Here is a 115,343-nt window from a genome sequence, read left to right as displayed (position 1 = left end):
GGAGCGTCTGCCCCAGTTGCACGGCCGACACGGGTCCGTCGCTGGTGCGGGTGCCCGACCCCAGCAATATCGCCAGAATCTCGGCATCCGAGAGCCCAGACGGTCCGCCCTGAATCAGCTTTTCGCGGGGGCGGTCAGAAGGGTCCCATTTGTGAATGGGCGTCTGGTAGGCAAGGATGGGCTCACCGGGCTGGTTGTTGCGCGATGTAGCGGGGGATGCCGAAGCTGCCTGACGAGACCTCGAAGGGTCGCGATTGGACGCAGAATGGGGGGAATCGGCCATAGCGAGTAGCACAGAATGTGGAACGCAAACAGGACGTTTCGATGACACGCGGGATGCGTGCACCGCAACGTCCTGTGCGAAGGGAGACGGAGGCTCTCGGGAGCTACAGCCAGGGGGTACAGCGATTGTGGCGCGGAGCTACTCGGGCACCAGTTCGGTGAGCAGGTGAGCGTTGCTCGGGCTGTTGCGCACGTGCCGCAGCAGTGCTTGCATGGCTTCGACCGGATGGCGCGAGTTGAGGGCGCGGAAAAGCTGGTTGTGCTTGCGGAGGCGCACATCGCCCAGAAGACGCTCCTCGTTGCGTGTGCCGCTCTCGCGTACGTTGATTGCCGGATAGATCCGCTTCTCTGCCAGACGGCGGTCGAGCACGATTTCTGCGTTACCGGTGCCTTTGAACTCTTCAAAGATCACGTCATCCATGCGGCTGCCGGTTTCGACAAGCGCAGTCGCGATGATCGTAAGCGAGCCGCCGCCTTCAATGTTGCGTGCGGCCCCAAAGATCTGACGCGGCACCTTGAGCGCCTCAGCATCAAGTCCGCCGCTCAAGGTGCGCCCGCTGCCGTCGACAAAGAGGTTAAAGGTACGCCCAAGACGTGTAAGCGAGTCAAGGAGCATGACGACATCCTTGCCCTTCTCAACGAGCCGCTTCGAGTACTCCATCGCCAGCGTTGACACGCGCACGTGGTTGTCTTCGCCGCGGTCGTTCGAGGAGGCAAACACTTCCGCCTGTGTAGAGCGGCGGAAGTCGGTAACCTCTTCGGGGCGCTCATCAATGAGCAGCGCGATCAGGTCCACCTCCTTGTGGTTCTTCGTGATGCCATCCGCGATCTGCTTCAGCAGCACCGTCTTTCCGGCACGTGGCGGCGCCACAATGAGCGCCCGTTGCCCTTTGCCAAGCGGGGCAACCAGGTCCATGATACGCATCGACGCATCCTCCGGACCTGTTACCAGGTTAAGCTTCTCTTCGGGGTAGATGATAGCGCCCTTGTCGAAGCTGTCTTTCTGGGCCCATTCTTTCGGAGGCAAGCCCATGACGGTATCGATCCAGCCCACCTGCATGCCGCCCTTGCGACCAGGCTTGAGCGACCCTTCAACCACAACGCCATCGCGAAGGTTAAATTTGCGGATGAGTGGCGGGGGCATAAACGGGTCGTCGTCATCTTTGGGAAGCGACGGGTGTATCTCGCGCATAAACCCGTATTTTTTCTTACCGATGAGTTCAAGGATGCGCTTAAACTTTTTATCGGACATAAGTTAGGGGTTGTGAAGTTCGGTGAAGACTGCAGCCCGTTCATGCAAGCTGCGTGGAGATAAAGGAATGACGGTGCAGGATGCGCGCAGCGTCAAAAAAACATAAGATAAACAGATAGATACGGCGCGCAGCAAGCAAGAGAGTGCTTGCATCAGGTCGTAGACGTTGTGCCGTGCTTGTGCTGTGCCGGATAAGGCCGGCTTACGTCGCCGTTTACAAGCGTCTGGAGACGCTGCTCGCAAAGCCGCTCATTGTTGCACCGTACACATGGCATGGCGCATTTCGTACGGTTCGTACATGGTTCGTACAATGCGTGGGACACAGTGCCCGTGCGTGCCATACATACCATACGGTACGTTAAGGAAAGCGTGTAAAAGGAGGAGGGCCTCAAGGGGGGTTCGGGCTTGACGGGTCTGCATGCGAAGCAAACCGCCCGAAACGACCGACAGATCTTCATTCCGCGACGAGTGTAGAGACGACCGCCGCAGCAAGTGTAACTCCTTGCAAGAAGACAAGCAACAATACATAACCCGAAACGCAGCCCCCCGAAAAGGGTTTCCCGACACGCATCCCACAGAAAAACTCCACCGTTTCTTGCTGTGACGGGTCCGGATGCAATACCCCGTCAGAATCCAATGCGGTCAGAGGGTACCGCATGTTGTCGTCGAGGCAGTAGTAAGACTGCATAAGAAAGACTGCATAAGACTGCATAAGACGGCCGCGGTCAACCGTTGTGGTCACCCCCCGGCTAACTGCTGCCGTCAAACAACGACCGCCCACAGGCATTTGAGCAGCACAATGTTTCTGGCGCCCCCACTCGTATCTCCCACCAACCGCTCGTACCGTTGACCCCTACCGACCTGCACCGCTCCGTGACCGGCCCAGCTGACGCCCCTGCTGTGCTGCTTCTGCACGGCTGGGGCAGCTCCACCACCCACATGCAGCCGCTGGCCGACCGCCTGTCTGCTCGCTACCGCACCCACTGCATCGACCTGCCTGGCCATGGCCATTCGCCGCCGCCGCCCGAACCTTGGGGCGTACCCGAGCACGCGGCACTCGTGGCTGCATACATCGACGACGAAATAGATGACGAAACCGACGCCTCGCTACCGGTAATCGGACACTCGAACGGCGGACGCATCGCGCTCTACATGGCCAGCCACGCGCCTTACACCGAGTACATCCGGCAGCTCGTACTGCTTGCGCCCTCGGGCATCAAGCCCCACCGGGCGCTGTCTACGCGGATAAAGAGCACGGTCGCCCGTACGGTCAAAACGCCGTTCACGTGGCTGCCCGAGCCGCTGCAAGCGCCCGCCCTCGACTGGCTGCATCACTCGCTGCTCTGGCAGGCGCTGGGCTCGTCCGACTACAACGCCCTCTCAGGCGTGATGCGGGATACCTTCGTTCGTACTGTAACCCATCATCTCGATGACGATGTGCACCGCATCAACGTGCCCACCCTCGTCTTTCGGGGGGAAGACGATACGGCGATCTCTGACCGGCAGGTGCAGTACCTGATCGATCACATCCCGGATGCCGGACGCGTGGACTTGCCGGGCGGACACTATGCGCATCTGCAGGCGCTGGATACCGTGGCTGCGGCTGTGCAGCACCTCCTTGCGCATCCCCACCCTGCCTCTTCGTAACCCGCGCACCTCGTAACCCACCCTCCTGGTCGTGTCTACCTTTTTCATCGGTCTCGGTATCCTGCTCACACTCGCCTTTGGCGGATGGCGCGCCTGGCGGCGGCTCCGCTTCTTCCTGCATATCTTTCAGCTGGAGACATATAAAATCGACCGCTACGTTAGCTGGTGTCAGAGCCCGGGCATGCGCTCGGTGTCGTACGGGTGGTCGCATCTGGCCGGGGCCCTCGCGCTTGGTGGTGCCGGCGCGGCCTATGCAGCGGGCTTCCCGTGGGGGGCTGCCGGGGGACTTCTCGCATGCTGGCCGCTCCTTTTTATCTCCTCACGCCGCTACCGCCGCAATGCCGAGAAGAAGCCGCTCGCTTTCACCGATCGCATGAGGCGCCTGTCCACCACGGCAGGCATGCTCATGACGCTGCTCGTGGGCGCGGGGGTGGGACTGGGGTACGCCTGGGACCCCCCCGGTGCTATCATAGGAGGGATTGCGGGGCTCTTCCTGGCCGATCTGGGCGGACCGCTCTGGGTGGCGCTTGCGGCGCTGATCATGACGCCCGTCGAAAACGCGATTCAGGAGGGATACAAACGCCAGGCGCGCACACGGCTCGACGCGCTCGACCACTTGCATGTCATTGGCATCACCGGGTCGTACGGCAAGACCAGCACCAAGCACATCGTGGCCGAACTGCTCGGGCAGTCCTACAACGTGCTGGCTACGCCCGGCTCCTACAACACGCCCATGGGCATCTGTATCGTCGTTAACAACAAGCTGCGCCCCGAGCATCAGGTACTGGTGCTGGAGATGGGGGTGCGCTACCCCGGCGATATCAAGGAGCTGTGCGACATCGCTACGCCCGACGCCAGCGTGGTGACCTCCGTCGGCATCGCACACCTCGAAACGATGGGATCGGTGGAGGCCATCGCCGAGGAGAAAGCCTCGATCATCGACCATACCGCCCGCGGCGGCCCCGTTGTGCTGAATGCCGATAACGCCCATGTCGATGCGATGGCCGATCGGGCCGATGGACCTGTGTGGCGGGTCTCTGCTGAGGGCAATCCAGAGGCCGACATCGTGGCTACGGATGTCCGCTACAGCACGAACGGGCTCGCCTGCATGGTTCGCGATGAGGAGGGGCGTACCGCCGCTTTCGACACGCGCCTGCTGGGCAAGCACAACGTCACAAATCTGCTGCTGGCCGTGGCGCTCGGGCGCTCCATGGGCATGCGCTTGCGGCAGATGGCCCACGCCGCGCGCCGCCTGGAGCCGGTGGAGCACCGCCTGAAGCTGCGCACCGAGAACGGCATCACCATCATCGACGACGCCTTTAACAGCAACCCGGTAGGAGCGCGCAATGCAGTTGACCTGCTCGATGAGATCGAAGGCGGGCAGCGCTACATCGTTACGCCAGGGATGGTCGAGATGGGCGCGCAGGAAGATGAGGCCAACTACGCCCTCGGACAGCACATCGCCACGCGCAACGTCGACGGGGTCTACCTGGTCGGCGCTGCCCAGACCGAGGCGCTCCGGCAGGGACTTCAAGATGGAGGCTTTCCCGATGACCGCATCCACACGCACGACACGCTCTTCGGCGCGCAGGACGCGCTCACCACGCGCCTGCAGTCGGGCGACATCGTGCTCTACGAAAACGACCTGCCCGATCAGTACGAGCCGGTCGGGGCGTAGGTGCAGGAAGCAGTGGTCGAAGGCGGGTGCACCCTGTAGAGCGGCGCAGCACTGCTACAGCACACGCATGTCCCTTCGCTCCGCGAACTTTTGCGAAAACGAGGGCGAAGCGTTCGCCTCTGCCCAGATCGCTTTGTAGCGTATGCATCCCCGCGGTGCTGCTCCCCCGCCTTCTGATTGCTTCTACCACGCTACGCATCCCCCTGGATATGCCTGATATAGCTGATATGCTCGACAAAGAACGCGCGCTCTGGTCCTCTGGATACGAGGCCATTGCCGGACTCGACGAGGCCGGGCGCGGTTGCCTCGCGGGGCCGGTTGTGGCGGCGGCGGTCATTCTGCCGAAGGATGTCGACCTGCCGATGGTGGCCGACAGCAAGACGCTCTCGGCGAAGAAGCGCGTCGCAGCACGCGAGGCGATCGAAGCCCAGGCGCAGAGCGTTGCCATTGGCATCTGCTCGCCGCAAGAGATCGACCGCCTGAATATCCTGCAGGCGGCGCTGCACGCCATGCGCCGGGCTACCGACGACTGCGTGCCCCGCCCCGACTACCTGCTCATCGACGGCAACAAAGCCTTCCCCGATGCGCCGTGTCCGCACGAGACCGTCGTCAAAGGCGATGCCAGCAGCCTCTCGATTGCAGCCGCCTCGATCATTGCCAAGACCGAGCGCGATGCCATGATGCACGCGCTGCACGAAGAGCACCCCGAGTACGGGTGGGATACCAACGTCGGCTACCCCACCAAAGCCCACTACGCCGCGCTCGACGCCCACGGCATCACGTCGTACCACCGCCAGTCGTTCAAGCTCTCGCGCACCGGGTAGCCCCTCCCGCCTGGTAGACCCTCCCACTAAATAGGTCGCCGAAAATACATTTAGAATCTGTTTTGATATGCCGTTAGAGGCGGCTGAGGGCCAATCGTAGCGACGCGAGCCGGACCATGGCGGCACTCGTCTCGGCCAGGCGCTCGTACTCCTTCGCAAGTCGCCGCCAGCCCCCCAACCAGCCGAGTGTTCGTTCGACAATCCAGCGCTTCGGCTCGACGGAGAAGCCCGGCTCTTCGGAGTCGGATTCGGTGATCTCAAGCCGAAGCCCAAGCGCTTCCTCAAGGTCGTCTTCGAGATCGCCGCGGTAGGCCTTGTCAGCGAAGACCGCTTCAAGACGTTCGCTTCGCTGTTCAGCCCGTTCAATGAGCTTGAAGGCGTGCTGGCTTTCGTGCTCATTGGCGGCGTGAATGCCGACGGCCCACGTCCAGCCCTGCGTGTCCGTGAGTATGTGCCGTTTGCGCCCTTTGACTTTTTTATTGCCGTCAAAGCCGCACAGACCGCCTGAGCGGGTGATCGAAACCGATTGGCAGTCAATAATTACCACGCTGGGCTCGGGTTCGCGCCCGGCTTCTCGCCGTGCGCCTCGCCGGGCTATGCTGAGCAGACGTGCGATTACGCCGCGCTGTTTCCACGTTCGGAAGTAGTAGTACACCGTCTGCCACGGCGCAAATCCACCAGGCAACATTCGCCACTGACATCCCGTTTTGACCACGTAGAAAATCGCATCCAGAATGTCGCGGCGCAGGTCATGTTGGCGGTGGCGCGAGGTATTGAGAACCGCTTTAATGTTGTGCCATTGGGAGTCCGTCAAATCGGAGCTATAGTCTTTGCGCATAGCTTCGGTGTCGCTTTCGGTGAAACGTCTGTTCACCACCGAAAACGAGGCGGACTCCCGTTCGTTTTCACTCGCGACGTGTGAAATCAAAACAGGTTCTTACACTTTGTCATCGCGAGGAGGGAGCTTACGACCGACGCGGCGATCTCATGCGTTCCTTGCAAAGGGTTTACCCTGCTTATAAAGCACAAGATTGCACTCCAAGAGCACTTCCTCGCTGCGCTCACAGCGCCGCGTCGCTAACGCTCCTCGCAATGACATACTCGAAAGGTTCTTTCTTGAGTCTACTTAGGCAGGGCCTCATCCGGGCAGAGCCCCCTGCTGGGGTAGCATCAGAGGGATGCGGAGCGATGCCGCTTCGTGTGTCGCTGCCTCAGCCCCATCACCCACCTGCGTCGTGCCTGCAGATGCGGCCCGTGCGAGAGCTCTATTGTCAACGCACCCCCATCACGCGCAGGGGATGCCCGCTGCTTCGGTTAGCGGGTGCCTGGCAGGTGGAGGCTGTGCCAGAGGTGAGGGCCGTCCAGGCCCGAAGTGCGCCGAACCATCCCCGGCTTCGAGGGCAGAAGCGCTGCGGGATGATCTGCGTGCTCCACCACGCGCAGGACGACACGCAGGTGTGCTACTCCGCAGGCCCCTCTACCACCTCAATCTCAATATCGACCACGCCCGCGTCGATCATGTTCAGGGCCTCGGCGGCGCGGCGCGAGAGATCCAGGATGCGCTCCTGCTTCTGCGGACCGCGGTCGTTGATCATGACGGTAACGGTATCTCCGGTAAAGCGCCGCGTTACCTTCACGTACGTACCAAACGGCAGCGTGCGGTGCGAAGCCGTGAGCCGCTCGGGGTCGTACGGCTGTCCGCTGGCGGTGGGGCGTCCTTCCAGGTGGGGTGCGTAGTAGCTGGCTTTGCCACTGGTGCGAAGCGTGTCGGACGATGACAGGTCAGGCGGCGCTTGTGCAAGCGCCGGGCCCGACGTCATGAACAGGCCGAGCATCATCAGCAGTACGGTAACAAAGGCGGGGCGGATCATAGAAGGCAAACAGGTTCGGTTCAGGAGAAGGCAAAAGCGGTGCGTTTAGCAGGTGCGCTTAGCAAGACCGCCTCACCACGAGGTGGCGTTGCTGTCGGAGTCAGGGTCGGGTGCGCGTTCGGATGACGACCCGTTGAGCACCTCGATCTCCACCTCAGCGAGCCCGTCGCGTACCATGTTAATCTCGCGTGCAGCGCGCTGCGACAGGTCGATGATGCGTCCGCGCACAAAGGGGCCCCGGTCGTTGATGCGTACGGTGACCTGCTCGCCGGTGTCGAGCCGCGTAACACGAACCATGGTGTCGAAGGGTAGCGTGCGGTGGGCGGCCGTCAGCTCGCTGTTGCGAAAGGTTTCGCCGTTGGCGGTGGTGCGGCCGTCGAACTTATCGGCGTAGTAGCTGGCCATGCCGGTGTCGGTGGCGCCTGTACCGGTTCCCATAGGCGCAGCACCGGCGCACCCGGTCAGGGCAAGCAGGAAGACCGCAAGCAGGCTGAGGCGAAAGGGGGTGTGCGGCATGAGACACATGAGGCAGAACAGACAGCAGAAAATAGGGGGGGCGAGCACTACACCGTAGGTTGTTAACGTTACGTCAACATATGGCTTTGACACGCGCTCAGTCGAGCACCTCCAGGCGTACGTCAACTATGCCAGCATGGATCATGTTCAGCGCTTCGGCGGCGCGGCGCGACAGGTCCACGACGCGTTCTTGCTGCTGTGGGCCGCGGTCGTTGATGCGCACGGTGACCTGGTCGCCCGTATCTACGCGGGTAACGCGCACCATGGTGCCAAAGGGCAGCGTGCGATGCGCGGCCGTGAGCTTGCTGCCATCGTAGATCTCGCCACTGGCGGTAGGGTTGCCCTCCAGGCGGTCAGCGTAGTAGCTGGCCTTGCCGTCGGCCTGCGGGTGCAGGTCCGACCCCGGCTGGGCGTTCATGCATCCGGCCAGGCTGAGCGCGGTGAGGCCAAGGACAAGCATTGCAACTGCATAGCGGGCCGACGCACGCGCGGCGAAGGCTCGTGCGTCGGGCGCGAAAGCGCGGATCGTGACAAAGCACATAGAAGAACAGATATTGGATCGTGACCAGGTACGCGAGCGGTGCACAGACGGTGCGCCTACAGAATATAACAGCCGTAATCACAACGTGCCACCGGAGTTCGAGACGATCTGTTGAACGACCGATGCGCCCCGAATCCGCAAACACCCACCCCCCATTTGCGTACATGACGCACATAGCTTCTGATAATGAGCGCGGGTCGATATGGAGCGTCGTGAGCTTGCCGTGGAAGGCATGGACTGCGCTGGGTGTGCACGTAGCGTAGCGGGGGCGATTGAGCAGATTAAGGGCGTGCGGGATGCAGACGTGCGCCTCATGGCCGGAACGGTGGTCGTGGAGGCCGAGCCAGATTCCGCACCATGGGATGCCGTTGCCGATGCGATTACGCGGGCGGGCTATACCGTAGTCGACGCTGACCCCAGGGCCTCGCGCCTGTCGACGGAGTCGCACACGCGCCGCTCGATGGGACTGCTTGCGGGGGTTGCAGCGGCGGTGCTGGCGATGGCGGTGCTGGGCCACGGCCACGGCATCTTCCACTGGATTGAGCAGGCGGTGCCCTGGCCGCTGGGCGTGGCGGTGACGCTCGGACTGGGATATCCGGTCTTTAAGAAGGTGGCGGTAGCGGCGTGGGGCAAGCGCGTTATTGCGCACACGCTCATGGCTGTGGGCGTGGCCGCGGCACTCGCGACGGGCGAGTGGGTCACGGCGCTGATCATCGTGATCTTTATGCGGTTGGGCGACCACGTAGAATTGTTCACGACAAGCCGGGCGCGCGATGCGCTGCGCACGCTGGTGCACCAGGCGCCTCAGGAGGCGCGTGTAGAGCGAGGCGACACCACCGAGCAGGTTATGATCGGCCACGTGCGCCCCGGCGATGTCGTGCAGGTGCGGCCGGGTGAGAAGATTCCGGTCGACGGCACGGTACTCGACGGGCATGCGACGATCAACCAGGCCGCGATCACCGGCGAGAGCATGCCGGTTGAGGCGCAGCCGGGCGATGCGGTGTTTGCCGCGACGGTAGCGCAGGGCGGGCGCCTGCGCATCCGCGCCGAGGAGATCGGCGAAGATACGACGTTCGGGCGCGTGGTGCAGATGGTCGAGCAGGCCGAGGCGCATCGCGGACGCCTACAGCAGTGGGCGGATCGGTTTTCGGGCTACTACCTGCCGTTTGTGGCGCTGGTAGCGGCCGCCACATATCTGATTGGCGGCAGCATTATGGCGACGGTGGCGGTGCTCGTGGTGGCCTGCTCGTGCGCATTCGCGCTGGCTACGCCCGTGGCCATGCTGGCCGCAATCGGCACGTCGGCCCGGCAGGGGGTGCTTATTAAGGGCGGCCGGTACATTGAGGCGCTGGCCCAGGCGGATACGCTGCTGATCGACAAGACCGGCACGCTCACGCTGGGCGAGCCGCGCATCACCGAGGTGATGTGCATGAACGGCCGCCCCGAAGATGACCTGCTGCGCCTGGCTGCGGCGGCAGAGCAGCACTCCGAGCATCCGCTGGCAACGGCGGTGCGGCGCGAGGCGGGGCATCGTCAGGTGGACGTGCCGTGGCCTGCAGACTTCGAGGCGGTGCCCGGACATGGCGTGCGTGCCCGCGTAGATGGACAGCGCGTGGTGGTAGGTAATCCCAAACTGGTAGCGGGCACTGAGGCCATCGGCACCCACCGGGCCGGACAGACGCCCCTCTATGTCGAGGTCGATGGCGAGCTGGCGGGGGTCTTGTGGGCAGCGGATGCGGAGCGGGCCGGCGTGCATGCTGCGCTGCAGACACTGCAGAACCGTTTCAAGCATGTAGAGATGCTGACAGGCGACAACGAAGCGACCGCCGCCGCGCTGGCGGAGCGCTTTGGCGTGTCGTACCAGGCAGGGCTGCTTCCCGATGACAAGATCGACGCCGTTCGGGCGCATCAGGAAGCCGGACGCACGGTGGTGATGATCGGCGACGGCGTAAACGATGCGCCTGCGCTCGCTCAGGCGGATGTGGGCATCGCGATGGGCACAGTTGGCACCGATGTGGCGATCGATGCCGCACATATCGTGCTGATGCGCGACGACTGGTCGCTCGTGCCTACGGTGATCGACATCGCCGACCGGGCGCTGGGCGTGGTAAAGAGCAATCTGATGTTGACGGCGGTCTACAACGTGCTGGCGCTCGGGGTGGCAGCCGTCGGTTACCTGCCGCCGGTGCTGGCCGCGGCGATGCACTCGATTCCCGACCTGGGGATCCTGGCGAACTCCTCGCGCCTGCTCCGCCGTGACGCAGCCCGTACTTCCGATGAAGCGGTGGAGTCCTCAGGGCATGAGCATGCAGAGCGCCATCCCGTGTCTCCCGTGGAGCATGACCGCGAGAGGCATGACCACGGGTAGGAAGGGCGTCTGTAGCAGATGGGCCCTACTACGCGTGGCATGGCGTTGCATCTGGCAGACGCCATCCAGCCGCGTAGCCGGTCTTTGTTCAGCATGACCGTCTGGGAGAGCCTTCATTCGTTTGCGCAGGGATGTCTCGAACATATCACTGCCTGCGCCGCAACAACTGCAACGGAACGTCGACAAAGCGGGTATCAATGGACCGGTTGTTCTGGCACGAGCGTTTGCACCCTATACTCTCTTTTATGATAGCGCCTTTTACTTATGTCCTGGATTCGCAGCACGCTTTCGCATCCGACTACACGCTGGGTTGCGGGGGGACTCCTCGCACTGGGCGGCTGGGCGTTCTACCAGAGCACCGAGGCACAGGCACAGCAGGGGCCATCGGTCCCAGACACCGCCTCTACTGCGCCGGCTGCTGATGCAGATGAGGGAGCGCCCTCTGAGTCAGCACAGATGGGGCCGGATGTTATGGAGTCGGTCTCGCACGATGGCGCGCCCTACCGGGAGTCCGGGCCGGTAGACCGCGCCTCGTCGGACCGTGTGGAGGCGCTGGTGCAGCGCCGCCTGCAGGCTGAGCGCAACCACCTCTGGCGCGTAGCCGCCTGGGGCGGGGCGAACGTAATCGGGGGGCTGGCCCTTGCAGCAACACACGACCGCACCGGTCAGGCCGATTGGTGGGGATTCGCCACGCAGTCGGCGGCCTGGGGCGCGGTGAACGTGGGCATTGCTACGGTTGGACTGCTGGGCTCGCGCAACGTGCCGAGCACCCGCCGCGCTGCGTTCGATGCTGAGCGCAGCTACCACGACATCCTGCTGGTGAACATGGGGCTGAATGTTGGCTACTCCGCCGTCGGTAGCGCAATGGTCATTGCCAGCTACAACGGAGTCGACAGCGCCTCGTCGTGGCGCGGGCATGGCACGGCGCTCATCCTGCAGGGGGCCGGACTCCTGCTGCTGGATACGATTGCCTGGGCGGGGGCGCGCACGCGGCTGACCGATCTGCTCGCCCTGCCGGGATCGCTATCTGCTCAGGTTGCTCCCACCGGTGCATCTGTGACGTGGCGCCTGTAATAAGGTATATCCTGTATAGTAACGCCTGCACAGCATAATGGCCGTGCCACGGCTGGGCGACGGCTTGCTGCGTTCGTAAAAAGTACGTGCCTCCACGTATCACTTCTTGTGGAGAGAGATAGACGCAGGCCCCTCTTACGTCTCTATGCGGAAAAAACGACCATGCAGACATAGGGAAAAGCACACAATGGTCTGTCACGTAGAGGCGTTCTTGGGAAGCGCTTCGAAGTCGTGATTATCGAAGTCGTGATTATCCATGCAAGCGTGCTGTTACGCTGCGCCAGCAAGCGGAGGCGTAGTATGGAGAAGAACTGTGGGATACGCGGTATGCTGATCGTAGAGAAAGAGAGCGTCCCGCATCCTCCCGAATCTCCATAAATCCGGTCTTTCGTTTAAGCAGTTAGAAAAGATCGAATTGCAAAGCTCGTCCGGCCTTTGTATACGTTTGTGTACGTAGTGTAAAGAACCATCGCATTTGTTTTACCAGACGCCAACGTGTGCTATGTACGATGCAATTTTGTACCCAACCGATGGAAGTGCAGGAGCAGAGGCCGTTCTGGCGCACTGTCGCACGCTGGCAGAGACGTACGGAGCTACCGTGCACGTGCTCTACGTTGCGGAGCGACAGCCGCACGGACTGGGCACCGACCCCGAGGTGAAGAGCCACGGCGGGATGGTCGGTGATCCGAAAGGCGGAGGCCCCGGTATGGTGGGGATCCGGAAGAAAAGCGAAGAGGTCCTCACGACCATTCAGGAGTACGGAAAGGAGCTTGTTAACTACGTTGCTGACCAGCTTGGCGATGTGCAGGTAGCGACAGAGGTCAGGCAGGGCAATCCGTACAAGGTCATCCTCGACTACGCAGAAAAACACGACATCGACCTGATCGTGATGGGCACCCACGGCCGAACCGGACTCGACCGGTACCTGATCGGGAGCGTAACCGAAAAGGTCGTTCGGATGTCTGACGTGCCTGTCCTGACGGTGCGCCGGAAGGATGAGTAGGGATAGTTAGAACAGGGAAGGTGCGTTGCGGAGTGCGTGGTGCTCTGGGTATGGTGCTTTCAGAGCAATTCGACGCCGGTGCCGATCTTCAGGACCTGCTCGCCGGTGGCTACCATGGGCAGGCGGCGCATGCGCCAGACGATGCCGCTCGTGGGGGCCTCGACGACCTCTTTCGTTGCGCCAAACACATCCGTGACGGAAAAGAGCCGGTCGCCGGGCTCTACACGATCGCCCAGGTCGACCGCGAGGTCAATCAGACCGCCCCGAGAGGTATACACGTTTGCGAATCCGGTAGCACGCACCTGCGCGTACGGAACCTTGGGCTGGCCGTCGATGAAGCCGTAGTGGGCAAGAACGTTGAGCACGCCTTGCACGCCCACGTCGATAGAGGGGGCGTCCCAGCCGACAGTACCGCCCAGCTCGGGATCGATTAGCGGGATGCCATCGTCGGGCGCGGCCCGTGCGAGCTGTCCGTTAGGCCCCTTTTCGTCGAGGATATGCTCCGTACCGAATACGCGGGCGAGCTCAAAGCACCTTGCGTGCAGGCGGTGGTTGGGGCCGCATCGCACACGCACCTCATTGATCATGCGCTTGGTGCCGCCCTGGTGCAGGTCGATGCCCAGATCGGCGCGCCGCACGCCGTGCTCGTAGACGAGATGCGCCAGCCGCTCGCTGCTGGAGCCGTCGGGGGCGCCCGGAAACGCGCGGTTGAGCTTGGTGTCGTCGAGCGGATTGCGATGCTGGGCACGCTGGAAGCCGTGGTAGTTGAGAATGCCTACAACGAGGATGTGTCCCGCCATTTCAGTGGGCGACAGCTGCTGCATCACCTCGCGGACGACCGCCAGCCCGTTCAGCTCATCGCCGTCGCTCCCCGCTTGAATGTACAGCGTGGGTCCGTCATCGACACCGTTCACGGCGGCGACCGGGAGGCCAAAGGGCGCACCGTCGCGCGTTTCGCCCGCGCGAAGGAAGCCGGTGTCCATCTCGCCGGGCGCTGCCTGTGCGGTTCCAAACTCAAGCATTATATTTCTCTGTGTTCATGCATAAAAAACAACACGATCTCAACAGAAGTCACCCAAAGCACGATTCCAGGAAAATGGGAAAAGCGGGTTGGCATTCTGCTGCGACGCAGCTTAGCGAAGCAGATTGGCGACGGATCCGGCCGGTTTGTTGGCTGGGGGGAAGGGATGCAGGCGTAGCTGTGTGCTACCAGAATCTCCCCATCATGCCCCCGGCTCCTTGCGGATCTCGTCGAAGGTCATCTCGATAATGCGCGGATCGATGCCGTTGTAGATAGCGCTCATGAACTGCATGGTGCGCTGGGCGGCCTCCTCGAAGACGAAGTGCGGTGAGGCAAACTCACAGCGCACAAAATTAGGCGCGATGCCGCCGCGATAGACAAACGTGCAGGTGTCGAACTCACAGTCTTCGAAATGCTTTCCGTCAACGATGATCTGCGTGCCGTGAAAGCGCTGGCCCTCCACGGGCTCGCGTTTGGAATCGGAATAACCGTTTTGTGTGCTCATGGTACGGTCTTGGAATAATTGAGGGATGCGTCCGAAGTCGGGCAGCGTCTGTTGCCTGCTATGTGCGGCCGCTGCGCAATTGGGTACGGAAACGGACCCTACGGGCGAACGTTGCGTGCGTCTGAAGGAAGAGGCCCATCAAGTGGGTCGAGCCCTCTCAGCCCCAATAGACCAGAGGCCTTGTGTCGTGCCTGAATCGCCCCGCAAGATCATTCACCTGGATATGGACGCGTTCTACGCGTCTATCGAGCAGCGCGATTACCCCAACCGGTACGCAGGCCAGCCGATTGCCGTGGGGGGACGTCCGCCCCGGGGCGTAGTGATGACCGCCAGCTACGAGGCGCGTCCGTACGGAATCCACTCGGCCCAGCCGTCTGTGGAGGCGGCCCGCCGGTGCCCCGACCTGATCTTTGTGCCGCCGCGCATGGACGTCTACAAAGACGAATCGCGTGCCATCCGTCAGATCCTTCAGCGTTACACCGATCTCATCGAGCCCGTCTCGCTTGATGAAGCATATCTCGACGTAACAACGCCTAAGCAGGGGCCACCCTCGGGTACCCTCATCGCGCAGGCGATCCGCAAGGCGCTGCGTACCGAGCGGGGCCTGACCGCCTCGGCAGGCGTGGCCCCCAACAAGTTCGTCGCCAAGGTGGCCTCTGATTGGGAGAAGCCCGATGGCTGCACGGTGGTGCGGCCAGGCGAGATGCAGTCGTTTATCGCGCAGCTCCCCATCGAGTCGTTTCGGGGGGTAGGTCCGGTAACGACGGAAGCCATGAAGACGATGGACATCCACACCGGGGCTGATCTGCAGCAGGTCGAAGAGCGGGAACTGGTACGGCGTTTCGGGAAGCGCGGACGGTGGTTTGCGGCGATGGCTCGTGGCGACGACACGCGGCCGGTGCGTCCGAACCGGGAGCGGAAGTCCGTTGGTGCCGAGCGGACGTTCTCCACCGACCTCGCCGACCCCGACGCGATGCTGCGCCGCCTGGAGCCGATCGCGGAGCGTGTGGCCCGTCGGCTTCGTCGCGCCGAGCGCCAGGGCCGCACGGTTACGCTGAAGATGAAGACCCACCGGCATGAGGTCCTGACGCGGCAGACCACGCTGCAGCGTCCGGTCGCCTCCGCCGAGGTGCTCATGCAGTGGGCCGAACGCCTTCTCCTGGAGCCCCAGCCCCCGGAAGCGCCGCTTCGGCTCCTGGGCCTGACCGTCTCATCGCTGCTGCCTGAGGACACGGCCGGCGTGCAGCTGGAATTGGCGTTCTCGTGAAAGGTGCAGGGGATTCTCGTGGAGCTACCCGCACGAACCGGCGCGCCAATCACGCGGTCTTTCACGAGCCGAAGACGCCCCGTTGTGTCAAATACGATCGATACCCGCAACGCGCCTTATCTTTTCAGGAGGGGGCAGGTGAATGCGATGCGTGTGCCGCTGTCACCGACACCTTTTCGCGTTTTCCTCAACAGTCGCCCGATGCCTGCAGGAGATCTGGGCCCGTACCAGTTGGCATCGATGCACTGTAGTCAATAAATCGCGTTACACGATAGATGTACGCAGTCGTCGCCAGCCCCTGTTCGGCGGCTGCATACATGCGAGGCCGCCCGTAACGGGCGATACACCCATTTCGGACTGGTGGCCACACGGGCATGGCAAATCTGCATGGGAAGCGAGACGGCTTGTTTGGATACGTCTTTCCAGACGGCGGGGCAGGAACGGTGATCTAAGAGCCTGTTTTGATTTTTTTAATTTGGGCTACGAGCGGCTCCGCCGGGCTGGGGCCGAAGGTCATGCCCCAGGTGCAAATTGTCCTCAATCTTGGCCCGTAGCCTCGCTACAAACCGCGATCGGAGTCCAATTTTCGCCTCAGCGGCGCTCACTCTCGCCAGCAAACCAAAACCCAAACAGGCTCTGATTCAGTGCTCTCCGACTCCGAGGTCTATCTCCGCGTGGGCGAAGGCATCATGCTCACCTCGGCCTCAAGCCCCGCGATGATGGGTCTATCTCCGCGTGTGCGGAGGCATCCGTAAGGCAATGCCATCATCGGCACGCCCTGCGGGTCTATCTCCGCGTGTGCGGAGGCATCTGCAGTGGGCTTAAGTTTGGCGCGTGCGTCCTGGGTCTATCTCCGCGTGTGCGGAGGCATCGGGGCTTTATTGTTGGAGGTGTAGGCAGGCGAAGGTCTATCTCCGCGTGTGCGGAGGCATCGTCCTAAACCCTGATAAATGGTATTATCGGGAAGGTCTATCTCCGCGTGTGCGGAGGCATCCGTGTGCTGGGTCGTCTTCTAAAAGATCGCCCGGGTCTATCTCCGCGTGTGCGGAGGCATCCCTCCGTCCGCGCCCTGAAAACGGTCTGGCAACGGTCTATCTCCGCGTGTGCGGAGGCATCGGACACCTGGTGCGCTGCCGGGAACTCTGCTGCGGTCTATCTCCGCGTGTGCGGAGGCATCCTTCTGGCCAATCCAGCACGCCACGCCACCACGGGTCTATCTCCGCGTGTGCGGAGGCATCAGGTGCTCGAAGCCGACGAACTGGAGGAGCGCAGGTCTATCTCCGCGTGTGCGGAGGCATCGTTTCCCGGGGTGTTTCCCGGCGTTTCCGCCTGGGTCTATCTCCGCGTGTGCGGAGGCATCAGCGGCCCGGCGCGTGGCATCGGCTTCGTGGGCGGTCTATCTCCGCGTGTGCGGAGGCATCGTACACGGACGCGCTGGACTTGCTTTCCAGTGAGGTCTATCTCCGCGTGTGCGGAGGCATCGGTTGCTGCTCGTGTTGGAATCGTACGCAAAGAGGTCTATCTCCGCGTGTGCGGAGGCATCCAAATCGTTTTATCTTGCTGTACAACGGACACGGGTCTATCTCCGCGTGTGCGGAGGCATCTAGGTCTGATCTCTACCGCGCCGGGGTGTCGACGGTCTATCTCCGCGTGTGCGGAGGCATCAGTGACTCGCGCTTCGTGCCGGGGCGATCGGCAGGTCTATCTCCGCGTGTGCGGAGGCATCACGGGTGGGGCGTGTACGAGAAAGTCAATATAGGGTCTATCTCCGCGTGTGCGGAGGCATCAAGGCAACTTACTAAGCTATGCGAGGCCTATGAGGTCTATCTCCGCGTGTGCGGAGGCATCGGCGGTGAACCGACAGGACAGAGCATGGTCGAGGGTCTATCTCCGCGTGTGCGGAGGCATCCACCTCAATCCGCGGCTATCCCAAGGCAAGCGCGGTCTATCTCCGCGTGTGCGGAGGCATCCGTTTGCTGTGCAGGTTGAGCCCGTCGAACCGGGGTCTATCTCCGCGTGTGCGGAGGCATCCTGCACTGCGCTACGGGCTTCCGACAGAGCCAGGGTCTATCTCCGCGTGTGCGGAGGCATCGCAGCGCAGGCACGCCAAACACGCGGCGGTACGGGTCTATCTCCGCGTGTGCGGAGGCATCACCGGAAAGTAGGTCGTGTGGGAACCGTGTCCGGGTCTATCTCCGCGTGTGCGGAGGCATCGGGTGCCTATGGCTGAAGTGGTGCGCCGTGCGAGGTCTATCTCCGCGTGTGCGGAGGCATCCAACCGCAAACCCGTTCGCGCCAACGGTTTCACGGTCTATCTCCGCGTGTGCGGAGGCATCGTGGTCGCCGAGTGACCTCGAAAAGTGGTGGGAGGTCTATCTCCGCGTGTGCGGAGGCATCCGTGGCGGCCTCATCGAGGCGTATGTAGTCCGGGGTCTATCTCCGCGTGTGCGGAGGCATCTCAACCTTACGCCGAACTAATGCAGAAAGCATAGGTCTATCTCCGCGTGTGCGGAGGCATCACTCAACAAAGTGCCCGGCGGTTACGCTGTAGGGGTCTATCTCCGCGTGTGCGGAGGCATCCTATAGCCGTAGAGTCTTGGGCCGGACGTGTCGGGTCTATCTCCGCGTGTGCGGAGGCATCGTAAGGCGTGGCTTTCTACGCGGGACGGAGATGGGTCTATCTCCGCGTGTGCGGAGGCATCCGTGTGCTGGGTCGTCTTCTAAAAGATCGCCCGGGTCTATCTCCGCGTGTGCGGAGGCATCAACGCCTGCAGCTACAACCCACGGCTACAAGCGGGTCTATCTCCGCGTGTGCGGAGGCATCATCATTTTAGGGGCAGGCCCGGCGGCGGTGACAGGTCTATCTCCGCGTGTGCGGAGGCATCAATATTTTACTCATGGGTTGAATGTTGAGATATGGTCTATCTCCGCGTGTGCGGAGGCATCTTATAATATACGTCGAGATCCGTCGCGCTGATGGGTCTATCTCCGCGTGTGCGGAGGCATCGTTTCCCGGCGCTGTTCAGGTACAAACAATCGCGGTCTATCTCCGCGTGTGCGGAGGCATCCGCCTCAACAAGCCTGCAGACAAAAAAATAAGGGGTCTATCTCCGCGTGTGCGGAGGCATCGCCGCGCATACTCATCAAATCCGCGCACCCCCGGGTCTATCTCCGCGTGTGCGGAGGCATCCCTACCTATGGGTAGCAGCATCACGCTACACACGGTCTATCTCCGCGTGTGCGGAGGCATCGCAACGCTATACTCACCCGGATCAAGATCCAAAGGTCTATCTCCGCGTGTGCGGAGGCATCTTTGCCCGGTCGGCTGTTAAAGCAGAAAACAGAGGTCTATCTCCGCGTGTGCGGAGGCATCTGCGCATAACGAACCGTCATACTGAACAATCAGGGTCTATCTCCGCGTGTGCGGAGGCATCATCGCCCCGGGCACACGTAGCGAACCCGGGGTAGGTCTATCTCCGCGTGTGCGGAGGCATCAACAACTTACAAAGCGTATACCGACTAAACATAGGTCTATCTCCGCGTGTGCGGAGGCATCGGGAAAGGCGTTTCCTGCACATAGATCCCCGCGGGTCTATCTCCGCGTGTGCGGAGGCATCGTTTGCGATGAGTTAAGCCGCTTCCGAGACGGGGGTCTATCTCCGCGTGTGCGGAGGCATCTCGCTTCCAATGCGCTCCAACGCCACAAGTGCAGGTCTATCTCCGCGTGTGCGGAGGCATCTTCGGTATCGCCTTCGCAACAATGGCAATACAGGGTCTATCTCCGCGTGTGCGGAGGCATCTTGCGATCCGTATACCGCACCTAATTTCTGCACGGTCTATCTCCGCGTGTGCGGAGGCATCGATGACCTGATCCGGCTCGTCAACTACAACAAGGGTCTATCTCCGCGTGTGCGGAGGCATCGATATGCGCGTACTGTGGCAAGCGCCGGGCCGCGGTCTATCTCCGCGTGTGCGGAGGCATCAGCTAACCGTCACGTGACGTCAATTTAAGGTGGGGTCTATCTCCGCGTGTGCGGAGGCATCGACGCCGCGAAGGGATTCGACTTCGAGCGCCTGGGTCTATCTCCGCGTGTGCGGAGGCATCAAAAAAGCCCCGGCGCGAACCGGGGCATTAAACGGTCTATCTCCGCGTGTGCGGAGGCATCCTTACGTAGGGCTTTCATATCAGCAGCGGTGACGGTCTATCTCCGCGTGTGCGGAGGCATCGGGAGGCTCATGAGCGCGCAATATCACGTCCGGGGTCTATCTCCGCGTGTGCGGAGGCATCGTAAATATCGATGTCCCTGTTGGCGAGTACAGCGGGTCTATCTCCGCGTGTGCGGAGGCATCGTAACGCCGTAGGGTAGACACCCCAATGCCCAGGGTCTATCTCCGCGTGTGCGGAGGCATCCCTCGCTGGAAAGCATTGTGACAGGAGCATCGGGGTCTATCTCCGCGTGTGCGGAGGCATCCCGACCTTACACTGGACTTCCGCGATCCGAGGGGGTCTATCTCCGCGTGTGCGGAGGCATCAACAAAGCAATCAAAATCGGCCACCGGCAGACAGGTCTATCTCCGCGTGTGCGGAGGCATCCCTGGGTCGGCCACTATGCGTGGGGTGCGCCCGGGTCTATCTCCGCGTGTGCGGAGGCATCGCAAGATACTTTGTGCGGAGATCTTCATACCGGGGTCTATCTCCGCGTGTGCGGAGGCATCTAAGCGCTCCTCTATTGCGCCCCGGATAGCAGGGGTCTATCTCCGCGTGTGCGGAGGCATCCGTGGGGCTTTTGGCGTTTGGGGGTGCGTCATGTGGTCTATCTCCGCGTGTGCGGAGGCATCCCTTGCTTCTTTTGGATCGGATAGGTTTCTATTTGGTCTATCTCCGCGTGTGCGGAGGCATCCCACATCTTGTCGGGGCCAACGGTGAAGCACAGAGGTCTATCTCCGCGTGTGCGGAGGCATCCGCCAACCACCCGCATCGACGCCCGCAATTTCAGGGTCTATCTCCGCGTGTGCGGAGGCATCCCGTCACGGGCCATTTCGTCGGCAATTATAGTGGGGTCTATCTCCGCGTGTGCGGAGGCATCCTGCGACAGGAAGCGGGCGATCTATGTAGCGTTGGGTCTATCTCCGCGTGTGCGGAGGCATCCGTAACGCCGTAGGGTAGACACCCCAATGCCCAGGGTCTATCTCCGCGTGTGCGGAGGCATCCCCTGCGTCATCCTGACGCAGGTTTGATATCGTTGATAGTATATGGGACAGCCAATCCGTTGTCAAGACCCCGCATTCTGCCAAATTGGCGCCTCTTTACTTTCCTCGCCCTTCTGCCTATCTTCGTATTCCAATCGTCGCCTCCATTCTTTTATCTTCCTGTCTATTGCATGCACGGACCGCCCTCTCCTTCTGATGTGTGGGCCAAACTCACCCACGAAAACAACGATCGCTCTGGCTCGGTCACCGCCTGGAATACGCTCTGGGCCCACTCGGCGGATGTCGCGGCGGTCACCGAGGCACTGCTCACGCGCACCCTGCTGGGCCCCCGCCTGGCCCGCCTGGCGGGGCGGGAGCAGCTTTCGCCGGTGCACATTGCCCGCCTCTCGGCCTTCGCCGCCCTCCACGATGCCGGTAAGGTGAACCACGGCTTCCAGAATCGCGCCTTCGGTCACACCCCCGAAGCCGATCACGTGACCCCGGTCCTCAACCTGTTGGAAACCGACGATGTGGCTTCATGGCTGGAGGCGATGGGCATCATGGAGATCGTGCATCAGGGGTGGATGGCTGACCTCGATGTCCTTGAAGAGATGCTCCTGGCCACCTGGGCGCATCACGGCACGCCGGTGCAGCCCGCCTCCCCCAACCTGCGACTCTGGAATCCGAACAATATCCGCGATCCGGCTGCCAACCTCAAGCAACTGGCCGAATACGTCCGCCAGTGGTTTCCGAAGGCGTTCGACGGCACCGCGCCTCCGTTTCCGGATGCGCCCCGCTTCCAACACGCGTACAACGGACTCCTCACCCTGGCCGACTGGATCGGCTCCGATAACGAGCGGTTCTTTCCGTTCGTCACCGACCGCTCCGATCCGATGCCCGATTCGCGCAAGCGAGCTGCTGCCGCCATCGAAACGCTCTTCCTGGAGGGCGAGGCCCTGCGCATCCAGCTGCCCGAATCGGTGGGATTCGATCGCATTCTCGAAGAGCCCACCTGGACGCCCCACCCGGTGCAGCAGGCGTGCTACGACCTGCCGATTCACGACAGCGGCAGCCTCACCATCCTCGAATCCGACACCGGCTCCGGCAAAACCGAAGCCGCCCTCGCGCGGTACGTCCGGCTCTTTCAGGCCGGGCAGGTGGATGCGATGTACTTTGCCGTGCCCACGCGCAGCGCCGCCACCCAGCTGCACGGACGCGTTGAGGCCACCATCAAACGCGTTTTTGGGGATTCGGAGCGGCGTCCCCCGGTCGTGCAGGCGGTGCCGGGCTACATCAAGGCCGACGATCGCGAGGCCATGCGGCTGCCGGGCTTCGCGGTGCGCTGGGACGACGAGGATGAGACGATGCAGTATCGCGGCTGGGCCGCCGAATCCCCCAAACGCTATCTGGCCGGTCCCATTGTGGTGGGCACCGTCGATCAGGTGCTGCTCTCTGCGCTGCAGGTGTCCCATGCGCACATGCGGAGCGCCGCGCTCCTCAGGCACTTTCTGGTCGTCGACGAGGTGCACGCCTCGGACGTGTACATGACGGCGCTCATGGATCGCGTGCTCGATCAGCACTTGTACGCAGGGGGCCATGCGCTTATGATGTCGGCCACGCTCGGCTCAGCAGCCCGTACGCATCTCACCACGGCGAATCGTACGGATCCCCCCGACCCCGAGACCGCCGAAACTGAAGACTACCCGCTGCTCACACACGTAGCCGCCGATCGGCGCGATCCTACGTCGGTGCATGCGGCCTCGGTGAGCAGCGCCAAAACGGTTCAGCCTACACTTCACCCCATTGCGAACGCCCCCGAAACGCTGGCCGAGCGTGCAGCGCAGTACGCCAACCAGGGTGCGCGCGTGCTCATCATTCGGAACCTGGTTGATGACTGCGTAGCCACGCAGCGGGCAGTGGAGGCGATGGCTCCCTCTCGGCATCTGTTTGGATGCGACGGCATTGCGGCACCCCACCACTCCCGATTCGCCCCCGACGACCGCGCCCGCCTCGATGCATCCATTCAGGCGACCTTCGGGAAAGACGCCGACCGTACCGGAGGATGCATCGCCGTGGCCACGCAAACGGTGGAGCAGAGCCTCGACATCGACGCCGATATTCTGCTTACCGATCTGTGCCCGATAGATGTGCTTTTGCAGCGCATCGGGCGGCTGCATCGGCACAGGCGGGCCCGTCCCGACGGATTCGAAACGGCCCGCTGCGAGGTGCTCGTGCCGCCGGAGCGCGATCTGGGCGCGGCCATCACCGGGGAGGGCAAAGGCATCCAGGGCGATCATGGGCTCGGGACCGTGTATCAGGATCTCCGCATGCTCGAAGCGACCTGGCAGGTGCTTGACGACGAGGCGCTACAGCGCTGGCGCATCCCCGATCACAACCGGCTGTTGGTGGAACGGGCCACGCACCCCGACCGGCTGCATCGCATCGTGGAGCAGGCTGAGGGCAATGCCTGGGCGCGCCACGAGCGCTGGGTGATGGGCGAGGAGATGGCGAATCAGCAGCATGCTACGTACAACACGATTGACTTTGCGACCCCATACTCCGAAAACGGCTTCCCGGATGACAGTGAGCGCATCATGACCCGCCTGGGCGAGCCGGACTACCGCATCCACCTGCCCGAGCCGCTTCGTGGTCCGTTCGGATCTGACATCAGCGAGGTAAGCCTGCCGCAGTGGCGTTTCGACGACCCGCCCGAGACCGACGAAGCTGAGTCGGCCCGTTCGTTCGAAGGCGGCTTCCGGTTTACCATTGCCGGACAGACATTTCGGTATGATCGGTTTGGGATTGCGGATGCGTGAGATGTTTGAGCACAATCACGATACCTTGAATCCCTGCTCAACTATCCAAGCTGATCGGTGGGAATGGCAGGACCCGTGTAGTCAACGGCACCGACAACAGCATCGAGCTGGGTTTCAGGAAACGGAGAGACTGGACGAATCATGAGTCCGTTAGCAGTTGTGACCAGTTCAAGCTGCTGGCCGGTAGACCAACCATAGCGGATGCACACATCGTCAGGGAGAACGATGGAGCCGTCGCTGGCAAGTGTGGTGTGTGCAGGCATGAGTATTCTTGTGCTTGGATAGGTAAGCTTAGGCACATTGTTGTTAAGACATCGCTCAAACCGGGTCCGTTCCTTTGCATGGGAGCGGCGCTGTTCACTCGCATGGATTGGCTGGACCTCGCTCACCAAATGTCATCTTGAGCGGAGCGGCTCCGTCTAAAAGACGTGGAGTCCTGACACGAGCGTAGCGACTGATGAGCGTAGCGAATAAAGATCTCCCTCGAAATGAGCAGGGCCGCTCGATCGATCAGAGCCTGCTGAACGTCGGGGAGATGGTTCGGCGTGCTCCGGGCTGGGCCCGTCGCGTGCTCACCATGACAGATTTCTTGGAGGTGGACAGACACAGAGTTTGGCACGGTCCAAACTTGTCATCGCGAGGAGGGAGCCCTGCGACTGCCGCGGCGCTGTGAGCGGTAGCGAACGAGTACTCTTGGGGTGCGATCTCATGCCGTTGATTGGGCGGCTACACCTGGCCTGATAGCATGAGATTGCGTCGCTGCGCTCGCAATGACATGGTTGTGGATTTTTCTCGGTACGTTAGGTAGCCATGCGTTACCCGAAGATTGACCTGTGACAGCGCAGTAGCCCAGGAATTACGACGAGACAGTACGCTCCCAAAATGTTCCCGACACAAAATGTCGCGTTGGAAGAGAGGTGTTTGTATGCTACGCTCACGTATCCAGCAGCATCACAAAACCATCGCTGTCCCCAGACCTGTTTCTGTTCACGAAAAACAAACGTCCATCAAGGTTATGTTTTCACGCTGATTAAGGTCATATAAACGTCCTTCCTGTCCGCCCATTGCGCACTACTCGTTTTCTAATCCGCTACATGTATGCCGTATTCCCTGCTTGACGAGCCACTTTTCCGCATCCGCCTACCTGACGGCACACACGCCGGGGCGACCCTACCGGAGGTGCTGGCCCATCTTGCTACCGATGACATTGCCTCGTTCGAGGCCCTGCAGCCCCATCAACAGCAGCCGTGGTACAGCCTGCTGGTGCAACTCGGCGCGCTGACGCTGGCCCGCACGGCCCACGAGAATCTGCCCGACACGCCACGCGAATGGCATACCGCTCTTCGAGCACTAGCTGACGGCGATGCCCAGGCGTGGCAGCTCGTGACCGACGACCCGGCGCAGCCCGCCTTCATGCAGCCACCAATTCCCGAGGGCAGCCTGGAAGATGCAAGCTACAAAGACGACCGGCCTACTCCAGATCAGTTAGATATGCTGATCACGTCCAAAAATCATGATCTGAAAGCATTTCGAATCAACAAGCCTAATCCCGAACATTGGGTTTATGCGCTTGTGACGCTTCAAACAATGGAAGGGTATCTTGGAGTCGGTAACTACGGCATTGTGCGTATGAACGGTGGCCTTGGCAATCGTCCACTTGTGGGGGTAGTGCCCGATCTGGCGTGGGGCCCGCGCTTCCGGCGCGATGTGCAGGTTCTGGAGGATGCGCGACGGGATCTGCTCGACCGCTACGATGCACACGGACCCATGCTGCTCTGGACCGAGCCGTGGGGCGGCGCGAAAGATGAAGCGATTCCCTTGTATGACTGCGATCCGTACTTCGTGGAGATCTGCCGCCGCATCCGCTTTACCACCAACGATGACGGATCGCTCCGCTGCTGGCGGGCCAATACAAAAGGACAGCGACTTGACGCGCCCGATAGCCTCAACGGCATGACCGGCGACCCGTGGACGCCTATCGACAAAGGCGAGGGAAAAGCGCTTACGCTGGGCGAAGCAGGATTTACCTATCAGAAGCTGCACGACATCCTGCTGGGCAAAAACTACGAGCGTCCGCCTGCGCTGCAGTTTCAGTCGGGCGAAACCGAGGCCATGTATCTGGTAGCTCGCACCCTGGTGCGCGGGCAGGGCAAGACCGATGGGCTGCATCACCGCATTGTGCCCGTGCCGTCGTCGGTAGCTACACGCCTGCATCAAAAGACTGAGCGCGACCAGCTCGCAAAGCGCGCTAAGATGCGCATCGAAAAAGCAGCGACGGTACGCAGCAAGGTGCTCTATCCGGTGCTAAGCGCGGTGCTAACCGGGCGGCCCGACGAGCGGCCCGACAGCGACCAGCTTGCGCCGTGGATGGATGCGTTCGACCGGGCCGTGGACGCCCGCTTCTTCGAGCGGCTCTGGGCCTCGGTCGAGATGGATCAGCAAGATGCACAGGCCGACTGGCAGCAGCTCTTGCGCGACGAGGCGCAGACGCAGTTCGACGATGCCAAAGACCACGCACCGCAGTCCGCCACCCGCTACTGGCGCGCCCACAGCAGCGCGGAATCCATCTTCCGGGGCGCGCTTTGGACCCACCTGCCCGAGACCTTTGCGGATCCCCACGCCGCTGCGCACACCGGGTAATCCCTGCATCTTCGATATCTCCTCGCCTCTTTCCCCAATGTTTTATGCCCGATACCTCGATCTCATCAACTGACACCCGTAACGCAGATGCATCTACTTCTGTGGAACGCCCCAATTTGGCATCCGCGGTAGGCCGCGCGGCGGGAATGCTTGATCCCGAAAACGGCAGTCTCTCCAACGGTGATCGTGCAGCGCTGCGTCGCATCAATACGGATGCGCCCGTAACACCGGCCCTGTGGAAAGTGCTGCATCACCTCGGCATTCCTGAGCCCGATCCGCAGTACGGGACCTCCGACGCCGCCGTTGCGCGCTATGAGCGCCGGTGGGGACTCTTGCTCATGGGCATGGCCCACTGTGCAGGCTTGCATGACTACGAGGTGCCGCTCGGCAAGGCGCTTGCCCTGGCGGGCTGGTCAGAGCTTCGCTTCACCCGTCTGATGGAGGCTGACGACGAGACGCTCCCGAAGCTTCTTCGCCGCATGGCCCAGTATCTGGCCAGCAAAGACCAGGCAGCCAATTGGGCTGATGTCGCCTTCCTGCTGTTCACGCGCGGCGATGGCGGGCACAAGGTGCGGCTTCGCATCGCCCGCGCCTACTACAGCACGCTCTACCAGCAAGAACAAGACGACTCCTGATACCCGGCGGCATGCTTCTGCCGCCTGAGAATCTCTTTTACGCGAACCGATACGCCTTCTATGTTTATTCAGCTTCACACCCTCACATCCTATCCTTCGGCACTGCTCAACCGCGACGACGCCGGGTTTGCTAAAACCCTTCCATTCGGTGGCACCACCCGCACCCGCGTCTCTTCGCAGTGCCTGAAATACCACTGGCGCAACTTCGACGGACCCGAGTCCATCCGCAACGCGGGCGAAGACATGTCCATCCGCTCGCGCGAGACCTTTCAGCGCCGCGTAGCGCAGCCGCTTATTGACGAGGGGCACCCGGCTCCGCTCGTGCGCGCTGTCACGTTTGCGCTAAAAGAACGGCTGCTGTCGGATAAGAAGGCCGGGAAGCGGGATACGAAGAACATCATCGACCCCGGCGAAGATGACAATCCGTGGGAGGCCATCCACACCAACCAGATCGTCGTGCTGGGCGCGCCAGAGGTGCGCTACCTGCGCGAGGTAGCTGCCGAGAAAATCAATGCCGCCCGCGAGGAGCTGTCGGTGTTTTGGGACGACGATCCCGACCTCGACAAGGATACCGTGAGCGATGCGGCCGACCTGATGCGCGACATCTCCAAGCGCGACCTCAAGAAAAACCTCAAAGGGCTGCACATGGCCTCGGGGCTCGACGCCTCGCTCTTTGGGCGCATGGCCACGAGCGACGTGCTGGCCCGCGGCGATGCGGCGATCCACGTAGCGCACGCCTTCACCACGCATCCCCAGGAAGCGGAGAGCGACTACTTCTCGGCCGTCGACGAACTGCGCCGCGACGAGCCCGAAGCCAGCGGCGAGCTCGGCGCCGGGCACATCAACACCAAAGAACTTACAAGCGGACTGTTTTACAGCTATGTCGTGGTTGACGTCCCGCTCCTTGTCTCAAACCTCGAAGGCATCGACCGAAGCGACTGGCAGGAGGCCGACCGCGAACTGGCGTCGGAGGTGATGCGCCGCTTTGTGCACCTGATGACCACCGTGTCGCCCGGAGCCATGCTCGGCTCCACCGCCCCGTACTCGCACGCGCAGTGCCTGCTCGCCGAATCGGGCACCGCCCAGCCGCGCACGCTGGCCAACGCCTTCCAGTCCGCCGTGCCCCGTAAGGATGTGCTGAAGCACAGCTACGATGCGCTGTCCGATTATCTGCAGGACATGGACGGCATGTACGGCCACGAAAACGCCCGGCGCCTTGCCGCTATGGGTCCGACCAACGGGCTGGTAGACGCTACGGGCGTCGACCACACCCATACGGTGCCCGAAGTTGCACAGTGGGCGGCCGGGCAGGTTGAAAACGCATAGCGCATTCGTATCCGCCGTTCTCTTTGCATCAACCTGCATTTATATGGATACGCTTATTCTTCGCTTCGATGCGCCGCTCATCAGCTTCGGTGCGCCGATTGTAGACAGCCACGGGGTGATCCAGCCGTACCCGGCGCTGTCGATGATGACGGGGCTTATTGGCAACGCGCTGGGCATCGACCACCGCGAGTCGGACCGGCTGCAGCGCCTGCAACAGCGTCTGCGCTACGCATCGCGCCGCGACCGCAAGGGGCGGCAGATTCAGGACTACCAGACGGTAAACCTGGGCGCGCCCTACATGGATGACAAGCGGGCCTGGACCACACGGGGCACGCTTGACACGCGCAAGGGCGGCTCCGCCAGCAGCGGCACACACATCCGCCAGCGCGACTACTGGGCCGACGCGGTGCATACCGTGGCCTGCACGCTCGACCCGGCGGATGAAGCCCCAACCCTTGACGAGGTCGAAGCCGCGCTGCATCACCCGGCGCGCCCGCTTTTCCTGGGACGCAAGCCGTGTCTCCCAGCGGGCGATCTCGTGGTTGAGCGGCGTGCGGCCTCCAGTCTGGTGGATGCGCTGCGCCACGCCCCCCTGCACGACCGGGCCGACCACCAGGGCGACCCCGACGCCACGTATCCCGCCTGGTGGCCCGCAGGTGTGCAATCCGACTCCGCCACGCCCAATGCCACCCGCCGTCCCGTCACCGACCAGCGCGACTGGACCAACCAGATCCATGTCGGCCAGCGCTGGATTGCGGCGGGGGATCTTTCTGTTGATGACGATGCTCTTTCCTCAAACGCTTCCTCTGCATGATTACGCATCCATGGGCAAAATTGAAGCGCGAAGACGACCGAGACAGAACGAGTCCAGTCGTGGACTGGCATCCGCTGGTGGCACACTCGGCTGAAGTGGCGGCCTGTCTCGAAATGCTGCTTCGCCATACCATGATTGGAACACGCATGGCGTATCTGATGGGGCAGGACGCTCTTACGGAGACGCAGATTCAGCGCTTCGGCGCACTTGCCGCTCTGCATGATGCGGGCAAGGTGAATCAAGGGTTTCAGAACCGCGCCTTTGGCGGCGAGCCAATCTGCGATCATGTGACGCCCATAGTGGGGATGCTTGATTCAGAAGAGCACTGGGAAACCATTGAGGATGCGCTTCAGCTTTCCGACATGCATCCCTGGTTTGGCGATATGTGGGACACGATGGACTGGCTTCATACGACGTGGAGTCATCACGGATCACTCGTGGAAGTAAAGCCTCCGAAGAAAGGGTTATGGCCTCCAAAAGCAGTGAACCGACTGTCAGACGTTGGGGAGTGGACGCGTGAATGGTACCCAAAAGCGTTTGGAGATGCGCCGCCGTTCACTCGCCCCGAAGTGCAGCATCTGTTCAACGGCGCGCTCACCTTGGCCGACTGGATCGGGTCTGACACAACCTTCTTCGGGTTTAATGCGACGCGTATCAACCCTGCTACGGCGATTGGCGATGCACGCGAGGATGCACGTGAGGCTTTTAGTGCACTCGGTCTGACACTGAACACCGATGTAGATGCCTCGCTGTCTACGATTTTGGGGGGATACGATCCGTACGAGGTGCAAACAGCGGTGCAAGAGCTTCCGACGAGCAAAGAGGGTACCCTGTCGATTCTGGAATCGGCTACCGGATCTGGAAAGACGGAAGCTGCACTCGGACGATACGCACGGCTGCTCAAGGAAGGCCTCGTCGACAGCATGTACTTTGCCGTTCCCACCCGTGCCGCAGCCAAACAGCTTCAGCACCGCGTCAAAGAGGCGCGCGACGCCATGTTTGGCACCGATCACCCCCCGGTGCACCTGGCCGTACCGGGCTATCTGAAGGTGGATGACGTGGAGGGGACGCGATTTGGCTGGCAGGTGCGCTGGGATGAAAACGTCGATAATCGGGGATGGGCCGCCGAATCCAGCAAGCGCTACATGGCATCGCCCATCGCCGTGGGTACCATCGACCAGGTGCTGCTCACTACGCTCCGTGTGCGGCATGCGCATCTTCGGCTTGCCGGCTTGGCACGTAGCTTTCTGGTAGTGGATGAGGTGCACGCATCCAGCACGTATATGAACGAATTGTTGCACAATGTGCTTACGTTGCATCAGCAGATGGGCGGACACGCGCTGCTGATGTCGGCCACCCTTGGGTCCAGCGCCCGAGCCACCTTCACCGGCGAAGATCCGCCTTCTTTCGAGGAAGCTCAAACGCAGCACTACCCGCTTGTAAGCCATGTCAATGGCGGGACTGTCACCGATCCAAAGGAGCCTCCACCTCCCACAGGTGATGAAAAACAAGTCGCGCTTGACCTTGCCCCGTTGATGCGTGCCCCCGAAGCAATTGCCCGTCGTGCTGAAGCCGCGGCTGCAGAAGGCGCTCATGTCCTTATCATTCGAAATACTGTGAACGAGTGCCAGCGCGTGTTCGACGAGATCGATTCGCAGTATGCGTTTACCATTCCCACGGAAAATGGCCTTATTTCTGCCCCGCATCACTCCCGCTACTGCGCGCACGATCGTGAGCAGTTAGACAAGCAGATCGAGCGCATCTACGGAAAGAACGAGGTGGACGGTCAGCCCTCGCGTTCCCATGACGGCGGCATCATAACCGTTGCCACGCAGACGGTCGAGCAGTCGCTCGATATTGACTCCGATCTGCTAATCACCGACCTCTGCCCAATGGATGTGCTATTGCAGCGTATTGGGCGTCTGCACCGGCACGACCGTACGGGGCAACGTCCCGCTGGATACGAAACGGCGCGGTGCGTGGTACTTACGCCTTCGCATCGAAGCATTGCACATACGATTAAGCCTGACACGGGGACAGGCCACCCAGGTCCCGGACTGGGATCGGTGTACGACGACCTGCGCATCATTGAGGCCACCTGGCAGGCATTAGAAGAACGCAATACCATCTCTATTCCGCGCGATAACCGCACGCTCGTCGAAGAGGCTACGCATCCCGACGTACTAACCCATATCGAGCAATCTGATTCACGCTGGGCGGCGCACGTCACCTACCTGCGCACGGGCCGACGTGAGGAAATTCTCGGCGCAAAGAACGCTAAACTGTCCTGGAAAAAGCCGTTTGTGGATGATGCAAATGGCTTTTCAGGTGAGCGATTTGCGACGCGCCTTGGAGAACAAGACATTGTTGTGGCGCTGCCAGAGCCTATGCAAACGCCCTTCGGGAAAACGGTGGAAGAGATGACTCTTTCGCCGTACCTGTTTGGACCAGGCCAGCGCCCGGAAAACGGAGTAGCAACGCATGTACACCCTGTGTCCGAAGGTTTCGGGTTTACATTTGCAGACACCTCGTTCACCTACACCAACTGTGGCATTCAAAAACGATCTTCGACATGAATCTACTCGACGACCCGGTATTTACTGTAGAAACCAGCACTGGCCACGAAATGTGCAGCCTGCCCCGCATCTATGTGCTGCTGTGCAATGATGCGGTGGAGTCGTTTGCCAAGCTGCAAGCACATCAGAAACAAGCCTGGCACTGCTTCCTGGCCCAGCTTGGCGCCATCGCCACGGAAAACCGCGATCTGCCTGAAACCGAAGCGGGCTGGCGCGAGGCACTGGCAGCCCTAACGGTACCCGAGGCCTGGAATCTGTACACCGAAGATCTAAGCAAGCCCGCATTCATGCAGCCACCGGTGCCCGAGGGGACGCTGGACGGGTGGAAGGAAATCCATCCGACCGAATACGATGTGCCGGTTCTCTCGAAAAGCCACGCACTCAAAATGCGCCGGTTGCATACACCCACAGATGAGCACTGGATTTACCTGTTAGTGAACGTGCAAACTACAGGGTTTTACTCACCGGGTGGACGCCGTACTGTACGTATGAATGGAAGCTACGGAAGTCGACCCTTCTTTGGACTGACCCCAAGCCTTCGGCTGGGGCCTTGGATTATGCACGAAATCAAGGTGCTCAATACACACGTGGATCGTATTGAAGAAAAGTACGGCTTCAAACGAGAGATATCCCCTTTACTTTGGACACAGTCATGGAGTGGAAACGGAAGCCTGGATCTTGCCCGACTTCATCCACTGTTTATTGACTGCCCACGTCGAATCCGAAAAGGGGAGGCATGGATGAAGAAAAGTACAGATGCCGAACGCGTTACGGGCGACGTCAAAGGGCAGACGGGTGATCCCTGGGCACCAGTCAACATTAGCGAAGATAAAGTGCTTAATCCGAGCCGTCGTGACTTTGAGTACCGTCGGCTCCGCGACATTATTTTTGGCGATACCTACGAGCGTCCCATCAGTTTTGCTGAGGCTACCAAGGGGTACATCGTTTGTCGCGCGGTAACAGGAGAGCAAGGAGGACGTGTAAACGACCTGCAGCGCATCATTCCCTTTTCCAACCGCCGCAGAGGCTGGGATAAGATTGAAAGAGAGTCAAAGCGTCGCGTCCAGAAAGCGGAAACCGCCGAGAGCATTTTCTCCCATGCGCTGGGTTGGATCTTCTGCGAGGATGCCGATGAAGGCACCAGCAGTGGTATCCCAGACGCAATGATGGCTGCTCGAAACCGCCAGATCAGTGCCCTCCACGCCCGCATCGACCAGCGTTTCTTTGATCGGCTCTTCGAAGCGCCTGACATGAAGGACGAGGAGCGCCAGACGTTCTGGGAAACCATTCTGGTTGAGGCTTTGCAAACAAAGTTCAGAGAGGCAAAAGAGCTTTCTCCGAACAAACACCGATGGAAGCGGCTGGCCAAGGCACAATCGGTCTTCGACAACCGAGCCCGAGCAGCATTCACGTATGCCAATCAATTCGACAACGAATCAGCCTATGTCTAAATCCGAGAACCAAACCGAGGCGCTCTATGATGTCTACACCAACATGAGGTCCGGTGAGCAGGCTGAACTGCGCCGGGGCACGCCGGGTGAGCCGTTCTGGCGTTTACTCTCATCGATCGGGAAGGCAGATGCGCATACCGATGATTTGCCGAAGTGGCAACTCATCATCCAGTGCATTGCCATCAGTGGATACAGCAGCACACGCTTCGGCAAAGCCCTGAAGCAGGCCGGGTACTCGCAGGCACGTCTGAAGCGGCTCCTCGAAGCCGACGACGACCTACTCCCCGGTATTCTGCGCCGCACGGCCAGGCAGCTTAAAAGCGCAAACCAGAAGGCGAACTGGAATGACATCCGCCGCCTCCTTTTTGACTACAAAGGCAAAGACGCTGAACGCATGCGCCTGCGTATTGCCCAGGACTATTACACCCACGACAATACATCAAACGATACAGCGCACGATACCGACGAGTAACCAGCCAACGTACATTCCTTTATCACCCATACACATACACGACCTATGAGTACGTCCAACACCCAATTTTTGCAGTTTCACTTGCTCACGTCCTACCCCGGTGTCTTGCTTAACCGTGACGATGCAGGTTTCGCAAAAAGCCTCCCGTTTGGCAATGCGACGCGTACCCGCGTTTCCTCTCAGTCGCTCAAGTACCACTGGCGCAAATACGACGGCAAGCATGCTCTCCGTAAGGCGGGTGATATGGCCATTCGGTCGCGGCGCACGTTCCGGCAGAAGATCGCGGAGCCGCTTATTCAAGAAGGATATGACACTACGCTCGCCGCCGCTGTAACTCATGCGATTTCCAAAGCCGTGCTGAGCGGAGAAACGACGAAGGGTAAGCTGAAAAGCAATGCTCGTACCGTGCTGGATTCGGACAAACCCCTGAAAGAGACCGAGCTTTCGCAGCTTGTTGTCCTTGGCAATCCCGAAGTGAAATATCTCCGCGAGGTAGCTGAAGAGTCGCTGATTCGACTGGCTGATGACGATAGTTATAGCGAGGACAGCGCCGCCCAAACAAGTAAAGCCATCGCAGATGCTATTGCGATTGATGACGTGAGTAGTAATTTAGCCGCCCTTGGCAACGCCATGGGCATCGACGCAGCCATGCACGGGCGCATGGTGACCAGCGATGTGATGGCCCAGGGCGATGCGGCGGTGCACGTAGCACACGCCATCACGACTCACGCTCAGCAGCGTGAGGATGACTACTTCACCGCCGTCGACGACCTCCAAGACGAAACAACCGGCGGCACCGAAGCCGGAAGCGCACATATCAACGTGAAGCAGCTTACCAGCGGGCTGTTCTACAGCTACGTCGTTGTCGATCTACCGCTTCTGGTGAGCAACCTGGAAGGGTGTGAGCGAGAGGAGTGGCGAGAGCAAGACTTCACGCTCACAAAAGATGTACTGCGCCGCTTTCTGTACACCATCACCACCGCCTCGCCGGGAGCCAAGCTCAGTTCAACGGCCCCCTACGCCAAAGCCGAGTTCGTAATGGTTGAGTCGGGTGACGAGCAGCCCCGCACGCTTGCCAATGCCTTCCGGCAGGCTGTCACGCCAAACGGAAAAGACCTGACGGACGCAAGTGTTGAGGCGCTTACCGATTACACCGAGCGCATGGATGACATGTATGGCGCAAAGGAAGACCGGATCTGCGCAACGACAGCAGAAGTCGATCAGCTTCCCGCATCCAAACACCCGCTTCCCGACGTAGCAGACTGGATCGAAGCGCAAATCGATGACACGCGCACAAATGGCCAAATCCAATGAAGATTGCACTCCTACGTTTTGACGCGCCCATGATGAGCTTTGGCGCGCCGATTGTCAGCGAAGAAGGACTCATCCAGCCGTTTCCGGCCCTGTCGATGATGACGGGGCTGCTGGCGAATGCGCTGGGCTACGACCGTCGCGAACCTGAAAAGCACGAGCGCCTACAGCGTGGTCTTTCCTATGCCGTGCGCGAAGACGTGCCCGGCGAAAAGATCGTGGACTACCAGACTGCATGGCTCGGCTCTAGCGAAGACCGCCCAGACCACGATGGTCATCTTCTTGCTAAAGGGAAAACAAACAATCATGCATGGACCACATGGGGGCACTTAGATCAGCGTGCCGGAAGTGATGCCTCTAAAGGCACGGTCCAACGCAACAGAGAATACTGGGCGGGCGCCGTGTACACCGTGGCCTTACATGTCAATCACCTTTCCACTGAACAAATTGCACATGCACTGCAAAAGCCGGAACGGCCGCTATTCATCGGGCGCCAGCCGTGCCTCCCAGGTGTGCGCATGTATCAGGGAATTGTTCACGCGGATTCGCCTGCTGCTGCGCTCCAGGATCCGGAGACCTTTGCCAAAGACGCAGATGGAAATGCCTTAACGCCAACTCGCATCTGGCATACATGTGAGGCCGATGCCTCCGGAAATGTTACGCCTGTTACGGATGCTCGCGACTGGGCCAATCAAATCCACGTAGGCGAACGGCATGTCCGCGAAGAATCTCTCGCTGATGACTGGTTTCAGGCCATTGACACCCTTCATTCCTCTTCCAACGAATCCTAAAATACAATGTCTACGACTACCGCCACCGCCTCCCTACACATGATCCAGTTCGAGCTGGATGCGAAAGGGCTGACCACGCTCGGACGCATGCTCGGCCTCCCTCTGCGGCAGACCGATACCAACTACCTGGTGCACTGCGCGCTGGGTGAGCTATTTCAGGACCAGGCGCCCAAACCCTATAGCGTCGAAAACGATGGCTCGCCCGGACGCCAGGTGCAGGTGCTGGGATATACCGATGTGGATGATGAAACTCTGCACTCCCTGGCGCAGGGCTTCGCCTCCCCCACGGTCTACCAGATCGGCCAATGGGAGCGCCTCGCCTCGAAGCCGATGCCCGAGACCTTTCCCGAAGGCATGCGTCTCGGATTCGAACTGCGCGCCTGTCCGGTGATCCGCAAATCCTCGGCGGGCAGCGGCACCAACAAAAAGGGCGACGAGCGCACCTGGAACGCCGGCCAAGAGCTCGACGCCTTTCTGGCACGGCAGTGGACCAGTGACGAATCGCTCGACCGCGAACCCGTCTATGTTGAGTGGCTACAGCGCCAGTTCAATGCGCGCGGAGGGGCCGAACTGCTCGACGCCGGGGTGGAGCGCTTCTCGATTGAACGAATGGTCCGCCGCACACAGACGAACTCGAACGGCGACCGCACCGCCCACACCGTGAAGCGCCCCGACGTGACGCTCAGTGGCACCCTTACCGTCACCGACAGCGACGCCTTTCAGGCGCTCCTTCGCTCCGGGATCGGACGCCACAAGAGCTTTGGCTTTGGGATGCTGAAGGTGCGGCGCGCGTGATGAATCAAGGTGGGGAAGGGCGAACGTGTGGATAAGAGTGCATGTGCAATCCCATTCTTCCACCCCTCCACTCCTCCATTCTTCCATCCCTCAACTCTTATGCCCCTCAAAGGACGCCTCGGACTCGAAACCGCTCGCATTCCTCATGCCGATCGGCACGGACTCATGTGGTTGGAGCGTGGACGGTTGGCTGTGGAGGCCGGGAATCTTGTGTTCACCACCGCCGGATTCTATGACATTGATGCGGGGGCCTACGACATTCCGTTTCAGCAGATCTCGAACCTGCTGCTCGGGCCGGGCACTGTTATCAGTCACGATGCCCTGCGCCTGCTGGCGCGTCAGCAAACCGGAGTGCTCGCGGTCGGATCGCGAGGCGTGCGGCTCTATGCGGCCAGCATGCCGTTCGGCCCCGATCGGGCCAAGCGCGCCCGCAAACATGCCGAACTGTGGGCCGATGAAGATACGCGCATCGACATCGCCCGGCACATGTACGCGATTCGGATGGGCGGGGAACTGCCCAAGTATCACCGCGACCTCGACAGCCTGCGCGGTATGGAGGGCAGCCGCATGAAGAAAGTCTACCGTAACCTCGCCAACCAGCACGGTATCAACTGGGACGGACGTCGATACGATCGCCACGATCCGGACTCCGACGACGCCATCAACAAAGCAATCAACCACGCCTCCACCGCCATGTACGCTGCTGCGCGCGTGGCCGTAGCGGTAACAGGAGCCGTGCCGCAGCTTGGGTTTATCCACGAATCATCGGGACACGCCTTCGCGCTTGATATTGCCGACATGATGCGCAGCACCGTCACGTTGCCCATTGCCTTTCGCGCCACAAAACGGCATAACCAGCGCGGACGTACCAACATCGAGGCAACGACCCGCAAGCTGGCCGGGCGCACGCTGCATAAAGACGATATTATTCCGACCATGATCGATCGTATCAAAGAGGTGCTCGATGTCGATGACCGTAGCCGTAACGCGTAACACCCCCGACCGCTTCGATGGCTTTCTGTGCTCGTGCATGCAAGCCGTAGCGCCCGGTGTGTACGTAGCGCCACGCATGAAAAAAGCCGTCCGCGAACGCGTGTGGCGCGTGATGCTCAATTGGAACGAGTTGCTGCCGGAGGATGCCGGGGTGGTCTTTTTCTGGAAGAGCCGCACGGCCCCCTCGGGCATGGCGATTCGGTTCTTGGGCTGGCCCAAGAAAGAGTTTGTGGAGGCGGAGGGCCTGTGGCTTACCGTACGCGACCTGACGGCAGCCCACCACGTCGATGAAATCATGGAGTTGGCTGATGTCGACGAACCCCCGATGGATGCCGACGACCCGCGCCTGTGGCACGCGTCCGACGCCTCCAACACCGAAAACGAAGCGTAAAATAGGCGGATGCGAAGGGGAGACGTCCCATGGGTGGTATGCGCCATCCTGGCAGCTTAGAGCATCTTGACAATGGGTTCGTTGATCTGTATACTCTACAGCAATGCTGCGCCCCGACATAGTGGCGCAGGGATGCCTCCGCCCACGCGGAGATAGACCCGCTGCAGCTATTGGCGCGAAAGGCTACAATGCGATGCCTCCGCCCACGCGGAGATAGACCCTGTGGCGAGTGCTCCCTACGGTCGCGCAGTAGGATGCCTCCGCCCACGCGGAGATAGACCCGCCGCCCGCGATCGCGCCCTTTGGCCCCCCTGGATGCCTCCGCCCACGCGGAGATAGACCTGGGCTACCTGCTGCATGGCTACAAAGACCCGGGATGCCTCCGCCCACGCGGAGATAGACCTGGCACACGATGTCACCACACGGGCGCGGGGCCGATGCCTCCGCCCACGCGGAGATAGACCCCGGCTTGTTATTTTGCCGTGGCGCATGCCCATGATGCCTCCGCCCACGCGGAGATAGACCTTTTCGAGAGGAGCGCGTTCAAGACATTATTGCGATGCCTCCGCCCACGCGGAGATAGACCGCGATGCGCAGTTTAAAGCGTTCGCTATTGCGTGATGCCTCCGCCCACGCGGAGATAGACCGATACAGCACTTACAAACACGCAAACAAGACACGATGCCTCCGCCCACGCGGAGATAGACCCCAGCTTCGACACAGCGTCTACGTCACTCATCGGATGCCTCCGCCCACGCGGAGATAGACCGTGGATAGGCGTGTAGCTGGCAGAGCACCACCTGATGCCTCCGCCCACGCGGAGATAGACCCAGATTTTGGGCCTGCTATGCGCAGCGTTACGCGATGCCTCCGCCCACGCGGAGATAGACCCGAGCGCTTGCAGAAGAAATACGATGCGCTTGAGATGCCTCCGCCCACGCGGAGATAGACCCATAAGCGCGGTAAGGCACTTGACATCGTGGTACGATGCCTCCGCCCACGCGGAGATAGACCCTCTACAAAGAAAAGAGTCCGACGTTATTTTTGGATGCCTCCGCCCACGCGGAGATAGACCCGCATCTTTTACTGTAGCCTATCAAGACAATGAGATGCCTCCGCCCACGCGGAGATAGACCCGTCATTTTTTCAGCGACCTCGGAGGATAAAGTGATGCCTCCGCCCACGCGGAGATAGACCCGGATTGTGCGCCGCGACAAGGTATAGAAATCTGATGCCTCCGCCCACGCGGAGATAGACCCGTCTGGTAGCCTGCAGGGGGGCTGATTCAGCGATGCCTCCGCCCACGCGGAGATAGACCGATACCTCAGATGAGAGCGGGCGGGTCACACCTGATGCCTCCGCCCACGCGGAGATAGACCCGAGACGGTGCGCGACCAGATGCGCTACCTGCGGATGCCTCCGCCCACGCGGAGATAGACCTACACTTTTTCGCACCCCCGCCACGTCGGCGACGATGCCTCCGCCCACGCGGAGATAGACCTGCCGGAGGCACCTGCCCCGACAAGCGGTTGCGGATGCCTCCGCCCACGCGGAGATAGACCTAGTATGGGGGCATAAAAAACCCCCCCACGGAGGATGCCTCCGCCCACGCGGAGATAGACCCCGGGTGCGGGGCCGTCACCCATGCCCCGTGTGGATGCCTCCGCCCACGCGGAGATAGACCCGAGCGCTTGCAGAAGAAATACGATGCGCTTGAGATGCCTCCGCCCACGCGGAGATAGACCCATAAGCGCGGTAAGGCACTTGACATCGTGGTACGATGCCTCCGCCCACGCGGAGATAGACCTAGTGTAGTGTCAGCCGTCAATGTGTGGGTAAAGTCGTCGTAGTTTGATGCGTGCATCTTCGGTCCGGAAGTGCCAGTTTGCCACCGTGCCGTTTTCGTTGCGTCGCTTTGACCAAGCCAATGCTTCTTCCTTCATGGCTTTCTTTTCCGGAATGCGGCGCGAGAGGCACTGTCGGGCCATTGCGCTGTTTTCGATCTCCGCCATGTTCAGCCAACTTCCGTGCTCCGGCGTGTAGTGAAGTTCGAGTTGCTGGGCTAACGAGCGAGCCTCTTCTGGAGGAAACGCCTCATAGAAGCTCGATAAGCCATGCGTGTTCAAATTGTCCATGACCAAGACAACTCGGTCGACATCGGGGTAGTGCTGTTCGAGGAGGCGTTTCATGCAGTGGGCCCAGTCTATTTTGGTCCGCCGTTCTCGAATCATCACCGTGCGCCACCCTGCCAGCGGTTCAAAGAACATAAACAGGTTCACCACTCCATTTCGCTCGTAGTGGTAGTCGTGGCGCTTCGGCTTGCCGGATTCCATCGGGAGCGGCTTCCGGACCTCTTTGATCAACTGGCGCGGCATCTCGTCCATGCAGACCACCGGCCTTTCCGGGTCGTAGGGGCGCTTGTAGACGGAAAGCACGTCTTCCATCTTCGCCACGAAGTTTGCGTTTTGCTCCGGTGGGATCACCCATTGCTGGTTCTGGTGAGGCTTGAGCTGGTTTTTTTTAGCGTTTGTCGGACCGTTTCGTGGGACAGGTCTTCCACGACGTTCAGTTCAACCATCCGGTCTGCCAGAAGGCGCAGGCTCCACTGGCTGCGGCCGTCGGGGGCTTCAGAACAGGCCAGACGGATCAGCTCTGCTTCCTGCTCCCCGTCGAGCTTGCGGTCGTATTCGCGGTCTGGGGACTTTCGCTCAACGCAGCCGGTAAGGCCGCGCTCGCTGAAGCGTTGCCGGATCCCCGCAACCGTGCTGGAGGCCACTTCCAGCGCTTCGGCCGTGCGATCGTCTGTCCAAGCCGGCCCGTCTGGACCTTCGTCCACCTTCAGTAAAACACGAACGCGCGCCTGCTCAGCTGCTGGACGCTCCCCGCGCCCGAGGCGTTCGAGGAGATGGGACCGCTGCTCTTCAGTGAGTTCGACTCGGTATTTCTTGGTGGGCATGGCATTGGGCGACAAGCGTTCAAAGAGCGACTCTCAACAATATACTAAACAGAGATCACAGATTCACGCCTGACAGTACACTAGCGCCCTATGCAGAAGATGGTGATGGTCTGTGATGCCTCCGCCCACGCGGAGATAGACCGATTATGGCGGCCCGACACAGCGCAGCATCCCGGATGCCTCCGCCCACGCGGAGATAGACCTTACCTTTGACGATAGCCTAACCTTTGACGATAGCCTAGACGGGCAGCTCGGATGCCTCCGCCCACGCGGAGATAGACCCGCAGGTTCGCAGGACGGGCAGGGCACCACAAAGATGCCTCCGCCCACGCGGAGATAGACCATGCTTTCATCGAAAGTCCGCGGGCAAGATGGTGATGACTCCGCCCACGCGGAGATAGACCCTGGGCGAAACCTGCGGCGAATACCTCTCGAAGGATGACTCCGCCCACGCGGAGATAGACCGCGCTGGCCAGGTCTAACAAGCCAAAGTCAGCGGATGACTCCGCCCACGCGGAGATAGACCCCGATCGGAGCTGCCTGTCGCGGAGTTTGATTCGATGACTCCGCCCACGCGGAGATAGACCCTGCAGTCACAGAAGAGTTTGAGACCGGGATTGGATGACTCCGCCCACGCGGAGATAGACCGAGAAAGGACCTACAGCATTACGAGCTACGCGAGATGACTCCGCCCACGCGGAGATAGACCGCGCGCATCAGATCCGGCACAAGCCAAGCCCACGATGACTCCGCCCACGCGGAGATAGACCTCTCAGCGTCTATTCACAGCGTGTAAAAACCGCGATGACTCCGCCCACGCGGAGATAGCCCTCGCACGTAAGGAGTTGCCTTCCTTACGCTTTGGATGCCTCCGCCCACGCGGAGATAGACCCAAGCCTCTCACAACCCCAGAACGCCCGTCACCGCTCTTCAAAGAGCGCGGTGAGCGTTTCGATGGTGAAGTCGGGCGTGCGGTCTGGGGCGAGGTCGGTGGGAACTGGCGGTTTGGTGACCAGGATGCTCGACAGCCCCGCCCGGCGCGCTCCTCGAATATCGGTGTCTGGGTTGTCGCCGATCATGACGATGCGGGCATCGGAGGCAAGTCCGGCACAGGCCATCTCGAAGATAAGCGGCTCGGGCTTGCCGGCGATCGTCGGGGCCACGCCCGTGGCTGCCTCAAGCGCCTGCAGCAGCGCACCCGCCCCCAGGTCTCGCCCCGATGGCGTCGGAAAGGAGGTGTCCGGGTTGGTCCCCACAAACCGGACCCCGTGTCGGATGTGATCCATCGCGCGCTGCAGGTCCAGGTAGGTCGTGGCGCGGTCGGCGCCCACAACGACGGCCTCGGGCGCGGTGCTCGTGATGGCAATGCCCGCGGACTGCAGCGCCTCGCGTGCCCCTTCGCTCCCCACCACATCGGCCCGGGCAACGCCGTCCTGCGCCAGAAAGCGCGCTGCGGCCGACCCAGACGTCACGATCGACGACAGGGATAGGGAGAGTCCAGCCTCTGCAAAGCGCTGCTTCAGCGCCGTGCGGGGCAGGCGCGGGTTGTTGGTCAGGATGCGAACGGTCTTGCCGCGTTCCATAAGCTGCGCCACCGCGTCAAGGGCTTCTGGAATCGGCTCCTCGCTGAGATAGAGCACTCCGTCCAGGTCAAGCAGAAATACGTCGAATTGATCGGCAATCATGGGCAGAACGTGGTTGGAAAGAAAAAAGGGGTGTGCGTACTCGGTGCCACTGGCCAGACGGATAGACCAGACAGATAGACCAGACGGGGAGGCCGGGCGCACGCCAGGAACGCTACAGGCAGGCGCCACGAGCAGACGATACAGGCAAACGATATCCGAACGGGCCCCTCTGCAGCGTCGTTTCCCGGATGCAGGCAAACAGATGTTGCGAAATGAATCTGCCCGGTAACAACTGCGAAGGCAAGGCAGAGGCTGAAGCGAACGGGCTGTGTCGCGGTGGGTTGGAAGAAACACATTTGGAAGAAACGCATGCCGCCCGCATCCCAACAAACCTACCGCGCTTTATGACCGACGCTGCCTCCGACGATCTCTCGGGTGACCTCCCTGAGGATCCCTCCGATGATTCCGCTGCTGCCACGCTCAAGGTGCTGCTGACAGATACGCTGCGCGCGTACAGCGAGGACCGGGCCGAGCGGCTGGGGGCGGCGGTGGCGTACTATGCGGTCTTCTCGCTCGCGCCGCTGCTGGTGTTGGCGCTCGCGATAGTTCGGCTGGCGTACGGGCGGCAGTCGATGCAGGCACAGGCTGCCATCCTCGACCAGGTCGAGGGCGTTGTGGGGCCGGCCGGACGCACACTTGTGGAAGGGATCCTGCAGGAGGCCGCGGTGTCGCCCGCGCAGGGCACCTGGGCGGTGCTCCTGGGTAGCGCGCTGCTGATTGTGGCCGCCACGGCGTTCTTCGCGCGCCTGCAAGACGCGATGAACACAATCTGGGACGCTACGCCCACGTATACCGGCGTGTGGGGACTGCTGCGGAGCCGGCTGCTCTCGCTGCTGCTGGTGCTGGCTGTGGGGGCCGGACTGCTCGCGAGTCTTGTGCTCAATGCTGTGCTCAGCGGAATGATCGCTACGCTGGGGGGCGCTACCGGACTCTACCTGCTGGAGCGGTTCGGTACGCTTGTGCTTCTGGCGGGGCTCTGTGCCCTGCTCTTCCGGCTGCTTCCCGATACCGATGTAGCATGGGCCGACGTGTGGGCAGGTGCAATAGGTACAGCCCTGCTCATTAGCCTGGGCACCAGCGGGATGGCCTGGTATCTGGGGCAGGCCACGGTAGCCTCGGCCTACGGCGCCGCCGGAGCACTCGCGGCGCTGCTGCTGTGGATCTACTACGTGGCGCAGATCTTCTTTCTGGGGGCCGAGTTCACGAGCGTCTACGCCGCCCATCGCCGATCAGAACGCAGTCAGATGGATGCGCCGGAGCTGGCTGCGCACGGCACGCCGGCTGCCAACCTCTCCGCATCCGCCCCCCCTGAGAGCGCACCCGCTTCAGGACGGGTATGGCCCGCGCGTCTGGGATGGGTCATACTCGGAGCCCTGATCGCCATCTTCTGGAAGCGATAGTCCTTCACGGAGCAGTTGGCGCTCCGCATCCTCCAAAACAGACCAAAACAACCACTCGAACGAAACCTACCGGACGCACACGATGCCGCACGATACCGACTGGCCCCTGCACGCAAGTGCACTCCGGTTCTTTGATCTCGAAACAACCGGGCTGCGTCCCGACCGGGGCGCGCGCATCACCGAGGCCGCGGTGCTCGACCATCAAACGACCTGCCTGTACTGGCAACGCACCGCCAACCGGCCCGTGGCCGCGCCGCTCGACCGGCTGCTGCGCTGTTTTGCGGATGCGGTCGTTGTCGGCCACAACCTCGCGTTTGATTTTCGCTTCCTGACGTATGAAGCCGAGCGGCAGCACCAGGCATCGTTTACCCTCCGCTACATCGACACCCTGTCGCTGGCCCGCGCCGCGCGCCTGGACGCCCAGTTGGGGCTGCCCGATCTGGCGCTTGAAACGCTGGCGCGGCGCCTCGTCGGCCGCGAGGAGGCCTCCGGGTGGACCTTCCACACGGCTCGGGGCGATGCTGTAGCTACGCGGGCCGTGCTCTGGGCGCTTGCTAACCGCCTGAACATAGAGACCCTCGCCGATGCCGGGTTGCAGCGCATGGCCTGGGCCCCTTGAACGCATCCCTTTCGAGCGCCCCCCTTTCGAGCGCACCCGTTTGGGCGCACCATCTGCCCCAACTCGCATTCGCGGGCGCTCTTTTGTAGCATACGTACTTGTAGCATACGTACATTCGCGCTGCCCATCGCTTCAACGACCCGCCGCCCATGCCCACGCCCCTGCAGAACCGCTTTCTCGATGCGCTCCACGCCGCCTCCTTTGGCGATGCGGAGGTCTACCTGTCGAACGAAGAGCGCGAGGAGCTGGAGCGCGGAGGCGCCTTTAAGGAGGTGGCCCGCGAAAAGCTGCCGCGCATCGAGCGGGCCCTCTGGTGGGCGCAGGCTACGTCGGTGGCCGCGCTCGTTCTGCTCGTGGCCAGCGCACTGCTCACCACGCTGGCCCACACCGGCACAGCACTCACCACAACGCCATTCGCCAACGCCTTCTCCATTGTACTGTGGCCGGTGCTGTTCAGCCTCGCAGCGGCATTTAACCTGTGGCGCGCCGTGCGCCTCACCCAGAAACGGCTACTCTGCGAGGTCATCCTCGAAACCGGAGGAGGCAGCCGGTAGAGCAGTCAGGGGGAAGCGAGGCGCAGGCCAGCAGGCAACGTATGGGCGAGTCGCGCATAGTATATATGTCTCATCAAAGAGATGTCTTTTCACTGCCACTGCTCACGTTTCCCCATTCGCATGCGCATTGCGTCGCTACTTCCCGCCGCCACCGAGTGGGTTGCCGTTATGGACGCGCTCGACCAGCTGGTGGGGCGCTCGCACGAATGCGACTTTCCGCCTTCGGTTACATCGCTCCCGGTGCTCACCGCGCCCACGTATCCCGAGGAGACGGGATCGCGGGCCATCCACGAGGCGGTGCAACGCCGGGTGCAAGAAGGACTGAGCCTCTACGACGTAAACCTGGACCGCCTGGCGAATCTGCAGCCCGACGTGGTGCTCACGCAAGCCCAGTGCGAGGTCTGCGCTGCGTCGCTATCCGACATCGAGGGCGACCTGCACCGCTACATGAACGACCGGGCAGAGGCGCCGCCCGAGCTCTTTTCGATGGAGCCAGACACGTTTAAGGCGGTGCTCGATACCGCCCTGCGCATGGGACGCCTGCTGGGCCGCACCGAATCCATCATGCGATGGATCGGCGCGCGCGAGAAAGAGCTGCGCGCCCTGCACGAAGCGATCGGCCTGGAGCGCCGTACCAACCCCGAGTCGCTGCCCACCGTTGCCTGCATCGAGTGGATGGATCCGCTCATGGCAGCCGGGCACTGGACGCCCGACGTGGTAGCGCAGGGTGGCGGACACGCGCTCCTGGCAGAGCCGGGCGATGCGTCGCGCACGATCACGTGGCAGGCCCTCGCCGATGCAGATCCGGATGTGCTCTTCGTGATGCCGTGTGGATTTGCCCTCAGCGAAACGGCCCGCGACTGGGACGCGCTCGCCGCGCATCCCGTATGGCCTACCCTGCGCGCCGTGCAGGCGGGCCGCGTTTTTGTGTTCGACGGCAACGCCTACTTCAATCGTCCGGGCCCGCGTCTCTACCGGGCCGTTGAGCTTGTGGCCGAGGCGCTGTATCCGGAAAACGACCGTGCCGGGGCTGTACCCGCCCGCCCCGACGAGATGCAGCGTGGACGGCCGTCTGCTGCTGAAACGCCTGCGTAACCGATTGGAGGCAACCCGGGCAATGCACCGATTCAGTGCACCGTTGCAATGCATATGCAATGCATAGATCCGGTGCATAAGCAAACATAAGCAAACAGTAAGCAAAGAAGCGTCTGGGCTCGTCTGCCTACGTTTTCCACGGTCGAATCGGGATCAATGCCAATTTAGAGCCTGTTTGGGTTTTGGTTTTCCAATCGCCCAAGAGGCGCCGCCCCCGTGCGGAGCTGTCCCAAGTGTACATCCTTTATCTTTTTAGTTAGCACCCTTGTCCATGAAACGATCGGAGTTTAGTTACGACTACCCTAAAGAACTCATTGCCGAGTACCCCGCGGAGCCCCGCGACTCCTGCCGCCTTATGGTGGTGAACCGCGAAGACAAAACCGTTGAGCATACTGTGTTCAACAAACTGCCCGATTACTTCAAGGAGGGCGACGTGATTGTCGTCAACAACACCAAGGTGTATCCGGCCCGGCTATTTGGTAAGAAAAAGAAGACCGGCGCAAGCATTGAGGTCTTTCTGCTGCGCGAGCTGAACCCGGAGAGCCGGCTGTGGGACGTGATGGTCGACCCGGCGCGGAAGATCCGGATTGGCAACAAGCTCTACTTCGACCGCGAGCTCTCGGCGGAGGTCATCGACAACACCACCTCGCGCGGACGCACCCTGCGCTTGCACTTCACGGGGACGAACGAGGAGCTGTATGCCAAAATTCGCGAGCTGGGCGAAACGCCTCTGCCGCCGTACATCAACCGCGAGGTGGAAGAAGAAGACCGCGATCGCTATCAGACCATCTTTGCCGAGCATCGCGGCGCAGTCGCAGCGCCTACGGCCGGGTTGCACTTTACACCTGAGCTCATTCAGCGCCTCAAAGACAAGGGCGTGCACGTGGCTGAGGTCACGCTGCATGTGGGACGCGGCACGTTCCGCCCCGTTGGAGTAGAAGACCTGACCAAGCACCGCATGGACTCGGAGCAGTACACGATTCCAGAAGAGACGGCTGAAGCGGTGAACCGCGCGCTGCGGAGCGAAGAGAACACGGTAACAGCCATTGGCACAACTGTGGTGCGGACCATAGAGTCGAGCCTGTCGGCAAACCAGGAACTGAAAGCCGACTCCAGTTGGACCGACCTGTTCATCTATCCTCCGTACGATTTCCAGATCACCGATCAGATGGTTACGAACTTCCACCGCCCGGAGAGCACCCTTATCATGATGGTTTCTGCCTTTGCCGGGTACGACTTCACGATGGAGTTTTACCAGGAAGCCTTCGACGAAGAGTATCAGCTGTTCTCATTTGGGGATGCTATGCTGATCCGCTAAGCAACCGCTACGATAAGAAGGAATGCTGTGCGTACGTGCAGCAAGTCCTTGTTGGCGCCACGGTCCGATCGCAAGCGCGGTGCTTCTGCTGCAGGATTTAGCTGCGGAGCACCGCGCTCCGCGTTTAACGACGAGCCTTCAGCCACACGGGCATGCAGCAGTGGTGCGTCTGCTGCAAACAGGTCGGTACGAACGCGCCCGTAGTTTACTTCTAACCGGTTAGACGTTCTGTGCATGCCCGAGTGGATTTTTGACCTTGACGTATGGGTTGATTGGATGCTGGCCCTTCCGCCATTCTGGGGGTACGTTATCGTGCTCACCATCGCTTACGGCGAAAACGTGATGCCGCCTATCCCCGGAGATATGATCGTTGTGCTTGGCGGCTACCTGGCCGGGCTCGGACATCTGAACTTCGAGACGGTCGTGCTGCTTTCCACGATCGGAGGAGCTGTCGGCTTTATGAACATGTATGTCATCGGGCGGGTGCTGGGCACACGCATCCTCGAGAACGAGCGCTACACGTGGGTGCCACGAGAAAGCATCGGACGCGTGCAGCGGTGGATACATCGGTACGGGTATGGCGTCGTGGCTGCAAACCGCTTTCTAAGTGGGGCCCGATCGGTCATATCAATCGCCGTTGGTATCTCTAAGATGTCGGCCTGGAAAACGCTCTTCTTTGCTACGTTGAGCGCGTTTGTGTGGACGCTCATCATTGCGTATGCCGGGTATACCGTCGGCGACAACTGGCCGGTAGTGGCAGAGTACCTTGAAGCCTATGGGCGCATAATTATTGGACTCCTGGGTCTTGCCGTTCTGGTGTGGGGGATACGCAAGTATATGCAGAAGCAGTGAGCGTGGCCCGGGCGGAGGAAGTAAATCTTTCACGCACAGCACATTGTTTGTGTGGAAACAGAAAGCGGGTTCTGCATATTGAAGCACCGCAAATAAGCTGACGTAGCTCAACTGGTAGAGCAGCTCACTTGTAATGAGCAGGTTGGGGGTTCAAGTCCCTTCGTCAGCTCTACTGTCAGTCTTCACGAGGAGCGCACGCAAGGAACCTTGCGAAGCTGTGCTGCTTTTCATAGTCTGGCATTCGCTGACTAGCAAGCGGTGCATGGCTTGCCAGTTTCCGAGATGTGCAGGTGAGTCTGCCACTGCAGATTTCACGCAGAGTACAGCAACACAGGCGCCGTACTCACTTATAATTGCCTCTGAAAACGAAGCAGTAAAATATAGCGCGATGTTCGCGAGCGGTACTCCCGAGGCCTGTTCGTGAGTGAGCGCAAACACGTATGGGCAGGTAGCGAAGCGGTCAAACGCAGCAGACTGTAAATCTGCCGGCTATGCCTTCGTAGGTTCGAATCCTACCCTGCCCACTATTTTTAAAGTTGACCAGCGGGAGTAGCTCAACTGGTAGAGCATCAGCCTTCCAAGCTGAGGGTCGCGGGTTCGAATCCCGTCTCCCGCTCAATACATAAGATGTCATAAAGTACCCCTGTCGCTTTCTTGAATGATGCGCGCTGCGCAGGCAGGGAAAGCGCTAGGCAGGGATCTGCACATCAGTCTGCCGCCTTAGCTCAGAGGTAGAGCACTTCCATGGTAAGGAAGGGGTCCCCGGTTCAAATCCGGGAGGCGGCTCACCATGCGTCGGCATCGACCGCGCGCTTGTTGTGCACGGCATTACGCACTGCGCTGCGTTTCGCACCGCATTTGCATTGATGCGTGCGCATGCCCTTTTTAGGCAGAGAACCCTATATCACCCTCAACTTCAGGAAAACATACGACGGTTATGGCGAAGGAGGTATTTGAGCGGAAGAAGCCGCACGTAAACATCGGAACGATTGGGCACGTGGACCACGGCAAGACGACGCTGACGGCAGCGATCACGAAGGTGCTCGCGGAGCAGGTTGGCGGCGCAGCCGAGCGGACGTTCGACTCGATCGACAACGCGCCGGAAGAGCGCGAGCGTGGCATTACGATTGCCACGAGCCACGTTGAGTACGAGACCGAAGATCGGCACTACGCCCACGTGGACTGCCCCGGCCACGCCGACTACGTCAAGAACATGGTGACGGGCGCGGCGCAGATGGACGGCGCGATTCTCGTGGTAGCGGCCACCGACGGCCCGATGCCGCAGACGCGTGAGCACATCCTCCTGGCGCGCCAGGTCGGCGTGCCGTACCTGGTGGTGTTCATGAACAAGGTTGACCTCGTCGACGACGAGGAGCTTCTGGAGCTGGTGGACATGGAGGTGCGCGACCTGCTCTCCAGCTACGAGTTTCCGGGCGACGAGATTCCGGTGATTCGCGGCTCGGCGCTGAAGGCGCTGGAAAGCGACGCCGACGCGGAGGCGAAGATCATGGAACTGATGGAAGCGGTCGATAGCTACATTCCGACGCCGGAGCGCGACGTTGACAAGCCGTTCTTGATGCCGGTAGAAGACATCTTCTCGATCACCGGGCGCGGCACGGTCGTGACCGGCCGGATTGAGCGCGGCCGCATCGAGACGGGCGACGACGTGGACATCGTGGGGATTGAAGAGGAGAAGCTGACCTCGACGATCACCGGGATTGAGATGTTCAACAAGACCTTGGACGAAGGCGAAGCCGGCGACAACGCGGGCTTGCTGCTGCGCGGCATCAAGAAAGAAGAGGTTTCGCGCGGGATGGTTGTTGCGGAGCCGGGTTCGGTGACGCCGCACAAGGAGTTTGAGTGTGAGGTATACGTGCTGTCGAAAGACGAGGGCGGGCGCCACACGCCGTTCTTCCCGGGGTATCGCCCACAGTTTTACTTCCGCACGACGGACGTGACGGGGGACATCAACCTGGAGGAAGGGGTTGAGATGGTGATGCCGGGCGACAACGCGACGTTCACGGTGAAGCTGATCCAGCCGGTGGCTCTGGAAGAGGGGCTGCGGTTTGCGATCCGCGAAGGCGGCCACACGGTCGGCGCCGGTGTCGTTACCGAAATCCTCGACTAAGAAAAAACATTGCATAATCTGGGAGTCTTGCCGCAGGCAAGGCTCCCGACACACGGGCGTAGCTCAATTGGCAGAGCAGCGGTCTCCAAAACCGCCGGTTGCGGGTTCAAGTCCTGCCGCCCGTGCAGCCGATACGGAGTATTTTCCTTTGAACCCGGGCTGTCATTCGAAAAGACAGTCTCGCAGACACCCCACACATTATGACGTGGATTCGTGAATACCTCCAGGAAGTCGTGTCTGAGATGCGCAAGGTGAGCTGGCCAAGCCGCGATGAGCTTGTCAGTAGCACCCTGATTACCCTCCTGGGTACGGTCATGATCTCTGGGTATATCTTCGTGGCTGACCAGATCATCAGTACCATTATGGATCTGATCTATTAAGCGAATACGGCATCTTTAGACGGTGCATACCACCCTTTAATCGTGTGCATCGCTACGGAATCCCCCGTTTCGCATCCCTCTCGTTTTTGCTCGTCACGAATACCCAGTCTCCATGCCAAGCGGAAACGCCCCAAAAAAATGGTTTGTGCTCCGTACATTTTCGGGTCACGAAAAGAAGGTGCGACGCTTCCTGGAGAGCGAGTTAGAGCGCTTGGATATAGAAGACCTCGTGGATGAGGTGCTCATTCCTACAGAAACGGTCTTCGAGATGCGGGGTGGCAAAAAGAAGACGAAGGAAAAGACCTTCTTTCCGGGCTACATCCTGCTTCATGCTGACCTGACTGACAAGCTTCAGCACACGGTAACGGGGCTTCCATCTGTAATCGGATTTTTGACCTCCGGCACGGGCGATGAACCAACGCCGCTGCGTCCCGACGAGGTGCAGCGCATCCTTGGGCGCATGGACCGCGCCGAAGAGATGGGCGAGCAGCCCGAAATACCATTCAAAGTTGGGGATCCTGTAAAGGTCGTAGATGGCCCGTTCGACAGCTTTAACGGGTTTGTCGAAGAAGTCTATCCTGAAAAAATGAAGGTTCGCGTTATGGTATCTATCTTCGGCCGTAAAACTCCAGTCGAGCTTGATTACCTGCAGGTAGAACACGAAGAGTAAAGCTGCCTGTGCGAGATGCGACGCATGCGTATCCGAAGCAACACACCTTCGGTCTCATGCGCAGCGCGACGAAAAACGTTTCGCCCGCGTTTACTGCGCGGGTGTTTTTGTGTGTACTCTTGTGCAAACCTACCCTCACAAACGAAGCTGCGGGAGTCAATCAGACGCCTGAACCGCACAGATTCTTATGGCAAAGCAAGTAAATACGCAGATTAAGCTGCAAATCAAGGCCGGACAGGCCAACCCTGCACCGCCCATTGGCCCTGCGCTCGGGCAGCACGGGGTGAACATCATGGAGTTCTGCAAGAAGTTTAATGCAGAAACGCAGGACCAGATGGGCCTGTTGCTCCCGGTTGTTATCACCGTGTACGCCGACCGGTCGTTCGACTTCATCGTTAAGAGTCCGCCTGCCTCCGTACTCCTGAAAGAGGTTGCCGGCATCGAAAGCGGCGCAGGCGACCCGCTTCGCCAGAAAGTGGCGACGGTCTCGTGGGATGACTGCCGCGCCATCGCCGAGCGCAAGATGGAAGATCTGAACGCGCACACCGTTGAGCAGGGGGCGCACATGATTGCAGGCACAGCTCGATCAATGGGAATCAAGGTGAGCGACAAGCCTGAAGAAGGGTAAGTCCCGATGGCGAACCCACCGCTGATCCGGTGATCGCTGCACGCACGCTAATTTAACCACGCGGGAGCCTGTTGATTGGACAGGCGCACGTACCGCACAACCTACGCTACTATGGCAAAAAAAGGAAAACGATACACCGACGCTGAAGCAGCGGTCGAAAAAGCCGCGGATAGCATATCCTCGCTTTCAGACGCTGCCGAGCTCGCGAAGAAAACGGCTACAGCCGGATTCGACGAATCTATTGACCTGGACGTACGCCTCGGCGTAGACCCCCGGCATGCTGATCAGATGGTGCGAGGCGCTGTTGTGCTTCCGCACGGAACAGGAAAAGAGACTACCGTGCTGGTGCTTGCCAACGAAAGCAAGCAGGCCGAAGCTGAAGAAGCAGGAGCCGACTACGTAGGGCTCGACGAGTACGTTGAACGGATCCAGAATGAGAACTGGCTCGACTTTGACGTTGTGATCGCAACGCCCGACGTTATGGCTCAGGTCGGGCGCCTCGGTCGGATCCTCGGCCCGCGCGGACTCATGCCGAACCCGAAAAGCGGTACGGTAACGATGAACGTTGCCGAAACGGTCGAAGAAGTGAAGTCAGGCAAGATAGAGTTTCGTGTTGACAAGCACGGCAACCTGCACGCATCGATCGGCAAAGCCTCGTTCGCCACAGAAGAGCTGGCTGAGAATGCGCGAGCCTTCTTGAAAGAAGTCGTGCGCCTGCGTCCGGTGTCGGCAAAAGGGCTCTACCTCCGCTCTATTACGCTTTCAGCCACGATGGGGCCACCTGTCCCGGTTGGGCGAAGCATGATCCTGACGGAAACGCGCTAATGTAGCGGCTGATGTGGCCGTTCTCCTCTTCGTGGTCCTTGTTACCTTTGCACCCCTTGTGATATGCCTTTAACGCGTGCCAAAAAAGCTGAGATTATCGACGGTCTTGGCGAGCAGTTCGAATCTGCTTCAATCATCTACCTGACCAACTTCGCCGGACTCACGGTTGCGGAAACGAACGAGCTTCGCGCTCGCTTTCGTGAAGCAGGTGTCGACTACACCGTGTGCAAGAATACGCTTGCACAGCTTGCTATTGACCGTGTCGACAACACCGACATTGAGGTGCTCAGCGAGCACTTTAGCGGGCCAACGGCCGTTGCTTTCAGTGACGACCCGGCCAAGCCTGCCCGTGTCATCAAAGACTTTCTCGAAGACAACGAGTCGGAGCGCCCCGAACTCAAGATTGCCTATATCGAAGGCGATCTGTACGAGGGCCCCGATGCGTTGGATGCCCTCTCCAAGCTGAAGTCACGCGAGGAGCTTGTGGCCGACATCGTGGGGCTGCTGATGGCGCCCGCACAGAACATCGCCGGTGCACTTACCGGACCAGGCAGCCAGCTGGCTGGTGCGATCAAGAGCATGGCCGAAGGCGACGACGCGTAACAGCGGCGTCTGCCTCATCAGCATACGGATTGCTAAGATCCAGAAAGCAGTATGTGGTCTTGCTTACGCGAGCCGAGTACTCCTTTCAGCATTCATATTCTCCCTTAATATGCAGCGCAGTGCCCTCCTTACCGGGTGCACAGACCGCTGCAGGAAACCGATACAGACTTACCTATGGCAGACATCAAAGAACTCGCAGAACAGCTTGTTGGCCTTACCATTCAGGAAGCCAGTGAGCTTGCTAACTATCTCGAAGAAGAGTACGACATCAAGCCCGCTTCGGCAGGCGTCGCTGTTGCTGCTCCAGGAGCCGCCGGAGGCGACGGAGAAGGTGGCGAAGAGAAAACAGAATTCGACGTCGTACTGACGGGCGTAAGCGGAAACAAGATTGCCGTGATTAAAGAAGTCCGTTCCATTACCGGACTTGGCCTCAAAGAAGCTAAAGCGGTGGTCGACGAAGCCCCCAGCCCGGTCAAAGAAGCCGTTTCGCGCGAAGAGGCCGACGAACTCAAAGCGCAGCTCGAAGAAGCTGGCGGCGAAGTTGAACTCAAGTAACGCAACGTCGATCTGTTTTCGAGTCGGCAACGACTTGCCCCTTGAGGTGCCCAAAAGGACAGATCCTACACGTTCCTTGCAGAGTACAGGAGCCGGTCCCAAGCGGGGTCGGCTCCTGTTGTATGTGCCTATTGATAAATGCCTTTAATGCAGCCATAGCGATGCAAACCAAACGACGCTGCGACGTGTTACACGACGACGCGCAGCCCGCGAAGAGTTTTCAGACGCCTGGCAGAGCCTCCACCAATGGAGCGAGTCAAAGAAAGGGCCCACCTGTGCTGGATAAACATTCAGACGCCGGGGCGTACGAACTTACCACCGGAATCCCAGCCTTCCTCGTGCGCTCTTGGATTTGCACCTCCAAGCCATAGCACATGAATTTTGTGTGCTCATAAAGTGAAGGTAGCGCGATATATTAATGTATTGAAGATTAAAAATAGAATCTGAAACAACTATAAGATCCGGCTGTATTCATCTTTGCTGTCATTCGCGAACCCTCGCGTGTGGTGCCGCAAGTGCTAATTCAGCGTCCTGTTTTGCTGTGCGGCTTATCTTCTGTAGACGAACGCCCCTTGGTGTTGAAGCATCTGTCGCCATTACCGTTCGGCTCGATCTACTTTCGGGTATCGTACCGATGGGTACATAGCCTTGCATTTCTCATCTGCCTTGAAGGCTCCGAAAAGGAGTCCCCAGGCTATGTTAGAACGGAACAGGCCATCAGCAACGCTTCATGCGCCATGCATCAATCCGCAACGCGATGACTGGCAACACGCCCGCGTGTATTCCCCAACTGTTTAAGGAGTTACTCCGCTTATGCCCACTCTGCTCAGCGGTGACATTGTCACCAACGGTCACCTGGAAGAACTTCCAGAACGTGAATCTTTTGCCCGCATCCCTACGGTGTGGGACTATCCGGACTTTCTGGACATCCAGCTGAAAAGCTTTCACGACTTTGTGCAAGACGACGTCCCGCCGGAAGACCGAGAAGACGACGAAGGGCTGCAGGCCGTCTTTAACGAGCATTTTCCTATCCAAGACAGTCGCAGCCGCTACACGCTCGAGTTCATAAACTATGGACTGGATGCTCCCAAGCACACCATTGAGGAGTGCATCGCGCAAGGCCTTACGTTTTCAGTGCCGTTAAAGGCAACGCTTCGCCTATCCAGCAAAGAGGAAGACGGCGACGACGAGGCTATCGAAGCCATCGAACAAGAGGTGTACCTCGGCACGCTCCCATTCATGACGGATCGGGGAACGTTCATTGTGAACGGTGCTGAGCGCGTCATTGTAGCGCAGCTTCACCGGAGTCCAGGGCTCTTCTTCGGTACCGACATTCACTCGAACGGTACGCAGCTGTTCTCCGCACGCGTGATTCCCTTCCGCGGGTCGTGGATGGAGTTTTCGACGGATATCCGAAACGTGCTCTGGGCGTACATCGATCGGAAGAAAAAGGTGCCGGTTACAACCCTGCTGCGCGCCCTCGGGATCTCGTCAGACGATGAGATTATTAATCTCTTTGACCTGGCCGACACAGCCGAGTTCAGTAGCGAAGAGGACTTCAACGAGTATGTAGACCGCGAGCTCGCTACCTCGGTTACGATCGAACGAAAGATCGAGATCGTCGATGAGGACACCGGCGAGGTCGTTGAGGAAGAAATTGAACGTGAGGTGGTGCTTCCTGCCGAGCATGTGCTCGAAGAGGAAGACTGGGAAACGCTGAGCGAGTACGACATCTCGCGCATGTACTTGGTGCGTGAGGAACGTGAAGAAGACGAGCTCGACATGAGTACGCTCGTCGAAACGCTCAAGAAAGACCCGTCGCACAATGAAGAGGAAGCGCTCCGCGAGATCTACCGCCAGCTGCGTGGATCCGAAGCCCCCGATCTCGACTCCGCCCGCAATGCGCTCGACCGCCTCTTCTTTTCAGATAAGCGGTATGATCTGGGTGATGTAGGACGCCATCGCATCAACAGTCGCCTGCAGATCGATGTCGATCCAGATACAACCGTCTTGACACTTGACGACGTCGTCGGGATTGTGCAGGAGCTCATCAAGCTCAAGAACGGACAGACAACGCCCGATGACATTGATCACCTGAGCAACCGCCGCGTCAAAACTGTGGGAGAGCAGCTTGGGTCGCAGTTCTCGCTCGGCCTGGCCCGCATGTCGCGGACCATTAAGGAGCGCATGAATCTGCGCGATGCCGACAAGTTTACGCCGCAAGATCTGGTAAACGCCCGCACTATTTCGAGCGTGATCAACACGTTCTTCGGGACGAACCAGTTGAGCCAGTTCATGGACCAGACCAATCCGCTGGCCGAGCTTACAAACAAGCGCCGCCTGTCGGCTCTTGGTCCGGGTGGACTGACGCGTGAACGTGCAGGGTTTGAGGTGCGCGATGTGCACTATACGCACTACGGACGCCTCTGCCCGATTGAAACGCCTGAGGGGCCCAACATTGGGCTAATATCCTCGCTTTGTGTTCATGGAGTGATCAACGAGTTTGGCTTCATTGAGACGCCATACCGCGTTGTGAAAGACGGCATTGTGACCGAAGAAGTTGAATACCTCGCGGCAGACCAAGAAGACCGTCATATCATTGCGCAGGCGAATGCGCCAATCGATAAGGACGGAAACTTCCAGACCGACCAGGTTACCTGCCGCTATCGCGGCGATTTCCCCATCGTACCGCCTGAAGAGGTGGAGTACATGGACGTTGCCCCGAACCAGATTGTGTCGCCCTCAGCCAGCCTCGTCCCGTTCCTCTCGCATGACGATGCCAACCGTGCGCTGATGGGATCGAACATGCAGCGTCAGGGCGTGCCCCTGCTGCGCAGCGATTCGCCCATCGTGGGTACCGGGCTCGAAGGGCGTGCCGCGAAAGATTCGCGAGCCGTTATCGTGGCTGAAGGAAAAGGCGAGGTCGAATATGTGGATGCGGAGCGCATCGTTGTTCGTTACGACGAAGACGCTGAAAAAGACGACCTGACGTTTGGCGAGCCGGTACGCGAGTACAAGCTCGTGAAGTTCCGTCGCACCAACCAAGACACGTGCATGAACCAGAAGCCGATCGTACAGGTCGGTGACAAGGTCGAAGAAGGCACGGTCATGACTGAAGGTTTTGCCACCGAGAAAGGGGAGCTTGCCCTTGGTAAGAACGTACTCTGTGCCTTCATGCCGTGGCACGGATACAACTTTGAGGATGCCATCGTAATCAGCGAGCGCCTCGTTGCCGACGACGTGTACACTTCCGTGCATATCGAAGAGTTTGAGCACGAAGTGCGCGACACCAAGCGTGGCGAGGAAGAGCTTACACGTGAGATCCCGAACGTTTCGGAAGAAGCAACCAAAGACCTCGACGAACGGGGTATTATCCGCGTTGGCGCCGAAGTGAACCCGGGCGACATTATCGTCGGAAAGATCACACCGAAAGGCGAAACCGATCCGACACCGGAAGAGAAGCTTCTGCGTGCGATCTTTGGCGACAAAGCAGGCGACGTGAAAGATGCTTCGTTGAAGGCCAAGCCCGGCATGGATGGCGTCGTGATCGACACGAAGCTCTTCAGTCGCCGTCAGCTCGACCCGGCGTCGAAGAAAATGGAAGAGAAGCGTCTCGAAGCGATCGAAGAGAAGCATACCCGTGCGGTGGCCGATCTTGACAAACGCTTCTGGGATAAATTCTTCAACCTTGTAGGTGGAGAGGCCAGCGGAGGTATCAAAGACCGCGATGGCAACGACGTGCTCACCAAAGGAGCGGAGCTTACGCGTTCTGCGCTCGACAGCGTAGAGCCACAAGACCTGAGCACAAAAGCGCAGTTCACCGACCACGACGATCTCAATGCGAAAGTTGCCGCGTTGCTGCGTAACTACAAAGTGCGCCGCCGAGAGATCGACGGTAAGCACAAGCGTGAGAAGCACCAGGTCGAGATGGGCGACGAGTTGCCCGCTGGCATCGTGCAGATGGCGAAGGTATACGTGGCGCGAAAGCGCAAAATATCAGTCGGTGATAAGATGGCCGGACGCCACGGTAACAAGGGGGTTATCGCTAAGGTCGTGCCAGTTGAAGATATGCCCCACCTTGACGATGGAACGCCCGTCGACATTGTTTTGAATCCGTTGGGTGTGCCCTCGCGCATGAACCTCGGCCAGATCTACGAAACGCTCTTGGGATGGGCGGGGGACAAGCTCGGCAAGAAGTTCGCCACACCGATCTTCGATGGGGCCACGATGGACGACATCGCGGACAAGCTGGAAGAGGCCGGGCTTCCACGCGACGGCAAAGCACAACTCATTGACGGACAGACGGGCGAGCCGTTTGATGAGAAAACAACGGTTGGGCAGATCTACATGATGAAGCTCAGCCACCTGATCGACGATAAGATGCACGCCCGCTCCATTGGCCCCTACAGCCTCATCACGCAGCAGCCGCTGGGCGGAAAAGCGCAGTTTGGCGGCCAGCGGCTTGGCGAAATGGAGGTCTGGGCGCTCTATGCGTACGGAGCTTCGCATACCCTGCAAGAAATGCTGACTTACAAGTCGGATGACGTGCAGGGCCGCTCGCGTGCCTACGAGTCGATCGTCAAAGGTAAGAACATGCCTTCCCCGAGCGTACCAGAAAGCTTCAACGTCCTGGTACGCGAGCTTCAGGGACTGGGCCTCGAAGTCGGACTCGAGTAGTCATTAATGCAGCATGGGGCATGCAGCGGTCTGCCCGATCCGACTGCATGCCCTCGCTGCGCATCTCCCAGCACGGGCCCATAGCTGCCACTTTCAAATAGCACACGCTACATGCCTTACGGAAACTCAAAGGACATCGAAAAGGACTTCAACAAGATCTCGATCAGCCTGGCGTCGCCAGAGGATATTCTGGAGCGCTCTTATGGCGAGGTGCTGAAGCCTGAAACCATCAACTACCGGTCGTTCAAGCCGGAAATGGGTGGCCTCTTCTGCGAGAAAATCTTTGGTCCGGTTAAAGACTACGAGTGCCACTGCGGCAAATACAAGCGCATTCGCTACAAAGGCATCATCTGCGACCGTTGTGGCGTGGAGGTGACACGCAAAGCGGTGCGCCGCGAGCGCATGGGCCACATCAAGCTCAGCGTGCCCGTAGTCCACATCTGGTACTTTAAGACGCTGCCTAACAAGATTGGCCACCTGCTCGGCCTCAAGTCGAAAGACCTGGAGAAGGTCACCTACTACGAGCAGTACATTGTCATCCAGCCCGGTACCGCGAAGCGCCTGGGTGTGGAGCAGAACCAGCTGCTTACCGAAGAGGAGTACTTCAACATCCTCTACCAGATTCGGGAAGACAACAACCGCTTGCCCGATGACGACCCCGAGAAGTTCATAGCCATGATCGGGGGCGAAGCTGTAGAAACTATGCTGAAGCGTCTTGACCTTCCGACGCTGGCGCAGGAACTGCGCTATCAGGTCAAAACCGAAACCAGTCAGCAGCGCAAGGCCAAAGCGCTGAAGCGCCTGAACGTGGTCCAGGGCTTTATCGATGCGAACAAGCGTACGGAAAACCGCCCAGAATGGATGGTGATGCGGGTGATTCCGGTCATCCCACCGGAGCTGCGCCCGCTGGTGCCACTCGATGGCGGACGATTTGCAACAAGCGATCTGAACGATCTGTACCGCCGCGTTATCATCCGCAATAACCGCCTGAAGCGCCTGATCGACATCAAGGCGCCCGAGGTGATCCTGCGGAACGAGAAGCGCATGCTGCAGGAAGCCGTCGACTCGCTCTTCGACAACAGCCGTAAGTCCAATTCGGTACGCGGCTCTTCAAACCGCCCGCTGAAGAGCCTCAGCGACATGCTGAAAGGCAAGCAGGGGCGCTTCCGTCAGAACCTGCTTGGGAAGCGCGTTGACTACTCCGGACGTTCGGTCATCGTGATCGGCCCCGACCTGGAGCTGCACCAGTGCGGCATCCCCAAAGAGATGGCCGTCGAGCTCTTCAAGCCGTTCATCATCCGCCGCCTCATCGAGCGCGGCATCGTGAAGACGGTCAAGAGTGCGAAGAAGTATGTCGAAAAACGAACGGCGGCAGTGTGGGATATCCTGGAGAAAGTTATCCAGGGGCGCCCTGTACTGCTCAACCGTGCGCCCACGCTTCACCGTCTCGGAATTCAGGCCTTCCAGCCGGTGCTGACCGAAGGCAAAGCGATTCAGCTGCATCCACTGGTCTGTACTGCGTACAACGCGGACTTCGACGGTGACCAGATGGCTGTGCACGTGCCGCTATCGCACGAAGCCTGCCTCGAAAGCATGATTCTCATGCTGTCGAGCCATAACATCTTGAGTCCGGCCAACGGTTCGCCGCTCACGGTGCCCACGCAGGACATGATTCTCGGCCTCTACTACATGACGAAGGCCAAGGATGGCGAAAAAGGGGAAGGGCGCCGCTTTTCCTCGGTGGATGAAATACGCCAGGCCTTCGACCAGGGGATTGTTGCTACGCACGCCAAGATCGAAATGCGTGATCCACAGAACCCTGGCGAGATCATCAATACGACGGTAGGACGCGCGCTCTTCAACGAGATCGTACCCGAGGGCGTCCCGTACGTCAACGAGGTGCTCACGAAGAAGCACATGCGTCCGATCATCTCGCGCATTCTGAAAACAGTAGGCTTTGAGAAGACAGCCAAGTTCCTGGATGCGATGAAGCGTCTTGGATACGGACGGTCTACCACCTCAGGTATCACGTTCTCGCTCTCCGATATCGTCGTCCCCGATAAGAAGGAGCAGTTGGTTGAAGATGCGAACAAGGAGGTCGACAAAGTCCAGTCGAACTACGAAATGGGCTTTACGACCGACAACGAGCGCTACAACCAGGTTATTGACATCTGGACGCAGACCAATAACCAGGTGTCTGAAGTGCTCTTTGAAACCCTGAAAGAACACCGCGACGGGTTCAACGCTATCTTTATGATGGCCGACTCCGGCGCGCGTGGCTCGAAAGAGCAGATTCGTCAGCTGGGCGGAATGCGTGGCCTCATGGCGAAGCCGCAGAAAAACGTTGGGGAAGGAGGCGGTGAGATCATTGAAAACCCCATCCTCTCTAACTTCAAGGAGGGCCTGTCGGTGCTTGAGTACTTCATCTCAACACACGGGGCGCGTAAGGGCCTGGCCGATACCGCGCTGAAAACGGCTGATGCCGGCTACCTGACGCGTCGTCTGGTCGATGTCTCACAAGATGTGACAATCAATGAGCACGACTGTGGAACGCTACGCGGCATCACAATCTCGGCGTTAACAGATAACGAAGAAGTCGTCGTTCCGCTGAGCAAGCGCATCCTCGGCCGCGTTACGGTACACGACGTGTACGATCCGCAGACCGACGAGCTTATTGTTGGTGCGAACGAACTCATCAACGAGACGACTGCGCAACGCATCGCCGAAACCTCTATCGAAGAGATTGAGATCCGCTCGGTACTCACCTGCGAATCGGAGCGAGGCGTGTGTACGCTGTGCTACGGCCGTAACCTGGGTACAAACCGGATGGTCGAAGTCGGCGAGTCGGTTGGTGTTGTCGCCGCGCAGTCCATTGGCGAACCCGGTACGCAGCTCACGCTCCGTACCTTTCACATCGGTGGCGCCGCCAGTGCGGTTGCATCTGAAAGCACCTTGCAAGCAAAATCGGATGGAACGGTCGCCTTCCAGAACCTGCGTACCGTATCCTACGACTCGGGCGAGGGAGCGCAAGAAATCGTGCTCACCCGTCAGGGCGAAATTATCGTGCTTGATGAAGAAGACCGCGAGGTGAACAGCTACGTGGTTCCATACGGCGCCGAACTCATGGTCGAAGAAGGCGATGAGATCGAGAAAGGCGCTGTACTGGCCAGCTGGGATCCGTACAACAGCGTCATCCTTTCTGAGGTCGATGGAGAAGTTGCCTTCGAAGACATGATCGAAGGCACCACCTACCGCGAAGAGACTGATGACCAGACCGGGCACAAAGAGAAGGTCATCACCGAAAGCCGTAAGCGGACGCTTACGCCGGCTGTGATCATACAGCTTGATTCGGACGGAGATGATTCGGACGAGCGTGAGTATAACATGCCGGTGCAAGCACGCATCCAGGTTGACGCCGGAGACACGGTACAGGCCGGTGAAGTGCTTGCCAAAATCCCGCGCCAGACCGTAAAGCAGAGTGATATTACGGGTGGACTTCCGCGTGTTACAGAGCTCTTCGAGGCCCGCACTCCGTCAGATCCGGCGGTCGTTACTGAAATCGACGGTATTGTGAGCTTCGGAGACCGCAAGCGTGGTAAGCAGGAGGTGATTATCTCCAGCCGCGAAGACGAGATGACGAAGACGTATATGGTCTCGCTCTCGAAGCATATGCTGGTTCACGAAAACGACTTCGTGAAAGCGGGCGACCAACTCTGTGATGGAACGGTCGCTCCGCACGATATCCTGAAGATTAAGGGGCCGCGTGCAGTGCAAGAGTACCTGCTGAACGAAATCCAGGAGGTGTACCGCCTACAGGGTGTGGAAATCGACGACAAGCACATTGAGGTTGTCGTGCGTCAGATGATGAAGCGTGTCAGCATTGTGGAGCCGGGCGACACGCACTTCCTCGAAGAGGATACGGTCGACCGCCACAAGATGGCACGCATCAACGACGACCTGCACGACAAGTTCGTCGTGACCGACCCGAGTAGCTCCGATCGTGTCAAGATCGGTGAGGTAGTCAGCCGCCGTCGCCTGCGCGAGCTCAATTCCGAGCTGAAGCGCAACGACGAGCCTGAGATCCAGGTGCGCTCTGCGCGTCCAGCTGTCGGGCGTCCGGTTCTGCTTGGTATCACCAAAGCGGCACTGGCAACCGACTCGTTCGTCTCGGCTGCGTCCTTCCAGGAAACCACTAAGGTGCTTACCAACTCGGCCATTCGTGCAGAGGAAGATCCACTGCATGGACTCAAAGAGAACGTGGTTGTCGGGCATCCGATTCCCGCGGGTACTGGACAGCGTCAGTACCGCGACATCGTGGTTGGGTCGAAGTCCGAACTCGAAGAACTGCAGGCCGCCATCGGTGGCGACGGTTCATCGGGAGATGGCGCTCCGACGAAGGAAGAGCTGGAGTCGTCGGTTAAGTCGACGAACAAGTAAGTCGACTTCCCCGCGCTCCTGTGCGAACATGCATATATGACCGAAACGCCCCGTCATCTTCGTGATGGCGGGGCGTTCTGGTTTGGGATACGCGACCGCAGAGCGTTTTCGGACACTGCCTAACATGTATGCTGATTCACGTGCCATATATTGACCTGCTGGCCGTCCTTGGTATCGGGGCGGTTATCGGAAGTATTGTTTACAAGATGAGGTGGCTAACGCCGGCGGGAGCGCTGCTCGGTGGCCTATTTGGGGCGCATGCCGTCGTGCAAGGAGGAGCAGCCTGGGCGGTGCCGCTCCTCGCATTTGTGGCATCGGGGAGTCTGATCGGGCGTCTTTTCAACAAGGCACCCGCAGACGTCATGAACAAAGATGAGGGGCCGCGAACCGCTGTGCAGGTGATGGCCAATGGCGGCTGGGCCTGGGCAGCACTGGCACTTACCCCCTGGATTGGAGCCGAGTGGACGTACCCCGCTTTTGCAGGAAGTCTGGCCGCTGCTACAGCAGACACGTGGGGCACAGAGATAGGTACGCGATGGCGCTCCAGCGCATGGTCGCTACGCAGTGGGCAACGGGTGCAAGCGGGCGTCTCGGGCGCCGTATCAAGTGCTGGGACGGTAGCAGGCGTGGTGGGGGCTGGGACCATCGGTGTTCTTGCAGCGGTGCTGGGCAGCCTATCGGCAGCTGCAGCAGCATGGATCACGCTCGGAGGCATCGTGGGAAGTCTGGTAGACAGCATACTCGGGGCAACCCTCCAGGCGCAGTATGCCAGTGCAGATGGTGGAGATCGTACGGATGCCCCGGAGTCTCAGAATGCCACCCTTGTGCAGGGGAGCACGCATATCGCAAACAACAGCGTAAATGGAATAGCAACGCTGGTCGGTACCTTCTTCGGACTCGCAAGTGCTCTTCTCAGGTTGTAGGGGCCATCAAATGGGTATTATTTACCTCTGTAAGGACGGTTGCTGAAGGTTCAAATACAGGCATCCAATTAACCTTTACAGCACGTACTGATGCAGTTCTTCCTGATAAGAAGAGTCTTGGCCTATCTGTCACTATGGAGTCACGTAAAGCCATGACATGACCCGATTGAAGAAAAACCAGACGGATTTGATATGCGATTTTATCCGATACGCAGGATGAGTATGGTAAAATCGTAAACAATATCCTTTGCTCAAAATAAAACAACGAAGCTACATAAAGTGGTATATTTACCCCATTAAGTAGGTTGGAATAGACAAAAAGTGTAGATATTGACACGGATCGTTAATTATTTGGCACGTTTGGACAAGTTTGACACCCCACATTTGGCTATTGTGGGATACGCTTGTAACGCATATATAACACCGTCCCCACAGTATGCCCAATTGCGACACACCTCGGCTGTTACATTTTGTAACAAATAACCTGGCCGGTCCGGAACGTATCCTCAGCAGCGTATTAGGCGCTTCTGCGCTTCTGGTCCTTCTGCTGCTCCCGGTTCAGGCGCATGCGCAGCAGCCGGTTCCGCTCCCGCTCTTGCAGGAAAGCGGGATTGAGGCCTCTAACGGAACGTTTGAGAATCGAGTAGAAATTACATGGCCTGAGTTGGGGCCCGACTCGTCGCAGGTTGATCTTCAGATCTATCGCGACACGGAGGTGAACGGCACGATTAGCGAGAGCGCTACGCGCATAGGCACGGCAGCCAGCGATGCAACGCTCTTCTCTGATACTGATGGATTCGCAGGGGTGGTGTACGAATACTGCCTGATCGCCGACGATGGCATCAGCGAAGCCGGACCGTTCTGCGACTCGGGATACCGTGAGCTTAACCCCCCTGCAAACACAACGGCCAGCGACCGAAATCGCGTCGGAGAGATTGAGGTCGTGTGGGACGACCGCTCCGCCGTCAACGATGCATATCGCATAACACGGGATGGCACAGAAGTGGCGCGACTGCAGCCGGGGGCGCGCCAGTTTGTCGATGTGATGCAAGACCGTGCAAGCGTAGCCGTCGATATCTACCCGAGCATTAGTGACGGCGATCCCTTTCCTAACCTGGACGAACAAGTTCCCGTAACCAGCGGGCTGAGCGACCAGATCGTGGGAGTTTCGTTGCCCATTGCTATCTTTGATAGGGAAACGTTCTTCCCAGTACGCCATCATGCTACGCTAACAGTCAATGAAGCTGGAGTCTATACCTTTAGCATCTCAGAGGATGCGCGACGCCTGCTAATCAATGGCGACGTTATCGTCGAGAAGCAAAATTCACCGCCTGCATCTGGCTCAATCTCGCTGGGCGAGGGGACCCACACCATCATGGTTGAGTCGCTTCAGGACGTGTACGGGCGGCAGGGTGTAATCTGGGAAGGGCCAGGCATTGAGGAGCAAGAGCTATCTCCTGCCGTGCTCTCCTTGCCCGACGACGGCATGCAGCGCACGCATGGGATGTCGTACGACTACTACGAAGCCCCTGGTCTGATGGGGCAGGCGACCCTTCCAGACTTCGACGAGATTGAAGCCATCGCATCAGGTATTACGGCAGGCGTGCAGCCCCCTGCGGTGCCTAACAATGATGATTACGTAGTCTATCACAGGGCTACGTTGAGCGTACCCGAGACAGGAGATTATCAGTTTGAGTATGCTTCGGCCACTGGGTTTGGCCTGGAGCTCAACCACGTAGCCATGATTCGCATCAACGGAGAGATCATCGGCGAACAAGAGGGCGGAAGCCTGTTCGCATCGGCAGTGCTGCAGGCTGGTACGCATGACTTTGAGCTAATCTACGGTCAGGAGGGTGATGAGAATTTCTTGCCTCGACCCGTTCCTGACCTGACGTGGAACGGACCGTCGTTTGAAGGACGCGCTTTTCCAATGGAAGTCGTTTCCGTCGACCGGGTGCCGCATGAGTACTGCGTTACGGCGATTGAAGACGACATCTACACCTCCGAATCCGACTGTGCGGTGGGCCGCTCGGGCGTTGCGCTGCCCCCGCTGAACGTACGTGCTTCCGACGGTCAGTACGACGATCGCATCTTCCTTACGTGGGAGCCGGATGGAGCCAACACCGGCTTCGAGATCACCCGCTCACCGCTCGGCTCGAATGAACAGGACGTGCTCGCAACAACAATCCCCGATGCGCGGACCTTCAGCGATGAGACTGCCGAACTCGGCGTGGAATACGAGTACTGCGTGCGCACCCAGACCGTTGAAGGATTTGTATCGCGCGCGGCATGCGACACAGGCATTCGGGGGCGTCTACCCACTCCTGGTGAGGTAACTGCGTCCGTAAACGAGCACGACGACCGCATTGAACTGACATGGAACGACCGGGCAACAGCTGAAGATGCCTACCATGTCTACCGGCGTCCCCTCGGCGCATCCAGCCGTGTGTTTAGCCTGGCGGATGCGGTGCCGGGGGCCAGCTACGAGTACACCGCAGGCGGATTCATCGGACTGCCCGACTTCGATGCGCTGCGTCCCGACGCGATGGGCGTGGTGCCTGAAATTACAGCCGATCCGGCTCCCGATAACGATCCCTTTGCGCTTCGTTACCGGGCCGTGCTCGACATCGACGAAGCCGATACCTACGCATTCACGATAGAATCGAATGGCCCTGCTCAGGTATGGATCGAGGACGAGCTGGTTGCTGAAGGCGGGATACAGGGCGGACCAACCCCGCAGAACATCGGGCTGTCGATTCCGATTGAGCTGGAGGCACGCCCCTACGCAATGCGCGTAGAGTACGTCCACACCGTAGGAACGCCTGAACTGAGCCTGACCTGGGCGCGCGGTGGGGATTCGCCCGAACCGCTGGTAGGCGACGTGCTACGTCCCGATCTGGGCGAGCAGGTGTCCACGCTTGGCGCAGGACGCACAGCGTTCACCGATAACGACGCTGAACCGGGCCTGCCGTACGTCTACCACGTTGTTGCTGTGGCTATGGACGGGGGGCTTTCCACGCCGGGGGTAGACTGGGGACAGCGCAGCGAGGTGCTCGCGCCTTCCGTTGTCACGGCGACCGACAGTACGCATGAGGATCGCGTGGCCCTGCAGTGGGATACCGATGCCACGCAGGCAGCTATTCACCGCATCTATCGCGACGGCGAGCGCATCCAGACGCTCTCGGTACCTGAAAACCAGTTCGAGGATCGCGGCGCCACAGCCGACACGCAGCACACATATTGCATCGAGGCCGTCACCGACCTGGGCGTCGTCTCAGACCAGGTGTGCGATACGGGAAGCCGCCACCTGCTGCCGCCTACCGACTTGCAAGCCAGCGATGGCAGTGAAGAACGGGTGGTGCGCCTCATTTGGACCAACAACTCGGCTGTGGCCGACTCCACACACATCTACCGCGACGGGACGCCGCTTGAGGTGATCCCGGCGTCGCGTACCGAATATACCGATGCAACGTCTACGCCCGGTACAGAGCATGCGTATCGCATCTACCAGCGCAGCGAAGCCCCGGGCCGGTCGGGCGAGATAGAAGCGACGGGGTCGCGTGCATTCAACGCACCGGAAGAGCTTACGGCGAGTGCAGGCACCTTCGAAGAAAAAATTGAACTGACGTGGGTCGATGCATCGCGCGCCGAAGACGGCTATCGGGTGTATCGTGGTCTCAATGGCGAAGCCGAAGCCGAACTCGTGGCCGAACTCGACAAGAATACCACCACATACACCGATACCGAAGGCATTGGCGTAGGGGCTGAGTACACCTACACGGTGATTCCCTTTGATGCGTATGGCGAGTCCTCGTCTGCTCGTGCTACCGGATTTACGCTCCTCCAGCCCCCTGTCTCGTTGCGAGCGTCTACGGGATACGAAGGCCGGATTGTGCTTTCGTGGGATGACGTGTCGACCGTAAACACAGGCTACCGGATCGAGAAGAACGGACAGTTGCTTGCCGAAGGACTGGCCGCTGAAAGCTCGTCATTCATCCATGACACCGTTGACGGAATTGGCGAGCACACGTACTGTGTGCAGACCGTTGGGGCCGGAGGCGCGCGTTCCGAAGAGACGTGTGCAGAGGGGCAGGGCATTCCCGTTTTAGGTCGAGGCCAACAGATCTTCGGTAGACAGGCCGACGCATTTGCGTTCGTTGATGTTGAGGGTAATATATCCATAGATGTCGTTTATGTAGACGGCGTATCGGGCGTACTTGGCTGGTATCGAAACGACGGGGAAGACAGATTCAATCGGCAAAATCCAATAGCCGAAGACATCGGGAGCAGCCCTGTTATCGCTACTGGAGACGTTAGTGGTAACGGGCGGGAAGATATCCTCGTTGCTTCAGAGACAAGTGGAGGCGTACGGTACTTTGAAAACAATGGAGGGGGCAATTTCACAGAGCAACCGATAATCGCTGAGGTCAGCGAACTGGATGAGTCCTGGGATCCAGAAACGACAGCTATCAATGATATTGAGCTCGCAGATCTAAATGAAAGTGGCGCATTAGACCTTCTGGTTGCATATCGGGTCTCCTCGGAATCCTCGGTTAAGATATTCAAAAATAGCCCAACCGGAACGTTTGCATTTGATAGCTCCATTATCACATCGGTCGGCCCAGACAGAGTGCCCATCGAGATACATGTAGCCGATATATATAGCGGGGGACGACCGGACCTGGTCATTTGGCACAAGGAAGGAGACACAGATTGGCTGTTTACATATAAAAACGAATCCAGCAGAGACAGGATTGCCATCAGCCGGGCGGGCAGTCAAGTCTACGAGGGTAGTAGGGAGACCCAGGTGGTGACTCAGGTGGACATTGCAGACTTCGACGGCAATGGCTTTCCCGATGTACTGATTGCTACAAATGAGATTACCATACTCAAATATAATGGTGGGCTCGAGAGGCGATATAGCACCGGTAGCACCAACACCTACGATGTTGAAAATCAGGAGGTCGCTATAGGGGCGCTTGCCGTTGGCGATGTGAACGGCAATGGACGCAATGACATTGTTGCAAGCCTTGAAGCTGAAGAAGAGAACGGGCAGCTTGTCTGGTATAAAAATCAGATTGGAACACCTGAAGAAAGTAATGCGCTCTTTGAACGAGATGAGCTGCTCAGGCGCTCAGAGCTTAATACCGTTATTGCGCTGCGTGAACCCAGCGTGACCAGTCCCAGATTAGCATCAAGCGGAGACGATGGCATCCGAATCAATTCCGGCCGTCTGGGAGGATCATCTTTCAGCATCATTGACCCAGACATAGAGGCACCGTCTAACGTAAACGCCGCCAACGGCACGCGTGAAAGCCAGGTGCGCATCCGGTGGGATGACGTGTCCAACGTGGATGGATACCGCATCTATCGTGACGGAAGCGACATTGGAACCGTCGGTGCCTCGGATACAAACTTCGACGACAACGATGCGCGTCCGGGGTTGGTCTCGGAGTACTGCGTCGAGGCGTTCGCCAGCGATGCTGTTTCTGCACGGGCCTGCGACTACGGGTACCGTCCGCCCGATGGAGCGCTTACGGGGCGCATTGCCACCCTGCAGAGCAGCGGTGTGCAAGACGTAGACGTATGCGTGCTGCCATCTCCTGGACGGTCGTTGCAGCTGGATGGCGTTGAGGGCACAGCCGTTACGCGTAGCCCGGTCGTTCTAAATGAGGGAGACTTCACTATCTCGTTCTGGGTGAAGCGTACGGCCCGCGATGCGAGTCAGTATGTGGTAACACAGGGAGAAGCGAGCGGCAATCAAGGATTAAACATTGGATTCCGATCTGCAGACACGTTCACCCTGGCATTCTGGGGCAATGATCTCAACGTAACTACGTCGCCAAGTACAGAATGGGAGCACTGGGCCGTCACGTATGAGCGAGACAGCGGGCAACGATCCATCTACCGCGATGGCGAAGAGGTAGCAAGCGACCTATCCAATGGCCGATATGAAGGCGACGGGCCGATCTACATCGGCAGCCGATTTGCAGAAGCGAATTATTTCCAGGGGCTCATTGACGAGGTGCGGGTCTGGGACCACGTGCGCTCTGAAGACGAGATCCGTACGAATCGCTTCCAGGGCCTAACAGGCGCGGAACGCGGACTCCAGGCATACTGGCCCGTAGAGCAGGGAACGGGTGCTGCGCTGGCCGATCCCACCGACACTGAGGGGCAAGGCTATGCCGTGTTTCAGGGAGGAGCGTATCGGAGCGAAGTCGCAGCGCCGTTGGAGGTATGTGCCCGTACCGATGACCAGGGCAACTACGAGATCGCCGGTATCCGGTACGGCAACGAAACAACCTTTCAGGTAACACCCTCGCGGGAAAGCCGTGAGTTTGACCCAGCCCGCACCGAGATCACGCTGAGTACGGGCAATCCGGTTCAAAACGAAGTCGGGTTCACCGATATATCCAGCTACACGCTGGAAGGAAGCGTACAGGTTGCCGGATCGCAGTGCTTCGTTCCCGATCTGCCCATTGCCCTCGACGGTGAGGTGGCTGGCCAAACAGACAGCGACGGATTCTACTCGCTTGCTGCAGAGTCGGGGTCGTATACTCTGGCTCCGAATCCCGAAGGCGTTCAAACCCCTGAAGACGAAAATGAACCTCGCTTCTTCCGGGTAGCCGGTGCGAGCGGAGACGAAGCGTACGAGATCGACGTGAACGACAACCAGGCGGGGCTGGACTTTGTCGAGACTACGCAACGCACACTGCGGGGCGTGGCCGGCGGGGGGAGCTGCGGCATCGACATCGGGGTCGTTGATCTTCTCATTGAATCGGAAGATCAGTGCTTCAGCCGCACTATTTCGATCGACACGGGGTCAGACCCTGAGTACGTGATCGACGATCTTCCACCGCTGACGTATAACGTGAGCGTGGCAAACGTCAGCGACGTGCCAAACGGGCTCAGCAAAACCGACATCCTGAGCTTCTTCGAGAACGCGTTCGGAACGCAGCAAGTCGACCTGACAGCTACCAGCGATACGCTCGATGTAACCTACCGGGCTCCGCTTGCTGTGTCGTTCGAAGGCTTGCCCGAGCGCACCCCACAGTGCAGCGGTGGCCTCACGATTGAGAACCGAACGGTAGCCAATGTGCCCGTGCTTGAGCAGAGCGGCGACGAGATTCCGTATCAGATCCTCGTCGCTGAAGACTATGGCGACGCAGGGCGCTGTCCGGTTGCTGAAGGAGAAGTGCAGGTGTTTGATGAGTGGAGGGGCACGGAAAACGAACCGCGTGTCCTCGAAATTGAGGATGGTGTGGCGCAAGACACAACCGTGGCCCGAGAACCATCGTTCACCTCGCGTGAGGTCGACGGGGTAGATCGTACCTTCCAACAGGCCCTGACCGCGTCGGCGGATGTAGACGGGCGGACCGCAACGTCGACCACCTGGGCCCTCATTGAAGGCCGCCGCACTCGCGAAGGGACTGACTTTGTATCGGGACAGACCGGCCCCATCCCGCTCCAGATTCTGCGCAACCCTCCTGGTGATGGCTCCTCTTCATTTGTTGAGGAAGGCGCTCGCTTCTGCCGTACCGTTGGCACAACAACCACGCTAACGAAAGGCCTAAAACAGGAAGCATCGATTTCAGGAGGAGCTGAGTTCTACAAAGGACTTGGTTTCGTGACAAAAACAGAACTGACAACCGAGCTGGGGGTCAGTTTTGAACTCACCTGGGAGGCGGTGAATAAGTTTGGATCGCGTATCTGTGCGCAGTCCAAGGAACGCTTCTCTACATCTACAAATCCGGTGCTGACCGGGGAGCAGGGGGATGTCTTCATCGGAACAGCGGTGAACATGCTCTTTGCGGAGACGGATGTGCTCGAGCAGACCGATACAGGGAGCTGTGAGCTGGAGCGGTTTACGGAAGTGGGCTACGAGCCTGAAGAGTTCGACACCATCTATGCCTTCTCGCGCTTCCACATTGAAAACAGCCTGCTCCCGCGCCTGAGCGATCTGATGGACGACGCACGCCGACAGGCAGATGCAGGTAACACAGAGGCAGCGGCCCGCCTCGCTGAGCTCCAGGCTGACTCCTCAGCTTGGATGGGGCATCTGCTTTACAACGATAGCCTGAAGACAGAAGCAGCACTCGTTGAAAATCGTTCATTCGATGCAGGGGCTAACTACACCTTCTCAAGCACCAGTGAAAGTAACTTTGACTGGTCGTTTGAGACCTCCATCAAGGCAAAACTGGACGCCTTTGTTGGGTTTGAAGTGACAGAGTCTGGCGTCGGTATTAAGGGCAAGTTTACGGCGTCCAGCGCGCTGCGACAGGCCGTGAACGCAGGCGTGTCTACGCAAGATACGCGTACGGTCGGCTATACACTGTCGGATGGCGACGTAGGCGACTACTTCACGGTCGACATCAAAGACGACCCGGTCTACAACACACCGGTGTTCGACCTGCGTGGTGGGCAGAGCAGCTGTCCGGTAGAGGGGCCCATCACCCGCCTCGATGGCACCGAGATCGACGGTACTGTGCCGCGCTACAAAGCCGTGCTTCAGGCAAACGGCTCGCCCATTCGAGAGGGCGTTCCCCCCGACGAGCCGGCGGTGTTCGAGCTCACGCTGACCAACGACAGTCCGAGCGGTGAAGCAGCCAGCTACGAGATCCGGCAGATCCATTCCAGCAATCCGAATGGCGCCCGGCTCTCACTGAACGGAAACGGACTCGGCGGAGCCCTTGAATACTACCTCGAACCCGGCGAAGACGGCTCGCAGCGCGTCACGCTGGAGGTAGCGCGTGGAGCCACGGGCTACCGCTACGAGGATCTCCAGATCATGATGTACCCGCCCTGCGAGCGCTCGCTCTGGCAGAACGGAGCCGACCTGCAGATGGCCGACACGCTTAGCGTAAGCGTTCAGTTCGAAGCGCCCTGCACCGACGTTGATCTGTTCCGTCCACGAGAAAACTGGACGGTGAACGCTGCCGATGACGACCTCGAAACCATCCTCAGCAACTTTAGCCTCACCGATCCGCGCGAGCTGCAAGAGGTGGGGCTGCAGCACCGCCGTGCCGGTCAGGAAGGCTGGACCGACGCATTCCGGGTAGAGGCCGACGAAGTGCGTGCCTCGGGTAACCGGATGACCGGTCCAAGCGAGCGCTACGAGCTCGTCAGTGCCTGGCAAGAGGTTACCAACCTGCCCGATGGCGAGTATGAGCTGCGCGCGTACTCGTTCTGCGACGGGGCTGACCGACGCGTCTATTCGCCGCCGGCTCTGGGCCAGATCGACACCAAACGCCCCGAGGTGCTTGCTACGCCTGAACCGTCGAACCAGGTGCTCTCCTTCGGAGGCACGGTGTCGGTCCAGTTCGACGAGCAGATCGACTGTGGGTCGGTCGTTACTGAAGGCGAATCCCCGACGCTTGTGCTGCTGGATCAAGCCGGCGAGCGCATCGCCATCAACGCTCAGTGCACCGGAGACCAGATCGTGATCGAACCGCGTGAGGCCGGAGGCTACAACGCATACGAAGCGCAGATCCTGACCGCAGAGGTGCGCGGTACCGTTGACATAGAAGGTGAGATGGTGCCCGGCGTAACCGATCCTGCAGGAAACCCGCTCGACACCGCCGATCCGCTCTCCGACACCGAGACGTGGAGCTTCGATGTGCGGCGCCAGCAGTTTGCCTGGCAGCGCTCCGCCACAACCGCAGAGGTTGAGTTTCAGAGTACAGGCCTCTTTGAAGAGGTCCTCACCAATGGAAGTCCTGAGCCGGTTGTGTATGCGCTCGAAAGCGATACCTACGGCACCGACTGGATGAACCATTCCTGGCTGACGCTCGACGAGCCCACGGGCACGCTCCCTGCAGGCCAGCAGCGGGCCATCACATTCAACGTGTCAGACGCACTTGAAAAAGGAACCTATCAGGACCGCATTCGCGCCAATTCGGCTGTGGGTGGGCAGGAGCTCGACGTTACAGCCGAGGTTACCTGCACGGCTCCCTTTGGGACGCCTCCGATGGGGGCTGCGTACACGATGAATGCCACCGCTCGCCTCGTCATCCCGGAAACGCTTGGTGGCGACGGGGTCTCTACAACAGCTGGCGACAAGGTCGCTGCGTTTGTGGGGAGCCAGCTGCGTGGCGTGGCCTCGCTTGAGCCTGTCGACGGTGGCACCGGGCAGACGACCTACCGGGCCTTCCTGAACATCGCGAGCGACCGGCAAGCAGGCGAAACAGTAACCTTCCAGATCTGGGATAGCGAACAGTGCACGGTCTTTCAGGCGGCTGAAACCTATCCGTTCCAGGCCAACAACGTGCTGGGGGATGCAACCGCCCCTATCACATTCACAGCTACCGATGCATCTATGCAGTCGGTGCCTCTGGCTGAAGGGTGGACCTGGATCTCAGTGAATACAGAGACCGAAGATGGAAACTCGGTTAACCAGGTGCTCTCGACGCTCATCCCTGAAGAAGACGACCTCGTTAAGAGCCAGACGGCCTTTAGCCAGTTTGAAGGAAGCCAGAATACCTGGGTTGGTTCGTTGAGCACGATCGAGCCGGGAGCCGGCTACCTGATCCAGTTGGCTGAAACCAGCACGCTCTTCTTGCTCGGTGAGCCGGTGGCTGCTGACCAGCCCATTGACCTTACCGCCGGATGGAACTGGGTCGGTTTCCTGCCACAGCAGGCCATGCCGATCAACCATGCGCTGAAGGACCTTGAGCCTGCTCCTGAGCCGGGCGACATCATCAAGAGTCAGACGGCCTTTGCGCAGTACGTCAACGAAAACGTAGGCTGGCTCGGGTCGCTCGAAACGCTGCATCCGGGGCGGGGGTACTTCGTGCGGCTTGCCGAAGAGGCAACCCTCACGTATCCCACTGAACCACCCACACAGACCACCGTGCGGGTACGCGCCGTGGGGGAATCGGCGCCCGATACCGCACCCTCCAGCGAAGGACCACGCCTCATGGCCGAGGTGCCGGTCCTCTTCAGTGCCGATGCCGCGATGGCATCTGCCTCCGAAGACGAAGCAGCACGCATGCAGCGCACCGTCTCTGACGCCATGCCAGAGTGGACCGTCGTGCCGGCCGATTACGAGACAAGCATGGCAGTCGTAGCCACGCTGCAGTCCGATGGAACGACGCTCTCAGATCCGCGGACCCGCCTCGGCGCATTCGTCGACGGAAATCTGCGTGGCGTGGCGCGTCCGCAGCAGGTGCAGCAGAGGCAGGGGGATGCGTACCGAGCTTTCCTGACGGTGCACGGTGATCTCGGCTCCGACCAAGAGGTTACCTTCCGGCTCTTCAACCCGCACACCGGACAGGTGCACGAGCGCGTGCGCCTGTTGGGTGGAATAGAGGGCGTAGATGACACCGTGCCTGCTGAGCGCCTGCCGAGCAGCATCGCGTTCCAGAGCAACCAGCCGCTGGGTACCGTGGGCCAGCCGGTGCGATTCAACGTGGGTGATCTGCCTGACGACTGGGGGCCTGGCGAGTTTGTGCTGGAGCAGAACTTCCCCAATCCGGTGCGCTCAACCACTACGCTACGGTTTGCGATTCCGGAAGAAGATCACGTTACGGTTGAGCTGTACGACCTGCTCGGACGGCGCGTGCAAACCATCGCCGATGAGTCGATGCGCGGTGGATGGCACGAGATTCCATTCGACGCGAGTCGTCTGGCCAGCGGCGTCTACTTCTATCGCCTGAGCGTGGGCGACTACCGCGCCTCCGAGAAGATGACCATCGTGCGGTAGGCTTCCGCTGTCCTGAATCGGGCGTATGTCGCATCTGGCATGCGCCTGAAATCAGGGTCGATTCGTTTGTACCCATCTGCACCCCCGTTTGACTCCGTGCCTCGTCATGCTTAGCTGTTACCGCACCCCCAGTCGGATCTGCCGCCACCCGGCTGGACCTTCCCTCGCTGGCCGCTACCTGATTGGCAGCGCGCTTCTACTGGGCCTTCTGCTCAGCCTTCTGATCACGGCTGTGCCGCCTGTACATGCCCAAGAGTCGGGCTGGACGGTCAACCCCTCGTCCTACGAGCACACGATGACCGCAACGGTGGCTGTCACCCTGGATGGGCAACCAGCGCCCGGTGCAGAGCTTGGGGCATTTATTAATGGAGACGTGCGCGGTACAGCTACTGCTACAGAAGGAGCAGGAAGCGACGGGCAGGCGCTGCATTTCATTACCATCCACGGCAATGTCGAATCTACCGGGGTGGAACTCCGGCTCTACAATCCCGAGTCCGATTCGGTACACACAACGAGTGCATCGTTTCCGTTTGCGATTGACGGGATCGTCGGATCGCCCTCAAATCCGTTTGAGGCTGTATTCGGAGCCGTGTCTATTCCCGACGTGGCAGCCTGGGAGGTGGATCCGAGCGACTATGAGCATACCATGACGCTCACCGCCAGCGTGCATGTAGACGCGACCGACCAGTCGGGCGGGCTCGCCGACGATCGCCTCGCGGCGTTCTCGCCAGCAGGTACCGTGCGGGGTGTAGCTGAGCCGGTGGCTGTAGGAGATGCCTTCCTCTTCTTCCTGACTGTGCATGGCAACGCCAGCGATGCCGGGCGCACGCTCCCGATGCAGTTTTACGACACCGTCACCGATACGGTCTACGCGGTTCAGGAAGATCTTGTATTCGAAATCAACGCCGTCACTGGGAGTCCGTCGCAGCCCGTTGAGCTGGTTGCGGTTGAAACGTCTTCTGACGATGAAGGAGCTGACGACGAAGACCCTGCTGATGAAGATCCTGGTGATGAAGAGCCTAGCCCCGATGATCCCGAAGACTCCGACGATACCGAAGCGGCGCCCACCCTTGATATCGTAACCGTAGCCCCGAATCCAACAACAACGACCTCAGAGGTCGTCGTCGCTGCAAATCACACGTTTCCGGTGCGTCTTGCCCTCTACGACACCCTCGGGCGCGAGGTCGCAGTGCTCTATGAAGGAGCGCTTCCTGGTGGACAGGCGCAGCGCGTTCCGTTGCCGGCACAACGATTCGCCAGCGGCATGTACTGGCTGCACCTCACCAGCTCCGCCGGACGCCCCGCAACCCGTTCGGTTGTCATCGCCCGGTAGAACGCGTTAGCATGGAGTGGACACATCACAAAAGCAAAGCATGGCGTATGGGAGCACACGCCTCGACACAGATCTGAGCATCCCGTATCAAAAATTGGGCCGTGGCTTGTTTTAGGAGGATAGGTTCCGTTTCTTATAGGTGTTGATCGTCCTTCTGTTGTCCTTACCTGCTCGCACCCCCCATGTCCTGGTATAAAAAGCTGCACTGGCAAATCATTATCGGCCTCATTCTGGGGCTTGTGTACGGCGTCGTTGGAGCGGCAATGGGATGGGAGCAGTTCACTGCGCACTGGATTGCACCGTTCGGCACCATCTTCCTGAACATGCTGCAGGTTATTGCGGTGCCGCTAATCCTGGCCTCGCTCGTCGTGGGCGTGGCCTCGCTGGCCGATCTGAACAAGCTCTCACGCATCGGGGGAAAGACGATCGGACTCTACCTGCTAACAACGGTGATCGCTCTCGTTGTAGGGCTCACGCTTGTCAATACTATGCAGCCGGGCGGCGCCGTGCCCCCCGAAATGCAACAGCAGCTTGAAGAAACCTACCGCGCCGATGTCGACGATCGCGAGGCGTTTGCACAAGACGCTGCCGATCGGGGACCGCTACAGCCGTTCGTCGACATGGTGCCGTCGAATTTCTTCTCGGCGGCCTCCGACAACAGCAACATGCTGCAGGTGGTATTCGCCGCGCTCTTCATCGGCATCGGGCTGATGCTTATACCCGGCAAGCAGTCCAAACCCCTCCTTGACTTCTTCGAAAGCCTGAACGCGCTTATCATCAAGCTCGTAGAGCTGATCATGCTCACCGCGCCCATCGGGGTGTTTGGGCTGCTGGCGGATGCGATCGTGTCGATTGCTGCTGACAGTCCAACGCAGCTTGCGCCGCTGCTGGGCGCGCTCGGATACTACTGTCTGGCGGTAGCGTTAGGACTCTTCATCATGATGTTCTTCGTGTATCCGATCTTCATGAAGCTCTTCACTCGCAAGAGCATCCCGGAATACTACAAAGCCATTGCGCCCGCACAGCTTGTGGCGTTCTCGACCTCGTCGAGCGGGGCCACACTTCCAGTCACCATGGAGGTGAGCGAGAAAAACCTCGGGGTATCGAAAGAGATCTCCTCGTTCGTGCTACCGCTCGGGGCCACGATTAACATGGACGGTACGGCACTCTACCAGGCCATAGCTGCGGTCTTCATCGCGCAGGTCATTGGGCTGGATCTTGCGCTTTCGCAGCAGCTAAACATCATTCTCATTGCTGTGCTGGCATCCATCGGCACCGCCGGGGTGCCCAGCGCAGGCATCGTTATGCTGGTTGTGATCCTCGAATCGGTCGGTGTGCCCGCAGCCGGAATCGCCCTTATCCTCGGCGTTGACCGCCCGCTCGACATGCTGCGCACCGTCAACAATATCACCGGCGACACGATGGTCGCTTCCGTTGTCGCTGAAAGCGAAGGCGCACTGCGCGACGTAGACGAATCCATGTACGTGAGCCTGGGTGACAACGGCGAGTTGGGGGGGGCGGGCGAAGCCTCCGAAGAAGCCACAGACGACGCAGCGCTCTCGAAAGATGCGTAACGAGAAGGGGGCACAGCAGTAAGGAGGTGTACTCCTAATTCTCGATAGGCGTAACCCAAAGATGCGTTACATGATGTACTTGCGCGTACTGCTCGGGAGCGTACTGCTTGTCCTTCTCGGAAGCACAGCGGCCGCAGAGCCCGCCGTGGTTGATCGTGAAGCCGATCCTGCCCCTGTGCATGCAGCGGAGCCGGGTCCTGTGCATGCCGACGAGGCACTGCTGCTAACCCGTAGCGCTCCAGCACAGCATCACCTGCACGCGGCACACGAAGCCCTGCATCGCTACCGGATCGACACCGCCCATGCGCACCTCGACACCCTCGCCGCGCATTCCGATGGCTACTGGGCCGCCCCCCACGGGCGTGCCCTTGTTGCGCTCTTTCAGGCCTTTATAACCGAGGAAGACACCTACTTTGAGCAGGTCGAGACGCACGCCAATGCCCTGCGCGATGCTCTCAACCAGGCCCCCGACAGCGGGAGCCCGTGGATAGCGCACATGCAGGGCGAGGCCGACCTGATGCGTGCGCTCGTTGCAGCACGCGAAGGAAGCTATATCCGCGCGGCCTGGCGCGCCCGCTCGGCCTTCCGTACGCTGCGCCGCAACACCGAACGCTACCCGGACTTCGCAGAGAGCCGCCTTGGGGTGGGGCTGATGCGCTACACCATTGGGGTGCTGCCCGGGCGCTATCAGCGGGTGTTGCGCGTTATCGGGTTTCAGGGGGATGCGGAGCGCGGGCTTGCTGACCTGCACAACGCCGCCGAAGCAAGTACCGTCAACGCGGTGTTTGCTGAGGCTGCCACCGGGCTGATGCGCAATGCCGTAGAACGCGATACGGACGCGGCCATTCCCCATCTTGCGACCGCCTACGAGCGCTACCCAGACAGTCCGCTCTGGGCCTACGTCTACGGGTTTGCCCTGATGGAAAACCGACAGGTAGACCGGGCCTACGAGGTGCTCGCCCATGGACTTGAACAGGTGGAGGCGGGGGCTGCCCCCGTTTCGTTTTTGCACTTCTTTCGGGGGCGTGTCGCGTTTGCTCGCGAGGACTACCGGGCTGCGCAAGACGCCCTGCGCACGTACATCGATCGCCATGCCGGCCGGGCACTTATGCCCCCGGCGCATCTCTATCTTGGACTGGCTACCGAGCTCGTCGACGGGTGGGAAGCCGCGCAACCGTACTACGAGCAGGTTTCGGACGACCGCGAGTTCGACGAAGATGCGGCGCTGGAGCGCTGGGCAGAGCGACGGCTGCAGGGGCCGATGTCGGAGGTCGACCGTGCTCTGCTGGCTGCTCGCAATGCCTACGACGCTGCGCAGTACGAGACTGCCCTGGAGCGACTCCGTGCACTCCTCAGCCAGCACACGCTCTGTGAGGAGCAACGGGCTGAGGCCCACTATCGTAAGGGACGGGTGTATCAGGCGCAGCGTGCATTCAATAGTGCACTGGCGCATTACGCATCCGCCCGCTCCCACACCGACCGTGCCTCCAATGCACAATGGGGCGCCTGGTCGTGGTATCACGCCGGAACGGTGTACCGTGAACAGAGGCGCCCTGGCGTGGCGGCACATGCTTTTGAAGCTGCCATGGACTGGCCTACGCCGTACGATTACCACGAAGGGCTACACCAGGCCGCCCGCATCGCCCTCTCTCGACTTTGACGCTTAACGCATGCACTGGATCGACGGGCTGATCATCGCTACGTACCTCGTGGGGGCACTTGCCCTTGGGGCGTACCTGTCGCGGCGCGCCTCGCAATCGCTTGAGGATTTCTTTATCTCGGGGCGCTCGCTTCCATGGTGGCTGGCTGGCACCTCGATGGCCGCCACCACGTTCTCGATCGATACCCCGCTCTACGTAGCAGGCGTGGTTGGCGAGCGCGGGGTAGCAGGCAACTGGGAGTGGTGGGCCTTTGGGGTCGGGCATGTCGCTCTTATCTACGTCTTCGCGCGCCTCTGGCGTCGCAGCGAGGTCGTGACCGATGCCGAGCTCATTGAGATGCGTTACGGAGGGCGCCCGGCGGCTATCTTGCGCGTGGTGAAGGCTTTTCTCTTTGCCGTACCTATCAACTGTATCGGCATCGGGTACATCATGCTCGCGGCCCTCAAAGTGATGGAAGCGCTCTCCTTCTGGGAACTCATGGGCATCCCCACCGGCGGTACGTTACTGGGCATCGACCCCAAGATGCTTTCGGTGCTGGTGCTGCTGGTGTTTGTGCTTTTGTATGCCGGGCTTGCCGGACTCTGGGGCGTGGTGGCAACCGACTTTGTGCAGTTTGTGCTTGCTCTGGCCGGGGCCATTCTGGTGGCGTGGTTTGCCATTCGCAGCCCCGAAGTGGGCGGGCTACAGGGGCTCGTGACCCAGGCGCAAGACGTAACCGATTTCGACGTACTCGCCTTCGTTCCGTTTGAAGTCGGGTGGGATGACGGGCTGCGGGTAGGGTGGAGTGCCTTTGCAGGCATTTCGGCGTCCACGTTCTTTGCGTATGTCTTCGTGCAGTGGTGGACCTTCCGGCGCTCCGACGGCGGCGGCGAGTTTATTCAGCGCCTGGCAGCCTCACGCGATGAGCAGAATGCCGAGTGGGCGGCCTGGCTCTTCAATATTATGCACTATGTGATACGCACCTGGCCCTGGGTCCTTGTGGCGCTCGCAGCACTGGTCATCTATCCCGACCTCGAAGATCCTGAAATGGGATACCCCATGCTTATGCTCGACTACCTGCCAGTCGGCGTGCTGGGGCTGGCGGTCGCCTCGCTCTTGGCTGCGTTCATGAGTACCGTATCGACGCAGATTAACTGGGGCGCTTCGTACCTGACGCACGACGTCTACGCCCGGTTCATGCGTCCGAAGGCCAGCGAGAGCGAACTGGTGCTGGCCGGACGCGTAGCTTCGCTGATCATTGCGACGGTCGGGGCTGTGGCTGCGTTCTATGCCGAGAGCGTGGCAACAGTCTTCCGGCTCGTCATTGCTATCGGCACCGGGCCGGGGGTCGTGCTCATCCTGCGCTGGTTCTGGTGGCGCATCAACGCATGGGCTGAGCTCTCGGCGATGTGTGCTGGATTTATGATCGGCGTGGCTACCACGCTCTATCCCGGAGCGATTATCGAGGACTTCGGGCTGCGCCTGCTGGTGATTACCGTGCTCACCGGTGCGGTGTGGATTACCGTGATGTACACAACCGCCCCCGAATCCCCCCAGACCCTGCGCCGCTTCTACCGGATGGCACGCCCGGGAGGACCCGGCTGGGTGCGGCAGCGCACAGAGACGGGCATCGCCCCGGCGGCGTCGCTGCGGCGTAGCGTGCTCAGCACCATCGCGGCGGTCGGACTGCTCTTCGGGGTTATGTTTGCTGTAGGAGGTGCGCTGCTGCTGCGGCCAGGGGTGGCTGTCGGATGCGCGGTCGTTGCGGCGATATCAGGGTACCTGCTTTACCGGCAACGGCAAGCCGCACCGCCGCCGGTGCCGATTGCCGATAAAAACACGCAGGCCGAGTAGGGGCCGTGCCAGAAGCAGCGTTAAGAAACAACGTTAGCAGATGCAGCTTGCCTCCTCGCGACGTGCGCCTCTCACATGTCGGATGAAACGCAAGATGAAACGTAAGTAGAGTGGAAAAGAACAGGCTTTGCACACTCCACGTCTCGCATCTGGAAACACCCATTTTGATATGTAGGTTTAGCACATGCTAACTTTCTTCCGGTCAATACACGCTCCATGTCTACGATCGACGATCTACCCCTTTTTCCGCTTGGCCTGGTGCTATACCCGAACGAGCAGGTGCCCCTGCATATCTTTGAAGAGCGCTACAAGGACCTGATGACGTTCTGCACGACGCACGACGTGCCGTTTGGTATTGTGCTGGCGCACGAAGGGAACCTGGCATCGGTAGGGTGTACCGCATACATCAAGCGGATCTTAAAGCGGTACGAAAACGGAAGCGCTGACCTGATCGCTGAGGGCGACGAGCGCTTCCAGATTGAAGAGGTGTACGACGACCGGGCGTCCTACTACACGGCCGATGTGACGCTGCTCGAAGATACCTCAACCGCGATCGACGAAGCCACGCGCGAGCGCATGATCACGCAGCACATGAAGCTGCTGGAGCTGGCCGGTCGCACCGTACGCCCCGATCTCTACCAGACCGACCGGCGCCTGTCGTTCGTACTGGCACAGAACGCAGGCCTTTCGCTTGAGCAGAAGCAGGAGGTGCTGCAGCTTTCCAATGAAATTGAGCGCGTCAACTACCTGGTTGAACACTTCGAGCGGCTCATCCCACAAGTTGAAGAGCAGGAAGACGTGCAGCGCCGTGTAAAGTCAAACGGGCACTTCAAAGACTTTCCGCCCGAGCATCTATAGAATCGGAAGGCAGAACCGGCAGCACGTGAAGCGGTCAGTCACCCTGCTCGAACAGATCGCCAGAGCTTGACGGGCGGTCGCGCTCGAAATGCTCGTAGGCACGGGCAAGGGCCACCCGCCCACGCGGAGTGCGCTCTATGAATCCCTCCTGGATCAGGTAGGGCTCGTAGACTTCCTCGATCGTCCCCGACTCCTCGCCGACCGACACCGCAAGGTTCTTGAGTCCGGTAGGACCGCCGCTGAAGTTGTCAATCAACGTTAGGAGGATGCGGGTATCCATGTCGTCGAGCCCGGCTTCGTCCACGTCGAGCGCATTCAGGGCGTGATCGGCGATTGTCTTCGTAATCTCGCCGTCGCCGTCGACCTCTGCAAAGTCGCGTGTGCGGCGCAGCAGGCGGTTGGATACGCGCGGAGTGCCCCGGCTGCGGCGGGCGATCTCGTACGCGCCGTCTTCAGTGATCGGGACGTCGAGAATGCGCGCGGAGCGCTGGGTAATAGACTGCAACAGATCGGCTGTGTAGTAGTCGTAGCGAAAGTCGATACCGAAGCGTGCTCGCAGGGGAGACGTAAGCAGCCCCTTACGCGTGGTTGCCCCCACCAGCGTAAACGGCGGCAGCGAGATCTGAACTGTTCGGGCGTTTGGCCCCGAGTCGATGACGATGTCGATGCGGTAGTCCTCCATGGCGGAATACAGATACTCCTCGACTACCGAGCTGAGGCGGTGGATCTCGTCGATAAAGAGCACATCGCCCTCCTCCAAATTGGTGAGCACCCCTGCCACGTCGGCTGGCTTTTCGAGCACCGGGCCGCTGGTCGTGCGAATACGAGCCCCCATCTCGTTCGCCACGATATGAGCAAGCGTCGTTTTGCCCAGGCCCGGCGGCCCCGAGAGCAGCACATGGTCGAGCGTCTCGCCGCGCTGTAGCGCTGCGGTCATAAACACCTGCAGGTTCTTCTTGATCTTCGCCTGTCCGATAAACTCGTCGAGACGCTGCGGACGCAGCATGGATTCGATATCGGATTCGGAGGCGTTCGCTGTATCGGGCTGAAGAGCCGAAGAGCGCGATTCGGGCATAGAGGGATACGGAAGGCAGTCAGCAAGACAGACGAAAACGATGCGGCGACGTGTTGTTCAAGCCCATGAGCGGGTCCAGAGTTTCTGCGCGCGAGCGCTACAAATACGCAACAGGTAAACCGCAGGCAAACCAGCCGTATGCAGCACGAGATATAACCACAGGGAATAACCGGGTCGCAGAGAGCGGACCGAGCAGAAAAAGCTGTTTACAGCAAAATGCGCCGATGATCGCGTAAAAAATGTACAACAGGATTGGGGGGCCCGTTGACGTTGGCAGGCATTCATGCTTATAATAGAAAAGCATAAGCGGAATGATTTTTGCCAAGCCGCGCAGATCAATGTGTGGCGTGGTGTCCCTTAGAAGACCTATGTCTTTATGCTTGAACTGCATCAAAAGCAAGAGCTCCAGCAGAAGCTATCGCCACAGCAGATACAGTACATCAAGCTGTTGCAGCTAAACACGCTCGACCTGGAGCAGCGTATCAAAGACGAGATGGCTGAAAATCCGCTGCTTGAAGAGGGGGTCGAAGACGAAGAGCTCGAAAGCCGCGAGGAGGCAGAGACCGAGCAGGAGATGGAAAACGAGCTGGAAACCGACGATCCTGAGGAAGAGGAGTTCGATCTCGACGAGCTGCTCAACAATCCTGACGACCTGTACGGCTACAAGGCCAACCCAAACCGGGGCGACGAAGACGACGAGTACCGGCGTCAGATGCGTGCCTCTACGTCGCTTGCTGAAGAGCTTAACGAACAGCTCTCGCTCTTGAACCTCGACGAGAAGGAGGCGCTCATTGCCGATCAGATCGTTGGGTCAATTGATGAGGATGGGTATCTGCGCCGTGAGGTGGAGTCGATCATCGACGACATTTTGTTTAACCAGAACGTAGAGGTAACGGAGGAAGACGTTGAGCAGGTGCTGAAGCAGGTGCAGTCGCTCGACCCGGCCGGTATTGCAGCACGCGACCTGCAGGAGTGCTTGCTCATTCAGCTCCGCCGCATGCCTGCCGATATCGAAGGGCGCGACCTGGCCATCGAGATGCTGGAGGAGCACTACAAGGCATTTACGATGAAGCACTTTGGCAAGCTTAAGAAGCGGATGGGCGTCGAAGACCGGGCCCTCAAGACCGCGTTTGATCTTATTCAACAGCGGCTCGATCCGAAGCCGGGAGAAGGGACGTTCTCGGAAGAGACCAACTACATCACGCCCGACTTCACCGTCCGCTACGTAGACAGCGATTTCATCATCACGCTTAACGGACAGAACGCCCCCGACATACGCATCTCACGCCACTACCGGCGCATGCTCGAAAAGATGAAGGCCGAGCAAGAGAGCGAGAAAGAGACGTCGTCTGTCGACAAGGAAACCAAGTCATTTCTCAAGAACAAGTTTGAGTCGGCACGCTGGTTCATCAACTCCATCAACCAGCGGCGCCACACCATGACGCTCGTCATGGATGCGATCGTGCAGCTGCAGGAAGACTTCTTTCGCTACGGCGAAGGGCACCTGAAGCCGATGATTTTGCAGGACGTTGCCGACATCATCGACATGGACATCTCTACGGTCAGCCGCGTGGTGAACGGGAAGTATGTGCAGACGGAGTTTGGTGTGTACGAGTTGAAGTACTTCTTCTCAGAAGGGCTGGAGACGGTTGATGGCGAGGAGGTGTCGAACAAAGAGGTGAAAGCAATCCTACAGCAGATTGTAGACGACGAGGATAAAACCGATCCGATGTCGGACCAGGCGCTGGCTGATAAGCTGGAGGAGCGCGGCTTTAAAATTGCCCGGCGCACGGTGTCGAAGTACCGTAAGCAGCTGGGCATTCCGGTGGCGCGCCTGCGCAAAGAGATTGTGCTGGAAGAGGATGAATCCTGAAGAGCAGCGAACGGTGCACCTGCGGCACCCTCTGCGGAATGGCGCGTCGTATGCGGCGTGGCGTCGGATCTTTCAGGGCAGCGCCCCCGTCACGCATCCCCCATACCCCGTAGTTCTTTTCTTCTTGACAAAAACAGGTGGTTGCAATGAACGGTGCCAAGATTCTTATGCTTGTGGGCGATTTCGTGGAGGACTACGAAGTGATGGTGCCTTTTCAGGCGCTTCAGATGGTCGGCCACGACGTGCATGCGGTGTGTCCGGAGAAGGCAGAGGGCGATACGGTGAAAACCGCCGTGCACGATTTTGAGGGCGACCAGACGTACACGGAGAAGCCCGGCCACAATTTCGCGCTTAACGCAACGTTTGACGATGTCGACCCGGCAGATTACGACGCGCTGGTGATTCCGGGCGGGCGGGCGCCGGAGTACATTCGTCTCAACGAAGAGGTGCTGGCAATGGTGCGCCACTTCGACGAAGCCGATAAGCCGATTGCGGCGGTCTGTCATGGCGCGCAGGTGCTGGCGGCAGCGGGCGTCATCGACGGCAAGCGGTGCGCGGCCTATCCGGCCTGCCAGCCTGAAGTAGAACGCGCAGGCGGCGTATACACTGATATTGCGGCCGACGAGGTAACGGTTGACGGGCAGCTTGTTACCGCGCCGGCCTGGCCGGCTCATCCGAAGTGGCTGGCAGCCTTCCTTGAGGTGCTGGGCACGCAGATCAAGCACCGTGAGCCGGTGGCAGCCTGATTAGCAGGCATAGCATTTTTGTAGATGGGCGGGTCTGCTCCATGGTGAGCAGACTCGCTTTTTTTGTGGTGATTCGTGAGGCGGGGCGCTTCTCTACGATGCCGTCATTGTAGCGGCTTGCGGTATGTTCAGACGACTCGGACCCGGTCATCAGGCTTCGGAGGGGGGAGAGGTCAATGACAAGCCTACTACTTAGATGCTACATAGCCAACGGATAACGATAGAGAAGTGAAGTATGCGCTATCTGTATATCCAATTCTTCTGGATTCGCCACTATGTTATCTAAATATTATGCCACTGTTATAGGTGGGTAATCCCTACGTGAAAAGGTGAGTGATCACAGCATCTTTGCAGATGTTGTGGGGTGGGTCGCCTTATTGTAAGAGCGGATTCATCGCCCGCAAGTCTGTGTATGCACCACACAAGGCTTTGCGGCTCGCTACCTTCCACAGATCCTCTTTTATCGTCATGCGACATTGGATTACGACTTTTCTTTTACTTGTGTTGTTGCCTACAGCGGCGATGGCACAGGGCCTTACCACCGCAACGCTGCGGGGGGAGGTGCAAGATGCATCAGGCGAAGTGCTGCCTGGCGCTAACGTCATTGCTGTACACGAGCCCAGCGGTACAGAGTACGGCACGTCGACCCGGTCCGACGGCACATACGTGCTGCGCGGCATGCGCGTAGGTGGCCCGTACACGGTAACAGCCAGCTTCGTCGGCTACCAGGCGGTTCGGGAAACAGAGATCAACTTGCAGCTTGGCGAAGCCCAGACGCTCAACTTCGCGCTCCAGGAAGCCTCGGAGGAGCTCGACGAAGTGCGAGTTATCGGCGAACGAGACCGCACGATTAGCTCTGATCGCACAGGCGCTCGCACCAACGTGTCGCGCGTTGAGGTGGAGCGCACGCCGTCTATCCAGCGCTCACTCTCCGACTTCTCGCGCCTCTCGCCACAGTCCACCGGAAGCGGACTCGGGCTGGCCGGCCGGGAAGCACGGCTCTCCAGCATCACCGTTGATGGCGCGACCTTCAACGACGTGTTCGGACTCGGCGGCACCGGCGGTACGCCCGGTGGCCAGGCTGGAACCGAACCCTTTAGCCTCGATGCGATCGAGGAGTTTAACATCGACGTGGCTCCATACGACGTACGCTACGGCAACTTCGTAGGAGGACGCATCAACGCGGTGACGCGGAGCGGCTCCAACACCTTCGAAGGCTCAGCCTACTACCTGGGACGCAACGAACAATTTGTAGGCGGTGGCCCGGCAGGGACGGATTTTCCGGAGTTCAGTGAGCAGTTTGTTGGAGGACGCCTTGGCGGCCCCATCATTGAAGATAAGCTCTTCTTCTTTGTCTCGGGTGAGTACGAAGAAGAAACCAGTCCGACCACGACCGGCCTTGCCGGGAGCGGACAGGCAAACATCTTTCCGATTGGGAGCGATCGCGTCTCCGACATCGCCTCGATTGCAAGCAATCAGTACGGCATGCAGCCGGGCGGATTCGATCCGTTCACCGGGCAGGAAGACAACATCAAGCTGCTTGCGCGCCTGGACTGGAACATCAACGCAAACAACCAGCTCACGCTGCGTAACAATTATGTAGATGCAGCGCGTGACCGGGGGGTAGGACGGAGCACCAACACCTACTCGCTCGACTCGCAGGGCTATCAGCAGCGCCACACGCAGAACACGACCACGCTGGAGCTGCAGTCGTCTATCGGCGCCAACATGTACAACGAACTGCGCCTGAACTACCAGCGCATTCGGGATGAAGGCGACTTCGGTAACTTCGGACAGCCGCAGGTCGATGTGCAGATCTTCGAAGATCCAAACGAGACCGACGTAAACGCCCGCACCCGTACCGTTCGTCTGGGTACCGAGCGCTTCCGTCATGCGAATCAGCTGGACCAGGACGTGTTTGAGCTGACCAACGACTTTACCATCGATCTGGGCAGCCACGAACTAACGTTTGGAACGAACAACCAGCTGTATAGCTGGAAGAACCTGTTCATCCAGGACTTCTTCGGCACCTATACGTTCGCCCCGATCGAGTTTACCGAGACCACCCAGGTCGGAAACCGTACGTTCGAAGCGGGCGACTTCATTGACGGACGCGAAGCGTTTGCGCTCGGGCTGCCGTCGCGCTACCAGTACAGCTACTCCCGCATCCCCGGCAACCCGCGCGCCGAAGTGAACCCAAGCGCGCTGCAGCTGGGCTTCTATGCGCAAGATGAGTGGCGCGTGACCAGCGACCTGCGCTTCCGTATCGGACTGCGAGCCGACGTGCCTATCTTCGACGATAAGCCGTTCGATAATCCGCAGGCTGAGGATGCCTTTGGGCAGAATACCTCAGAGGTGCCTACGGGCAACATCCTGTGGCAGCCGCGTCTGGGCTTCAACTGGGATGCCACCGGCGACCAGACCACGCAGGTACGTGGTGGAATCGGCGTGTTCGCCGGCCAGCCGCCCTTCGTGATGATCTCGAATCAGTACACAAACACGGGTGTCGACTTTGCCCGCGTCGATGTGCGCCAGACGCAGAGCGCGACCAATCCGGCGTTCGACGACCAGGGCATCCGGATGCCCGACCTCGATAACCTGGACGACAACTTCGTGCAGCCCGGCAACCCGGACTTCCCCGAAGATCTTGCGCTGCCTATCGCAGCTACGTCCGAGATCAACCTTACCGACCCGGACTTCAAGTATCCGAGTTCGCTGCGCCTCAACCTTGCCGTTGATCAGCAGCTTCCACTCGGCCTGATTGGTACGGTTGAAGGGCTCTACTCCTCGGCGATCAACGACATCGACTACCGCAACATTAACCTTGAGGTAGACGATAGCGTGCCCACACCGATTGATGGGCGCCCGATCTATCGCCGCATTGATGACGGTCCGAACGCCAACTTCACGGACGCGATCTTGCTTACCAATACCAACGAAGGCTACGAGTACAGCTTCTCGGTATCGCTGCAGCGCCCCTTGCAGGGCACCGGCTTCGGCGGGCAGGTTGCGTACACGTTCAGTGATGCGTTCAACATCACCGACGCTACGTCGAGCCGCGCGATCTCGAATTACCGGTTTACCGCGTCGTTCGACCACAATAACCGGGAGCTCGGACGCTCCGACTTTGTGAATCGCCACAATGTCCTGGCCAATGTGTCGTACGCGTTCGACTTCGACCGCTACACTACGGTCTTGTCGGCTGTCTATAACGGACGCTCGGGAAGCCCCTTCAGCTACGTGTATGCGGGCGACATTCAGAACATCGGTAACAGCTTTGGCAACCTGGTCTACGTGCCCGAGCAGGAAACCGATATCTTCCTGGAGTCGCAGAACTGGCAGGCGCTCAACAGCTTCATCAATCGCGATGACGCTCTGAGCAGCCAGCGCGGCCAGATCTTCGATCGGAATACCGCCTTCACCGAATGGAATCATCAGCTGGACCTGCGTTTCACGCAGCAGTTTGAAACCTTCGGCGATCAGCGTGTCGAGGTCTCGGCTACGGTCATTAACTTCCTGAATCTGATCAACTCAGACTGGGGCGTGCGCAGCACGGCCTTTCAGGGCACCGACCTGATGAACTTCCAGGGCTTCATTACCGAGGACGACATCGGAGACGAAGTGGCCGGACGCACCGTGCAGGCGAGCGACGTGGGCAAGTACCGCGTTACGTTCGACTCCAGCAACCGCACGCGCGAAGATGTCCTCAACGTAAATGACGACCTCTCGCGCTGGCAGCTACAGCTGGGCGTGCGCTACACGTTCTAAGTAGAGCTGTAGCCTGGCTCCCCAAGGCTGTATGTCTCGGAGCGCATGCCTTGTGCATCGCTCCGGGCCCAACCACGAAGCGGACGTCTGCATTGCGCAGGCGTCCGCTTTTTTGTTGAGGGCGTTATCTATCGGTAGAGATCTGGGCGGATGCGGGCACGCACAGCCCTGCCGCATAATCAGCGCAACGACGAAAAAATAGCGATGGAGCGAGCGGGTAGGCTACATAAGAGAGACCAACAACAGATTGAGAAACAGGACGCGTGCTGCGGAAGGTATACGGGCATGACACGAGAGATGCAGCCAGGTGTCGTGTTATAGGCGACACAGAGCTTCGGGGCGGTTACTCACCGGATTCCGGTTGCCCGCCTGACACGTACAGGTCGGTGCGGCGGGGGAAAGGCGAGTCAGCACCGTACGCGTCGGGCAGGTAGCCCAGCGGCACGAGGTCGGCAATGCGACGAAAGGCAAAAGCGCCGTACACGGTCATAGCGTAGGGTTCGAGCGACTTCCCCCACCGGTCTACTTCGACGGGCCGTCTGTTTAGCTCGACCTGCGAGGGCTGGTACGCCCGTGGACGACGAGGCGTGCCTCCGCGCCAGGCGACGAACGCCTGCGACTCGGGGGCCTCGTGGTAGCGCACCATCAGGCGGCCGCGAAAGCGAACTGCAAAGGTGGAGTCTTCGGTTGGCTCCACGATCCGCGTGGCTCGCGCGCGAAACTGGGGCTGGCTACGGGGCGGGCGGTTCATGTGAGAGAGACGCACGCGGTGCATCGCAAACCCCTCCTCCGACACGCGGTCGTAGAGCAGCGCCAGCATAAAATGGCGAAAGGAGCCCCGAAACGCCTCCTCGCGCTGCTGGCGCCACCGCTCGGCCTCCTGCTCAGACGAAGGCGTCAGTAGCTCAAAGAACGGCTCGCCGTCCCAGCGAAGAATGCTGCCTCGCGACTCAAACTCGTCGAGGTGGTAGCGGATGCGATAGCCCAGCGCCCGGTTTTCAATGACGAGCGGCGCAGACGCATCGGCCTGAAACGGGCCCCACCAGCTGCGGGAGAAGCGCAGGACCTCCGGGTTCAGAAGCGTAACCTCATCGGCGTACTCCGACGTGCCGATGAAGAGCTCCTCGAAGCGCTGCAGGCTGCGCCGCCACGACCGGGAGCGTTCGGCTTCAACCGTGATCGCATCGAGCGCTACGGTAGACGGGGTAAGCTGGAGATGTAACGTATGGCGGGCGCCGCCGCGCAGCACCAGGTCGCGCTGTTCCGACTCAAACCCTACCATGCTGATATACAGGCAGTGCGCGCCTCGGGCCCGCGTGGTAAACGAGAACGCACCGCTGCGATCGGTAGCGGTGCCGGTGGTCGTTCCGGCGAGGAAGATGTGCACACCAGGCAAGGGGGCACCTGTTTCGGCATGTACCACCGTGCCCTGAAAGACAACCGGCACAGGCGCGTCGTGCTGCTGTGCAATGGCCGTCTGGCATACGACAATACATACGACAATACACGCGGCGAGGCCCCACAGGGCGGTGCGCAGTGCAGTACGCAGTGCAGTACGCAGGGCGTTTCGGGCTCGTATCCTGATAGTCATCGCTTCCCCCTCCGGGCCGTAGACCCCCTGTCTACCCCGATCTCACCAGGTTCACTGAGTGTGCACAATATAGGGACATTACCGACTGCTGTCAAGCGTCTCGTAAGTCCAGTGGTCTGCACCCCCACATAAAAAACCGCCCGGCACACAGGGCACCAGGCGGCGGAGAGCAGAAAGGTAGCTCTCAGAGGAGTATCAGTGGGAATTGACGCCCACGCTTCAGGTCCCCACCTGATCCTACAATGCGTGAGCGCCCCTCTATACCGGCACGCCCCCCGGACCGGACAACCGGCGTCCGGGTGAGTGCCTCGCGCGCCAGATATCCGTAGGGCGAGAGACGGGCGCGCGGGCGATGACCAATCCTGCACGGGGAAGCAGCCGCAGCGGGTCTGCACGGTATATCGGGACCGGTACGTGCGTGCGCATCTCCTTGAACCTGCCCCCTGAACCGGGCCGTGTGCGCCATGCTGCCCTATGCCTTCTTGAGGAGTGCGCCTACTTCATCGAGCGAGAGGCGGATGAGCGTGGGCGTGCCGCCGGGATCGACGTACGGCACCTCGCAGTCCCAGAGCGCCCTGAGGAAGGCGCGGCGTTCTTCGGAGGCCCATCCGGACACGTCGCGCAGCGCCTGACGGCTGGCCAGGGTGCGGGCCCAGGCTTTGCGGCGCGTTTCGGTGGCCGACTCGGGGGCATCGTTGTTGGTGTTCAGCAGCGCCCGAAAAGCATCGACGGCGGCCTCGGTGTCGAGCTTGGGCGGCACCCCGCGCAGCGCCACGGTGCGTCCGCTCATGGCGGCGGCGTCGAAGCCCAGGTGGGCAAGCTCCCCCTGCAGCGCCTGAAAGCGGTCGGCCTCCTGCGCCGATAGGTCGATTGTTTCGGCAAAGAGCAGCTGCTGCGACTCGCCCGACTCATTCTGCAGGCGATGCAGGTAGCGCTCATACACGATGCGCCGGTGTGCCGCACGCGGATCCACGACCATCAGCCCGGCCTCAATTGGCACCAGCAGGTAGCGGTCGTGCAAGACCCACACCGGCCCCTGCCCGGGCGTCCCCTCCGAACCGGCCTCACCGGCCTCGGCCGCGTCGGCCGGACGGTACAGACGGTCGGTTAGGTCGCCCAGGTTGCGCGCCGGGGTGCTTTGGGATGAAGAGGCGGGCTGGGGGGATGCGGAACGCGACGGCGCAGGCGATGAATCATCGCGCGACGAGGAAGGGCGTGTTCTGCTGAAGGATACCGGGGCAGGCCGTGCGGAAGAAGAGCCGCTGCCCAACGAATCATCGCGCGGCGCAGAGTCTCCGTCTGGATCCAGCTCGGGTGTGGTAAGCTGCTCCTTCAGCGCGCCGCGAATGCTGCTGCGTAGCAGGCCGTATACCCCGCTTTCATCTTCAAACTTGACCTCCGCCTTGGTCGGGTGCACGTTTACATCAACGCGCTTCGGGTCGAGCTCCAGAAAGAGCGTAAAGAACGGAAACGCCTTCTCGGGCAGCCAATCGCCGTAGGCTTTGCGGACGGCGTGGCTCAGGTAGCGGTCGCGGATGTAGCGGTCGTTGACGAATAGAAACTGGTCGTCGCGCGAGGCCTTGAACTGCTGCGGGTTGTCGACGAGTCCCCACACGTGCAGGTAGCTCGACGCGTCGGAGACGGGCACGAGCGAGGCGGCGCGCTCCTCGGTCCAGAGCTGACGGACGCGAAAGCGCAGGCGTTCGATCTTGTCGTTGGCCGTGGCAGCCTCGCACTGCACGATGGAGCGGTCGTCGTGGTAGAGCTCCATGTGCACGCCGGGGTGGGCGAGTGCCTGCTGGTAGACGGTGTCGGAGATGTGCTTCATCTCGGTGCCCGGCGTTTTCAGGAAGTTGCGCCGCGCCGGCACGTTGTAGAAGAGGTTGCGGACGGAGATGGTGGTGCCGGCGGGTGTGGCGCATGGGCGGTGTGTCTCCAGCGACCCGCCGTGTACCTGCACGAGCGTGCCAACGTCATCTTCGACGCGGCGCGTCTTAAGCTCGACCTGCGCCACCGCCCCGATCGAGGCCAGCGCCTCGCCCCGAAAGCCGAGGGTGCGGATGCGCTCCAGGTCGTCGATACCACGAATCTTGCTGGTAGCGTGGCGGTCGAAGCAGCGTCGGGCGTCGTTCCGGTTCATGCCACAGCCGTCGTCGGTCACCTGAATGAGCGCGCGCCCGGCCTCTTTTACGCGCACCACAATGCGCTCGGCACCGGCATCGAGCGCGTTCTCGACCAGCTCTTTCACGACCGAAGCCGGACGCTGCACGACCTCGCCGGCGGCAATCTTGTTTGCGAGTACATCGGGCAGCTGACGAATGAGCCCAGCCGTATCGGAAGCGTCGGTCATGCGAAGAGCGGTTACAGCGACAGATAGACAAAGAGGGTGAAGGCGAGCAGCCCGAGCAGGTAGAGCAGGTCCATAGGACTGCGCTTGCGGTCGCGGCGCCCGGTACGCATCCGGCGGCGGATGTCGTCGTCGTCGGAGGGGTCGTAGCGCCGGGGTTCATACTCAAAGCTGCGCGGCCCTCGGCCGGCGGAAAAGAGGCCCATGAAGGATGATGCCGTTGGTGGAACGTGTATGTGCTTGTGGTATGGCGGTAAAACTGCCCGATGTTTACGGACGTTCCGCGACGAGCCTACGCCAGCTACGCGCCGGGCCACATGGCAGACCTAAGACCCCGCACAGGCCGCTCAATGTAACACACTCGCCAGGTATACCTGGAGTCCCATCCATATCCGGGCTGCTCTCGTAGGGTACAGTGAGCATCATCCCCCCTTCACACTGCTTCTTCCGATGGATATACACGCAATACCCGCAGCGGCTCTTTTCTGTGTACTCGCGCTCGGCCTGGCCGGGTTTGGAACTGCGGCGCTTTCTGAAGAGGTCATTCGCGTGGGCAATTTCTCGGCAGGTAACACCGAGCGCGGCTTTCCGGCGGGGTGGACGCCCATCACGTTTGGCAATGTCGATACGCCAACGACCTATACCGTGCAGCGTATGGACGACACGCTTGTCGTAAAGGCAGAGAGCGACGGCGGGGCCTCGGGGCTGGCTACGGAGCGCCGCATCAACCCGAACACGCATCCGGTGGTGGTGTGGCGCTGGCAGGTCAGCAATGTGCTCGAATCGGGCAGTGTCTACGAGAAGAAGGGCGATGACTACCCCGCCCGCATCTACATCACGTTTGACTACGACCGCAGCAACCTGAGCCTCGGGCAGCGCGTCCGGCTTCGCGGGGCTGACTTTCTGGGATACGACAACCTGCCCACCCGCGCTCTCAACTACATCTGGGCCAACCAGGCGCCGGTCGGTGAGCCGGTCGTAAACCCGTACACCAGCCTGGTGATGATGCTGCCCACGCAGAGCGGCTGGGCACAGACCGGGCAGTGGATCGAGGAGGTGCGTCACCTGGGTCACGACTACCGCCGCGCGTTCGACGATGCCGGGGAAGCGCTGCCCGAGGTGAACGGGGTAGCCATCATGACCGATACGGATGATACCGGCGAGTCGGCCACCGCCTACTACGGCGACATCCTGTTCATGACCGAAGAAGCCGCTGCCGGGCGCTACGGGGCAGACGTGCTGTCGGACATCCAGCAGTCGCGCTCGCGGTAGCATGCCGAGCATATCGCGGCATAGCAGCTGCACGGGGCGGAGCTGAGACGAGCCATGAACCGGTGACCGAAAGCGCATCCTTTTTGTCCGTGCGCCGCCTGGATGTCCGCCTGCGTGGCCTCTACGGAGAAGAGCAGGGCTGTGGTGTACGCATCGGGGCGGGCGGGCCAGATGCCGAGGCCACGCATCCCAAAGATAAGAAATCAAAGCAGGCCCTTAAAACATAGAAACGCCGAAGCAGCGAGGGCTGCGCCGACGTTGCGTGTTTCAGCATGTGTCTACGAAATGTGCCCAAGAGAGGACTCGAACCTCCACGGCCGCAATGGCCACTGGCTCCTGAAGCCAGCGCGTCTACCAATTCCGCCACTTGGGCAAGTGCGGATGTCTGCCGTTGGGTGCAGACATGGGCGTGATAGTCTGATTAGGGACGTAGGTTCCACCGTGCTGCGCGAAGGTCTCGTAAATCGGCCAAAAGGCGGCGGTGCGTGGAACCTACGCGCTCGGCTGATCCGTACGGACGCTACCCCGCGGGTTGGTGCCGATATCGGCCTGAACCGTGCGGCTCGCTGTTGCTTTCTGCTTGCCGTAGATCTTGCATGACTGTTGCCAAACGTTTTCGGTGGGAGGCTGCCCACCGCCTTGCCGATCATCCGAGCCTGTGCCGCAACCTGCACGGCCACTCGTACACCTGCTGGATCGAACTCGACGGCACGCCAGGTCCGTCGCAGATGCTGATCGATTTTCAGGAGGTGAAGCGCGTCGTGTCGCCCCTGATCGACGCGTGGGACCACTGCACGTACGTGAATCGGGACGACACCGCGCTGCGCAAAGCCCTGGCCACGCTCGGGGTAAAGTACTACGTTTTGGATGGGCGAAGCACCACCGAGGCGCTGGCCGACTACGTGGCGCGCTATCTGTGCACACACGGCTTTGCCATGCTGCAAGCGCACGGCGTGACGGATGTGCAGGTGCGCGTGCAGGAGACGGAGACCTGCTACGCCACCACCCGCGCCACCGTCGCCGACTACGCCGATACGCCGGCGCCAGATCTGGAGGCCTCGCTCGTGGAGGCAGAGGCGGTGGCAGGGTGAGGATTTGTGCACGTCTCTCTTGACATCTGGAGGCGTGCGGTTGTACATTGGCTTTGACTTCTCACCTCATGCAAAGCCCCTCACGCAATCATGCAAAGAGAATCTGCCGGGCGCGTCATTAGCACCATTCTTCGGCACGACGATAAGCGCACCAGCTACAAAATTGCCCTGCTGCGGAGCATCAATGATGTGGTGCTCAACTATCCTACGTTGAATGCAGACGGGCACGACGTTGCGCTTCCGCTCTCCGCTCTTGCCGAGCGGTGGATTGCCTATTACTGGCCCTTCGTTGATGCGGAACGTCCCATCTGGCAGGGCAGCCGCTATATGCGTGGCGGCACGTTAACAAACGACATCACCTTTCGGCCCGAACTCAGCGTGCTCTATCAGCGCTGGGTGGATGCGCACGGCGGTGCCCAGCCCGCCGATGGATTCCTGCTTTTGGATGACATGCGCGTAGCCCGCAAACGTGCCGCGCTCTCCGCGTCTATTCAGGCGCAGTACCGGAAAACCCGGCGCAAAATCGCACGGCGTGCCCTTCCCATGCCGATCCGGTATGCTGGCCCCGAAGAATGGACTGTTTTTGACAGACCGGTGCGCTTCCGCCAGCTAAAAGGGCGGATGCGCGTACTGCCAAACACTTCCCCTGATGCCAAATGCCTTGTTGTTTCTGCTGACCTGTGGGACACGTTTCGTCGGCTCTCGTTGTGGATTGAGGCGCTCTGTATCCACGAATGGTGCCTGTTCACAGAAACCGTCGACCAGCCGGATGCTGGGGGAGACCGTGGTACCATCTATACCCTTCTCACGGCCCGCCCGGATAGCCGGGTCGCGCTCACCTGGGAGCGCAATCACATCAACGTGTTAATGATGGAAGGTCATGTCTTTACCTGCCCATGGTCCGAAAAGAAACTTCGGACCGGTAGCGATTATGCGGTCGACCACCTCGTTCCCCTCGCGGTCTACCCGATTAATGAGCTGTGGAATCTGGTTCCTACCGATCCGGCGTTCAACAGCAATAAAAAACAGGATCGCCTTCCAACACCGGACCGCCTCCAGACAGCACGCCCACACCTTACTGATGCCTACGCGCACTACACGCAGCAGTCCGCTCTGGCAACTGCACTTCGCAACGACGTAGCGCCCCGATTCTCAGAAGCGGACCTTCACGGCGACTCATTTCCTGCGTCGGTAACGCATGCCACAACCCGGTTTATCACGCAGGTTGCTCAGGCTCGCAACTGGGCTCGTTTTTAGCAGACCGTACCGGAGTAAAGCCCCCATCTTGTTATGCCGAATCCGTCAAACCCCAACGTTCATCTCACGGCAAAGGAACGCGACCGATCTTCATATCCCACTCGCCGCCTGCTCTCCATGAACCGGATTGAGGGGCGCGTGCTCGACTTTGGATGCGGATTTGGCGCCGATGTCGATTTTCTGACGCAGAAAGGATATGACGTAACCGGCTACGATCCGCACTACGCACCGGAGAAACCAGAAGGACGCTTCGACACGATTCTGTGTCACTACGTGCTGAATGTGCTGATGCGTCGTGCCCAGGCCCGCGTGCTCATGGAGGTGTCTGAACTGCTGAAACCGTCTGGAAGCGCCTATTTCACCGTGCGCCGCGATGTGAAGCGTCCAGGATTTCGCACGCACTATGTGCATCGCAAACCCACGTATCAGTGCAACGTCGTTCTTCCTTATGAAAGCGTACTGCGCACCGAGTTCTGCGAGATCTACGGCTATCGGCACTACAACCAGCGGGATACAACCGGGGACTGCCCGTTCTGCGATCCTGATCCAGAGCGCGAACTGATCACCGAATCCGCCCAGGCCTACGCCATCTACGACAAATATCCCGTATCCGACGGACACGCCCTGATTCTGCCGAAACGTCACGTAGAGTCGTATTTCGATCTACATCCCGCCGAACAAACTGCCTGCTGGATGCTTGTGCAGCGCGTACAGGAACTGATGACTGGGCGCCACCAGCCAGACGGATTCAACGTGGGGATCAACACCGGTGCAGCAGCCGGGCAGACCGTGCCCCACGCCCACATTCACATCATCCCCCGCTACGAAGGCGATGGCGCGAATCCCACCGGCGGCGTGCGGGGGGTGATTCCGGGGCGGGCAGATTATACGGACGTTACGTAGGCGCTTGCGTGCTCATCTTTCTTTTGGTAGATTTCGCCCTGCTCCCCCTCGTATAGAAATTATGCTTCGCCCGCCTGCTCCAGCACAAATTCGTACAGCGCATCGCCGATCCGGAAACCCGTGCTAATGAGCCGGTCGAGAACAGCGGTTAAGTCATCAATCAACCCTTCCTCTTTTGCGAGAAGCAGTACACCGAGCATTCCCGAGAGGGCAACGCCCCGAGCATCCGCGACCCGACGACCGAGCGCTTCATCCATGAGTAGAATGTCGGCTTCACGCTCAAGCGCCAATACGATTGCTTCACTTTCCCCGGCATCTAAGGTGCTGCGAAGCTGACGAACCGCTGCCTGCTCCGATACGGGTTCAACACGGAGCCACGATGCATTCACAAAGGTGTCTACTCCTGCTCGCTTCTTATCGGGCTTAATGATCTCCCGGTGCACGGCTTCAGGAACTAAAATATCACCGTAGAGACGGGGAAGCCACTCGGTCTCTCGGATTCGTGCCAGTGCGATCAGTGGTCCCGCATTGCTGACAACCGTCATTTCGAAGAGGCATCTATCTTTTTCCGAATGGTCTTTACCTGCGCTCTCAACTCATTGGGGCTCTCGGTGAAATAGGCGATTCCGTGTTGATCCAGAAGATCGATGAACTCGGCTTTTGACAGCCCCAATACCTCTGCGGCTTTCCCTGAAGAGATCCGCTCCTCACGAAAGAGCTCCAACGCAATCAGTTTTTTGAGCTGGGGACCAAGTTCATCCTCGGACACCTCAAGGGCGCTCAGCAGATCGTGCGGTACGTTTAACTCTACTTGAACGGTGTCTTTCATGGCAATCAACCGAAACAAAATGGACAGGGCTTTTTCGGTGGACTTTCCTAAAACCCACAGGCCTCGTTTGTATAACGATGATAGAAGACGAAATGTGCCTCGTCTATTATCCGGCAGCGTGTTCAGGCGTGCGGAGCGTGATTCCAGGACAGGCAGATTACACGGGCTCTACGTGAACGTATGCAGACGGGGCCGTCGCGCGGTAGACGTTTTGCCTCGCGATGCATAGATTGTGCGGCGCAGCGCTCGTGCCGCTCGTTTTGATATTTACCTGACTGCCCCCAGATGCTATGGATGCCCGCCCGTCTCCGATCTCCAATGATGAGGGCCGGCTGGCTGTCGTCTGTCACCTGCTCTCCTTTGCCGGGTTCGTCTTTCCATTCGGAAATATTCTGGGGCCGCTGGCGATCTACCTGATCAAAAAAGACGAGTCGGCATACGTGCGGCATCATGCGTCGGAAGCCCTCAACTTCCAGATTAACATGACGGTCTACACGATTATATCGGCGCTGCTCCTCTTTTTATTGATCGGCTTCGTCTTGCTCCCTGTCGTGCTGGCGATCGACATTATACTGACGGTCGTGGCTGCCGTGCGGGCCTCCAACGAGGTCTGGTACACCTATCCGCTGACCATCCGGTTGTTCGATTAGGCAGCGTATGAAAACGCTCCGCGGGCTACCCGATCCGGGCACGCGGGGGCTTCGCCGTACCTGTAGAGAGGACAGCTTCAGTGCAAGCAGAGAGGTTCACCCACAGGGATTTCTCCTGCAGAGATCGGTTTACAGACGCACGGTTGATCTCCTCTGAGGGGGAGAGCTTCCGAAGGGCGAGGCGGTCCAGGACGGGGGAGTCCTTGCTGGGAGCGCTGCTCTTGTGAGCGGACCTCTTCTTATACCAGATACTTTGAATCACTATACAAATTGACTGGTTTTTAAGAGGCATTCTGCCTGGACAAGAATAGGATCCTTTCCGTTTGATGTACAACCTTCCTGAGATTTCCGAGTCGGTCGAGGAACTGGACCAATTGGTCCGTAAAGAGAAAGACGCTCAGATCCAGCGTCGTTTCCACATGCTTCTTTTGCTGCGAAGCGGGGAGGCCACCAATCGAAGCGCGGTAGCCCGCCAGTTAGGCGTGCATCGCCACACGGTGGCGGATTGGCTTGCGCTCTATGAAGAAGGCGGCCTTGAGAAGATCCAAGAGGTCGGCGAGCCCGGCCCGGATCCGGGCCAGAAGTCGATTCCGGACAAGGCGATGGAGGCGCTGAAAGAGCGGTTAGCCGCGCCTGGTGGCTTTACGAGCTACAAAGAGATTCAACAATGGCTCGCCGAAGAGCATGGCGTGGAACTGTGCTACTCGACGGTCCACGGCATCGTGCGGTACGACCTCGGAGCGAAGCCGAAGACCCCGCGCCCGAGCCACCCTAAAAAAAACAGCAGGACCAAATAACGCTTCAGGAGGAGCTTCCCACCTGTCTTTCCGGTCTTGAGGAACAGGCGCGCCGTCCCCTGCGCCTGTTTTGCCAGGACGAGTGCCGGATCGGGCGGATGCCTATTTTGCGTCATAAAATTACCTTGCCGGGCGTAAAGCCGATCCAGACGGCTCAACCCGCCTACGAGTATTTCTACGTGTACGGCGCCGTTGAGCCACTGGCCGGGCAGCGGTTTTTCACTGAGCATGAACGCCTCAATAGCGAGTGCTTCCAGGACTTTTTAAACCGGTTTGCCCGGCGGTTCCCCTGCAGCCACAACGTGATGATTTTAGATAACGGCCGGTTCCACAAAGCCAATAAGCTCGCGGTCCCAGAGAATGTCACCCTCGTGTTTTTGCCGCCCTATAGCCCCGAACTCAATCCGGTAGAACGGTTGTGGCAGGACCTGAAGGATGCTATCGGGGGGACATTCTACAAGTACCTGGCCGATTTGCGCCAACAGACCCGAACGGTTCTGTCTCGATACACCGATGAAGCGGTCGCTTCATTGACCGGATACGACTATCTGCTGGAGGCCACACGTGTAGCATTATCATAGGCACTTGGTATTAGGTGGGAGGGCACAGCGGCTGTCGGGGCGCCAGGCAAAGCCTCTCTTGTGCAACCTTACCCCACCACAAGCCGCTCGGCTTCTTCCTGCAGCGTGGTGCGGCCCAGCGCTTCGCCGATGAGCGTGGCCGACGTGGCGTCGACGATGCGCACGTTGACGTAGTCGCCCTTCTCGTAGTCCTCGCGGTCGAACACCACCATCTTGTTCGTGTCGGTGCGCCCGCAGAGCTGGGCGTCGCTCTTCTTGCTGGGGCCCTCCACGAGCACGGTATGTGTGCGCCCGATCTCGTTGGCGTTGCGTACCTCCGAGATGCTGCGCTGCAGCGTGATGATCTCCTCCAGGCGGCGCTGCTTTACGTCTTCGGGTACGTCGTCGTCGAGCTTGCGGGCCGCGTACGTATCCGGACGCTCGCTGTACTTGAACATGTAGGCGTGGTCGTATTCCACCTCGCGCATGAGGGAGAGCGTGTCCTGGTGCTGCGCCTCCGTCTCGCCGCAGAATCCGGCAATGATGTCGGTCGAGAGCGAGATGCCCGGACACAGCGCCTTGGCGCGCTCCACCAGCTCCAGGTACTGCTCGCGGCTGTAGGTGCGGCGCATGCGGTCGAGCACCTCGGTGTTGCCGTGCTGCACCGGCAGGTGGATGTAGTTGCACACGTTGTGCCGCTTGGCGTGCACCTGCAGCAGCTCATCGGAGCAGTCCTTTGGGTGACTCGTGGAGTAGCGCACCCGCAGCTCGGGCGAGACCTGACTGACGCGGTCGAGCAGCTCTGCAAACGACACGTCGGTGCCGTCGTCGTCGGTGTAGTGATACGAGTTTACGTTCTGCCCCAGCACCGTCACCTCTTTGTAGCCCTGGTCGACCAGCTCCTGGCACTCGCGCAGGATGGTGGATACGGGCCGGCTGCGCTCGCGTCCGCGCGTGAAGGGCACCACGCAGAAGGCGCACATGTTGTCGCAGCCGCGCATAATGGAGACGAACGCCGAGATGCCATTCGAATCGTAGCGGACGGGCGAGAGGTCGGCGTAGGTCTCTTCTTTGGAGAGCTGCACATTCACCGCGGCCTGTCCGGTCGAGTCGGCTTCGGCGAGCAGGCGTGGCAGGTCGCGGTAGGCATCGGGGCCCACCACCAGGTCGACACGCTTTTCCTGCTCCAGCAGCTTCTCCCGCAGGCGCTCGGCCATACAGCCCAGCACCCCGATCATCATGGGCGCATCGCGCTTGCGCTTCTTGGCGCGCAGCATGTCGAGGCGGCGGCGCACCTTCTGCTCCGCATTCTCGCGGATGGCACAGGTATTGATGAGCGCCACGTCGGCCTCGTCAACGTCGTGGGTCAGGCCGTAGCCGTTGTTCTTAAGGACCGACGCCACGATCTCCGAGTCCGATACGTTCATCTGACAGCCATACGTTTCCAGATACACCTGCCGCGCCCCTTGCACCTCGTGCCCGGCCATCTTCGGACGGTCAAGGTCGTCGGTGTCGATGGCGTCGTTTTCCTGGGCGTGCTCGCGGCGCAGCTCGGTATCCAGAATGTTGATGTCTTGAATCGGCTCCATAGGAAAAAGAGGTTGATAGACGTCAGGCAGTGGGCAACAGCACAGTACAGCACAGTACGGGCTCTTTTTGACAGTGCAATCTTTCTGTACGCTACCTTCCAGATACGGTTCAGTTGTGCACGTCCACCTCGCCCCTCACACCCGTGCACAGCATGCCGGAGGGGCGTCTTGATCTATATGCGCAGTAATGCGTAGAAATGATTAAATACAGCGTGTTTTCACAACTCCGTCCCCCAACGCTATGGCTTCCTCTGCACGCCCCCGGCTCTTCTCCAGCACCGCTCCCCGGCGTCTCGTAGCCGCAGGCATGCTATGGGGACTTCTCATTGTGCTTGTGGCGACCGGGTGCCAGAGCACCAGCTCCTCGCACACGTTCTACCCGGAGTCGATTGCTGATCAGTACCTGCCGCGCGACCGCCAGGTTGAGGCGCACCCCGACTCGGTGCGCATCCTCACGATCGTAGAGCGCGACGACAAGCTCGTCTTCGAGATGGAGCAGAGCTACCAGCGCATGCATCAGTCATGGTCGAGCACGTTCGACCTGCTCTCGGCCGGACGGCGCCCGGCGCGTCCGCTCACCTACGCTACGCTCTGGAGCAAGGAGCTTTCGCTGGCCGCACTGGATGCACGCGAGGGCGTGTCGACGCTCACGCAAGACGCCGCCCGCGAGCGCATTGAGGCCGAGCGCGATGCCCACAATGAAACGGTACAGATCGACCTCTACTGGTTTACCGGCCCCCGCCAAACGCCGCCCTCGCTGCTTCGCGCCAACGCACAGCTGCGTGCCCAGAACGGCATGCGCGAAGACTACCGGCCCCGCGAGGTACGCAACCTGCCCATCCGCGACGTGCTGCTGCCCAGTGGCGATCGTGTGCTCTATCGTCGCATCATCCTGGTCTTCGACCGCATGGTCGACGACCACGACATCCTCTCCGACATCAACCAGCTGAAGCTCCGCGTCACTCCCAGCGGCGCCACGCGCCTGCAGTTCGCCTGGTCGTGGCCCGACGAACCCGCCGCAACCACGGCCACGCGATAGAGCATAGTTCAAACGAGCAGTGTTCGGAGGGATGCGCAGTAACATGCCCCACCAACCGTTCGTCTTGGGCCTCCGTACGGTTCGGTTCTACACGATAGCTTGGCCTCATCGACGCACACCCGTCGCCTGCATGCCCGTCTGTCACGATGTCGCCGGCTCGGCCTCCAGGCGTCGTTCCAGCATGGGCTGCAGGTACTCCCACACGTTCTCGGCCACGATCTCCTGTCCCTCGGCGGTGGGGTGAATGCCATCGGACTGGTTGAGGTGGGGCTCGCCCGCTACGCCCTCCAGCACAAACGGAATGAGCGTAACCGCGTTGCGCGCCTCCGCTACCGCAGGAAAAACCTGGCGGAACTGATCGGTGTACTCCTGTCCCAGGTTCGGCGGCACCTGCATCCCGGCCAGGAGCACCTTCGCCTCCGGATAGCGCGCAAGCGTCGTGTCGACCATCGCGCTCAGGTTCTGCTGCGTGGTGCTTGGGTCGATGCCCCGGAGTCCGTCGTTGCCGCCCAGTTCCAGCACTACAATGTCGACGGGCGTGCGCAGAAGCCACGGCAGCCGCCGGAGCCCTCCTGCGGTGGTCTCGCCGCTGAGTCCGGCATTGGTGACGTGCACGTCGTACCCGGCACGGTCGGCTTTAGCTTGCAGATGAGCGGGAAACGCCTGCTCGGAGTCGAGTCCATATCCGGCAGCGATGCTGTTGCCGACCACGAGCACGTGCAGAGCCGCGTTTTCGACCTCGCGCGTCTGCACGTCGGTATCGGTGCGATCTTGCGCACGGGAGGCTGTATCTGCGATCACGGTATCTGCCGGCTCGTTAGAGGCGTCGGTCTGATTGGAACGATCCGGTCCGCATCCCACAAGCCATAGAACACTCAAACCGACGAGAAGGTATAGACGCCACGATTTCATAATGCGGAGGTTTATCTGTGAGAAACGGCGCCCCGTATGCACCTGCCTTTAACTGTGGAAGTTTCGTGCCTATGCCCAGCGACCCGGTACTTCGCGTTGCGAACGTGACCCAGACGTTTGAGAGTGGATCCAAGACGCTGACGGTGCTCGACGATGTGTCGTTCGAGATCGAGGCGGGGACCTCGTGCGCTATTGTAGGGCCGTCGGGAAGCGGCAAGACGACCCTGCTGGGACTGTGCGCCGGGCTCGACCGTCCGACTGAGGGCACGGTGGAGCTCTGCGAAACCGACCTGGGCCCGCTCGACGAGGACGAACGGGCGGCGGTGCGGAATCAGCATGTAGGGTTTGTTTTTCAGACGTTTCGGCTCTTGCCTACGCTGACGGCGATCGAGAACGTGATGGTGCCTGCGGAGCTACGCGGTGCTACGGGCGCGCGTTCGCAGGCGCGCGAACTGCTCGACCGGGTGGGGCTGGGCGATCGCCTCGACCACTACCCGTCGCAGCTTTCGGGGGGCGAGCAGCAGCGGGTGGCGCTGGCGCGGGCGTTCATCAACACACCCAGCATCCTGTTTGCGGATGAGCCGACGGGCAACCTGGACGAGGAGACCGCCGCCACCATTGAGGATCTGCTCTTCGATCTGAATGCCACCTCGGGCACCACGCTCGTGCTCGTCACCCACGACCTGGAGCTTGCGGACCGTACGCAGCGCCAGCTCCGGCTGCGCCGCGGGAAGGTGGTGGATGCAGACGGCGTGCCGGTGGGGGGAGCCAAGAAGGGGAGCAAGAAAGAGATCAGCCCTGCGTAACATTGTTGTAGCGCGCCTCTCTCGCATGCGCCGCGCCCGCGATCTCAAGAACCCTTTGCAAACAAGTCGATCCCCTCTCTGGTAGAGACGCATGAACGCATCCGCCTTACTGTGCATTGGGGTGGCTGACTGCTCTGCATCCTCTTGTCTTTCCTTCGGTTTTCTATGCCAACTTCTGATCCGTCGTACAACCTTCTTGCGTCGCGCAGCCAGCCGCTTGATGCGATCTTCTCGCCAACCAATGTGGCCGTGATCGGCGCGAGCGAGAAGGCAGGCAGCGTAGGCCGTACGCTCCTCTGGAACCTGATCAGCAATCCGTTTGGCGGCACCGTCTTCCCGATTAACCCCAAGCGCGACAGCGTGCTGGGCATCCGGGCCTACGACAGCATCGACGACGTGCCCGAAGCCGTCGACCTGGCGGTCATCGCCACGCCTGCGCACACGGTGCCGAGCATCGTGAAGGAATGCGGCGAGGCCGGCGTGCCCGGTGTCATTATCATCTCGGCTGGATTCCGCGAGGTGAGCGATGAAGGCGCTGCGCTGGAGCAGGAGATCGCGTCGCACGTCGCCAACTACAACATGCGCATCGTCGGGCCCAACTGCCTGGGCATCATGCGTCCCAAGACCGGACTCAACTCCACCTTTGCCGGGGCCATGGCTAACGAAGGCAACGTAGCTTTTGTGAGCCAGAGCGGCGCGCTCTTAACGTCGATTCTGGACTGGAGCTTCAGCGAGAACGTTGGCTTTAGCGCGTTTGTCTCTATCGGCTCGATGCTCGATGTGGACTGGGGCGACATTATCTACTACCTGGGCGACGACTCGGCTACGGAGAGCATTGTGCTCTACATGGAGTCGATCGGCAATGCGCGGTCGTTCATCTCGGCAGCGCGCGACGTGGCGCAGAGCAAGCCGATCATCGTCATCAAGGCGGGGCGCACTGGTGCTGCCGCCGAGGCGGCTGCCTCGCATACCGGCACCCTCGCCGGGAGCGACGCCGTGCTCGACGCCGCCTTTCGCCGCACCGGCGTCTTGCGTGTCGACGACATCAACGACCTGTTCTACATGGCCGAGGTGCTCGCCAAGCAGCCGCGTCCGGACGGGCCCAACCTTAGCATTGTGACCAATGCGGGCGGGCCGGGCGTGCTGGCGACCGACGCGCTCATCAACGGCGGCGGGCAGCTTACCGAGCTCTCCGAGGATACCACCGACGCACTGAACGAGCGCCTGCCTGCAGCCTGGAGCGGAAGCAACCCTATCGACATCCTGGGCGATGCGAGTCCGCAGCGCTATGCCGACGTCCTTGAAATCGCTGCCGACGACGAGAACAGCGACGGTCTCCTGGTGGTGCTTACGCCGCAGGCCATGACCGAGCCCAGCAAGACCGCCGAGTTGCTGCGTCCGTACGCTCGGGGCAACAAGAAACCGATCCTGGCCAGCTGGATGGGCGGCGATGCGGTGCGGCGTGGCGTCAATATTCTGAACCAGGCCGGCCTGCCCACCTTTGCCTATCCTGACACGGCTGCGCGGGTCTTCAACAACATGTGGCGCTACAGCTACAACCTGCGCGCCCTCTACGAAACGCCCCGCCTGCCCGCCGACGGCGCCGACGGCCCCAACCGGGAAGCCGCTGCCAGCCTGGTCGAAAAGGCCCACCAGAGCAGCGGTACCATCATGACGGAGTATGACTCCAAGAAGCTGTTGGAGGCCTACAATATTCCCTCCGTCGACACCCGTATCGCCGAAGACGAAGCCAGCGCCGTTGAGGCAGCTGCATCGATTGGCTATCCGGTTGTAGTGAAGCTACACTCCACCACCATCACCCACAAGACCGACGTAGGCGGCGTGAAGCTGAACCTGCATTCGGCAGAGGCGGTGCGCAATGCCTTCCAGCAGATCAAGAATGGCGTGCCCGCCGACGGATTTGACGGTGTCACCGTGCAGGAGATGGTAGATACCGACGGCTACGAACTGATTATCGGCAGCAGCGTCGACGCCCAGCTCGGCCCGGTGTTGCTCTTTGGCACCGGCGGCTCGCTCGTTGAAGTATTCGAGGATCGCGCGCTCGGACTGCCTCCGCTCAACACGACGCTCGCTCGCCGCATGATGGAGCAGACGCGCATCTACGAAGCCCTTCAGGGCGTGCGCGGCCGCGAATCCGTTGACATGGAGGGGCTGGCGGCGCTTATGGTCCGCTTCAGCCAGCTCGTTGTAGAGCAGCCTCGCATCAAGGAGATCGACATCAACCCGCTGCTGGCCGATGGCGACCGTCTGGTGGCACTGGATGCGCGCGTGGTGCTGCATCCCACCGGCACATCCGACGACGAACTGCCACAGCCCGCTATTCGTCCGTACCCGCACCAGTACGAAAGCACCTGGTCGACCAAGAGCGGGCGCGACGTGCAGATTCGCCCGATCCGCCCGGAAGACGAACCGAAGCTGGTCGACTTCCACAAGGCGCTTTCGGAGCGGAGCGTCTACCTGCGCTACGCCAGCCTTATGAAGCTCGACCAGCGGGTAGCCCACGAGCGGCTTTCGCGGATCTGCTTCATCGACTACGACCGCGAGATGGCGCTGGTCGTGGAGCGCCCCGACCCCGACGAGGACGAGCCTGCTGTGGTAGGTGTGGGGCGCCTCACGCAACGCCCAGGCCACAACGAAGCCGAGTTTGCGATGCTTGTCATCGATACCGTGCAGCGTGAAGGCATTGGCACGGAGCTGCTCCGCCGCCTGGTTGAGATTGGTCAGGATGAAGGTTTGGACCGCATCACCGCCGATATCTTGAAACAGAACCGCGCCATGCAGCGCGTCTGTGAGAAGATCGGCTTCGAGATCATCTATCCCGATGACCACGCCGATGAGATGGTGAAGGCGGTGCTGGAGTTGGAGTAGCAGATCGCTTACGGTTTGGGATTCCGCCTCGTAGGGACACGGCGCGTGCCGTGTCCCTACGTACGTGTTTGGGGGTGGCTAACAGGGATGTGGTTTGCTGGGTTGTTACGTCTGTTTATCTGTTGGATGAGGAGAAATCTGTTGACTTTGTTTTGCTGCCCCTTTCACTCCTCTGGCACATACCGGTACACACTGAAGTCCTCGTCGCTGTAGATAAACGCCGCAGTCGAATTGCTCGCAACTTCAGTTGCAGAAACTGGCAGGTCCAACCTGCCCACGAAGTCATTGTCCTCCCAGTCATAGACATAAAGCCGATCGCGACGGTATATACCATGCCGATCTCCCCGTCCTTCGAGGATCTTATACAGGCGTGTTGACTGACCGGGGACACCAGTTGCACTATGAAATAGCACGTCTACGCTGTCGGGGGGCAATGATAATACTGCTCCATCTTGTCCCGTAACCGTATTGTGATCGCGTACATCAGTAACATCTTCATAAGCAATACGCCCGACGAACGTATCTTCTTTAAGGTTGTGAATGAAGTGAAGCGGGAGATATTGCGTACTGAATATCATGTATTCGCCGTGGTAGGCAATATCCCCAGCCGCGAGCATCACATTTTGAAAGTCACGTTGCATATCGATGGTATCGCGTGCGGGGACAGAGTACGCACTTCCATCTGTTGCAAAGCGCAGGAGTAAAATGTCAGGGTCGTGCATGTTGAACGCCAGCAACTCGTTCTCCGCAGCTGTCAGACGTGCAGGTATTTTGGGAAGTCTAATGTCTTTAATCTCTTCGGGTTTAGATGCGTTAAAATGAAGCACGCGAGGCTGATTAGCCCCCAATAAGAACACGTTGTTATCCGGATCAATGGTTAAGTTGAAGAGCCGCTCCATTTCTCCAGGCCCTTGCCCACGTGGTATAGCTATCTGATGAACCAGTGACTTCTCCTTCAGATCGTAGATAAACACTTCATTCTCATACAGTTCTCCCCATACTAAGAACCGGTCGTTTGCATCGAACGAACCGTAAAGATAATCGACAGGAAGATGAAGATTGGCAAGAGGAGTGAGCCCGGCAGAGTCGAACGTGTACGAACCGCCAGCCTGCTCCTCGGATGTACAACCGAGGAGGAGTAGGCTGGCGATAAGTAAATGCAGTGCTTTTTTCACGGTTTAAGGAGGTTAGGGAGTGATAGTAACAGGCTCACCTAACCAAATCCTAACCCTATCTCCAAGGTCCGCCGCCGCACACCAATCAAAAGCTGGTGGACAATCGAAAGAAGCAACTGATGCATCAGTTAAGGCTACTGACGCAGCACAACTTGTAGAAATCATAGGCGATTCCGCCTCTGGCGCACCTACACTGAGTGCCGTGGTAAGTAATACTAAGCTTAAAACTAAACCAAATATTTTGGCTCATGTTAGCTCGCGGCTGAACAATTTTGGCTTAGATTTTTGCAAGGCTATAGCCAACGTGTTTTCATCGATGTGTTTTCATCGATGTGTTTTCATCGATGTGTTTTCATCGATGTGTTTCCATCGATGTGTTTCCAAGAACAAGCGCTTTGCCCGCTGCAATGATTGGCTTCCCGATTGATGAGCTTCTGAGCGAGGACGAGTGTTATCAGTATCTGAAGCGGTCGCTTCACCCGGAGGGCCTGTCCTGTCCGAACGGACATGCCCTGCCTGACGACCAGGCTCCCCACGATCGCCGTCGGGCCCCGGTGTTGGACTACCGGTGCCGAGAATGTGGGTCGGTGTTCAACATTTTCACCGGTACGGTCTGGTCAAAGACCCAGTACGACTGCGCTACCATTGTGATGCTTCTTCGAGGATTTGCAAAGGGCATTCCGACCAAATGGTTGACCGATGAGATGGATTTGGCCTACCCGTCCGTGCTGAAGCGACGTCACCGGATTCAAGAGGCGGTTCAGAACGGAGAACGCGTCGGGCTTCCTGAAAGACGTCCTCAAGGGCTTCCTGAAAATCGTCCAGAAGGGCCAGAAGAGGATTCAGAAGAGGGGGCTGAACCCTCGGATCAGGAAGTTGAAGTCGATGAGATGTATCAACATGCGGGGGAAAAAAGGAGATCCGCATCGCGATCCCAATGATCCCCCGCGACAGCGAGCGAACAAGCAGCGCGGACGAGGAACGTATGCCAATGACTGCGTACCGATTGTCGGGCTGGTCGGTCGTGAGACTGGATCGGCCCGCTTCCAAGTTTGCCCCGACACAACAACCGCAACGCTCCAGGAGGTCGTTACTGAAGAAACTGGTGAAGAGGCGCTCATTTACACCGATGAAAATCGTTCGTACCTATGGCTTGAAGATGAGGAGGAACCGCGAGAACGGATGGCGATCAACCACTCCACCGGTTGGGCGGCCGACCGGGATGGAGATGGAATTCGGGAGGTGCACGTGAATACGATCGAAGGCATCTGGACCGGCTTACGGAACCGACTGCGGCTGTTTCGAGGCGTACACAAAGACTACCTATCCGGGTATGTCGCGATGTTTGAGTTAGCCTTCAACCACGACCATGTGAGTCCTGATATCCTACAGCGGATGTGTGGACTGTAAGCTTCATCACAGACTTAACATGAGCCAATATTTTATACATGAGAGCTTTGATTTTATGATCAATGTAGGAAGAAGCGCATACTGAGATGCTTTGCACCATGCTGTTAGTAACATCCCCCCCACGGTTGGTTGTCAAGTCAATAATGTAACGAAAATTTGAGGATGATTTGTCGGAACGCCTATTTGTTGCGGAATAAGGTTCGACTGCTTTAGCAAGTCTACGCGGCAACGAATCGAGACCTGCATCGACTAATGCTCATGCCATGCAGCGCGTTTGCGAAAAGATTGGCTTCGAGATCATCTATCCCGATGACCACGCCGATGAGATGGTGAAGGCGGTGCTGAAGCCGGCGTAACGCTGCGCTGCCGGTCTGGCATTTCCGTTCGTGGGGGGACACGGCGCTGTGTCCCCTACGAAGGAATCCTCAGTGTGCAGCCTGCCGTATGTTGCATCCATCCGGGCGCCGCTACTGCCCGCACCCTCGCATCCCGATTCACAGATACCCATGCTCATCGTATGACCCGTGCCCTTCCGATTCGCGACATTACCCTGCACGTTCGCGACACCGAAACCGACGGTCCGCCCCTGCTGATGGGGCCCAGCTACCTGCTCACGCATCGCGTCTTCGACACGCTTATCGATGCGCTTAAGGACGACTATCGCTGCATCACGTGGGACTGGCGTGGACAGGGGGCCTCGGGGGTGCCCGACGATGGCTACGGTATTCCAAGCCTGGCTGCCGACGTAACGGCGCTCATGGATGAACTCGACATCGAGCAGGCCACCTACCTCGGGCACTCGATGGGGGGATATGTGGGCTTTCGGCTCCTGCTCGACCAGCCGGAGCGTATCTCGCGGGCGGTGCTCATGAACACGCAGGCGCAGGCCGAGTCGACGCTGGGCCGTATGAAGTACAACGCACTCCTCAAGATCGTGGAGACCACCGGGTACGGACCGGTCATCGACCAGGTGGTGCCGCTGCTCTTTGGCGCGTCGTACCGCGAGGAACACCCTGAAGCTATGCAGGAGTGGCGTGCCCTCATGAAGGGCAACTCGACGACCGGCACCGCCCGACTCGGTCGCTCCATCTTCGGGCGCGATAGCGTCCTGAGCGAGCTTGGCACCATCCCAACCTCCGTGCTGCTGGTGGCTGGCTCCGAGGACGAGGTCGTTCCCCTCGACAATGTGCGTGCCACCAACGATGCGCTGCCCAACAGCACGTTCGTGATTGCCCCGGGTAGTGGACACAGCACCCCGGTCGAGCATCCCGATACCGCTCTCGATGCCATCCACCGTTTCTTTGAAGAGACTGAGGCTGTGTAGGTAGGCTTGCCATGCTTGATATCCTGTCCTTGGTGTGCTGCCCTGCGTTAGTCGCTCCGGCGCCGAGACCTGGACTACCCCGCCCTTCGGGCACTCCTCCTTACTGGGCACGGGCCCGGTAAGAGGGAAAGCTACGTCGCAGGGTTCTTAGCTCTACTTTTCATTTCACCATATCGTCCTGAGCGGGGCGTCGCATACGGGTATCATATGGGTAGCATACGGGCATACTGAGGGGCCAACAACCGCTGCCGGGGCGCTGTACAATAGCATGCACTGGACCCCTCACAAACAGCGCTTTGCTATGCAACGCATTGCGGACATACAATCCCTTATCGACGGCATTGTACACTGGGAGACCCAGCAAGCCCCTAACGGTGCGGACCTGACCGTAGACGAGGTCTTTCGCGTGACGGGTCCGGGCCAGCTGGACTTTGGCGGGAGCGAGTTTGCCGAGGCGCCGCGCGAGCGCCTTGCCCCCACGAAGTCTGCCCCCGGCGACAGCTACGGCTGGTGGCGGCTCGACCAGGGGACGTACATCGTCCGTTACAACGAGGGGCTGCAGCTTGCAGACAACCAGCACGCCCGGCTCACGCCGCTGCGCCGCCTCCTGCTGGCCGGGGCCGACCACGCCACCCGTGTGCTGAACGAGACCGAACGTCCCCTCGAAATGCTGCTGACGGTAGGCGCGGGGGGCTGTGACCTGAAAGAAAATTGCCGAATCTCGCGGGTAGAGGTATTCACGGCTGCATAGGACGACACGCACACCGAACAAATGGGCTGCGCGTGAGGAGCTGGAAGCAAGCCGGGGCGCACCGCACGGCTGGGTGGGGCGTAGCGCAACGGCAGGACGTGCAGGTCTGAGACGGATGCCTGGAGCGGGCAGGACGTGCGCATCCCTTCAGTGCCTATTGCAGAACAACCCTTGGGTGGCTTAGCTGCGATGCCGGAAGGCGAAGGCGATGGCAAAAAAAAGTGCCTGCACCAGAATAATGGCGGCACCGCTGGGCCAGTCGAGATAGAACGAGAGGAAGAGTCCGCCTACGGCGGTGGTGGCGCCTACGGCCATGCCGGCGAGCGTCATGACGGCGAAGGAGCGGGCATGCAGCCGGGCGGTCGCGGCCGGGATGACGAGGAATGCGGCGACGAGGATGGCCCCTACGAGCTTGACGGCAGCCACGATCGTGACGGCGATGCAGGTAACGAGGATCAGGTCGTCGCGGCGTACGGGCACGCCGTCGGCGCGGGCGAGGGTGCGGTCGAAGGTCGCGTAGGCCCATCGGGGCCAGAGCGGAGCGAGGGCAGCGGTGCCAGCTGTGAGCACAAGCAGTGCAGCCACATCGAACGACTCCACGGCGAGGATCGAACCAAACAGGTAGGTGAAGGCGTCGGCGGTGTACTGCTGCCGATACGAGAGGAGCACCACGCCAAGGGCGATAGCTACGGCGAAGAGAATGCCGATGGCCGTGTCGTTGGTGAGGGCGCCACGATCGCTGATCCAAGTGATGGCCCACCCTACGAGCACGGTAAAGGGTACCGCTACCCAGAGCGGCTCCGCACCAAGCAGGAGTCCGAGTGCTACGCCGCCGAACGCAGCGTGCGAGAGGCCCACGCCCAGAAAGCTCATGCGGCGCTGGACCACGAACGCGCCGTAGTAGCTGGCCAGAAGGCCAAGGCAGACGCCCACGATGAGCGCGCGCTGCATGAACGGGTACTGGAGTGCTTCAATCATGAGCGGGGCCTCCTCCTTGCAGCATAGCGTGGGCGTGTCCGACGTGCCCGAAGGCTTCGCGTAGCGGGTTGGCGCCAAGGGCTTCTTCGGGCGGTCCGTAGCTCACGCAGCGCTTGTCGAGCAGCAGCACGCTGGTGGCGTGGTGGTAGGCCGCGTTCCAGTCGTGCGTTACCATCACGATAGTGGCGCCGTGCTGGGCCTGGTAGGCGTCGAGCAGCTCGTAGAGATCGGCGGCGCCGGTGGCATCTACGCCGGTGGCGGGTTCGTCGAGCAAGAGCAGCTCGGGCTCGTGCACAAGACAGCGCGCCAGGTAGACCCGCTGCAGCTGTCCGCCTGAGAGGTCGCTGAGCAGCGAGGTTGCAAACGAGGCCGCGCCTACGGTGTCGAGTGCGGCGC

The 115,343-nt window shown here is 60.0% G+C and carries 83 protein-coding genes, 6 tRNA genes and 3 CRISPR repeat arrays (2 of these 92 only partly in view); of the genes, 65 read left to right on the top strand and 24 right to left on the bottom strand.

The window, feature by feature from the left end:
- A protein-coding gene (gene radC / locus ACZ48V_RS12255; RefSeq protein ID WP_464539529.1) for a RadC family protein crosses the window boundary here: on the bottom strand, window positions 1–283 show its beginning. Its footprint begins 527 nt before the window's first position; 283 of the gene's 810 nt are visible here — the first part of the coding sequence; the start codon lies at window positions 281–283; its stop codon lies off the left edge, out of view.
- Between the two features lie 138 nt (window positions 284–421).
- The gene (gene rho / locus ACZ48V_RS12250) at window positions 422–1,534 is read right to left on the bottom strand and encodes a transcription termination factor Rho (protein WP_464539528.1); all 1,113 of its coding nucleotides are present in this window, start codon (window positions 1,532–1,534) and stop codon (window positions 422–424) included.
- 846 nt (window positions 1,535–2,380) lie between these two features.
- On the opposite strand from rho, the gene ACZ48V_RS12245 reads away from it, so the two are divergent.
- The 3 genes from ACZ48V_RS12245 to ACZ48V_RS12235 all read left to right on the top strand — a co-directional run bounded on the left by ACZ48V_RS12245 (window position 2,381) and on the right by ACZ48V_RS12235 (window position 5,683).
- Window positions 2,381–3,181 (top strand): alpha/beta fold hydrolase, encoded by an 801-nt coding sequence (locus ACZ48V_RS12245; RefSeq protein ID WP_464539526.1) that lies wholly within the window; start codon window positions 2,381–2,383, stop codon window positions 3,179–3,181.
- Window positions 3,182–3,212: 31 nt separating this feature from the next.
- The gene (locus ACZ48V_RS12240) at window positions 3,213–4,859 is read left to right on the top strand and encodes a UDP-N-acetylmuramoyl-tripeptide--D-alanyl-D-alanine ligase (protein ID WP_464539524.1); all 1,647 of its coding nucleotides are present in this window, start codon (window positions 3,213–3,215) and stop codon (window positions 4,857–4,859) included.
- Window positions 4,860–5,086: 227 nt separating this feature from the next.
- Window positions 5,087–5,683 (top strand): ribonuclease HII, encoded by a 597-nt coding sequence (locus ACZ48V_RS12235; RefSeq protein WP_464543129.1) that lies wholly within the window; start codon window positions 5,087–5,089, stop codon window positions 5,681–5,683.
- Window positions 5,684–5,756: 73 nt separating this feature from the next.
- Here ACZ48V_RS12235 and ACZ48V_RS12230 read toward each other — a convergent pair whose 3' ends face one another.
- The 4 genes from ACZ48V_RS12230 to ACZ48V_RS12215 form a co-directional block, all read right to left on the bottom strand.
- On the bottom strand, window positions 5,757–6,611 hold the full coding sequence (locus tag ACZ48V_RS12230; protein ID WP_464538143.1) for an IS5 family transposase: 855 nt from the start codon (window positions 6,609–6,611) through the stop codon (window positions 5,757–5,759).
- 532 nt (window positions 6,612–7,143) lie between these two features.
- Window positions 7,144–7,554, bottom strand: coding sequence for a septal ring lytic transglycosylase RlpA family protein (locus ACZ48V_RS12225; RefSeq protein ID WP_464539522.1), 411 nt, complete (start codon window positions 7,552–7,554; stop codon window positions 7,144–7,146).
- Between the two features lie 72 nt (window positions 7,555–7,626).
- Entirely contained in the window at window positions 7,627–8,070 is a 444-nt protein-coding gene (locus ACZ48V_RS12220) for a septal ring lytic transglycosylase RlpA family protein (RefSeq protein ID WP_464539520.1), read from the bottom strand.
- A gap of 97 nt (window positions 8,071–8,167) precedes the next feature.
- On the bottom strand, window positions 8,168–8,530 hold the full coding sequence (locus ACZ48V_RS12215) for a septal ring lytic transglycosylase RlpA family protein (protein ID WP_464543127.1): 363 nt from the start codon (window positions 8,528–8,530) through the stop codon (window positions 8,168–8,170).
- A gap of 283 nt (window positions 8,531–8,813) precedes the next feature.
- On the opposite strand from ACZ48V_RS12215, the gene ACZ48V_RS12210 reads away from it, so the two are divergent.
- From ACZ48V_RS12210 to ACZ48V_RS12200, 3 genes are all read left to right on the top strand, one after another.
- A complete protein-coding gene (locus tag ACZ48V_RS12210) occupies window positions 8,814–10,979 on the top strand; it encodes a heavy metal translocating P-type ATPase (RefSeq protein ID WP_464539518.1) in 2,166 nt (721 codons plus the stop codon).
- Window positions 10,980–11,243: 264 nt separating this feature from the next.
- Window positions 11,244–12,053 carry a DUF6992 family protein gene (locus ACZ48V_RS12205; protein ID WP_464539516.1) on the top strand — a complete coding sequence of 270 codons (810 nt, stop codon included), beginning with the start codon at window positions 11,244–11,246 and terminating at the stop codon, window positions 12,051–12,053.
- A 502-nt stretch (window positions 12,054–12,555) separates the two neighbouring features.
- Complete coding sequence (locus ACZ48V_RS12200) at window positions 12,556–13,056, top strand: universal stress protein (RefSeq protein ID WP_464539514.1); 501 nt, start codon at window positions 12,556–12,558, stop codon at window positions 13,054–13,056.
- A gap of 59 nt (window positions 13,057–13,115) precedes the next feature.
- On the opposite strand, the gene ACZ48V_RS12195 is transcribed toward ACZ48V_RS12200, so the two are convergent.
- Together ACZ48V_RS12195 and ACZ48V_RS12190 are read right to left on the bottom strand one after the other, a co-directional pair.
- Entirely contained in the window at window positions 13,116–14,078 is a 963-nt protein-coding gene (locus ACZ48V_RS12195; RefSeq protein WP_464539512.1) for a succinylglutamate desuccinylase/aspartoacylase family protein, read from the bottom strand.
- Between the two features lie 201 nt (window positions 14,079–14,279).
- Window positions 14,280–14,582, bottom strand: coding sequence for a hypothetical protein (locus ACZ48V_RS12190; RefSeq protein WP_464539510.1), 303 nt, complete (start codon window positions 14,580–14,582; stop codon window positions 14,280–14,282).
- Between the two features lie 187 nt (window positions 14,583–14,769).
- On the opposite strand from ACZ48V_RS12190, the gene dinB reads away from it, so the two are divergent.
- Together dinB and cas3 (ACZ48V_RS12180) are read left to right on the top strand one after the other, a co-directional pair.
- Window positions 14,770–15,849: a DNA polymerase IV gene (dinB, locus tag ACZ48V_RS12185; protein ID WP_464539508.1), complete on the top strand. Its 1,080-nt coding sequence runs from the start codon at window positions 14,770–14,772 to the stop codon at window positions 15,847–15,849.
- A 661-nt stretch (window positions 15,850–16,510) separates the two neighbouring features.
- A CRISPR array of direct repeats spans window positions 16,511–21,060; the repeat unit is 28 nt; unit sequence GGTCTATCTCCGCGTGTGCGGAGGCATC.
- A 170-nt stretch (window positions 21,061–21,230) separates the two neighbouring features.
- On the top strand, window positions 21,231–23,855 hold the full coding sequence (gene cas3 / locus ACZ48V_RS12180) for a CRISPR-associated helicase Cas3' (RefSeq protein ID WP_464539506.1): 2,625 nt from the start codon (window positions 21,231–21,233) through the stop codon (window positions 23,853–23,855).
- 41 nt (window positions 23,856–23,896) lie between these two features.
- Here the strand turns inward: cas3 (ACZ48V_RS12180) and ACZ48V_RS12175 are convergent, their stop codons facing one another.
- Window positions 23,897–24,118, bottom strand: coding sequence for an AbrB/MazE/SpoVT family DNA-binding domain-containing protein (locus ACZ48V_RS12175; RefSeq protein WP_464539504.1), 222 nt, complete (start codon window positions 24,116–24,118; stop codon window positions 23,897–23,899).
- A gap of 835 nt (window positions 24,119–24,953) precedes the next feature.
- On the opposite strand from ACZ48V_RS12175, the gene casA reads away from it, so the two are divergent.
- The 12 genes from casA (at window position 24,954) to cas2e (ending at window position 38,050) form a co-directional block, all read left to right on the top strand.
- Window positions 24,954–26,495, top strand: coding sequence for a type I-E CRISPR-associated protein Cse1/CasA (gene casA / locus ACZ48V_RS12170; RefSeq protein WP_464539502.1), 1,542 nt, complete (start codon window positions 24,954–24,956; stop codon window positions 26,493–26,495).
- Between the two features lie 44 nt (window positions 26,496–26,539).
- A complete protein-coding gene (gene casB, locus ACZ48V_RS12165) occupies window positions 26,540–27,130 on the top strand; it encodes a type I-E CRISPR-associated protein Cse2/CasB (RefSeq protein ID WP_464539500.1) in 591 nt (196 codons plus the stop codon).
- 60 nt (window positions 27,131–27,190) lie between these two features.
- Window positions 27,191–28,456 carry a type I-E CRISPR-associated protein Cas7/Cse4/CasC gene (gene cas7e, locus ACZ48V_RS12160; protein ID WP_464539498.1) on the top strand — a complete coding sequence of 422 codons (1,266 nt, stop codon included), beginning with the start codon at window positions 27,191–27,193 and terminating at the stop codon, window positions 28,454–28,456.
- A gap of 43 nt (window positions 28,457–28,499) precedes the next feature.
- Window positions 28,500–29,270: a type I-E CRISPR-associated protein Cas5/CasD gene (gene cas5e, locus ACZ48V_RS12155; protein WP_464539496.1), complete on the top strand. Its 771-nt coding sequence runs from the start codon at window positions 28,500–28,502 to the stop codon at window positions 29,268–29,270.
- Window positions 29,267–31,846: a CRISPR-associated helicase Cas3' gene (cas3, locus tag ACZ48V_RS12150; protein WP_464539494.1), complete on the top strand. Its 2,580-nt coding sequence runs from the start codon at window positions 29,267–29,269 to the stop codon at window positions 31,844–31,846. The genes cas5e (ACZ48V_RS12155) and cas3 (ACZ48V_RS12150) overlap by 4 nt, the downstream gene beginning before the upstream one ends.
- Window positions 31,843–33,297 (top strand): hypothetical protein, encoded by a 1,455-nt coding sequence (locus ACZ48V_RS12145; RefSeq protein ID WP_464539492.1) that lies wholly within the window; start codon window positions 31,843–31,845, stop codon window positions 33,295–33,297. The genes cas3 (ACZ48V_RS12150) and ACZ48V_RS12145 overlap by 4 nt, the downstream gene beginning before the upstream one ends.
- Window positions 33,290–33,769 carry a type I-E CRISPR-associated protein Cse2/CasB gene (casB, locus tag ACZ48V_RS12140; protein WP_464539490.1) on the top strand — a complete coding sequence of 160 codons (480 nt, stop codon included), beginning with the start codon at window positions 33,290–33,292 and terminating at the stop codon, window positions 33,767–33,769. The genes ACZ48V_RS12145 and casB (ACZ48V_RS12140) overlap by 8 nt, the downstream gene beginning before the upstream one ends.
- 45 nt (window positions 33,770–33,814) lie before the next feature.
- Complete coding sequence (gene cas7e, locus ACZ48V_RS12135; protein WP_464539488.1) at window positions 33,815–35,083, top strand: type I-E CRISPR-associated protein Cas7/Cse4/CasC; 1,269 nt, start codon at window positions 33,815–33,817, stop codon at window positions 35,081–35,083.
- On the top strand, window positions 35,080–35,871 hold the full coding sequence (cas5e, locus tag ACZ48V_RS12130; RefSeq protein WP_464539486.1) for a type I-E CRISPR-associated protein Cas5/CasD: 792 nt from the start codon (window positions 35,080–35,082) through the stop codon (window positions 35,869–35,871). Before cas7e (ACZ48V_RS12135) ends, cas5e (ACZ48V_RS12130) begins: the two co-directional genes overlap by 4 nt.
- A gap of 6 nt (window positions 35,872–35,877) precedes the next feature.
- Complete coding sequence (gene cas6e, locus ACZ48V_RS12125; protein WP_464539484.1) at window positions 35,878–36,666, top strand: type I-E CRISPR-associated protein Cas6/Cse3/CasE; 789 nt, start codon at window positions 35,878–35,880, stop codon at window positions 36,664–36,666.
- Window positions 36,667–36,765: 99 nt separating this feature from the next.
- Window positions 36,766–37,659, top strand: coding sequence for a type I-E CRISPR-associated endonuclease Cas1e (cas1e, locus tag ACZ48V_RS12120; protein WP_464539483.1), 894 nt, complete (start codon window positions 36,766–36,768; stop codon window positions 37,657–37,659).
- Window positions 37,637–38,050: a type I-E CRISPR-associated endoribonuclease Cas2e gene (cas2e, locus tag ACZ48V_RS12115; RefSeq protein ID WP_464539481.1), complete on the top strand. Its 414-nt coding sequence runs from the start codon at window positions 37,637–37,639 to the stop codon at window positions 38,048–38,050. Before cas1e ends, cas2e begins: the two co-directional genes overlap by 23 nt.
- A 131-nt stretch (window positions 38,051–38,181) precedes the next feature.
- A CRISPR array of direct repeats spans window positions 38,182–39,857; the repeat unit is 28 nt; unit sequence GATGCCTCCGCCCACGCGGAGATAGACC.
- A gap of 10 nt (window positions 39,858–39,867) precedes the next feature.
- On the opposite strand, the gene ACZ48V_RS12110 is transcribed toward cas2e, so the two are convergent.
- Both ACZ48V_RS12110 and ACZ48V_RS12105 read right to left on the bottom strand, forming a co-directional pair.
- Window positions 39,868–41,006, bottom strand: a protein-coding gene (locus tag ACZ48V_RS12110) for an IS630 family transposase (protein ID WP_464538641.1) whose coding sequence is annotated in 2 segments (ribosomal slippage) — window positions 39,868–40,574 and window positions 40,574–41,006 — 1,140 coding nt in all. Because the reading frame shifts where the segments join, the coding sequence is not laid out codon by codon here.
- Between the two features lie 113 nt (window positions 41,007–41,119).
- Window positions 41,120–41,898: direct repeats of the CRISPR family, unit length 28 nt; unit sequence GATGCCTCCGCCCACGCGGAGATAGACC.
- A 28-nt stretch (window positions 41,899–41,926) separates the two neighbouring features.
- Entirely contained in the window at window positions 41,927–42,691 is a 765-nt protein-coding gene (locus ACZ48V_RS12105; RefSeq protein WP_464539479.1) for an HAD-IIA family hydrolase, read from the bottom strand.
- Between the two features lie 344 nt (window positions 42,692–43,035).
- Here ACZ48V_RS12105 and ACZ48V_RS12100 point away from each other — a divergent pair, with 344 nt between their 5' ends.
- The 5 genes from ACZ48V_RS12100 to queA all read left to right on the top strand — a co-directional run bounded on the left by ACZ48V_RS12100 (window position 43,036) and on the right by queA (window position 47,677).
- Window positions 43,036–44,091: a YihY/virulence factor BrkB family protein gene (locus tag ACZ48V_RS12100; RefSeq protein WP_464539478.1), complete on the top strand. Its 1,056-nt coding sequence runs from the start codon at window positions 43,036–43,038 to the stop codon at window positions 44,089–44,091.
- An 82-nt stretch (window positions 44,092–44,173) separates the two neighbouring features.
- Window positions 44,174–44,710, top strand: a complete 537-nt coding sequence (locus ACZ48V_RS12095; RefSeq protein ID WP_464539476.1) for a 3'-5' exonuclease — start codon at window positions 44,174–44,176, stop codon at window positions 44,708–44,710.
- Between the two features lie 149 nt (window positions 44,711–44,859).
- Window positions 44,860–45,264, top strand: a complete 405-nt coding sequence (locus ACZ48V_RS12090; protein ID WP_464539474.1) for a hypothetical protein — start codon at window positions 44,860–44,862, stop codon at window positions 45,262–45,264.
- 120 nt (window positions 45,265–45,384) lie between these two features.
- Window positions 45,385–46,359 carry an ABC transporter substrate-binding protein gene (locus tag ACZ48V_RS12085; protein WP_464539473.1) on the top strand — a complete coding sequence of 325 codons (975 nt, stop codon included), beginning with the start codon at window positions 45,385–45,387 and terminating at the stop codon, window positions 46,357–46,359.
- 271 nt (window positions 46,360–46,630) lie between these two features.
- Window positions 46,631–47,677 carry a tRNA preQ1(34) S-adenosylmethionine ribosyltransferase-isomerase QueA gene (gene queA, locus ACZ48V_RS12080; RefSeq protein WP_464539471.1) on the top strand — a complete coding sequence of 349 codons (1,047 nt, stop codon included), beginning with the start codon at window positions 46,631–46,633 and terminating at the stop codon, window positions 47,675–47,677.
- Here the strand turns inward: queA and ACZ48V_RS12075 are convergent.
- A complete protein-coding gene (locus ACZ48V_RS12075) occupies window positions 47,674–47,913 on the bottom strand; it encodes a hypothetical protein (RefSeq protein WP_464539469.1) in 240 nt (79 codons plus the stop codon). The genes queA and ACZ48V_RS12075 overlap by 4 nt on opposite strands.
- Here ACZ48V_RS12075 and ACZ48V_RS12070 point away from each other — a divergent pair.
- From ACZ48V_RS12070 to ACZ48V_RS11965, 22 genes are all read left to right on the top strand, one after another.
- Complete coding sequence (locus tag ACZ48V_RS12070) at window positions 47,912–48,529, top strand: DedA family protein (protein ID WP_464539467.1); 618 nt, start codon at window positions 47,912–47,914, stop codon at window positions 48,527–48,529. The genes ACZ48V_RS12075 and ACZ48V_RS12070 overlap by 2 nt on opposite strands.
- A 96-nt stretch (window positions 48,530–48,625) precedes the next feature.
- A tRNA-Thr gene (locus tag ACZ48V_RS12065) sits at window positions 48,626–48,698 on the top strand.
- A gap of 273 nt (window positions 48,699–48,971) precedes the next feature.
- A tRNA-Tyr gene (locus ACZ48V_RS12060) sits at window positions 48,972–49,053 on the top strand.
- A gap of 19 nt (window positions 49,054–49,072) precedes the next feature.
- A tRNA-Gly gene (locus ACZ48V_RS12055) sits at window positions 49,073–49,145 on the top strand.
- A 98-nt stretch (window positions 49,146–49,243) separates the two neighbouring features.
- A tRNA-Thr gene (locus ACZ48V_RS12050) sits at window positions 49,244–49,315 on the top strand.
- A 151-nt stretch (window positions 49,316–49,466) separates the two neighbouring features.
- Window positions 49,467–50,657 (top strand): elongation factor Tu, encoded by a 1,191-nt coding sequence (tuf, locus tag ACZ48V_RS12045; protein ID WP_464539465.1) that lies wholly within the window; start codon window positions 49,467–49,469, stop codon window positions 50,655–50,657.
- Window positions 50,658–50,709: 52 nt separating this feature from the next.
- Window positions 50,710–50,782: transfer RNA gene (locus ACZ48V_RS12040), tRNA-Trp, on the top strand.
- Between the two features lie 75 nt (window positions 50,783–50,857).
- A complete protein-coding gene (secE, locus tag ACZ48V_RS12035) occupies window positions 50,858–51,037 on the top strand; it encodes a preprotein translocase subunit SecE (RefSeq protein WP_353563732.1) in 180 nt (59 codons plus the stop codon).
- Between the two features lie 112 nt (window positions 51,038–51,149).
- Window positions 51,150–51,707: a transcription termination/antitermination protein NusG gene (gene nusG / locus ACZ48V_RS12030; RefSeq protein ID WP_464539463.1), complete on the top strand. Its 558-nt coding sequence runs from the start codon at window positions 51,150–51,152 to the stop codon at window positions 51,705–51,707.
- Between the two features lie 187 nt (window positions 51,708–51,894).
- Entirely contained in the window at window positions 51,895–52,335 is a 441-nt protein-coding gene (gene rplK, locus ACZ48V_RS12025; protein WP_464539461.1) for a 50S ribosomal protein L11, read from the top strand.
- A 111-nt stretch (window positions 52,336–52,446) separates the two neighbouring features.
- Window positions 52,447–53,160, top strand: a complete 714-nt coding sequence (gene rplA, locus ACZ48V_RS12020; protein ID WP_464539459.1) for a 50S ribosomal protein L1 — start codon at window positions 52,447–52,449, stop codon at window positions 53,158–53,160.
- A gap of 63 nt (window positions 53,161–53,223) precedes the next feature.
- Window positions 53,224–53,763 (top strand): 50S ribosomal protein L10, encoded by a 540-nt coding sequence (rplJ, locus tag ACZ48V_RS12015; RefSeq protein ID WP_464539457.1) that lies wholly within the window; start codon window positions 53,224–53,226, stop codon window positions 53,761–53,763.
- Window positions 53,764–53,937: 174 nt separating this feature from the next.
- Window positions 53,938–54,318 carry a 50S ribosomal protein L7/L12 gene (gene rplL / locus ACZ48V_RS12010; protein WP_464539455.1) on the top strand — a complete coding sequence of 127 codons (381 nt, stop codon included), beginning with the start codon at window positions 53,938–53,940 and terminating at the stop codon, window positions 54,316–54,318.
- A gap of 813 nt (window positions 54,319–55,131) precedes the next feature.
- The gene (gene rpoB / locus ACZ48V_RS12005) at window positions 55,132–58,995 is read left to right on the top strand and encodes a DNA-directed RNA polymerase subunit beta (RefSeq protein WP_464539454.1); all 3,864 of its coding nucleotides are present in this window, start codon (window positions 55,132–55,134) and stop codon (window positions 58,993–58,995) included.
- 111 nt (window positions 58,996–59,106) lie between these two features.
- On the top strand, window positions 59,107–63,432 hold the full coding sequence (gene rpoC / locus ACZ48V_RS12000) for a DNA-directed RNA polymerase subunit beta' (protein WP_464539452.1): 4,326 nt from the start codon (window positions 59,107–59,109) through the stop codon (window positions 63,430–63,432).
- 128 nt (window positions 63,433–63,560) lie between these two features.
- The gene (locus ACZ48V_RS11995; protein WP_464539450.1) at window positions 63,561–64,355 is read left to right on the top strand and encodes a DUF92 domain-containing protein; all 795 of its coding nucleotides are present in this window, start codon (window positions 63,561–63,563) and stop codon (window positions 64,353–64,355) included.
- A gap of 436 nt (window positions 64,356–64,791) precedes the next feature.
- The gene (locus ACZ48V_RS11990) at window positions 64,792–76,056 is read left to right on the top strand and encodes a LamG-like jellyroll fold domain-containing protein (protein ID WP_464539448.1); all 11,265 of its coding nucleotides are present in this window, start codon (window positions 64,792–64,794) and stop codon (window positions 76,054–76,056) included.
- A 106-nt stretch (window positions 76,057–76,162) separates the two neighbouring features.
- Window positions 76,163–77,389 carry a T9SS type A sorting domain-containing protein gene (locus tag ACZ48V_RS11985; protein WP_464539446.1) on the top strand — a complete coding sequence of 409 codons (1,227 nt, stop codon included), beginning with the start codon at window positions 76,163–76,165 and terminating at the stop codon, window positions 77,387–77,389.
- A gap of 182 nt (window positions 77,390–77,571) precedes the next feature.
- Window positions 77,572–78,963: a dicarboxylate/amino acid:cation symporter gene (locus ACZ48V_RS11980; RefSeq protein WP_464539444.1), complete on the top strand. Its 1,392-nt coding sequence runs from the start codon at window positions 77,572–77,574 to the stop codon at window positions 78,961–78,963.
- A 70-nt stretch (window positions 78,964–79,033) separates the two neighbouring features.
- A complete protein-coding gene (locus ACZ48V_RS11975; RefSeq protein WP_464539442.1) occupies window positions 79,034–80,623 on the top strand; it encodes a tetratricopeptide repeat protein in 1,590 nt (529 codons plus the stop codon).
- Window positions 80,624–80,633: 10 nt separating this feature from the next.
- A complete protein-coding gene (locus ACZ48V_RS11970; RefSeq protein WP_464539440.1) occupies window positions 80,634–82,457 on the top strand; it encodes a sodium:solute symporter family protein in 1,824 nt (607 codons plus the stop codon).
- Between the two features lie 216 nt (window positions 82,458–82,673).
- Window positions 82,674–83,315 (top strand): LON peptidase substrate-binding domain-containing protein, encoded by a 642-nt coding sequence (locus ACZ48V_RS11965; RefSeq protein ID WP_464539438.1) that lies wholly within the window; start codon window positions 82,674–82,676, stop codon window positions 83,313–83,315.
- Window positions 83,316–83,349: 34 nt separating this feature from the next.
- Here ACZ48V_RS11965 and ruvB read toward each other — a convergent pair whose 3' ends face one another.
- Window positions 83,350–84,390 carry a Holliday junction branch migration DNA helicase RuvB gene (ruvB, locus tag ACZ48V_RS11960; RefSeq protein WP_353563315.1) on the bottom strand — a complete coding sequence of 347 codons (1,041 nt, stop codon included), beginning with the start codon at window positions 84,388–84,390 and terminating at the stop codon, window positions 83,350–83,352.
- Between the two features lie 376 nt (window positions 84,391–84,766).
- On the opposite strand from ruvB, the gene rpoN reads away from it, so the two are divergent.
- The 3 genes from rpoN (at window position 84,767) to ACZ48V_RS11945 (ending at window position 90,777) form a co-directional block, all read left to right on the top strand.
- The gene (gene rpoN, locus ACZ48V_RS11955) at window positions 84,767–86,263 is read left to right on the top strand and encodes an RNA polymerase factor sigma-54 (RefSeq protein WP_464539436.1); all 1,497 of its coding nucleotides are present in this window, start codon (window positions 84,767–84,769) and stop codon (window positions 86,261–86,263) included.
- Between the two features lie 146 nt (window positions 86,264–86,409).
- Window positions 86,410–87,009, top strand: a complete 600-nt coding sequence (locus ACZ48V_RS11950) for a DJ-1/PfpI family protein (RefSeq protein WP_464539434.1) — start codon at window positions 86,410–86,412, stop codon at window positions 87,007–87,009.
- A 501-nt stretch (window positions 87,010–87,510) separates the two neighbouring features.
- Window positions 87,511–90,777 carry a TonB-dependent receptor gene (locus tag ACZ48V_RS11945; protein WP_464539432.1) on the top strand — a complete coding sequence of 1,089 codons (3,267 nt, stop codon included), beginning with the start codon at window positions 87,511–87,513 and terminating at the stop codon, window positions 90,775–90,777.
- 343 nt (window positions 90,778–91,120) lie between these two features.
- On the opposite strand, the gene ACZ48V_RS11940 is transcribed toward ACZ48V_RS11945, so the two are convergent.
- The 3 genes from ACZ48V_RS11940 to ACZ48V_RS11930 all read right to left on the bottom strand — a co-directional run bounded on the left by ACZ48V_RS11940 (window position 91,121) and on the right by ACZ48V_RS11930 (window position 94,921).
- Window positions 91,121–92,368 carry a carboxypeptidase-like regulatory domain-containing protein gene (locus ACZ48V_RS11940; RefSeq protein ID WP_464539430.1) on the bottom strand — a complete coding sequence of 416 codons (1,248 nt, stop codon included), beginning with the start codon at window positions 92,366–92,368 and terminating at the stop codon, window positions 91,121–91,123.
- Window positions 92,369–92,840: 472 nt separating this feature from the next.
- Window positions 92,841–94,718, bottom strand: coding sequence for a DNA mismatch repair endonuclease MutL (mutL, locus tag ACZ48V_RS11935; RefSeq protein WP_464539428.1), 1,878 nt, complete (start codon window positions 94,716–94,718; stop codon window positions 92,841–92,843).
- Window positions 94,719–94,729: 11 nt separating this feature from the next.
- Complete coding sequence (locus ACZ48V_RS11930) at window positions 94,730–94,921, bottom strand: hypothetical protein (protein WP_353563101.1); 192 nt, start codon at window positions 94,919–94,921, stop codon at window positions 94,730–94,732.
- A gap of 244 nt (window positions 94,922–95,165) precedes the next feature.
- Between ACZ48V_RS11930 and ACZ48V_RS11925 the strand changes: the two genes are divergently transcribed.
- Window positions 95,166–95,987, top strand: coding sequence for a DUF3047 domain-containing protein (locus ACZ48V_RS11925; RefSeq protein ID WP_464539426.1), 822 nt, complete (start codon window positions 95,166–95,168; stop codon window positions 95,985–95,987).
- Between the two features lie 89 nt (window positions 95,988–96,076).
- Window positions 96,077–96,214 (top strand): hypothetical protein, encoded by a 138-nt coding sequence (locus tag ACZ48V_RS11920; protein ID WP_464539425.1) that lies wholly within the window; start codon window positions 96,077–96,079, stop codon window positions 96,212–96,214.
- Between the two features lie 61 nt (window positions 96,215–96,275).
- Here ACZ48V_RS11920 and ACZ48V_RS11915 read toward each other — a convergent pair.
- Window positions 96,276–96,360: transfer RNA gene (locus ACZ48V_RS11915), tRNA-Leu, on the bottom strand.
- 223 nt (window positions 96,361–96,583) lie between these two features.
- On the opposite strand from ACZ48V_RS11915, the gene ACZ48V_RS11910 reads away from it, so the two are divergent.
- The 3 genes from ACZ48V_RS11910 to ACZ48V_RS11900 all read left to right on the top strand — a co-directional run bounded on the left by ACZ48V_RS11910 (window position 96,584) and on the right by ACZ48V_RS11900 (window position 99,238).
- Entirely contained in the window at window positions 96,584–97,078 is a 495-nt protein-coding gene (locus ACZ48V_RS11910) for a 6-pyruvoyl trahydropterin synthase family protein (RefSeq protein WP_464539423.1), read from the top strand.
- Window positions 97,079–97,168: 90 nt separating this feature from the next.
- On the top strand, window positions 97,169–98,335 hold the full coding sequence (locus ACZ48V_RS11905; protein ID WP_464539421.1) for a hypothetical protein: 1,167 nt from the start codon (window positions 97,169–97,171) through the stop codon (window positions 98,333–98,335).
- Between the two features lie 33 nt (window positions 98,336–98,368).
- The gene (locus ACZ48V_RS11900) at window positions 98,369–99,238 is read left to right on the top strand and encodes an HIT domain-containing protein (RefSeq protein ID WP_464539419.1); all 870 of its coding nucleotides are present in this window, start codon (window positions 98,369–98,371) and stop codon (window positions 99,236–99,238) included.
- Window positions 99,239–99,297: 59 nt separating this feature from the next.
- Here the strand turns inward: ACZ48V_RS11900 and ACZ48V_RS11895 are convergent, their stop codons facing one another.
- A complete protein-coding gene (locus ACZ48V_RS11895; RefSeq protein WP_464539417.1) occupies window positions 99,298–99,783 on the bottom strand; it encodes a PIN domain-containing protein in 486 nt (161 codons plus the stop codon).
- A complete protein-coding gene (locus tag ACZ48V_RS11890) occupies window positions 99,780–100,067 on the bottom strand; it encodes a UPF0175 family protein (protein ID WP_353563095.1) in 288 nt (95 codons plus the stop codon). The genes ACZ48V_RS11895 and ACZ48V_RS11890 overlap by 4 nt, the downstream gene beginning before the upstream one ends.
- A gap of 290 nt (window positions 100,068–100,357) precedes the next feature.
- On the opposite strand from ACZ48V_RS11890, the gene ACZ48V_RS11885 reads away from it, so the two are divergent.
- The 3 genes from ACZ48V_RS11885 (at window position 100,358) to ACZ48V_RS11875 (ending at window position 102,095) form a co-directional block, all read left to right on the top strand.
- Window positions 100,358–100,717 (top strand): DUF4870 domain-containing protein, encoded by a 360-nt coding sequence (locus tag ACZ48V_RS11885; protein WP_464539415.1) that lies wholly within the window; start codon window positions 100,358–100,360, stop codon window positions 100,715–100,717.
- 326 nt (window positions 100,718–101,043) lie between these two features.
- Window positions 101,044–101,514 (top strand): helix-turn-helix domain-containing protein, encoded by a 471-nt coding sequence (locus ACZ48V_RS11880; protein WP_464539413.1) that lies wholly within the window; start codon window positions 101,044–101,046, stop codon window positions 101,512–101,514.
- Entirely contained in the window at window positions 101,511–102,095 is a 585-nt protein-coding gene (locus ACZ48V_RS11875; RefSeq protein ID WP_464543125.1) for an IS630 family transposase, read from the top strand. The genes ACZ48V_RS11880 and ACZ48V_RS11875 overlap by 4 nt, the downstream gene beginning before the upstream one ends.
- Before the next feature lie 68 nt (window positions 102,096–102,163).
- Here ACZ48V_RS11875 and miaB read toward each other — a convergent pair whose 3' ends face one another.
- The gene (gene miaB / locus ACZ48V_RS11870) at window positions 102,164–103,663 is read right to left on the bottom strand and encodes a tRNA (N6-isopentenyl adenosine(37)-C2)-methylthiotransferase MiaB (protein ID WP_464539411.1); all 1,500 of its coding nucleotides are present in this window, start codon (window positions 103,661–103,663) and stop codon (window positions 102,164–102,166) included.
- 241 nt (window positions 103,664–103,904) lie between these two features.
- Here miaB and ACZ48V_RS11865 point away from each other — a divergent pair, with 241 nt between their 5' ends.
- Entirely contained in the window at window positions 103,905–104,702 is a 798-nt protein-coding gene (locus tag ACZ48V_RS11865) for a hypothetical protein (RefSeq protein WP_464539409.1), read from the top strand.
- A gap of 141 nt (window positions 104,703–104,843) precedes the next feature.
- Here ACZ48V_RS11865 and ACZ48V_RS11860 read toward each other — a convergent pair whose 3' ends face one another.
- Window positions 104,844–105,581 (bottom strand): arylesterase, encoded by a 738-nt coding sequence (locus ACZ48V_RS11860; protein ID WP_464539408.1) that lies wholly within the window; start codon window positions 105,579–105,581, stop codon window positions 104,844–104,846.
- Between the two features lie 104 nt (window positions 105,582–105,685).
- Here ACZ48V_RS11860 and ACZ48V_RS11855 point away from each other — a divergent pair, with 104 nt between their 5' ends.
- Together ACZ48V_RS11855 and ACZ48V_RS11850 are read left to right on the top strand one after the other, a co-directional pair.
- Window positions 105,686–106,420 (top strand): ABC transporter ATP-binding protein, encoded by a 735-nt coding sequence (locus tag ACZ48V_RS11855; protein ID WP_464539406.1) that lies wholly within the window; start codon window positions 105,686–105,688, stop codon window positions 106,418–106,420.
- Window positions 106,421–106,585: 165 nt separating this feature from the next.
- Entirely contained in the window at window positions 106,586–109,309 is a 2,724-nt protein-coding gene (locus ACZ48V_RS11850) for a bifunctional acetate--CoA ligase family protein/GNAT family N-acetyltransferase (protein WP_464539404.1), read from the top strand.
- A gap of 164 nt (window positions 109,310–109,473) precedes the next feature.
- On the opposite strand, the gene ACZ48V_RS11845 is transcribed toward ACZ48V_RS11850, so the two are convergent.
- Window positions 109,474–110,484: a 6-bladed beta-propeller gene (locus ACZ48V_RS11845; RefSeq protein ID WP_464539402.1), complete on the bottom strand. Its 1,011-nt coding sequence runs from the start codon at window positions 110,482–110,484 to the stop codon at window positions 109,474–109,476.
- Window positions 110,485–110,891: 407 nt separating this feature from the next.
- Between ACZ48V_RS11845 and ACZ48V_RS11840 the strand changes: the two genes are divergently transcribed.
- From ACZ48V_RS11840 to ACZ48V_RS11825, 4 genes are all read left to right on the top strand, one after another.
- Window positions 110,892–111,425 (top strand): transposase, encoded by a 534-nt coding sequence (locus tag ACZ48V_RS11840; RefSeq protein WP_464538271.1) that lies wholly within the window; start codon window positions 110,892–110,894, stop codon window positions 111,423–111,425.
- Window positions 111,385–111,894, top strand: a complete 510-nt coding sequence (locus ACZ48V_RS11835) for a transposase (protein ID WP_464538270.1) — start codon at window positions 111,385–111,387, stop codon at window positions 111,892–111,894. The genes ACZ48V_RS11840 and ACZ48V_RS11835 overlap by 41 nt, the downstream gene beginning before the upstream one ends.
- A 517-nt stretch (window positions 111,895–112,411) precedes the next feature.
- Window positions 112,412–113,218 (top strand): alpha/beta fold hydrolase, encoded by an 807-nt coding sequence (locus ACZ48V_RS11830; protein WP_464539400.1) that lies wholly within the window; start codon window positions 112,412–112,414, stop codon window positions 113,216–113,218.
- Window positions 113,219–113,519: 301 nt separating this feature from the next.
- Window positions 113,520–113,969 (top strand): dCTP deaminase/dUTPase family protein, encoded by a 450-nt coding sequence (locus ACZ48V_RS11825; protein WP_464539398.1) that lies wholly within the window; start codon window positions 113,520–113,522, stop codon window positions 113,967–113,969.
- A gap of 180 nt (window positions 113,970–114,149) precedes the next feature.
- On the opposite strand, the gene ACZ48V_RS11820 is transcribed toward ACZ48V_RS11825, so the two are convergent.
- Window positions 114,150–114,947 carry a metal ABC transporter permease gene (locus ACZ48V_RS11820; RefSeq protein WP_464539396.1) on the bottom strand — a complete coding sequence of 266 codons (798 nt, stop codon included), beginning with the start codon at window positions 114,945–114,947 and terminating at the stop codon, window positions 114,150–114,152.
- Window positions 114,940–115,343 carry the 3' portion of a metal ABC transporter ATP-binding protein gene (locus ACZ48V_RS11815; RefSeq protein WP_464539394.1) on the bottom strand. The gene runs 358 nt beyond the window's last position, so the window shows 404 of its 762 coding nt (coding positions 359–762); its start codon lies off the right edge, out of view — the gene reads right to left on this strand; the stop codon is at window positions 114,940–114,942. The genes ACZ48V_RS11820 and ACZ48V_RS11815 overlap by 8 nt, the downstream gene beginning before the upstream one ends.

It is taken from the genome of Longimonas haloalkaliphila (assembly GCF_055379825.1).
The sequence above is the reverse complement of the archived record's forward strand: the minus strand, read 5'-3'. Positions and strand labels throughout refer to the sequence as shown.

What these genes read in the sequence shown, in the direction of transcription:
- rho (WP_464539528.1), bottom strand. Translation starts at nt 1,534, where the DNA reads ATGTCCGATAAAAAGTTTAAGCGCATCCTTGAACTCATCGGTAAGAAA.
- ACZ48V_RS12235 (WP_464543129.1), top strand. Translation starts at nt 5,087, where the DNA reads ATGCTCGACAAAGAACGCGCGCTCTGGTCCTCTGGATACGAGGCCATT.
- ACZ48V_RS12225 (WP_464539522.1), bottom strand. Translation starts at nt 7,554, where the DNA reads ATGATCCGCCCCGCCTTTGTTACCGTACTGCTGATGATGCTCGGCCTG.
- ACZ48V_RS12220 (WP_464539520.1), bottom strand. Translation starts at nt 8,070, where the DNA reads ATGCCGCACACCCCCTTTCGCCTCAGCCTGCTTGCGGTCTTCCTGCTT.
- ACZ48V_RS12215 (WP_464543127.1), bottom strand. Translation starts at nt 8,530, where the DNA reads ATGCTTGTCCTTGGCCTCACCGCGCTCAGCCTGGCCGGATGCATGAAC.
- ACZ48V_RS12210 (WP_464539518.1), top strand. Translation starts at nt 8,814, where the DNA reads ATGGAGCGTCGTGAGCTTGCCGTGGAAGGCATGGACTGCGCTGGGTGT.
- ACZ48V_RS12205 (WP_464539516.1), top strand. Translation starts at nt 11,244, where the DNA reads ATGTCCTGGATTCGCAGCACGCTTTCGCATCCGACTACACGCTGGGTT.
- ACZ48V_RS12200 (WP_464539514.1), top strand. Translation starts at nt 12,556, where the DNA reads ATGTACGATGCAATTTTGTACCCAACCGATGGAAGTGCAGGAGCAGAG.
- ACZ48V_RS12195 (WP_464539512.1), bottom strand. Translation starts at nt 14,078, where the DNA reads ATGCTTGAGTTTGGAACCGCACAGGCAGCGCCCGGCGAGATGGACACC.
- ACZ48V_RS12190 (WP_464539510.1), bottom strand. Translation starts at nt 14,582, where the DNA reads ATGAGCACACAAAACGGTTATTCCGATTCCAAACGCGAGCCCGTGGAG.
- cas3 (WP_464539506.1), top strand. Translation starts at nt 21,231, where the DNA reads ATGCACGGACCGCCCTCTCCTTCTGATGTGTGGGCCAAACTCACCCAC.
- ACZ48V_RS12175 (WP_464539504.1), bottom strand. Translation starts at nt 24,118, where the DNA reads ATGCCTGCACACACCACACTTGCCAGCGACGGCTCCATCGTTCTCCCT.
- casA (WP_464539502.1), top strand. Translation starts at nt 24,954, where the DNA reads ATGCCGTATTCCCTGCTTGACGAGCCACTTTTCCGCATCCGCCTACCT.
- casB (WP_464539500.1), top strand. Translation starts at nt 26,540, where the DNA reads ATGCCCGATACCTCGATCTCATCAACTGACACCCGTAACGCAGATGCA.
- cas7e (WP_464539498.1), top strand. Translation starts at nt 27,191, where the DNA reads ATGTTTATTCAGCTTCACACCCTCACATCCTATCCTTCGGCACTGCTC.
- cas5e (WP_464539496.1), top strand. Translation starts at nt 28,500, where the DNA reads ATGGATACGCTTATTCTTCGCTTCGATGCGCCGCTCATCAGCTTCGGT.
- cas3 (WP_464539494.1), top strand. Translation starts at nt 29,267, where the DNA reads ATGATTACGCATCCATGGGCAAAATTGAAGCGCGAAGACGACCGAGAC.
- ACZ48V_RS12145 (WP_464539492.1), top strand. Translation starts at nt 31,843, where the DNA reads ATGAATCTACTCGACGACCCGGTATTTACTGTAGAAACCAGCACTGGC.
- casB (WP_464539490.1), top strand. Translation starts at nt 33,290, where the DNA reads ATGTCTAAATCCGAGAACCAAACCGAGGCGCTCTATGATGTCTACACC.
- cas7e (WP_464539488.1), top strand. Translation starts at nt 33,815, where the DNA reads ATGAGTACGTCCAACACCCAATTTTTGCAGTTTCACTTGCTCACGTCC.
- cas5e (WP_464539486.1), top strand. Translation starts at nt 35,080, where the DNA reads ATGAAGATTGCACTCCTACGTTTTGACGCGCCCATGATGAGCTTTGGC.
- cas6e (WP_464539484.1), top strand. Translation starts at nt 35,878, where the DNA reads ATGTCTACGACTACCGCCACCGCCTCCCTACACATGATCCAGTTCGAG.
- cas1e (WP_464539483.1), top strand. Translation starts at nt 36,766, where the DNA reads ATGCCCCTCAAAGGACGCCTCGGACTCGAAACCGCTCGCATTCCTCAT.
- cas2e (WP_464539481.1), top strand. Translation starts at nt 37,637, where the DNA reads ATGACCGTAGCCGTAACGCGTAACACCCCCGACCGCTTCGATGGCTTT.
- ACZ48V_RS12105 (WP_464539479.1), bottom strand. Translation starts at nt 42,691, where the DNA reads ATGATTGCCGATCAATTCGACGTATTTCTGCTTGACCTGGACGGAGTG.
- ACZ48V_RS12100 (WP_464539478.1), top strand. Translation starts at nt 43,036, where the DNA reads ATGACCGACGCTGCCTCCGACGATCTCTCGGGTGACCTCCCTGAGGAT.
- ACZ48V_RS12095 (WP_464539476.1), top strand. Translation starts at nt 44,174, where the DNA reads ATGCCGCACGATACCGACTGGCCCCTGCACGCAAGTGCACTCCGGTTC.
- ACZ48V_RS12090 (WP_464539474.1), top strand. Translation starts at nt 44,860, where the DNA reads ATGCCCACGCCCCTGCAGAACCGCTTTCTCGATGCGCTCCACGCCGCC.
- ACZ48V_RS12085 (WP_464539473.1), top strand. Translation starts at nt 45,385, where the DNA reads ATGCGCATTGCGTCGCTACTTCCCGCCGCCACCGAGTGGGTTGCCGTT.
- queA (WP_464539471.1), top strand. Translation starts at nt 46,631, where the DNA reads ATGAAACGATCGGAGTTTAGTTACGACTACCCTAAAGAACTCATTGCC.
- ACZ48V_RS12070 (WP_464539467.1), top strand. Translation starts at nt 47,912, where the DNA reads ATGCCCGAGTGGATTTTTGACCTTGACGTATGGGTTGATTGGATGCTG.
- ACZ48V_RS12075 (WP_464539469.1), bottom strand. Translation starts at nt 47,913, where the DNA reads ATGCACAGAACGTCTAACCGGTTAGAAGTAAACTACGGGCGCGTTCGT.
- tuf (WP_464539465.1), top strand. Translation starts at nt 49,467, where the DNA reads ATGGCGAAGGAGGTATTTGAGCGGAAGAAGCCGCACGTAAACATCGGA.
- secE (WP_353563732.1), top strand. Translation starts at nt 50,858, where the DNA reads ATGACGTGGATTCGTGAATACCTCCAGGAAGTCGTGTCTGAGATGCGC.
- nusG (WP_464539463.1), top strand. Translation starts at nt 51,150, where the DNA reads ATGCCAAGCGGAAACGCCCCAAAAAAATGGTTTGTGCTCCGTACATTT.
- rplK (WP_464539461.1), top strand. Translation starts at nt 51,895, where the DNA reads ATGGCAAAGCAAGTAAATACGCAGATTAAGCTGCAAATCAAGGCCGGA.
- rplA (WP_464539459.1), top strand. Translation starts at nt 52,447, where the DNA reads ATGGCAAAAAAAGGAAAACGATACACCGACGCTGAAGCAGCGGTCGAA.
- rplJ (WP_464539457.1), top strand. Translation starts at nt 53,224, where the DNA reads ATGCCTTTAACGCGTGCCAAAAAAGCTGAGATTATCGACGGTCTTGGC.
- rplL (WP_464539455.1), top strand. Translation starts at nt 53,938, where the DNA reads ATGGCAGACATCAAAGAACTCGCAGAACAGCTTGTTGGCCTTACCATT.
- rpoB (WP_464539454.1), top strand. Translation starts at nt 55,132, where the DNA reads ATGCCCACTCTGCTCAGCGGTGACATTGTCACCAACGGTCACCTGGAA.
- rpoC (WP_464539452.1), top strand. Translation starts at nt 59,107, where the DNA reads ATGCCTTACGGAAACTCAAAGGACATCGAAAAGGACTTCAACAAGATC.
- ACZ48V_RS11995 (WP_464539450.1), top strand. Translation starts at nt 63,561, where the DNA reads ATGCTGATTCACGTGCCATATATTGACCTGCTGGCCGTCCTTGGTATC.
- ACZ48V_RS11990 (WP_464539448.1), top strand. Translation starts at nt 64,792, where the DNA reads ATGCCCAATTGCGACACACCTCGGCTGTTACATTTTGTAACAAATAAC.
- ACZ48V_RS11985 (WP_464539446.1), top strand. Translation starts at nt 76,163, where the DNA reads ATGCTTAGCTGTTACCGCACCCCCAGTCGGATCTGCCGCCACCCGGCT.
- ACZ48V_RS11980 (WP_464539444.1), top strand. Translation starts at nt 77,572, where the DNA reads ATGTCCTGGTATAAAAAGCTGCACTGGCAAATCATTATCGGCCTCATT.
- ACZ48V_RS11975 (WP_464539442.1), top strand. Translation starts at nt 79,034, where the DNA reads ATGATGTACTTGCGCGTACTGCTCGGGAGCGTACTGCTTGTCCTTCTC.
- ACZ48V_RS11970 (WP_464539440.1), top strand. Translation starts at nt 80,634, where the DNA reads ATGCACTGGATCGACGGGCTGATCATCGCTACGTACCTCGTGGGGGCA.
- ACZ48V_RS11965 (WP_464539438.1), top strand. Translation starts at nt 82,674, where the DNA reads ATGTCTACGATCGACGATCTACCCCTTTTTCCGCTTGGCCTGGTGCTA.
- ruvB (WP_353563315.1), bottom strand. Translation starts at nt 84,390, where the DNA reads ATGCCCGAATCGCGCTCTTCGGCTCTTCAGCCCGATACAGCGAACGCC.
- rpoN (WP_464539436.1), top strand. Translation starts at nt 84,767, where the DNA reads ATGCTTGAACTGCATCAAAAGCAAGAGCTCCAGCAGAAGCTATCGCCA.
- ACZ48V_RS11950 (WP_464539434.1), top strand. Translation starts at nt 86,410, where the DNA reads ATGAACGGTGCCAAGATTCTTATGCTTGTGGGCGATTTCGTGGAGGAC.
- ACZ48V_RS11940 (WP_464539430.1), bottom strand. Translation starts at nt 92,368, where the DNA reads ATGACTATCAGGATACGAGCCCGAAACGCCCTGCGTACTGCACTGCGT.
- mutL (WP_464539428.1), bottom strand. Translation starts at nt 94,718, where the DNA reads ATGACCGACGCTTCCGATACGGCTGGGCTCATTCGTCAGCTGCCCGAT.
- ACZ48V_RS11930 (WP_353563101.1), bottom strand. Translation starts at nt 94,921, where the DNA reads ATGGGCCTCTTTTCCGCCGGCCGAGGGCCGCGCAGCTTTGAGTATGAA.
- ACZ48V_RS11925 (WP_464539426.1), top strand. Translation starts at nt 95,166, where the DNA reads ATGGATATACACGCAATACCCGCAGCGGCTCTTTTCTGTGTACTCGCG.
- ACZ48V_RS11910 (WP_464539423.1), top strand. Translation starts at nt 96,584, where the DNA reads ATGACTGTTGCCAAACGTTTTCGGTGGGAGGCTGCCCACCGCCTTGCC.
- ACZ48V_RS11905 (WP_464539421.1), top strand. Translation starts at nt 97,169, where the DNA reads ATGCAAAGAGAATCTGCCGGGCGCGTCATTAGCACCATTCTTCGGCAC.
- ACZ48V_RS11900 (WP_464539419.1), top strand. Translation starts at nt 98,369, where the DNA reads ATGCCGAATCCGTCAAACCCCAACGTTCATCTCACGGCAAAGGAACGC.
- ACZ48V_RS11895 (WP_464539417.1), bottom strand. Translation starts at nt 99,783, where the DNA reads ATGACGGTTGTCAGCAATGCGGGACCACTGATCGCACTGGCACGAATC.
- ACZ48V_RS11890 (WP_353563095.1), bottom strand. Translation starts at nt 100,067, where the DNA reads ATGAAAGACACCGTTCAAGTAGAGTTAAACGTACCGCACGATCTGCTG.
- ACZ48V_RS11885 (WP_464539415.1), top strand. Translation starts at nt 100,358, where the DNA reads ATGGATGCCCGCCCGTCTCCGATCTCCAATGATGAGGGCCGGCTGGCT.
- ACZ48V_RS11880 (WP_464539413.1), top strand. Translation starts at nt 101,044, where the DNA reads ATGTACAACCTTCCTGAGATTTCCGAGTCGGTCGAGGAACTGGACCAA.
- miaB (WP_464539411.1), bottom strand. Translation starts at nt 103,663, where the DNA reads ATGGAGCCGATTCAAGACATCAACATTCTGGATACCGAGCTGCGCCGC.
- ACZ48V_RS11865 (WP_464539409.1), top strand. Translation starts at nt 103,905, where the DNA reads ATGGCTTCCTCTGCACGCCCCCGGCTCTTCTCCAGCACCGCTCCCCGG.
- ACZ48V_RS11855 (WP_464539406.1), top strand. Translation starts at nt 105,686, where the DNA reads ATGCCCAGCGACCCGGTACTTCGCGTTGCGAACGTGACCCAGACGTTT.
- ACZ48V_RS11850 (WP_464539404.1), top strand. Translation starts at nt 106,586, where the DNA reads ATGCCAACTTCTGATCCGTCGTACAACCTTCTTGCGTCGCGCAGCCAG.
- ACZ48V_RS11840 (WP_464538271.1), top strand. Translation starts at nt 110,892, where the DNA reads ATGATTGGCTTCCCGATTGATGAGCTTCTGAGCGAGGACGAGTGTTAT.
- ACZ48V_RS11835 (WP_464538270.1), top strand. Translation starts at nt 111,385, where the DNA reads ATGCGGGGGAAAAAAGGAGATCCGCATCGCGATCCCAATGATCCCCCG.
- ACZ48V_RS11830 (WP_464539400.1), top strand. Translation starts at nt 112,412, where the DNA reads ATGACCCGTGCCCTTCCGATTCGCGACATTACCCTGCACGTTCGCGAC.
- ACZ48V_RS11825 (WP_464539398.1), top strand. Translation starts at nt 113,520, where the DNA reads ATGCAACGCATTGCGGACATACAATCCCTTATCGACGGCATTGTACAC.
- ACZ48V_RS11820 (WP_464539396.1), bottom strand. Translation starts at nt 114,947, where the DNA reads ATGATTGAAGCACTCCAGTACCCGTTCATGCAGCGCGCGCTCATCGTG.